Raw genomic sequence first — 115,343 nt, forward strand, 5'->3', positions numbered from 1 at the left:
GATTTGCTGCAAAGAGTTGTTTCCTGAAACTAGGGTAACAGAACTATTGGGGACCAGTTCCACATTGCTTTTCCTTTTAATAGATTCAATCATATCTTTGTCACCTCCCAGCTGACCACCACGATAAATTAGATATACTTTTGAAGCCATTCTAGACAACAATATTCCTGATTCTAAAAGATAGCCTCCGACACCAACAGTTGCTGTTGTCCTACCCTGGTAAAATGGTGCATCACACTTTGTGCAGTAGTGAACACCTTTATTTTGATACTGGATTTCATTTGGTACACCTAAATTGTTTGGAACTTTACCTGGAGCAAGAATCAGTGCCTTTGTAAGATATTCTGAACGTCCAGTTTTTATCTTCAGGCTGGTAGTTTCTTCGACTTGATCAACCTTTTCTACAGTATCAAAAGTCATTTCACCATTAAATGTTAAGTATTGATTTTCCAAGGTTTTAGCAAGAAGCGGGCCACTAGACATTATAGTTCCAGGATAATTTTCAAGTTTAGGAATCAGGTTCATCTGTCCTCCTAAATCCTTTGAAATTAAAAGACATTTGGTTCTCTGTCTTGCAACAAATATGCCTGCGGAAAGTCCAGATGGACCTGCACCTACGATGATAACCTCATATTCTTCAATTGTCAATCTTGCTCATTTCTCCATTACTCTATTATTTATAACAAAGAACTCTCAATTTCTTTCAAGACACAGATATCAAAGCGGTCATGTTCTCTACTCCGTCGATAAGAGGTAACCTCTCGTCTATTTCACTTTTGACTTGCTGCAAATTATCTGACTCAAAAATAACAACTAAATCATAAATTCCATATACAGACTTTACCGCTTTAACAGTTGATAATTCTTTTAATTTATCTATTACATTGGATTGTTTCTTGTAATTAACATTCAATAACACATAGGCTTCACTCAAAATAATCTGTAATTATGGTATTGCCTTTACTAATAAAGATTGATGCGATGTAATATGTATTCTGAATAGATGGTTATCATTTTCAGAATTTTTATATATTTAATATTTCAAATCAAGTTTTTTTACATGATCCATTCCAGATTTCACAGAAGAAAAATAATTTCTATCTGAAATTATAGGCTCGAAACTAATTTTGCCTTTGTATGAAATATTTTTTAATGCTTTAACTATTGTATCAAAATCAATGTGACCAAATCCAGGCATCTTTCGGTTGTTATCAGCAAAGTGCATATGAGAAAGAGTAGGTTGAGAATTTAAAATCGTCTGCTCAAATGAATCTTCTTCAATATTCATGTGAAAAGTATCTAACATGAGTTCTAGATAATCACATCTTTCAATCAAAGGTATTACATCTGAATAAGTACAACAGTAAGGTGTAGAATAACGATTGAGGGGTTCAACCATCAAGGAAACATTTTCATCTTTTGCATTTTTTAAGAGACGGTTCAGCAAAGGCGCACAACCTCTCAAAGCCTTGATCTTATTATCTTTGGTAACGTTTCTATGAGTTACGTCAAAAGAATTAATAGGATCAGAAAACAAGCAAATATTGATTCGTTCTCCTCCAAAGTAGTTACATAATCTAATACAATTTGATACATAGTCTTCTGCATATTTTACCATTGAGTTATCATTACTTAATAATCGCCTTTTCCATCCATTTGGACTAGACTTACCCCACATGCCTGTGATGCCTACTACCTTTGCGTCAAATGAATTTAGAATATCCTTGAAATTTTTCCAGTCAATATTATCGGGTTCTCCATATAGTTCGAACTCAGTCAAGCCTAACTGCGTTAGGTTCTCCAATGTTTCTGTATCGTTTTTTTGTATATTTAAAAAAGAAGATAAGGTGATAGAATAGGAGAATGTCAATTCTTTTACCTAGATTTTTATACTCGATTATATACTGTTGATGTCCAAAATAATTTTCCTACCTTATTATTCAAAATTCTTTCTCACGACATCAAAAATATCTAGGCAATTTATTACTGAATGCCCATTAAAACTATCCTTTTTAACATTTCTAATTTTTTTGCTAGATACATAGGCCGATAATCCTTCGCCCGATTCAATATTATGTGGTCGTCCATGAGATCCATTGATTAACCGTGTGTCTGTAGATATGCATTTTTTTTGCGGATCTATAAAGAGATCGAGGGGATCATATCCGGGTTTTCTGTGAATATCCACTGTTTTAGTAAAGCTAGGTGCTTTGCTATTCTCATCAAATCTACCTATATCTGAGTTTGAGATTTTTTTGTTGTTGTCTTGGTGTTCATATCCTCCTTCCGACTCCGACCACCACCAGTAGTAACTAAACCATTTATCTTTTTCTGCAATGGCGATGAGATCGCCACTTCTTTGGTGATCAATGTAAAGTTTTTTCTTTTCTTCTACATCGCAGACTTTATCAATTCCAGAAACATCTTCAAGCGCACTCTTAATTTTTGCTTTGTTTATACTGTTACTACTATTATTTAGATAAATATGTGCTATTTGGTGATCTACCATCGCAAAGGCATCGCTAAACTCATAATCAATGTATTCTTTTCCTTTTATCGTTCTTACTTGAAGTAATCCCTTTTCTCTTAAAATCCTATTAATTGGTATTGCATCAACGACATCGTTGAATCCATATTCAGACAGCAAAAGAAAATGAATATCATCAAATAACCCGGCTTGCTTAACAGTCTCTATGATATTGCCAACACAGGTATCTATTTGCTTTAAATCCTCAGTCACCTGAGGGCTAGATTTACCGAATTTTTGTGCGCTATAATCTAGTTGGGGAAAATATGCATGTATCAAATTTGGATAATGATTTGCTATAGTATACTGTACTGATTTTGTTATCCATTCAGATGACTTTATAGATGCAAATGGGCCCCAATAATTCATTAAATTGAACTCGCCTGCCTCTTTGATAATCGACTCATAGTAGTTTACGGGTTTTGAATAACACCACATATCCATCTGACCGTTTTCTAAATGAATGGGACGAGGGGTAATAACATAATCATTGTTTGAATACATCGAATTTTGCCAGAATAACATGGCTGTTTTAAGCATGCTGTTTTTGTTTTTTATAGTATCCCAGATTTTTTTAGACTGAACCAAATTAGTAGATTGTTCCCAGAATAATGTTTGCATGTTTTCTCTATCAAAAAATCCATTTGAAATAATACCATGCTCATTTGGATATTTTCCTGTCAAAATACTTGCTTGCACTGTACATGTTACTGATGGAAATACGGGCTTCATATACCCATATTCACCATTATTTTGAAACAAACTTGAGATATTAGGATATTTTTGAGAGAAAGAATCTAGATGAGAAACATCTAATCCTACAATATCTAGGATAATAAAATATTTTGAACTATTATTATTATTGTTGTTTGTCAAGCAACATAATCTGTTAGCAATAGGATTTATGAATCAATAGAAAATTGCGTTTTAACAATTTTGACTGCGTTCTTTGTATTCTTAGCTAATGATATCCAATAATGTACAGATTACTTTGCTTAGATTATTCAAAGTAATAACTAACTACTGGAGTTTATCTAATTGATTATTATTCGCCGCTCTGAAAAAAACAATAATGACTGATTAGGTAGAAAATTAAATACAGATGCCTTAATGACGGATTCGAAACTGGTTTGTAACAGATTATACGCGCGTGCGCGTTTTAGTCAATCTTTTGTATTTTCAATAGAGTCTCACACTTGGGACAACTCAAACCTAAGAACTTGAACAACAAGTCCCCATCCTCAAACTCTTCCGTTATCAATTCACTTAAATTAATTAATTCCTTGCAAGATGGACATTTTGCCATATATATGAGATAATGCCATTTCTTATTTATAATTAGTGAATGATTTGATTTTCATCGGCATCGACATTCCCTGTGCCATTTAAAAGTAATAGAAGCCATAGTCAGCACATACCTGAAAAGAAGGACGGATTATTATTATTCTTGATAATCAACAAATTATTTATATTATAGTTAGGTTAACCTAATATTGCATCTAATAAAGCATTGTTGTCAAGCAAAAACAAAATCCAAATCCCTTGCTTGATTCACTAATGTCTTACCTTCAAACCAATACAGGTCTGGAAACTCTGGAAGTTGTTGAAAGGATGGCGGGCATCACATTATACCTCGATTGGCATAGCGATGGAAAAAAGGGTGGCATCTTAAATGCCGCCCAACTTTCAACTTTCAACTTTCAACAGGATACGCTCTGTTATATAATACATTCAATTTAGTAAAATGGCTTAGTTGGAATAGTAATTATTCAAGTAAGAAGAAAAAAAGAGAATAGGATCATACCTTAATTACCTTTCCGTATATACCAAAATATGAAAGGCTATCAAAAACTAACCATCATTACTGCTATTTTGGGACTTATAATTCCATTTATAGGACTCTTTTTGTATTTTCTGATAAATAGCTTTATCGGTATACCAATACTGGCACTTTTTGTTGGTTGGGCATTACTAATTGCGATAGCTATAATAGCAATAAACATAGGTGCTATTGTTGCAGCCTTTAAGGTTAAAAATACCAAAATTGTTGGAGGCATTTTAATAGCCTGCGGTGTAATCCTTTTTGCGCTCATTCAATGGTTTGCAATACCAGCTCTGGTATTATTTGTAATAGCAGGAATAATGGCCTTTAGACAAAAAAACACACTCAGCAATCTTAAAAGTGACAATTTAAGTACGTAGGAAGATGTTTTATTATCCAATATTGTTGTTGTCACGATGAAATAAGATTCTTCCAGATTTATAACAACTTCAACATCATAATCCGCTATATCATCAGAACTATGTCATATTTTTGTTAGAACATCTTTTACATCACTATAGATAGTTAAACAAGTAACCATTTTGAAATTATTTATACTTTCCAATTCGATAAAAAAAGCATATTTTTTTTAGTCTTCACTCATTTCCTTCTCGGCATCTTCACATTCTGACATATTTCCGATACCTGATGACCCCTTCTTTTCACTGCAATTATTGATATTATAATAATGTACGCCGTTATCATCTACCAAGTATTTTCCTCTTTGCTGAGGATCAGATATGGTATTATTGTTAGGAACAAGATTGCTAACATTATTATTTTGAGTTTCATTAATTGTATCATTATTACTTTGTATCGCAAAGACAGTATCATTATTATTGTTACTACTACTAGATACTTGAGTTACAGTTGAACCCCCTGTTGGGATTATAATTGTAGTAGCTGGAGTATCATTAGAATCAGTTTCCGATGAATTTGAAAATGTTGAATTTTTTTCAGGGATAACAGGAGAAGCATGACTGTCTAAATCATTTAAAGATGCATTTATAATAAAAACAAGAGTTACAAAGCAGCAGCATAAGGTCACTATTAATTTCAAAGAAATGGATCCATTCATTGCTATATACCCTTCGTAAATACCTATTTAAAAGAATTTGTAAATCAAGTTATTGGCAGTTTCTCTTATTATCTTGCCGAATCGCATTATTCACATCTCCTACCTTTTGTATATCCGAAATTAATAAATTCTTTATTCTTTACCTCGTATCTAGGTCATGCTAATTTTTTTGCTCAATACTAAACAGGGAAGCGTAAGCATTGTTACAATGGATCCGCTAAGTATGCCGGCTACTCCCGCGATGAATGCAGAATCAAGTACTATTAGTAAAATCAACATGTTTTTTACCACAAATTGTATGACTGCTGGGTCCTGACCCTGATCGTTTGCTTTCTTTAAGGCCCTATTGAATAACAGATTAATCAAAAATAAATACAACAAGATAAAGAGTAAAAAATCCAGCTTATACGGGGTAAATATGATAGCGATCGAAACAGAGATTATCAATAAGATGAGATAAATAATTTTGATATTTTGAATATCTTGTTTGATTTTATTTTTTGAAAATTCCTGAGCTGTCTCGCTTTTACTAATAGACGTCAAAATAAATATGTGAAAATAAACAGTGGAAGCTACCACTACGAGCAACACCCAAGGATTATAATCCGAAGTTGGTGTCACTACCTGCTCGCCGCTAACTGCACTTGTGATCGGAATATCAAAAATAAAACTGGCTCCATAGATAACGTTTAATGCACGTATTGCAGCCATTAAATACGGTCTAAAATATCCATTCTTTATTTTATAGTTGTATGTAACAATCCCTGCAATCAATAACATCGAAATTCCAAGAGCCGTCGTATTGACAATTGATGCAAGCGCCAGTGCGACACTAAAGAGTAGAACAGTAATTTGAATTGCTTTTCCTTTTTTTATTCTTCCTGAAGGTAAAGGTCTATTTGGACGCTCGAGTCTGTCAACTTTTATATCAAATAAATCATTTAAAACAAGTCCACCAATATATAAAAAAACAGATGAAAAAATCAAGGTAACGAGATCAGAAACACTATAGCCTATGGATGGACCAAAGTAAATCGATACTGCCAAAAAACCTATGATAATGTCTGGAGGGACTGTAAAAATATTGGAAATCCTAAAGAGCTGAAAATATGGACTTTGAAACATCTTTATTCAATGATTATTAACAATATTTTAAATCTCTCATGAATTGGAAATCGAATTAAGAAAGTTCATAGATGCTGATGCGGCCCCGATTGGATTATTCTTGTACGGATAAAGTTCAACTGTGACATATCCATTGTAATTTATCTTCTCAATAGATTCGAAAACATTTTTAAAATCAATCGATCCTAGTCCAGGTATTAAATGGTAATGTTTCCTGTCTTTTATATCTGCCATGTGAAAATGTTCGATGTATTCTGCGAGCCTGCTAATCAAAGTACTAGGGTCTTCATTAACACAGTAAAAATGTCCAATATCAAAATTTAATTTCAAATAATCAGAATCAAAATCCTTCATAAAATCCAAAAATTCAACTGAAGTTTCAAGTAACAGTTCGGGTTCAGGCTCTACTAATATTTTTATTTTCTTTTTTTCTGCTTGAGGCAAAATCTCTCTTATTCCTGCTGCAAAAAGTTCCAAATACTTTTCTCTGTTGTTAGGGATATCAACGGGCCCGCCTGGTTCAATCGAGATATTTTTTGCACCAAGTTTTTCTGCGAGGTTAATGCAATCAATGGTATGTTTGATTCTTAGGTTTCTGTCTATTTTGCTATTTTCTATCCAAGAAGGATGATATGTATCCCCTAGGCCAAAAAGAGTAAAAGCATTTAGATTGGAAATTTGCATTTTATTGGAAATTAGAGATTTATTTAATTCATTTATTTTGGCTGCATCCATATTTGGGGGATATGCATGAGGCACATCACACATTATCTCGACTCCATCATAACCTATATTTGCTATTTCTTTGATTGATTGCGTTAAAGAATAGTTGGTAAAGGCGTTAGTGCTGAATGCAAATTTCATAAAAAAAATTATTTTTGTAGAGTTAAATAGTTATGTAGTAATTATGGTAGAGCTTCGTCTCTTCATATTTAGACCCATAAACACTCTCTTATCCAAAAAAAAGACTTGTAAGAGAAACATGAGTTGATCAAAAATTAAAGCAGAAAATATATCGAAATAAAATCATGATAGTTGAAATCATAATGAATATTTTTTGCAGTTTGTACATAGTTCTGCAATCCCTCAAAAGCAACTAAATGACCAGACATATTTCCGCTTCCCCCACCTGCAATGATATCTAGGATAAATAGTAGAAGTATAAATCCAGCTACGACAGAAGCAAGAATTATTATTTTATATTTCATAGATGCAAGTGTTACTTTACCTTTCTGAACTGGCGTGGAGGATGAGGATGATGCAGAAACTGGGGCATTACCAGTTCCGTTAATTGCAGGCGTAGATTCTTTTAATTCTTCTTGGAGAGCGCGCATTCTTTCTGCATGCTTTGATGTATTAAGGACCGGGACTTTTTTGACTATCGATCCATCATTTAATGACTTGTGGATCTCATAAAGTATTAGATTTTTACCCTCTTTTGACTTTTGATTAAATAATTCTAAGGCTTCTTCATAATTTGAAAGCTCTATTGTAGAAGTAGTTTTAAACTTTCCAACTATTTCTATTAAGAATTTTTTTGTTATCCGTGCATCATCTTTAGGGTCTAAATCAGATCCATCATTATCATTATCTTTGATCGAATCCATTTTTCAATTTCCTACCTTGTCCAATATAAAACTAAATATCTCTAGTATTTACACTCATTGGATTGAAAAAACTGATAAATATATTCTCATAACAAATGCAAAAGCAATGGATAGGATATATAGATGAAATGTTAATTAATGGTTTTAGGACTAAACAAAGGCTCGTATTAAAAAAGCTTGCCGAATGCAGTTGCAGATGCAAAATGCTATAGCTGTTAAAGATTTGAATGAATGAATAATTACTTAAAGAAAAGCGAATATTCTTTCTTAGCATAGGATTTGGAATTAAACACACAATTCTAAATTGTAAGATAAGTAACTACTTTCGATTTGCAGGAAGAAATTTTTCTTAAAAAGGTTAAAATTTAGAAAATAAAAAAAATCTATTTTAGTATAACATATTACATGATTGGAAGCTCTCGAGGGAGGTACCTCACCTTTTGCGGGTTAATTAATGCTTATATCTATAACTATTGTATATGATTGATATGGGGACAGCTGCTGAACCATCTAGTAATACATCTTCTGATAAGACATGCCACCTTTGCGGAATTACATTTGCCAATAACGATGAAAAAGAAGAACATATGAAGCTTGAGCATTCGGAACACAAACAACCTAGTGGAGTATCTTAAACTTCTTTTTTATATTTTGATTTTTCAAATGAATTTTGTGGATTAATTAATGCTTTATCAATCTAAAATTATCCAAATACAACATCAATAAACGAAGAGATTTTGTTCCTAAGAAGCTGATGAATTTAATCATTTAATGCTCTAGCTAATCATATGGAGTAATCTCCATTAGCAGTGATCTCCTTTTTCCTAACAAGAATGTAAGCCGTTTTATAGACAATCATATGACAACCCACATGAAAAAGTCTAGAGAGAAAATAAGTAATGATACAGAATGTAGAAAAGAAAAGTTATCAAAAGAAGAAATGACCAGAATGATGAGATAACGTTAAAATATTATTTAAAGCAGAAAACACGATCTCCAAACGGTTCGTAAAATATTATAGCATCTATACAAGGAGAGGAAAAATTCTAACAAGAACATTGCATGTTTTTTTCTCTGGCTATTTTTCCAATTTATTATCTTTTTCAAGCTATGCCTTAAAGTCAAGAGATCAAATATTGAATATCAAATATAATGCGATCATCATCACAAATGTCATAGATAAGCTAGAAGACCATATCAATAGAAAATTGTGGTTGAGGCAATTGCTTTTATGGATATATGCTATCTTAGAATTAATTATAGTAAGATTATTTCAGAATTGAATTAAACAATTCACTTATAGAATATTGAAGTTAACTTATCAATGAATAAAAAAATTTCCTTGTCAGTTTTGTCAATATTTATTGCTGCAGCCTTAATTGGTTCAGTAGTAACCTACGGAGATAACATGGCATATGCAGGCGGAAAAAATAAGAAATCAAATGAGTCAGTACAGCTTCTAGAACAATCTTCAGTTACAGGACAAGATTCAAGTTGTTTTTCCGAACTAGGTAAAACAATAGCTTCATGTAACAACTTAGCCTTTACAGCTAACTTAAACGACGGTAACAACGCTGCTGGTCAACAATAGATATCATTTATTTTAAAAATGGTATTGCCACTTTTTATTTTTTGTACGTCCTAGTATTCTAATAATCTAATAGTCTCTGTCTGTGTAAAATTCTAAAATTCAAATACTTTCGCTAGATTATATCTATATAGATAGAATCCGAGTCAAGTAGTTTACGATGTTTCTTTCACTTGAACTTATTTAACACAATCTCCATTCCTTTTATAAGAAAAGCTTGATAGGAAGAACTTTATAATATAACAAGGGCAAGACAGTTGTCTACTACAGTTAGGCATACGTTTTAACCAATGGCATTTATATCTTGATCATTACATTCATTCCTTTTATAAGTAAAGCATTTTCCAGAGAGCAATGCGGACCGAGTAGGATAGAACCAAGTGTTGTCAATTACTTTCAGTGTGAATAAGATGCTGCGAGTCAAAGCATATAGAGAATCAGTTACCATTCTTTGATACCTTGTATGACAAGGAGAAAAATCCAGCTAAATAGACAGGTCTCAGAAATCTCAGGCATCCTTTTCAAGGAAAAATATTATTTGGTATTTTAATCATGTCGAAAAGGTTGTACTTTTACTAAATGTGAAAAAGTAAATTATTTTTAATGCATATTTTATCTACCAGAGCCACCGTCTCCACCGTCTCCACCGTCTCCACCGTCTCCACCGTCTCCACCGTCTCCACCGTCTCCACCGTCTCCACCGTCTCCACCAGAGCCACCATTTGCATCCACACCACTGCCGACAGAACCTCCTTCTAAGGCTATTTTATTATCCTCATTATCACCTGTTATATTTTCAGCTTTTATCCAACACGTAGACTCGCTATCACCGCCATCACCGCCATCACCGCCATCACCGCCATCACCGCCAGCACGTCCTATTGCTTCCTCTCCAGGTTCACCTTCCTCTCCAAGTTGACCGGAGGTACCGTCAGTTGTACAATATATAACATAGCTATCCTTGGTAACTGCACTAGTGTTTTCGGCCAAGTCTACAGTGTCAGAACTATTTGCGGTAGAATAACTACTTTGATTACCGGAGATTACAAACAGAAACAAAATTGCAAGAAAATTACAGATTATCAATTTATTCATATTTAATTATTAATACACAATAGAATATTAATTTTATGAATACGAATATAGCTTAGTCAAATCCATTTTTGTTGCCTTAGAATAAAGACTAGTTCATCAGAAAAGAAGAACCACAAAGTTTTATCAATATCTTTTTAAAATAACTAGTAGTAGAAGTAATTTCTGTCTCCATCCAGCAAAAACATATGTCGATTATATAAAGCTACAATTGCAGTTCGCTACTTAGAGAATCGTGTAACTATAATCAAGCTGCAGGTGGATGCTGCTTGACTTTAAAGGCTTATTAACCAGGCTTTTGCCCCCATTGTGCTCAGCAAAATAAGTCACAATAATTCTATATTATTCAATAAAACAAAAAAGCGTAAAGAGAAATTAAAAAATTATAACAAAGTTATACAATACTAAAATTACATTAATCTATCAATATAGAGATAAGAATCTCGTTTCACAAATGTGAATCTATGAATTACTGTTATAGCTATTTTGCTAATCACAAATTATCTGACAACTTTTCGACCATCTATTTAATGTATGTTGTCTACAATAGATTCTATTGTATAGGATAAATCTAGTGTCTAATAATATACAAGCGAAGCGTTGCGAATTTGCATCTGCCTGTAAGTATTACCAAAAAGACAGTCATACCTGCAATAACTATGACGAGGCTAACGGTTATTGCGGTTTTAATCGTATATTTAGGTCCGAGCATCTGGTCTAGACTACCATAATCCTATCGTGGTTTTTTATAGAAATAATAATTGTTGCTTGTGATAAATTAGAATGAGAAAATAACTAGAACTAAAAACTTGTGTGCCACATCCTATTTAGAATTGAAGAATTTGTCCAATGAGGTCAATTTTAAAGAATTGATACCATAATTGGGGCCATCATAAACATAAACCTTGAATTAGGATGCTACATTATGAATAATTTATTGATATTTGTACTCAAGGCATTGCAACAATAGATACTTCCTATTGCTAGCGTGATAATCCAGTTGAAGTTTATCTTTTTTTTCATTTCTATGCATTTTTTCATAATTCTACCAAATGCATACAAATTCGATCCTGTAATTATCCTTCTTAAAACTTGTTGATAATGGACTTTAATCCTCGAAATGATTCAGAATTCTTTATCGCATCCTCAAGTTTCTGCAGCTCAAAAGTATCGGTAATCAAATCTTTGACGCTTATTTCTCCCGAGTCTACCAATTTCATTGCCTCCTTGAGATTCTCTGGAGTAGATGAAAAACTACCCATGACTGCAATTTGGTTATAGTGTATAAAATTCGCATCAATCGTGGGACTTTGAGCAAGATTGCGCGATTTAGATTTAGGATTTTTCAATCCTGAAAAAATCATTATCTTACCATTCTTATTGGCGAGCCTACATGCGGACGTTAGTGAAGTAGGATTATTATTTGAAATAAAAATAAGATTGGGAGATTGTCTACAATTAAGTTCCATAGAAAGCTTTGAGATGGGTTCGAAAGTGCTATCATTGTTGACGTCATAGACTCTATCTGCACCCATTTGTCGTGCCATCTCAAGTCGGTGATTTATTTTTCCAACTACTATTACTTGGGTGTTGGGAAATTTCCTTTTTAATAACATTAATTGCATTAATCCAATTGGTCCATCTCCGATAATAACTATAGAATCAAAGTCAGGTGATTTGATTTGATTTATACCGTTGATACAACATGCGAGTGGTTCAATTAGGGAAGCTTCTTCATTAGTTACATTATCCAAAACTGGGACAATACCTCCAATTTCAAATACCGTTCTTGGGATCAAGATGTATTCAGCAAAGCCGCCATTTACAGTAGATCCTAATTCCTTTAGATTAGAACAAAGATTATATTTTTTTTCCTTACAGTAATAACAATGAAGGCATGGTATTACAGGATAAATGGATACCCTTTCTTGATTCTTGACTTTGTAATTTTTTCCTCTGATCTCATCCGTGGTTTCAGCACATATTTCATGCCCAAGAACTATTGGTGGCTTGACTTTAAAACTTCCATTTCTATAGGTTCTTACATCATAGCTACAAACAGAACATGATAATACCTTGAGAATAAGATTATCATTTGAAGGGCTCTCCATATCTATATTTTCAATCTTAATTCTGTTTGGTCCATAAAAAAATGCCGCTTTCATTGCTTTGTAAATATTTTCTTTCTAACAAAGTTATAATTGTTATATATATATGGATTTGATACATTACGGTCAGTATGACACGATACTTTGATCCCCATATTCACATGTATTCTCGAACGACTGATGATTATGAGAAAATGTCTGTAGCAGGAATAGAAGTGATAGTTCAACCTTCATTTTGGTTGGGTTCACCAAGGACTAGCGTGGGGACATTCGTTGATTATTGGGAACATATGATTACTTTTGAATCAAAAAGAGCAAAAGAATTTGGGATTAATCATTATGTTTGCATCTCAGTAAATCCAAAAGAATCAGTAGAAAGGCCACTTGCATTAGACGCTTTGGATGTGATGATGGATAAGCAGTTTTTAAAACGCGAAGGGGTAGTCGCGCTGGGTGAAATTGGATTTAACTTAATTAACGATTTGGAAGAAGAGTTATTTGTAAAGCAATTAGATATTTGTAAAAAGGAAAATCTTTTAGCTATGATACACTTGCCTCATAATAACAAGCTTGAAGGAATGAGGAGGATGCAAAAAATCTTTGAAACTGGTAAATATGATTTTAACAAGATTCTAATAGATCATAATACCGAGGAAACCATCAAAATGACATTAGATCTTGGTGCATGGGCAGGACTGTCTGTTTACCCAATTACTAAATTATCTCCCGACCGCGTGATCAAAATTGTCAATAAATATGGAAGCCATAAAATTATGGTAAATAGTGCCGCAGACTGGGGGATCTCCGATCCCTTAAGTGTACCGTTAACTGCAAGGGAAATGAGAAAAAATTCATGTAAGGGTTCAGATATTGAAAGAGTTACCTTTCTTAATGCTTTCGAATTCTATCGGCAGTCAGATAACTTTACGTGGCAGCCATAATCCTATTCATAATTTCTATATTAATTTAAATATACATTTCATTAGGTGGTAGAAAACCTATTAAACTAAAAACAAATCTATTAGTGTGTGATTTGCTGATCATTTTTTTTAAACAATTGCTGTGTAATATTCACTCTTAAAGCGTAGTTCATACTGGTTATGTCCTATAGTATTGTGCTAATACTGAGGAATTATTATTAACCCTTCTTTGGTTAAGGTTTTATCAACTATTAATTTCTACGTCTTTCTACTTTTTGGAGCTTTCTTGGGTTATCTACTTTAAAATCCTTTCAGTTTCACATAATTAGAAACATTAAGTGGTTTGACAAAAAAATATGTTTCTTTAAATCTGAATAAAAAGCAATTATGAAAACTATGCAACGCATGGTGAAGACGTGGTGAAGATGCTCTTGTATTATTATGAATAAGAAATGATAGAGGATTTCAAGATATAAGATTTCATTATGAGAACAGAATCCTTTAGTGTAAAGAAATTCATAAATATATAATTTAAAACAAAAAATTTGTAGATTGTATGAAATCTACTTTGTGTGGGTATGATTGCTTGTTTTGTAGTGTTTTTACTTATTGATGTCTGTTATATGCAGCCTAATGTGTTGCATATTGCAATTGCACTGCCGCCGTCGCCACCGCTACCTGCGTCGCCACCATCAGCATCACCAGTCTCTATTTCTGCTTCACCGCCGTCTCCGCCGTTTCCACCATCGCCACCATCAGCATCTCCGCCGTCAGCTGATAACTCACCTGATAAACTAATTCCTGTAGTTTCTGCCAATAGTGCATCGAATGGTTCAACAAATTCAAAGCCCGTATTGTTGCTTCCACCATCGCCACCAGTACCACCGTTACCACCAGTACCACCAGTACCACCGTTTCCACCATCAGCGTCATTTAGTCCTGTGAGTCCGCCATCCCCACCGTCTCCACCGTTACCACCACTGCCTGCATTTTGTTCGAATGCGTTTGCAATAGTGTAAGAAGGAATCATAGTTGCCAAGAGAGCAAATGCTAATGCCCCAAATATGGCAAAGCTCTTTACAGATATTTTTTTGTCTTTGTTAATGTTTTTTTCACTGATTAATTGATTCATATCGTAAGGTTTAGTGTATTATTATTATATTACAATTTGGAGTGTTATTTTCATTATAATTTTCTAGTATTATATTTGATAGAAGTTATTAACGCTCGATACTCTTTAATACTAAGAGAAAGACTATTTTTCTAAAAAATTTTACTATAAATTTTATTGTATTTAACTAATATTAGAAATTCCAAGTAACCGAATTTAATGTGGGTACTCAGATCATGTATTTTTTATCTCTTGGTTTGTCCAATATCAACTTAAGAATTAAATCTTTTAATATCAATTCGTTTGAAATATTATTCTAATATATGTATATATAGACAGCATAGTGTGTTATTTCCATAACTATCTTCTTTGCATATTACAGAAAAGGTTCAAACAGGTTTTTATAGGTACACAATGAGTTTATATCCTTTTGTTGTTACTTTCATCGAGCGTTTTTGTTATAGAATATTTTTCAACAAGAAAAATGACCTAGTGGTCAATGATAGAAGAGTTCTTTCTAACGTTTATTATAATGTTCATGCAGAATTATATTCAATCGACCAACTCAATCAAAAAATTGTCTTGAGAATTATCAACGCCTCTGGATGCCTAAAAGTTTTAGATTCTTTGATCATAAGTAACAGCGCTAATGAATTCCTTTTTCCATTTCTATGATTATCATTTTCTTTAGATAAATTGCAAGAGACTACTCTCTATGTTATTATGTCTACTCTTACATATATCTACATTAATAGTATTTTTTCTCAATGTCCTTATTTTCTAACAGTCGTATATCATCCATCCCTTGATCTTTCCTATATTGACTTCATGCCAGAATAAGTGTAATTCGACAGCTATGACGCGCTGGAGGTGCTTTGTTTCTTTTACTCCCAAATACAGAGATGAAATACAAGTAAGCTAAAAAATTTTTTGACTGAATAGAGAATTAACTTGTACCGAGAAAACTGCCGTCCTTGATTGTTTGTACGCTTTGGTTATTTACTTTTTGTATCTGCTTTGTCTTACGACTATTACTATAGTCCTCTCGAGTAAAGATGGAAGCAAGTACGCCATTACATATTTATTTTAATATAATAATGTGGCAGAGTTTTGATATGGACCGCTGAAATATTATGTATGTTATTTCTTTCTTGATAATCATGAATATTAGTAGCAAACTGGTGATAACGGCATTACTGAGTTTTTCCTTAATGGTGGGACTATTTTCTTCACAGGGTTACCAAAGCTTATCTGCTCAACCAACAGACCTGTATCTGGACTTTCCTGAGCTCTTAGATAGCAACCAAACTGCAGTCGCTGATCCTAATGTTTCCAACCTAGACGGTCAAGACGGTCAAGACGGTCAAGACGGTCAAGACGGTCAAGACGGTCAAGACGGTCAGACTTTGATATCACCCTAAGAAAAAATCAATAAATGATTAGATCAATAAAAAATCTTTTTTTTATTGTGATTACTTTATATACATAACAAATTAACTTTTCACAAGTACTTTTCCCTTATCCTTATCTTTTTAATTAGTTAGATACTTGAAACATACTTTATGAAGGCCTAAACGAGCAAATGATGTAGTAGCTAATTAAATTAGCATAAGAAATTGTTATTAATCACTTGTATATTCTCTCTGGAAAGTAGGATATCTATAGATTATGTATTTTTGATGAAAAACGATATCATAAGAAAAGATACTATAAAAATTTCAAATTAGTTGAAATACCTTAACAGAAAGAAATCTATTTGAATATAATACATATTTTAAAAACTATTTAAAAATAAAAAAAAATCTTAAAGTCAATAACCAAACGGTTATTGACTTTTTATTTCATTTGACTTTGTTGTCTTATGGTTATGGAGCTACTATGCTGTAGTCGTCAAAGTCGATACCAGTGTTACCGGATCCACCAGCACCACCTGTACCACCATTGCCGCCTGCGCCACCGGCTGCACCGTCGCCACCAAAGGCAAAGTTGAATCCACTATTGCCGCCGTCGCCACCGTTGCCACCATTGCCGCCTGTAGTGTCGTCATTATCTTCACTACTTCCAAAGAAGTCAAAGATACTGCCGAAGCCACCTTCATAGCTTTCTGCGTCTCCGCCGTCTCCGCCGTTGCCGCCGTCTGCACTACCAGTCTCTATTTCTGCTTCTCCGCCGTCTCCGCCAGAGCCGCCATCGCCGCCATCAGCATCGCCACCGTCAGCATCAACACTACCCTCTACTTCAGCATCTTCGCCAAGGGATGCAATTTCGTCTGCACCTAAGCCAGAAATGCCTGTATTGTCATTGCCACCGTCTCCGCCTGTGCCGCCGTCTCCGCCGTCTCCGCCTTCGCCGCCGTCGCCACCTACTGCTAGGTTAACGCCAGTGTTGCCGCCGTCTCCGCCGTCTCCGCCGTCGCCGCCTTCAGTGTCATCATTATCTTCGTCATTGCTAAAGAATGAAAATGCACTACCATCACTGTCTTTACTTTCTGCGTCTCCGCCGTCTCCGCCGTTGCCGCCATCAGCATCACCAGTCTCTATTTCTGCGTCTCCGCCGTCTCCGCCTGAGCCGCCATCGCCGCCATCAGCATCGCCACCGTCAGCATCGACACTACCTTCGATTGAAACGGTTGCAGCTGTGGATTGGAACCCAATGCTGGCTAGTGAGCCAGTGATTGTCAGCATTAAAACACTGAACAATGTTGCAAATGTTATTTGATTTTTGTATTTGTTAAAGTTTATCATTGTGGGTATTTCACCAACTATTAGATTGTTAACAATATATAAAAAGTTATCTGAAATTGAACTATTGCTTTTATATAGTAGAAGAACACTTGTGGTTGTTCTGTAACAATATTAGCCTTTTTGGATACTATCACCATTTTTCTGATGCTTTTTCCAATTTCCACTATCGGTAGAAAACTAATTCTATAATAATTCTACGAAATAGACTCTATTATTTGTAGTCATTTAGCTATATGATGTTTTCAGATTTAATCGAGTAAAAGATCAAAAGTTAGAGAACTAATAACATAAAATTAGGTAGAATTCTAATGATGGCCCACTGATTATTCCATCCTAAGGCAATTCAGAGGCCAATACGTAATACGTAAAATTCTTGGAATAAATCTTACTACAAATATGTATCAAAAATTCGGATAACCCAGAAATCCATATCCAAACTAGCTTCTTGGGGTCACACATTACAAGGAATCTCAAAAGTCAAAATCCATCAGCACCAAGACAAATAAAGCTATATGATTTTAGAGAAAGATCTATAAAGTAAGCCGGACAGGTCTAACTCAAAAATCTATCAGGCACTACAAGTACAAAATTTTCCGCCATATATAACGACATGACAGTTAACCAGAGACAAATAGCAAAGGTTAGGTAACTACCTGCTCTTTGTTTCAGAACTGTTAAAGCGATGGCAGCTGGAATCTGAAACGGTATCTCATAAAAAAATCGTGCTTGGATTGTTGCATCAGCAAATAATAAAGGAAGTGTAAATAATGAAAAGAAAATAATTAGAAAAATGGCATAATTTACCTTTATTTTGGTGGTATACAGCCAATAGATAACAAGCAGTAGAATTATAGGATTCGCAATCTGACCAGCCAAATAAAGGTGAGCTGTATCAATTAGGTTATTCCAAATTACATATACCCCATGTATCCCAACCTCTCTTTCCAATGCGAAACTAAGTTCTTGCTTTACACCTGAAGAATTTAAGAACAACATTCTTGCTAGGTCAATCAGTAAAGATGGTAAAATAGAAAACACTGTCGATAGAACTATTTTTTTATTTTCTCTCTTATTTTTAAAAATGAGTATAGCAATAAATAATCCAATTGTATACATGAAAATAGTCCAGGTCTGAGCATGAGAAAATAACAATATTATTAGCAAAATAGAAAAAATAAGTAAGTTGATTTTTCTTGGTTCATCCAGTAATTTAAATAAAAAGAGAATTGCCATGTACCCCCAAATAAGTGCAAACCAATTGGCATAGAGTCCAGCATATATGCCAATTAATATATGAGATGGAATGGTAATTAGAGAAGCAAAAAGTGAGGTAAAATGATTTCTAGTTATACTTAACGTAAGAAAGTAAATGCTCATTACGAGTAACGGGCCTAATAGAATTGGTAGGTCTTCTAACAAAAAATAAAAGTTGCCTTGATAAAATATATTAGACAACCAATAGAAAAAGAGTAAAGAAAGGGGCCTATCTCCAGTTACAACAATGACAAAAGCTTTGTAGAGTACCTCGCCATATCCAGATGAGTCTGCCATAGTTTCCAGGAATCTAATGTAATACTTTGTATCACTACCGATTACTATATTGTCCTCATTAACTGTACTTAAATGAGGTATCATAGATACAGCAATAGACAGAAATATTATTACTAATAAATGGAAAATTCTAGTCCTTCGTTTCACGTATTTTTCCTTGCTAGTAACATTTTCCTTTCTTTTGGTAGAGCTTTTCTTCCATTTTTTTTTTAATATTCGAAAAGTTAGAACAAGTGGATAATTAAATGAGATAAGGACAAGGTATAGCGGAGAAAAAATGGAAAGTATTATAAAAAAATAATACAGATAATTCAATGAGGGCAATGGCAATTCAGGGAATAATATATGACTTATTATTACAAATGCACTAACAATAGCAATTGAGATGCCAAAAACAGAAATGTAGTTTACACTAAGCGTCAAATTAAAGGAGATGGCCTGTTTGTTTAAAATTTTATTCATAATGATGAATAGCAAAACGGTAGGAAAAGAGATTGATGCAAGTATTTTTGTTGCAAACTCTGTGTTAAAATAAAGAGACAGCAAAAAAGAGATGCCAAATGCTGCCATTATAAAATACTTTTTGTTATTCGCAATACTAAATTGAAACCATAGGATGGTGCATAAAATTATGATTAAAGAATCAAAAAGACCGTTTATAAAATATTTATCTACAAAATTGGTAGGATAAGTAATGCGATCTATAAATAGATATACAGTTGGTTGAAATAAGGAAACTAAACTTAATAAATAAAAGAATAAGTTAATGGACAATAAAGCCGAACTTGCAATTAGCTTGCGCGATTCACCCATTCCCAAATCCTTTTGAATCGAGTATAACCTTTTTGGCATTCTTAAATCCTAATTAGTTGCTTATTCATATATATTCTCATATGAACCCTGCTACATAAGCTGACTGTTCTCTTTCTATATTACGATGATTCTAAAATAGGACTGGCGATCTCCATCAAAAAATCATTGGTAATTTATTAGACGAATGCATGTCGCTTTTACCCTGAAGTACTGGGTATCTTGGATTCCTATTTGTTCGTTTGCAGTAAAATATACAGAAAATATCATATTGAGATAAATCTATATGAAAATCTTTTGATATCATAGATCAACATATCCTATTTCTTACTACCTCTGGAATATCTATCGATCGTCAGTCTTATTCCCTCATAAATGTCAATAGTGGGTTTCCACTTGAATTGTTTCATTACTTTATCTATGTTTGATACCATCTCTACTATATCGTTTGGCCTGAGAGAATAATCGTATTCTACGGCGATCTTCTTATTAAGAATACATTCTATGACTGTCAAAACCTCCTCTAAACTATAGCTTTTCCCATAGCCTACATTATACACATTATAGCCTCCTGGAAAATTGGGTAAAATCTTTTGAATAAGATCAACAAAATCATCCACAAAAAGAAAATCTCTATACGTATTTTTTTTGCTTAGTATTACCTTTTCATTGTTCATAACTTTTCTGATGGCAGTCGAAATAAAAGAAGAATTATGAGAAGGACCATAAATAAGAAAGGGTCTTAATGTTACTATATTTAGTTTATAATCTTCAGAGTAATACTCACTTAATTTTTCTGAAATTAATTTACTTTTATTATAAGGCGAATGTGGACTAAGCGGGTGGTTTTCATCGATAGGCAAGTATTTAGGGTTACCATAAAGATAGGTGCTGATATAAATAATATTTTTGATTTGTCTATTTACAGCATAATCTAAAATATTGAGAGTACCGACCATATTCGTATAATAAGTGTCATAAGGATTTGAAATGGAGTCTACGATAGAAGTCTTAGACGCTAAGTGAATCACTACGTCTACGTCGTTAATATCTAAGAGTTGATTTTTTTCTAGAATATTAATTCGCTGTCCACTATTTTTGTTAGTTGGAAGGACTGTATAATTACCTTGTAATTTTTTAACTAAGTTAGTCCCTATAAACCCTTTATGACCAGTTACTAATATGTTCAATCTGTTCTCAATCTATCCTCTCTTATTCGTATCCTTAATATAGCCATAACTCAGATTTGAAATTCCTATACCAATCCATCAGTAACGATATACCTTCCTCAAACTCAATACTAGGAGCAAAATCCAATGATTTCCTAGCTTTGGTTATATCAGCAAATAATCTTTGAACTTCAGTAGGACGAGCGTCGACATGAATAGTACTTAGATTTTTTTCATTGCCAGAATATTTCAATATCAATTTTGCAATATCGTTAACGGATTTTTCAGTTCCGGTGCCAAAGTTAATTCCATATTTACCTGGATTATTGTTTGATTTCAATATTTTATCATAGGCATTAACCGCATCGTCAACATACATATAATCTCTTGTTTGATTACCATCACCGTAAATGATAGGTGGTTTATTCTGTAACACTCTGTTTATAAAAATGGCAATAACCCCTCCATACCCTGAATCCTTTTGTCGTGGCCCAAAGAAATTAAAACATCTAATTATATCGATTCCTAAATCATAAGTTTCATTATATGTGTAACATAATCTGTCCGCTGCGATCTTACTGACCCCATAAGGATGTTGAGCGGCTAATGGATGGTCCTCATTCATAGGAACGTACTTTGCTGATCCGTAAACCTCGCTTGTAGAAGCAAAAAGGATTTTACTAATATCATTCATGCGCGCGAATTCTAAAATTTTCATTGTCCCAGATACGTTTATATCAAAGGTTTCTTCAGGATTTACAATTGATCGATCAACATGAATTTGAGCAGCCAAATGAATTACTGCATCTAGATCAGTAGGAATTTTACCGTATAGTTCTTTGTTTCGAATATCGTCGTGAATAAACTTAAAGTTTTTTCTATGTAATAAGGTTCTAACATTGTTGAGGTTCCCATTTAATAGATTGTCTATTCCGTAAACAATGTGACCTTCATTTACATATTTTTCGGATAGATGGCTACCTAAAAATCCGGCAGCTCCGGTTATCAAAATCTTCATAATCCATGTTACCAAGAGGTGCTCTATGAAGGTTTTTATTTCAAGGATAAATAATTCAATCTTTATTGGTAAAATTAAAAAGTCCTAAAAGACAATTATTCATTTCGATATATAAAAATAATAAAGATATAAAAATAAAAGATTGAGATTTTTTTACGACAAAACTTAATTTAAAAAATTTCATTCAAATTTTTATGTTGGTCTATTAATATCAAATATGTATTGTTAATTAGATGTATGTTTTAACCAATAAACATGTTTCAAATATTTGACATTGTATCTGTAATTTGAAAGCTTAATTAGGCTATACGAGAATTACGTGAATCTTAAAAAGTGGTCGGCTATTAAAAAAATTTTCCGATGTACAAATCCTTATTAATCTTTTGACAGATTACAGATCTCTAATTTTACCTTTAAAGAGGGCTATTATAGTGTAAACGATCGCCGAAGTAGCTAATAAGATGATTCCCAATAATGCAAAACCTATCGAAATAATTATCATATTTGTAGATACGTATCTAGTTGATGAAAACAAATCCAAAGCATTATACATAAAAAAGGATGAAAACACAAGAAGTATTACGCCCGGGAGCCCATAAAATAATAAAGGATGTTTAAAAGATAAAAACTGAATTATATGACTTATAACACTCCATCCGAGTCTGAGTGGATTATGTGCGGATTCATCCTTTATATCGTATCTTTTTGTAGTTATTGGAACTTCTACTATTCTTAAATTACAATCATCCGCTTTAAGCAATATTTCCGTAGATATGGCCATTCCATCTTCTACCAAACGCAGTCGGGTTAATGCATTTATAGAATAAGCTCTAAAGCCACTAGTTGCATCAGTAATCCGGTCAAAACAACCAACTTGAGCGAATCTTGTTATGGTCTTAATACCAATGCTTCTGTATTTAGGGACATTCACTTTGTCCTCCTTTGTGAGAAATCGAGAACCTATTACGATATCTGCTTTGCCTTCCAGTATCGGTTGCAAAAGCTGAGGAATATAACTAGGATCATGTTGTCCATCTGAATCTATGGTTATTACGATATCAGCTTTCATTGTAATTGCATATTGAAATAGAGTATTTAATGCTCTACCGTATCCCTTATTTCGGACATTCCTTATAACGGCTGCACCATTTTTTTCAGCAATCTCGGCAGTTTTATCTCGTGAACCGTCATCATAAACAATCACTTCAGAGGAAAATGCTTTTGACTTTATAATAACTTCTGCAATGCTTTCTTCCTCATTATATGCGGGAATACAAATTAAAATCCGTTTAGATTCATTAATTTCAAAATAGTTGTTAATGGTCATATTATTCATCTCTCTAAATAATAATGTAGGTTTACTAATAGATAAATTGCTAGATATTTCACATAATTATAAATACCGTCTAAATATAAAAAGATATCTGTTCAAGTATCATACTGGAAAATTAAATTAAACTTTATGATCAAATTAATATCAATCCCGGTACTAGGATTGAACAATGGGCAATTTGATCAAAATAATATAAAATTTAACAATATGACTGCAAAAACATATTTAGTGCAATTCAAATCCTTATTAATAAGTATACTCTTTGTCGTCTAACTCAATCGATTTAGCGGGAATTAGATCATTTATTATTCTTGATTGATTGGACTTCCTATAATCGAAAGCTTGTAAAACACGTTTAAAGGAATATAGAATATCAAGCATGGATTTGATCAATGATTAAGAGATTAGGATACAAAGCAATAACAATATATTTTAATAAACGAACCAAAATCAACTAATGATGACGAGTCAACCTCATATTTGTATTATTACTTCAAGTGATATATCCAAAAGTGGAATTGGTGGAGATGGAAGGTATTCTATTTTATTATATAGTTGGTTAAAGAGCAGAAATATTAATAGTACTTTATTAGGTAGCTATTCGATTAAGATAAAAAATTTTTCTCCTTTCAACAATAAAAAATCAATTTCAAAAAAAAATATATCAAGAAGAAAAACATCTTTTGCGCCATATCCCCTTTTTATGGCTAAGAGATTACTTATTTCAGTCATTTTATCTGTAAAAATTTTGCAGGTACACTTTTCTTTACCTATTTCACTTATTCATGCACAGGATACTGGGTATACAGGATTAGCAGCAATAATAGTCGGAAGAATCCTAAAGGTCCCTGTTATAGTCTCTTCACATGGTATAAGGCATAAAACTATACATCACGGATTAAAAAGTAAAATAAAGGGAATTATTTACAAAATCGAACGAAATTTAGATTTATTTACAATAAAGAGTGCGGATGAGGTGATTGTAGACAATGATGCTATAAAAAATTATTTTGAGCAGATTGTTAAAAAAAGGATCAAAACCATTCCGATACCTATCCAGCTAGACAAATTTGAATATTCTTTATCAGATAGGATAGCAATAAGAACCGAGCTAGGATTTGATAAAAGTACAAGTGTTATTGGATTCATAGGAAGGCTTGCCCCTGAAAAGAATCTCATTAATTTACTAACGGCATTTTCAAATGTATTACATAGTTCTTATCAAGCAAAGTTAGTACTCGTAGGTACCGGTCCCCTGGAATCTAAGATGAAAAATCTCGTGAGTAAGATGAATATGAAAGATAATGTTATCTTTTGTGGTGTTAGAGTTGATATCAACAAGATCCTTTCAAGCCTTGATATATTCATCCTGCCTTCATTTGTAGAAGGTACGTCTGTAGCATTATTAGAAGCTATGGCAACGGGGACTCCAATAATATGTAGTAAAATCCCTACAAATGCAGAAATCATTTCTGACCGGAAAGAAGGCATTTTAATTGATCCTCATAATCCACGTGAAATTGAAAAAGTAATTATTGAATTGCTTGAGAATTCTATGTTAAGGTCAGAATTGAGCTATAATGCAAAAAAGAAAGTACTTAAATTTGATGTCAACATAGTATTCCCTAAACTCATTCAATCTTATGATAATCAAATAGGAGGAACTTTATTTTGAAATAAATTAGTTCGGTTATTTTGAACTTTATTGACAAATGGTTTGTTATGGGTAAAAATACCATATAAATATCAAGAGGATTTCAACCATATAATCATACATACTATTTGCATAAATATTGCTTTTCTGCACTTTTACATTGGATGAATTGTTAAACCTGTACTTCCCCGCACGATCCATTACTCATTCACACTTTTGGATAGAATTAACTACGTATTATTTGAAACTGCAGTAGAGATTACTTGACATATGTCAATTTACTAAGCTCTGGTAAATATTAAAGATACTGGGAAATATGTATTTCCAATCTAAACTTTCAGCATATTTACTTGACTCAATATTGCTTGCAGTGTAAGTTGAGTTTGTAATTATAGAGTTTAATCCATTATAAATATGGTCTACGCTTGATTCATCTATCTGTGTCTTATTAGAATATGGATCTAAAATTTCAACAACACCTCCTACAGGCGTATAGACTATATGAAGACCTGCATTCATGGCCTCTACTATTGTTATTGGTAATGCCTCAAATTTAGAGGGAATAACAAAAATATCTGACAATATATACAATTCATGTACTAAACTCCTAGGTTGCCAGCCAAGGACATGGATCGATGATTTACCCTTGACGATAGAATTTACTTCATTCTTTAATTTTCCATCTCCCACGATGATTATTTCAATGTTTTCAGAAAAACGATCCAATAGTTTAATGACGGCTTTACAAAATTCTATTATTCCTTTTACCTCTTCAAATCTCCCTCTAAATAATATTACAACCGAGCTTTCTTTGATCCCATAATTCTTTCGATAGATTTGTCTTTTGGCTTGATTTACTATATATGGTAATGTTTCGATTCCATTCGGAACTGTATAATACGATGTTTTATTATTTTTGCCATATCTCTGAGCATAATTAGTAATCCTCTTGGTCAATCCTATTACCGCGGAGGTATGACTTAGTAGAACTTTAAATACAGTATTATTGAAAAGTTCTTCAAATTTCGTTTGTCCCTCTACTTTTGCAGGATTCAATGCATACATTCCATGTAAAGTTAATACATTAGGAATTCCTTGTCTATTGGAGATAATTAAACCAGCCCAACTTATTGGATAATGATGCCCATGAACGTGAACTAGGTCGGGTTTAATTTTCTTCATATACTTATGTATCGAATAACCAAAGTCCATTGGAATACTAACGCTTTGTAAGGTGGGGTAAGGCCAAGGTGGCAAATAAATGGAAGGTATTCTGTGAATTGGTTCTAATTTTTCATTTTTATTCCTCAACCGATCTGTTGGACAGATAACATTAAAATCATTCCCTGAACGAACGGTCAATTCGGTTAAATTCCTTACATGAGTAGAAATTCCTCCGAAATGTGGTGGATAAAATGGGGTAATATGTAAAATCCTCATATCTCTAAGTCACCTATATAATTTGTTACTAAAGTATGTCTTAATTTTGAACTACTTTATCAAGATTGTCTCGCTTTGAATGGTTTCTTTAACCGCCATTTTTACCGCATCTTTGCTATCCAACATTGGTTTCCACCCTAAGGAAAGTAGTTTAGAAATGTCCAATTGCATTTGTCTAACGTCCCCTTTCCATCCCCTGCCATTTTCAGTATTATTTATGGCAAATTGCACCTCTTTTAGAGATAACATTTCGCAAATGATCTTAGCTATTGACAGCGAGTTGATAGTATCTGTGTTACCAAGATTAAATATCTCTATTCCCTTGGAGGAAACTGTCCCTTTAATTATTCCATTGATGCAGTCATCAATGTGCAAATATGATTTTGATTGGTAACCATCGCCTAAAATTTCCAAAAGAGATGAATTGTTTTTTAATTTGTTTAAGAAATCAAAGATTATTCCTCTTCTACTTCTCCTCCCAACGATATTAGCTAATCTAAAAATTTTAGCTTCCAATCCGTACATATGACAATATGCTGATATCAAGGATTCGCAGGCGAGTTTTGATCCACCGTAACTTGATATAGGTAATAGAGGACCATAGCTTTCTTTTGTGGGTATCTCTTTGGGTTCACCATAAACTGTAGAAGAGGATGTAAATATTATTCTTTGTACATTTTTAGATTTTCTTATAGACTCTAACAATTTAATAGTTGTCACGATGTTCTCATTTATAGAAAGTAATGGATCATCGAATCCTGTTCTTACATCAGGATAGGCTGCAAGATGAAATATGGTATTTATCTCCTTGTGAATATCCAGTAAACTATTAATTCCATCAATATCCGAAGATTTGAATATAATTTTATGATTAGAATCCCAACTATTGATATTGGTCATGCTTCCTGTTTTGAGATTATCAATAACATGAATTGTGTTTGCAAAAGTCGATAATCTTTGTGCTAAATTACTGCCTATAAACCCCGCTCCGCCTGTTATCAAAATGTCGTCTAGATTCACTGAAGATGATGATGAAAGCGCTGATATTTTTACCTTGCGAGAAATTAATAGTCAGGATGGTATGAAAATATCGTAGTCAGATACGTACCCGTACCAGCTAGACAGTTTTAGGCAATTTTAAAAGATACCATGGAGGGTATATTACATGATTAGTAGAAAATGGACTAGTGAGAAGAAGGCTATCATATGCTCTTTAGCGCAAGAAGGATATCACCAAAGGAGATGGTATTAGGAAACAAAGCATTATCATTTAAAATTATAAACTTTCTGTATCAAAATTCTTGTCAAAATTTAGTTGAAGTTATCATTATAATAATTTTGACATTTCGGTAACGCTTACGATAACAGAACTTGTCGTTGGAAATTCAATCTCTTCTGTTGAATTGTTTTGTATAGCTATATCGGTAATTGAGCTTTCATTAGTAGATTTAATATCTGCGTGGTATTGGCATAAATTGCCAGGATCTGAAAGTTCGTCAATAGATTCTAGAGTAACTGTTTGAAGTTGGTTAATTTGGCCCATGGTGACTAGTATGTCTGTATTATTGTCTTCATCGCAAGGAAGTTTTGCAGAAATATGCCCTTCCATAATTTTGTATGGTGAAGAATCGTAGATATGAATATAGTTATTGGATGGTATACTCATGTCTCCGAGCGTTATAGACTCAGTATCACTAGTGATAAATGATTCTCTATTGTTTAATTCTAAGTTTGGTTTGGTGATTTGATTAGGCCCGGTAGTTGATTGTTGTGTTTCGATATTTTGATTAAATGTATTCTCTATTTGAGTCGAGAAATCATAGAAATTAATATCATGAATCCTTCCATAATATAACCCTGTGATGCCATCGATATTCGTATCATTATTTCCAGCAAATTGAGTACCATTCAATCTTAGTCCTTGGAAACCATCTTCAGAAGTAAGCGCAAGGTTAAACGTACTGTTAGGTTGCCAATTTAGTCCAGTATAAATATAGTTTGGTTCAGTCGTAAGACAACCATTGGCAATTTCTACAAATCTGACGAAAATATCATCGATAAATTCGTGAACACCGGCCATTTTAAAGTTATCAGGATCGATGTATGAGTAAATAATATATACATAATTTGAAGCATTCGGATGGATCTCATTTATCTTAAAAGTGGTTGTGATTTGGGATAAATTTTCTAACGGAGAAGGGTTAATTATAATATTTTCTACTGGGCTGGCGGTACTGTTTCCTGTCCCACCTTCTAATAATGAGGAAGAATCGTTCCATATCCCGGAGATAACCTGCCAACTGTTAAAATCACCTTGCATGTTAGAATTACCAAGAGAAATTAAGGATGATTCACCTTCTTCAATCATTGTTGAATTATTTGTACCCATGTTACCATTAATACAAGTTAAGCTACTTTGGGCAAATGTTTCAGACAAAAGATAGGAAGCCGAGTATGATAAAACTGCAGTAAATAAAAATAAAACCAAAATATTTCGATATATCATTGTACAAGATTATGAACTAACGAATAAAAAGATATCGATAACCAATTAGATGTTCTTTGAAAAAAATAAGTAGTATGTCATAAATACCAAATGTATATTTTTATAGAATTAAGTCATATCTTTTTTGTAAAATGTTTGGAGAATTGTGAGATACTGTCAATAGAAGCAATTCTCTGTCCGGTTTTGCGTGAAGTCAAGCTCAAGTTATGTTCTCATGTAAATAAGTCCCATCCTTGTTTTATTATTTTTGTTCTCCTTCGGAGGTAAAGATTCGAAGTGTGGAGATAAGTCTCCATATAATTGAGGCTGGGCCATAAATCCCAACAAATTCGGAAATTATTTCTGACAGGAAAGAGGGTAATCCTTATTGATCCGGGTTCAAATGCAAAAAAAGGCAATGTCATTCGATATAAACGTCGTTTTCCCTAACTGATTATTCTTATAAAAAACTAACGGGAAGTCCTCTACTATAACACTTTCAAATTGGGTATCTTGAACATTATTAAATTAATGAGTTTATTAATTGTATACACGAAATTCACGAAAATACTGCATGTTATACCCTTGACTATGAGTCACTAGTTTATATTTAAAGCCTAAGTACATTTCTTTTTAACATAGTCTGAGGTTTAATTTAAAAGATAAAATTTTAATTTATTAGAATTCACGTCGAGAATTTAAAAATAAATCTGTTGAGACTAATTGACTATTTTAAGTTTTAGCATTGCATTAAACAAAAAAGTATAAAGATTCTAGAAATGTCAATAAGTATAATATGAAGAACCACACAAGTACCATTCCTATTATAATAGTATCGCCATCAGAATTTCCAGGATCGTCTGGTGATACTTATAACTTTTTAGAAATCATTGATCAATTTTTATTTGAAGGGTTAAAGGTAATATTAATATGTCCAAAAAGTAGCAAAAATGATAGTACTGATTTTGGAAAGTACAATCCAAATTTGGAAATAGTAAGAGTAAATTGTAAACCGCCTAGATTAATTGAGTTAGACAAAGGAATTGAAATAAAAGACTATTTTAAATTTGTCTGGTTCTTATTAATGGAAACAATTACAGTTTTGAGAACAATTAAGACGAAGAAAGTTAAGAAGTTATTTGTCAGACACAGTATACTAACTATGCAATTACCCATTTTCTTTAAGTTGTTAGGAATAACTACTTTGGCAGATGGGGAGATTGTAAGTGACACAATAAAGCACCTATTTCCCGTTATATTTCTGAAATTATTCTCTGCATATGAGAAAAAAATAATAAGATTATATTCGTATTTTAAGGTTTCATCGATTTCTCAAGTAAAGAATCTTGAGACCATAGGATATCCTAAGAATAGAATTTTGATTATACCCATAAGCATAAACACAGAAAAGATAACTAGATTCAAGCTGGAAGAAATTCCTGAACACACTTTTGGATATTTTGGCGGTTTAGAACCTTGGCAGGGTATTGATGTCTTGATAACGGCATTCAAATTATTAGTCCTAAAAATACCTTCCGCAGTTTTATATATTATAGGCGATGGTTCTTTGTTAAAAGATCTTCAGAGAACTGTATCAGATAACGATCTAACACCAAACATATTATTTGTAGGTAAAATTAAGAGAGAGAACCTCTGGAAAGATTATTTTGGTAAATTCAGAGTAGTAGTTATTCCCAGACAGAAAATGAATAACTCGATAGATACTATTATGCCAATTAAATTGATTGAGGCCATGGCCGCAGGCAAGCCCATAATAGCGATGGATATACCTGTTATGAGAGAAATAATAGGAAATCCGCTAATATTAATACCATCTGGAGATATTAAATCACTAGCAAATGCGATGTGTTCCTTATCAAAAAGTCCTGAAGAAATGACTTATAGGTCCAGTCTATCTATAAACTCTTCTTCAAACTATGACGTGAGGAACAATATTAAAAAGATGATTTCAATCATGAAGCACTAATTTTACTTTACTGATAAAAATCAGAAATTTCTATTTTAAATATTAAATAGACTGAATAAGATTTAATATCTATTCGCATGGCAAGAACTATGTCTAAACATTCTGAATTTTAATTTAACTCATTATTCACGTTGTTTAGTTTTATCAGAACATATCTTAAAAAATAGAATTAACAACAAAAAGTCTTATTTGGGTTATATTTATCAATACGGTATTTTTGATAGTATGGTATTTCCACCAAAAGTAATACCATTATCAGACGAAGCACGAAACATGGGGATCTGGGTACCATTATCGTATTTTTCCCACCATGTAAAATGGATAGTTTGGTTATCAACGAGCATACTTGGCTTTATAGAATCCACCGAACTAGATAAGCTCAAATTTGTTTTGTAAGAAAAACCGTCACTCGTGCGTTTTGTGTAGAATATTTCAGATTTCCCATCCACAATTTCTTCCCACACAATATGGATATCATTATTACCATTAACAATAAGAATAGGCTCATGCAAATACTGAATTGGTGATTGTTGGGTAGTACTATAAATATTATCAACTGGTGGTTTGGTTGCATTTAATACACTTTCCTGAAGTTGTGCGTAAGATGATTGATAAATCATTAATGTAGTAATTATCGCTGAAATCATAATAAAAATTCCAATGAAGGTATTTGTACAGTTGTAATTCATATAAAATAGGTGTCGAGAGTTATATAAAAACATGCTATGGGGGGTAAATTTATCCGTAATTGTCTTTCATTACATTGACAATATCTATAACCTCAATTCTTGCTCATAAAGAGAATGAAAATCTCAATATAGTGTGAGGAACTTGAACCATATGATAATTTAAATTATTATTCACCATATGCGAAACAGGCACTAAACTTCATCACCTTGACAATTTCTCGCAGTTCTTCAAACAATTTACAAAAAGATGTATCTTTCCCTGATTCTATAAAAAATATATTCTAAATTTTGGAATATATTATTGAGATATGCCTCAAAGAATAGCCAAGTGGTTATGAATATCTTTTTATGTATCGGTCCTACCTTGTTGCATGATTCACCTATTTCCCCAAATATTTAGATAATCTCTTTCCATAGTTCATGTGAAATGATCAGGATAATGAGTCACTAGTTAGAAGTGGCGAAATACTACTTGGTTTTGACGTCATAGACAACTGGGATATAGAATTAGCAGACATGAACAGAGGTAAACTAGTAGAACCATTTCACTACACTGATACCTTTGTTCAGATGTTAGGATATGCCAAAACATACTTTCATCTACCATACAGACAAACAGAAGTGTAACAGATGTGGCTAATAATATGGTCATTAAGAGGCCAAAATCAATATCAATGCCGTCATCCAATCCTAAATCAGGAAGAAGAAGAGGAAGAGGAAGACAAAATCTAAATTTGGATAAAGGATACAAATCTGCACAAGAAGAACAAGAATTAATCAAACGAGGTTATGTATTACATATACCAATCAAGAAAAAGAGGAAGAGAAAAGGAGAAGAAGAAGAGGAAGGAAAAGTGATGCTCTTCCGTAAAAAATACTCTCCAAAGAGGCGGGTTGTAGAGAGAACAAACTCATGGCATAACAGGTTTAGAAAACTGTTTACTCGATATGAGAAAAAAGGTTGAGAACTACCTTGGACTGGTTCAGTTCCCATACTGTATAATCATCCATAGAAAGTTAATTGTGGGATAGGCCCTAAATCAAATAATGATGGACTTGTAGTAGTGGATAGAGTTTTAGGTGAAGGAGCGTATGATAGTAACGATACTTTCAAATATTTGTCAGAGAATGGGATTATACCTTATATAAAAGTCAGAAAGAGCTTCAGGGTTAGAAAGACTGCTCATCTTTTTAGGAATTTGTCTGTGATAGCACAAAGAAACGACTTTGAACAATGGAAAGACAGCGTAAGCTATGGACAAAGATGGATTACTGAAACTGTGTTCTCATATTTAAAAAAAGTATGTTTGGAGAATATGTTTATTCTATCAAAATGAAAAACATAAAACAGGAGATACAGCTTAAAGTATTACTGTATAACAAGTTTATGTCTCTTTAGCGACATAAAATATGAATTACTTGTAATCTGGATGGATCATGCAACAGAGCATATACATATACTCAGACAATGATATATCGAAATATTTTGGTTTTATTTTTATTTACTGCAGATTTATTATGTTCAGTTTCCTTTTTATGTCTGAAACATTTGCTCAGGGTGTCTTATCATGTATAGGTGGTAACACCGGTGCAAATAATTCAACAGAAGAGATTGAATTTCCAACGACAAGTTCTGTTATCGTAAGCGTTACCGAAATTGCAAAAATGCTATAATTATATCAAACTCGTCTTTTTTACACAAATTTTGATATAGAAGTCTTAACTCAATACGATATTCTTAAATTTCTTTCAAGAAGCATATATTTATATAGTTATCTAGAATAAAAGTTACAATTGATTCGTTCTTGTATAACTATTTCATTTTATTTCACGATATTCGTTATATTGTCAATCATTTCATACGTCGGGACTGGAGAAGCCGAAATAATTATATCAATAGACAAGGAAAACCTACCAGTTGTAGACTATGGCATAATGGACGGTATCCATATAGGAAAACAATATAATCCTGTTACTGTTTCTCATTTTTCTTACAAATATTTCGATGAATATATCAAGAATAATAATCAAACGGCCAAGGAAATCTTTCTAAAGCATGCCGATTGGCTAGTCAACAACTCTCTAAAAAAGGATAACCATACCTTCTTTGTGTATAATTTTACATTTCCACCATATAGTTTAGAAGCGCCATGGTACTCGGCTATGGCCCAAGTAAAACCAGTACTACCATTGTTGAATGCATATAAAATAACACAAGATAAAGTTTATTTAACAACTGCAAAAAATCTATTAAATGTACTTTTTATTGATATTAATGATCCTTGCAAGTGCGGGGTAACTTATAAAACACTTGGTAATGGATGGTGGTTTGAACTATATGCCAATGGACATGCAAATGGTCCAAAGGTATTAAACGGCATGATGTTTACTCTGGTTGATATTTATCACTATTACAATTTTACGAAGGATCGCGATGCATTATACTTATTTAATCAAGGGATACTATCTCTCAAAAATAACCTTCATAATTATGATAAAAATGGTACCTACTCTTCATATGATAAAAATAAGGGAAACGCTCCGACGTTTTATCATAAAGTGCATCTATGCTTATTAGATAAATTATACAATATTACTAAAGAAAATTTATTTAAGCAATATTTTGTTAACTGGATAAAATCATACAACGAACCACCAAACACCGAAAAAATAAATGAACATTGCTTTGCCACCCCAGTTAACAAGCCACTTTATTAAAAAATGTCATATTTCTCATCCAATTAAATTAGATCGATTCTAATGATAGTAAGATATGTTTTCCAAGGCGGGAATATTATTTCTCAAAGCTATCGTAATACAAATATCAGAATATTGTCATTACGATACTCTAATCTGAAATAGTTCTCATCAAAGAATTTCTCCACCCCCTCAAAATATTTAAACTCTTTTATAGGAAGCTGAGTAAAGAAAGTATCTCCTCTGAGCCACTCAGAAGTTCTTGGAGTTATAACAATTGCGGTATTTTTACCATGGTTTGTTAAAATGCTTTCATAAGCATAAGTTGCATTTTCAGAAAGCAAGACAGATCTTACCTCACTAGCGACAGTTAGATTCCAACCAATACCTTCAATATTTGGCCTATTGGATAATCCACGCATCTCTATAACTGTTGAAGGGTCGGAATAAATTTTATAATTTTCGGGGATATTTTCTTTAATCCATTTTGACGCATCAAGTTCCTCAAATGTGTAAGTTGTTAAAGGATACCCAAGGCTCGTTAAAGGGTCTGTATAGGCATCAAAAGGTACTAACAGAACAGGGTATATGAATGCAAATACTATTATAACATAAATAGAGAGAATTTTTGAATCCTTGTGGTGTGTTTGAAAGATACCCAGAGAATTGGTTAACTGAATGGATCTTAATTTTTCAATTATTTTCTTTGAATTCTTATTTTCGATGTCTGTTTGTGATGCATTTGTAGGTCTCAGTTTTATTTTTTTCATATTGTTATAGAACATATGACTAGTTTTGAATTTTTGAGTTAGAATGATAATCGGCAACGTAAATGTGGTTACAGCACCTAAAGCTAAAAAAGCCCTCTCTAATGGCATAATCCTTTGGATATCACTAATCTGTTGAAAATAAATTAAAAGCATAACAACACCTATAAAATTTAAAATAACAATTTTTTTGTCTTTATAGAAACTTAGCAAAAAGAAACCAATAGCTGAAGCCAATAGAATCTGCTCAGTATACCATTGTTCCAGATGCCTTACCTTTGTAGGGGTCTCAAACATGTCATAAGTCAAAAAAGTTTTATGCTCAATAAAATCCAATTTAAACTGGAATGTAACAAAGCCCAAGCAATATGCTAAAAGTATCAATGAAAAGGCAACCGTTAATAGTCTAAAAATAAAAAACGATCTATCCTTTTTAGATAGATAGTAGAAGCAAAAGATATAAACAGAGAGCGCAACCACTACGATGAAACCTATATAGGAATGTATCAGTATGAAAATTGCAAAGATAGTGACTGTAAACACCAAAGCTACCATTCTATTGGTATCGACTAATTTTTTCCACAGATAATCAATGGAAAAAATCATCAATGGGAAAATACTCATAACAAATGAAGATGGATAAAAAAATTGCAAATTACTGGCAAATGCCGTTTCTGTTAGAGGTAACGCAATAACTGTACCAAATATTGCTTGTGTATTGTTCTTTAGAAAATAACACAGCATGACATAACAAGATAATGAAAAAAGCATACCGATAAGGATTGATCCCATCCAAAAAACAGAGTTTAGGTCAGCATCAAATGTAGAGGAACCTAAGGCAATAGTTATATCAAATGTTGGAGGATAAACGAGCAAAACCTCATCCGAATTGTCCAAAATGTTCTGAATAACATACATGTGATTAAAAACATCGATTCCCGGTGATAAAGGGTACGGAGAAAATGAACGAATGTACAGTGCAAAAGTAATCCCTATAATTAATATCAAAACTATTCTCAAATGATATTTTTTGAAGGATTGCAATGATTTAGAGGATTCAAACACAAAGATAGCTGCTATAGAAATGAATAACAACAATGGTCCAATGATACCTATAATAGGAACATCAGCTGTAAACAAAGAGTACACAATTGCTGAAACGGCAACTATGCCGACAAACCAATTTAATATGTGTATTACAATGTCTATAGATTCAATACTTGAATTTAGTCTTTTTAAATATCTTCTAGATATTTCCAGAATTAAAAAACCAAGAGCATATGGAACGTACAAAAACCAGCATAATGAAAGGATTGAGGAAACATATGTAGGTAAATCATAAAACCGCGACAGAATAAAAAATGCAACCAAAATCAATCCTACAATTTTATTTGGAGAGAAAAACTTCATAATTAATATTAGTTCCCTGACTTAATATCAGCTGAAATATTTTTGCCGTTGTGAAAAGCCAATACAATCAATAATACTATTATGACTACAAATATAATATCTTTGGGGCTTCCAAATGAGATTATGGATTTATAGATATCTAAATGTGTAATAACTTCGAAAATAGGTGCTTCCCACAGCGTAAAGGTTTTTTCAGAGAGTATTTTGATATGCAAATTATTTGTTGAAGCATTTTCTGATTTGCTCATTTCCATGATATTCCAATTATTTGTTGCTACAATATCATCATCCGTCGGATTTGTTATGAATTCCTGGTTTAAGATCTGTTTAAATTGCCAATCATCGAATAAAAATCTATATTCACTGAAGACAGGAATACCCTGAAAAACGTGTCCGTTTATAAAATAAGACTGTCCATCATTTACAAGTGCAGGCGTATTTACAGTTGAATTACCAAGATCTATTCTAAACTGAAGGATACCTATTTGGGTGTCTTGTTCAACAATTATATTTATTCCCTCTAAATATGAATAGCGATCTCCATTTAGAGAAATTAATTCGGTAAGATCAACCAGATGACTGGAATTGCTTGAAATTTTCTCATAATAAGTGTTATTTAGCCATCCCTCGTAGCCTAATCTACCGTTAATAAAGTTAAGAATGTATTCACTTTTATCCCCAACTAATACCAACTGTATAGTTATTTGAGCTATTTCAGGATATTTAGAAATGAAGCCAGTATTCATTGAAATATATCTTTCAGTGTATCTGAGTGGGGAAGACATAAATCCTGCTGGATTATCAGAGGTACCCCCGTCAACATACAATAATGTGATGTTCTCATTTGGTCCAGAAAAATTATAAAGATTTAAGTTGTGCGGAAAGCCCCACGGGTTGAATTGTATTTCTTCTGATTTCGAATTATTTGAAATCACTATCCCATCGTGTATAATTGCCGGTCCCGGGTCTAAATTCTGAACAAATTGGATAGGATATGGATAATTATTAGCGATTAGCGATTCATAAGATGCCAATAGTTTTGTCTCATTTACAAGCTGTTCCTTTTTGACTGATTCTATAATATCTGAATTTTGGGCATATACTAGTTGAATGGATAAAGGATTAGTACATAAACAAATTAATTGTGTAAATAGAACAAAGAGGATAACTATAATACATGTAACCCTGATAATAGAAATACTAATATTTTTTTTATCTATTATCAAATATTCGTTTATTTTTAATTTTTCTATTTTGTATATTTCAGCAAAGACCAATTTACATCACTACAAGAGTTTGCTACTTGTCAACTTTCTTTTTATTTTCTATTATGTGTACTAGCCAGCTGAGTGAATTGGATACCCTAATTGGGAGCAAGTTTTTCAAATCTATTGTATCTGAAGTGTTAAATATATTTAACTTTATAAATAGAAAATAAGACAAAATCAGGGCAACTGGAATTGCAATAACCATGTGCAATTCAATCAATTTGAGTATTAAGAGTATTAAACCCGGTATAACAAAAATGTAAATGACGTCTCTCCACTGAACGATAAATTCGTTTTTCTTCGAAACTTGCAAACAAAAGATAAATCCTATAATGGTTCCTACTGTATAACTAATGGCTGCACCAGTCCCTTCTAGAGCTGGAACAAGGGTAAAATAAAGTATGGTTCTAGGTATATTTGAGGCAAGTCCTATAGTTAAAACTTGTTTGTAATTTCCGTACGAGTAGGCTAGATTATTTATTCCAGTAGTAAGCGTCATAGGTAATGTGGATAGGAGGAGTATTTGTAATGTAAATGAACCAGTGTCATAAACCTGTCCAAACAAACCAAGAATTTCTTTTGAATAGAATAATATGCAAGTGGAAATAGGTAATGAAACTATCAAACTCAGTTTGATTATTCGCCATGTAAATCTTTTTCTCCCATCTTGCATCGAACTTTGTATAGGATAAGCGATGGTAAATAGGGCGGAAGTTAATGAAGTAACAGCCATAGACAGAGAAAAAGCAATAAAGTAAACACCTGCTTCCATTGATCCATGAGTACCAAATACTAGTAAAGGCCCAAGATGAGATCCTATGGTGTATATAATCGTGGGAATCCAGTTTGCTAAACTTGAGACGAATATATCTTTATAGTATTTTAGAACGTTTTCCCTTGAAGTTTTCATTTCCGATTTTATCATTTTAAGTAAAACAACAGAATAAAGAATGGATCCCAATATGGGTACAAAGACAAATCCAGTCATTATTCCAAGCGCACCGTTATCATTAACAACTAATGCGTATGCCAATAATATTTTAACAAGAGTTCCAACAATCATTGTCAAAGGTAGCATTTTGGTATCTAGTGAGGAAATAACAATAGAACGTGATAGAGTCATCATAGCTGTCGACGCTATCAGAATAAGCGATAAAATTAATAATGAAAAATCTAAGCTAAAGGTTTGGTAGAGCCAGCTTTGTAATAAAATAAATATCATACTAACCGCAATTATACCAAGTGACGTCAAGATAAATGATGCTTTCACAAATTTCTTTGTAACATCTAAATTATTTTCCAAAAAACTTTTGCCTAAAAATCGTTGAACTCCCATTGGTATTCCTATCGAAGCAATAGTTGAGAAAATCACAGTCAACGAAATTATTGTAGACGATATCCCTATAGTCTCCGGTGTGGATATCTTTGACATTATAAACCAAAAGATATAACCTGATCCCATTGAAATCATGGTTTCTAAATAAATAAATAATGCACCTTTTGCTACAACCTTTTTACTCAACTGAGATCATTTCAAGAAATAGGAGTCTCATATAATAAATGTTATATCAGATTTGGACCTTATTGATTGCTGAACCCTTTAGAGAGCTCAATTAAAATAATCTTCTAATATAGTTAGATGGTCAAATCTTACCCTTTTATAGGATGCTTAAAATACATTCTTATTCTTACAGAAACAATGATATTCATTAAAATACAAAACATGTTTTAAATAGTGCATTAGCATCAGATTTGTTTAATTAAGTTGTCTATAGATTGAACATAATCAATCTCTTTAATGATTCTAAAAAACAGAACATATTCAAAGCATGAATACTATGGATTGCATTGTATTTGTACCGTTTGTCGAATCTCTTTCTTACTAAATCCTCTTGATATATCATCCCGCTATATGAAATCAACTATAAAGTCTTGAGGTTGATTTAAAATTAACCTCTATAAAATAGGATTTCAGAATTTCCTAAACACATGACAATCTATGAAATTAGGTGTGAATATGCATGTTCAAAGTCACAGTGGAGACTTTAAGTAAGCAAATTCTCCTTATATATTGAGTGTTTCTGGTCAATTAGTTTTGACAATAGTACCTTTTTCTTAGAGATTTGATATAATCCCTCATGACTATACGAATAATAAGCAAGGGAGGGAGAATCTGCTAATATGGGAGAGAAGAATGATGAAAAGGATAGATTAGATCTACAAGATAAATTAGAGCCATCTAATATCAACAAGGTTGACGAAATTGCGGTAGACCCAATGTTTCTCCCATACATAATATATAATAACAATCTTGATGACCTATTGACAAAGTATGGCGATTTTGATAAGGTCATGGCGATTGTTATAGGTACCAAACCTGACTTTTATAAACAGGCCCCTGTTCTAATCGAGTGCGTAAAACAAGGGCTGCCATCCTTTATTATTTCAACTGGACAGCACTATGACGAGTTACTTGGATATGGAATTAAGGAATTTGAACTTGATAACTTCATTGCATGTGACCTTCAAATTAGAGGCGATTTGATTCAAAAATCGAGTGATCTCATGCTCAAATTTGCGCATTTTGGAAGGCACCTTAGAACTCGGCTACCGCAGAAAGATTTGTTACCAATAGTCCATGGCGACACTTTGGTTGCAGGTGTGGCGACCCTTTCTTGGGTATTCGGTATGGGTCAAAAAGTTGGACAAAATGAAGCAGGCCTAAGATCAATGAGTCCTTCAAACATCAAATATATCAAGATCAATAGCCTCCCAACGGACCTTGATGTTGAAAATTTTATAACAGACCAGATTTCAAAAAAATGGTTTATTACCCGCGAGGAACCTTTTCCAGAGCAGATAGATACCTGGATTTGTTCATCGGGAACGAAATTCTTTTTTGCGCCTACCAAACTGAATAAAGAACATTTACTTAGGGAAGGTTATCCTGAAGAAGATATTTATGTGGTAGGAAATACCGTGGTAGATGCTATTGGATTAAAAAGAAGGAATAAACCAAACCAGAGCATATTTGAATTATATCCAAAATTGGAATCTGGCAACTGGATTAGGATGGACATACATCGTAGGGAGAACCTGACGACTCACAGATTCAAGGCTATCATAGGTGGATTGATAGATTTAATTAAAGACACAGACTTTAAAGTGGTACTTGTCTTATTAAATGGCACTATATCTGCTCTTAACAAATACGATCTTTATTCTAGATTGTCGAATCTACAGGAGGATTTTCCTGACAAGTTTCTAATGACCAATTTATGGAAAGAATATGGTCATGTAATTGAATTCCTCGATAGTGGTAAATGCTGGGCTGAAATTACTGACTCTGGCTCGATGCAAGAAGAACTGTTGTATTTTCCAAACGTTTGTTCTTTTACCGTTAGATTCAATACAGACAGACCTGAGACGGTATTTAATGCTAAGGGTAATCTGTTAATCCCACCAATAAACAGATATTGGATACCCAAGATTGTATCTTGTGTTAACAATAAATACGAAGACCTAGGATTCAAATTCAAGTCAAAAGAAAAAATATATGGGCAACCCGGCCAAGTTTCACAAAAAATAGTTCGGTTGATGAAAAAGGAGTTTGAAAAGAAGGAAGGTAATTTTTTCCCTTGGCTCCATCAACGATTAAACTTTTGGCATGAAGACGATGAATTTGACTTTCTCTAAATTTCTCTGATCCAAATAGTTTTATGATAATTGATTAGAAAAATTTTGTTGACCTCTGATACAAAATTTAGGATTAACTTAAGAGAAGCAACCCATATGGCTGAGATTTGACTATCCGTTTTCATGATGACTGGCCTTCTTACAATAGATCTGTTATGACGCGTGGCGAGATTTTTTTTGTATGGTATTCTTGATACTTGGGGTTCTGAATTAGTGGTATTGACCAAAAATAAGTAAGGCAAACCATTTGAATTTCCAGGTTCATTTATTCTTTCATTGGTAACATACGCCATTCGTTTCATCTATCTTACAGACAAACTGGAGGAATAACCAAGGTTATAGGAAAAATTTGCCTTCGAATACAAGCTATGGACTTGCTTTAACAGGTTCAACAAGTTAGATGTCGATTTGGTAAAAGTTAGGATAGATGATTATGATGATCTTATTATAACAATAGATAGGACAAATATCAAGGTAAACAATAGAGGACAATGAATAAACAAGAAATGAAATTACAGAATAAAACAAGCTAACTCAAGATCCATGTTGCAGTAAACGTAACGACCAAAGAAATCTGTATGTCGAAGGTAACCAATGAGAAGGGACTTAATGACAGAATACTAAGGAAACTAGTAAACTATGTTTTAAATAATTCAGGTGAATAAAACGTAGTAAAAAAATGTACTTTTAGCTGATGGAGCCTATGATTCCAATGCAATCTTCCGGGATCTTGAGGATAAAAAGATAAAGCAGGCGATAAAGGCAAGTAGCGACTCCATTGGTTTAATTAGAAATACCAGGAAAGAAAGGAACAAATAGGTAATACAACAAACAAAGGATTTACTGAAAAGAAAGAAGAAAAGAAAGTATGGATACAGATAGTTTTCTGAATGCTCCCTTTTCATCTATCAAGAACATGTCTGGAGAACACATCCATCTCCAAGTTTCAAAACACGCTAAAAATATGATGCTTAAAGTTTCATAGTATAACTAGTTCAGGAGAATATAATACCAATTATAGAAATTATCAGATATCACGAATCATGCAACAAAGCAATAATATATCGCTTCTAACATTTGATTCGATAAAGACTTAAATTGAAAAATCAAAGGGTTGTTTCTATTGTCGGCGCGAGACCTAATTTTATAAAATTAAAACCAATTCATGATAGACTTAGAAATGAACTTCATCATGAGATTATTCACACGGGACAGCATTATGATTATAGATTATCTGAAATTTTTTTTAATGAATTTAAGTTACCAAAGCCTGATTACAATTTAGAGATAGGATCTGGCCTACCCGGTCTTCAAGTCGGAGAAATGATAAAGAAAATTGAAAGAATATTGACCAAAAATAGGTACGACTTGGTCTTAGTTTACGGTGACACAAATTCAACATTCGCTGGCGCCTTTGCTGCAATTAAATCCAATATCAGAGTTGCACATGTAGAATCCGGATTAAGAAGCTTTGACAGGAGGATGCCCGAGGAAATAAACAGAATTTTAACTGACAATTTAAGTCATTACTTATTTGCGCCGACAAGAACTGCAAGTCATAATTTAGAGAGTGAAAATGTATTTGGAAAAATCTATGAAACTGGAGATTTATCAGTTGAAATAATTTCAAAAGCTAAAAAGTTAGCTTCCAAGTCCAGAATTACAAAGGATTTGGATTTGGATCCTAAAAATTATATCATATTCACCATGCATAGAGCCGAAAACACAGAAATTGATGCCAGTTTCCTCTCCATCATAGGAGCATTTACGGCTTTGTCAGATGTCAAAATAGTATTCCCTATTCATCCTCGCACCAAAAAAATATTAAAAGAAAAAAAGTTATATCAAAAACTAAAGAACTGCAAAAATGTATTAATGATTCCTCCTGTTGGTTACATTGACTTTACCCATTTGGTTAAAAATGCTGATAAGATCATAACTGATTCTGGTGGCTTGCAAAAAGAAGCCTATTTACTTTCTGTCCCATGCATAACCATCAGGAGAAACACAGAATGGGTAGAAACCGTTAAGGAGGGCTGGAACATTTTGACCGATACCAATACGGAGAAAATAGTATCTAGTGTTAGAAAATGGGTCCCTGAGAATAAAACTCAAAATCAAATTTTTGGAGAGGGAAATACGTCAAAGGCTATTAAAGAAATCATCCTAAATGAAATATTTGATTAATTTAGGTTAAACAAACTTAGAAATAATTTACGATAGAATGTCTTATTTGTGAAGATGTTATTAAATATCTTGTACACTCTTTTTTCATCATCTATCATTCTAGTCAATGTTGTGCATAATTGTAAATTTCCAAAGTATTAGGTAGAAAATAAGATAGTAAATGAGCTCAAATGCTCAATTAAAGGTTGTAATTCATCCTAAACTAATAGCTACCTTCTTTGTTTAGCTTTTGTTATTCCATAATACCTCTTGACATGAGGTCTATACATATAGTAGATGATGACGGAGTTATAGATCACTCCAATAATTGATATAAACTGCCCATTTACAACATTGAGTAAATAGCCAGCTGCTCCAAACCCTGACAGTACCAGTAAAAGTTTCCACGACCAGTTCTTACCTCTATACAATCCATAAGCAGTAAATAATGATGTTACTCCTAAAATTAACAAAAAAGCGGGCCCCATAAGATAAATCCCACCTAAAGGCAGTAACAAATTAAAGGCGTAAATTGACATGATAAGAAGAAGTATACCGCTAATTACCGTCAATAAAGTAATTATCAAAATTCCTCTAGGAAGCTTTTTCTTTACTTTTTCCACTTTTTTATCTAAAAGTTGTGGGAATATAACTTTTTAATAGCAGCATTAAAAATTTTATAAATAATCAGTATCAATAATAAATCTTAAATAAGCTTATAATCAAAATTTTTTATGGATTTCAATAGAAAATTATTCCTCGTATTATCGCTCATAGTAGTGCTTCCCCTTTCTGTATTAACTTCAAACATCTCTATTGCTAACGCACAAAATTATGTAATCCCAGAAGAAAAACCTACCATCTCGACAAGTGGAAGTGCAGAGAGGGAAATTGCTTCGGATGAATCTAGAATTTCATTAGCCGTAGAAAATACTAATGCAAATGCAAATACCGCTAGAAAGAATAATGCCGATAAGATGAACGCCATGATAGAGGTTCTAAGACAAGCTGGCCTTACCGATGAAAATATTACCACATCTAATTTCCAAATAACACCCAATTACGATTATGAAAATAGTAATTATGATAGAATAATTTCATACACTGCTATGAATAAAGTAGAACTCAAGACGTCGGCAGGTGTAAATATCTCTAAATTTATCGATTTAGCCGTCAATAATGGAGCAAACAGGGTTGAAAATATAGACTTTGTCATCTCAAAGAAAACGTTAGATGAGAACAGCATGGATCTTTTAAAGGAGGCTTTTAAAGACGCTAAATTAAAGGCCGAAGTTTTAGCTAGAGAAGGCAACTTTACAGTTGCAGGTGTAAAAAAAATTGATGCTAGTTCAGCACAAGGATATTCCCCACCAACCTATCTTTACGACAATTACGCTGCTGATACCGCTGAAAAAATGCCTGCTCCCTCAACCCAGATAATACCACAAAAGAATAAGGTGACCGTCACCCTACCAGTAGTATTTTATATAGGCAATCAAACTGGGTAGTTTGGAATTTTTCTATCCATCTAAACTTTTGGTACCGATAAATGTGAGCAGCCAGAGACCAGTCTTGTCAGCCTACCTACCTTTCTATCTACCTACTACCTATGAACGAACTAAACACTATAATATTAAAGGCCCGCCTAAAAACTTCGATTTAAATACGCTTTTTTTTATGATATATGTAGATAATTACTTATTTACTAGATTATAAATGATAGTAAGACCGTTTGTTAGGGCCACTTCATCCTGCAACTTGATAACAGCAAGCCACAACATAGCCCCCATATTTTTGACTTCTCTACTTCATGATAGTCTCCGCTTTTTATTTATTGCACAAACCTTTCATAGAAAAGAAGCGACTATCTTGGTAGGAAATATTAGTCTATGCTCTGAAAGAATATAAATCGATGTAAGCAGGGTGTTTAGTGATTAAATAGGATTACTGGGTACATGGCTAGAACATATTAATACCTCGTAAGATGTCTTAACTTTTAAAAAACCCTACCTTCCATATAATAAGTGTCATACGCAGCATCTGTAGCGACTTTTTGCCACTGCACAGCACAAATCGACATTACTTATGAAGTCTACTTGAAGGTCGAGGAAATGACTACGTATTATATAATTTGACATTATAAATCGCAACTTAAATGACAAAATACCGGCAAAGTCTTGGTTTCGATATCAATCGAAATCTTGCTAGAGTCATGATACTCAGCCGGATTGGCCCCTTTAACCAGGGCGTATAGAGTGCCCCTAGCTCTCAAAATAATTGATTTATGGGCCATTAAGTACCAAAACAATGTCAAAGTATCTTACAAACCAGATGATTTAATCTTCTTAACAAATGAATAAACCTCTCTGTAAGAGGTCCAAATACTTGATTAACTAAAAACGTAGGTATGGCTACGCGGTTAAACATTTAAAAGACATATCTTTGAAAATCTGACAGGTATAATTGAATAAAAAACTATTAGATATTCTGGTTTGTCCTTTTGACAAGGTATCCACATTAGAACTAATAGGTTTTAAAACCAATTCTAATGCCCAAACAGACGTTTCTCACCCTTCTTCTCTAAACGATCAAGGCGCTGTCGCAAACGATCAGGTTTACAAAGACAATGACGCTGACAGTAACAAGAATAATCAGCAATTGCCAAACAGCCGTTCTGTTTTATCTGACGAAATTATCCAAGAGGGACTATTACTTTGTAGGACATGTATGAGATTTTATCCCATTACTGAAGAGATTCCGATAATTCTTCCTGATGAACTCAGAGATAAAAAAAAGGACATTGAGTTTTTACAAACTTGGAACAAATCAATTCCTGAAATCCTCTTAAAGAATTTAAAACCATGGACCATATGAAATCGTATCGGTAGAAAGAACACATATACACACAACATCTTAAACTGTTGTCTAAATTTACAGATTATTGTATTAGAAATTAAAGGTTCACTTGTGACTTTGTATGAATTCTCTAAAGACATATAACATTCAGTTGACATCCCCATTAAAATAACCACCAAGGCAAGTTCGGCACACTTTGTTTTACATTTCTTTTGTTGTTACTGATTTGTGTGCAAATCTTTCATGCTTTTGTAATCTCGTTTTAGATAAGGTCTTGTTACAATCTTTCTCCTCCTAAGAGAATTTTAATGCACTTTGGATAGCCATGGCTGGTGCTGGTGACAGTTCTTCCTTCACTTAGCATCCTGTAGTAGAGGATCCTATGAAATGATAATTAGCATTTCTGTTTTTATTATCATTCTATATTATCATTCTACACAGTCGTTGTGGGTGGCTTCTAATATAACAATTTTTTTGTGCTGGTAAAATCAGGCTACATACATTCCAAATGAATCTGCGCACCTTCTTACTTAAACACCAACGAGGATCAAAATTTTTTATACTATTTGATAATACATATTCTAGATTGAACAAGTCAACCACTTTGTCAGTATTTATCGTCCTAGTATTGTCAACTTTTGTTGAATACTACTTACAAAATGATCTTCATGCCGTGTCAGCAACTATCGCTGATCCTAAAGATAAGCTCATGCCATTAGACATGCAAGATATGTTGAAGACCACTCAAGCTCAAAATGAAACAGCAAAGAATTCCTCTACTATTGGTGGGGGTTCTGCTGCTGATGACAGTCCAGACAATATAAATAATTGCGAAATGCCCCCATGTCCTCCTGGACAAGCATGTATACAAAGTTGCCCCTAATTTTGAATTTAAAATTGAGGATAAACTTATTTCTCACTTAACTATTTATTAAATATTTTATAATTATTTTATGCCTCAACACAAGAGTTGATTCAATATCAATAATTCTTTACATAGATAAGTGGTTCTCTGAATTGATCTTTATCTCCAGTAAAGTAACCATTACCATTTCCATCACAGGGTGTCGTAGACAAAGAGCCGCCATTTACTAACGCATTACGGACAGCAGATGGAGAAGCATCCGGGTTAGAGGCCATATAAAGGGCTGCAGCTCCAGCGACATGGGGTGATGCCGTACTTGTCCCACTCATCGTAGCATAACTATTTCCCTTATAAGTTGAGTATATTTTTGCACCAGGTGCAGCAAGATCCAATACAGAGCCGTAGTTGCTAAAACTAGCCAATGTATCATCGTTTCCATATCCAGTAACAGCACCCTTAGACCCACATTTTCCATCGCTATCTCCAATAGCAGAAATTGCTAGCACATTTGGATTATTTGCAGGAGAAAATGAACTGGCGTCCTTTCCTGCGTTGCCTGCTGCGGCAACAAATGTTATTCCAGCTTTAACTGAGTTATTAATTGCAGTATCCAAAGCAGCTGATTTACATTCACAACCCAAACTTAAATTCGCAACCTCTACTTGATTAGCGTAATTTGTGACATAATCTATTCCCTTAATTATAGTAGAGAGTGCGCCTGAACCATTCTTATCTAATACTTTAATGGCCCATAGTTTAGCACCTGGAGCAACACCCACAGATCCTATGGAGTTGTCTTTGGCAGCTGCAATCCCTGCGACGTGAGTTCCGTGACCATTGTCATCGTTAGCTGGGGAGGTAGTTGTTTTGCCTGAACCAAAAAATAAAGACCAGCCTCCACTTGAGGATGTTTCAAAAGACTTTTGATGGTAAATATTCAAATCTGAATGTTTAAGATCGATACCTGTGTCTAGAATTGCAATGTCCACATCAACAGTACCGGCTCCATTCCCAGATCTGGTAGAGCTAAGATCACCGTCAATTCTATTAATCCCAGTGGGTAATGTTTGAGCAAAAGCCTCAGCCATTACATCTTTTTCTACATAGTCAACCATTGGCAGTTGTTCTATGATTTCAATAACTTTCTCATTTGGCACACGGATTGCCAACCCGTTTAGTACATTCTCATAACTCTGTAGGAGCTCAATACCTTGCGTACCAATTTTGTTTGAAATGGTTGATAAAAAGTCGGATATAGTTGTATCATCATCATTAAATACTACAATATATTGACCGGGTATTACATTGCCAGTAGAAGTCTCTACGTCTGAAAGAAATGCAGATGGAATATCAGTATAATCACCAATTAACGGTAAAGTATCTGGAATTTTCAGAGAAGCCTTATTCATTTCGTTTGGGTTCTCATTTTCGTCACTATAAACAGTATTAATCAGATTAGAAGGGAATGGAAGAGATGCAGACTGGGTTTTAGATTCCTCATTATTAGCTTGCCCTTCCCCGTCATTTCTGTCAACAGTATCTAATAGAGGATCTGTATCGTCAGTGTTCTCTTGATCATCACCATCATCAGAATTGGATTTTGGTATAATGTTTGTAACTACTGTCTCAAAGTCAATAATAGAAGAACTGTCTTCTTGTTGAGGAGAATTATTATCAAAACCGAAATTTAGGAAGGGTATATCAGGCAAGCCTATGTTAAATGCGTCAACACTCTGAACAATGCTTGTGCTAAATATACTCATAAAGATCATTAAAGAAATGAGAACGGATTTAGCATGTTGACGGCTTTTGCAATTCACATATTAATATTGAAGCTTGATCATTTATGAAATATTGAAAATTTTATCTTCTCATAGTTTCAGATCTTGATTATACAACACTCAACAAATATCAAATACTGGTATAGTTTTATGATAGATAAAAATACTAACGAGAAATTAATTTAACGAATTGACAATAACAAAATCTATAATATATAGAATGATTACTTTAGGAGAAACAAATCCGTATTTTGCAGCCTGAAAGCCAATTATATTAAGAAGTAACGTTGACAGAATTATTTTAGAATATTTATAAATCACTATAAAAATTACTATAATCTGGATTTTAAAAATAAAAAAAGGTCTTATTGTTGACCTAATGCGTTGTTGCCGTCATTCAAGTTAAGTGAGAAGGCTAAGTTATTGCATGATGCTACTGTATCGTCACCAGAACCACATTCTGATAATTGGAATGTTTCTGTATTTTGACCGATTCCTTGTACTGCTTCATTTGATTTCTTTTTCTTTTTATCGCCATGGTGGTTGTCTCCGCCTGCGAATGCCATGTTCTCACCAATGGTTAGGACTGAACCTACCAATGCCGCTGCAACAAAGATTGACAAGATTGATATTTGAATTTTCTTATTCATGCAAGATATTGTAGCGTATTATATAATTGGATTGTTTAATCAGATTCTGAAATAATCTTACTAAATATGATTCTTCAATAAAAATTCTCCATAAGATTCAGTACAATATATTGGTTGATCCTTGGCTCAGTGATAGTACCCGTTTCATGTTTTACTTGAAAACAAAAATCATTCACACGGCTCTTGCATCCAAATTAAATGTATCTAAGGGGATTTTTTGCGACTATAATAGGTTAAAAGAACATATTTTATGCTAGATCTCCTGGTAGGACATTGCACTATGTACGAATGTGGTGTAATCTTAATGAATTTGGTTATGGGGCCATTCTACAGCTATTTTATTTTAAATAAATGAGCCGTTCCCGAAGCCCCATTAAACACTCAATTAGATAACAATTACAAATGAGTTTAGTCTCCCTGTTTAAATTCCTGACAATGTTGGCTCTAGTTTGACTCGAACGGAGTGATGTTAATTATATTACTAGCTTCTTACCGTTGCATACATTTTTTCTTTAGCGAGTCATATCTGTAGTCAAAAGCAACATCATAATAAATAAAGAAATTAGTCAGGATGGTCTATAATAATTAGTAAAGGGTGGTAGTTTCGAGTTGAACATCATTAGTCCATATGAAGTTGTAGAATAATTTACCAGATTTTATATCTTTTTATTCTTATTGAAAATATGCGTATACTATTTTCATCCCTCTCAAAGTTATAATAGGACTTAAATAGCTGACCTTTTTTGAATTAATATTGAACAAGAATTTCATACTTGTGTTTGTCTTAGTATTATCTGCTACCGTTTACGTCAATTATTCAGCCTGGATTAGTGTACATGCGCAAAATAGCGGTCCTCAAAATGGCGATGAGAATCCCATAATCAGTGTCCCTGACAGTCCAGTAGTTTCAGAAGCGACTGGACCCGAAGGTTCACTTGTTTCTTATACTGTGTCGGCAACAAATGCTACTGGTTCTCCTCTTGAAGCTACCTGTACACCGCAAAGTGACACTATTTTTGCACTAGGAACCACTAAAGTAGATTGCACTGCAGTAGACGAGGCAGGAAATGATGCAGAAGCCTCTTTTGATGTATTAGTTGAGGATACAACGCCTCCCACAACCGAGCTTGGAATCAGTAAAACAGACTGGATGGGGATAATAATTAACGATGATTTTACAATTTCTGATGACATTGGATTTGCATTTACTGGTTCTGACTTGGTAGGAGTCAAAGGCTTTGAATGCAAGTTAGATGATAGTAACTGGCGTCCAAGCACCGTAGATTACCAAGGTAATGACAAGTCTGGTTGCTATTATTTGGACCTTGAAGCCGGACCACATACTTTTCAAGTTAGGGCGGTAGACACATCAAATAATAAAGATTCGAATCCCCCATCCTTGGCATGGACAATCATACCCCTTGAAAATTCTATAATAAACCTACGTGATTTTGTTTCGACAATCATTATGCCTCCAAATCTTCAAGAAGAATTATCAGATTCACTAAACAATGCAATAGGCAATATCCAAGATGACGGAAGCTACGATCATCTCATTTGCGAATATTTGGATTCATTTAGTTACAGTTTTTCAAAGGCTTCTGTTTTAGATCTGTTTGATCAAGACGTTACTAATTTTGTGGATAACTCATTTACAGCGATTAGGGACAGAACAGGTTGTAACCCTCCAGTAATAAGTTTAGAGAATGAAATAACAATCGATGAAGGACTTAACGGTGTTATCTTAGACGCATCGGGTAGCTTTGATTCAAAAGACGGCAATAGTCTAACGTATGAATGGAGTCAGATTGCAGGGTTAAGAGTAGATTTGTTTGACATTTTCAAATCCAAGGCTTCTTTCAATGCTCCACTTCTTGAAGGAACTTCAAATCAAGTCATAGTTTTCAAGGTTAAGGTGACTGATAAAAATGGCTTATCATCTGAAAAAAGTATCAAAGTTACAATTCAGAATTTGTTACCGTTCAATCAACCACCGGTAGCTGAAAAACAGAGTGTAACTGCAAATACCGCTGATCCAACAGAAATAACTCTCAAGGCTACAGACCCGCAAGGTAATGCTTTGACATATGCTATAGTTTCAGAGCCACAATCAGGCACCATCACAGACCTTAACGAAGAAACAGGTAGTTTGGTCTATACATCTGATGCTGGATTTACAGGACAGGACAGTTTCACCTTCAATGCCAATGACGGAACAGTGGATAGCAATACAGCCACTGTAACAATAACAGTAAACCAAGTCAATCAACCACCGGTAGCTGAAAAACAGAGTGTAACTGCAAATACCGCTGATCCAACAGAAATAACTCTCAAGGCTACAGACCCGCAAGGTAATGCTTTGACATATGCTATAGTTTCAGAGCCACAATCAGGCACCATCACAGACCTTAACGAAGAAACAGGTAGTTTGGTCTATACATCTGATGCTGGATTTACAGGACAGGACAGTTTCACCTTCAATGCCAATGACGGAACAGTGGATAGCAATACAGCCACTGTAACAATAACAGTAAACCAAGTCAATCAACCACCGGTAGCTGAAAAACAGAGTGTAACTGCAAATACCGCTGATCCAACAGAAATAACTCTCAAGGCTACAGACCCGCAAGGTAATGCTTTGACATATGCTATAGTTTCAGAGCCACAATCAGGCACCATCACAGACCTTAACGAAGAAACAGGTAGTTTGGTCTATACATCTGATGCTGGATTTACAGGACAGGACAGTTTCACCTTCAATGCCAATGACGGAACAGTGGATAGCAATACAGCCACTGTAACAATAACAGTAAACCAAGTCAATCAACCACCGGTAGCTGAAAAACAGAGTGTAACTGCAAATACCGCTGATCCAACAGAAATAACTCTCAAGGCTACAGACCCGCAAGGTAATGCTTTGACATATGCTATAGTTTCAGAGCCACAATCAGGCACCATCACAGACCTTAACGAAGAAACAGGTAGTTTGGTCTATACATCTGATGCTGGATTTACAGGACAGGACAGTTTCACCTTCAATGCCAATGACGGAACAGTGGATAGCAATACAGCCACTGTAACAATAACAGTAAACCAAGTCAATCAACCACCGGTAGCTGAAAAACAGAGTGTAACTGCAAATACCGCTGATCCAACAGAAATAACTCTCAAGGCTACAGACCCGCAAGGTAATGCTTTGACATATGCTATAGTTTCAGAGCCACAATCAGGCACCATCACAGACCTTAACGAAGAAACAGGTAGTTTGGTCTATACATCTGATGCTGGATTTACAGGACAGGACAGTTTCACCTTCAATGCCAATGACGGAACAGTGGATAGCAATACAGCCACTGTAACAATAACAGTAAACGCAGTGGAGCCACCTGCTGAGCCTGAATCTGAAGATGAACCTGACACTAGCAATTCAGGAGAAGATAACACACCTCCAGCATCAAATGACGAAGATAACACACCACCACCACCTGCTTCACCTAGGTCTTCTAATAATACAAACAGTAGTAATACTGGCCTGTTTTCAGATGGATTTCCCGGCTTTGAAGATAATATGAGGAATTTATTTGGCAACTAACGAACAGAAATTATGAACCTGCTCCTCTATGAATAACTTTGGTCGTCATGCTAGAGTACCCTGTTTTTTGAAAGATTTGATTTTAATTTTTTAATAAATAAATTTCACATAAAGCAAAAGATTTGAAATCCACAAGTATTTTATTCCAAAAAATAACAAATTAGATAAAAATGTCTGTCAAATAGGTTCAGTTTGCTAAGTCTTATAATACATTAACCTCAAAAGAGGTAATATACTTTAGTCAATATTTTTATAGGTTAATTTGACTAATTTTTTTTCTAATACCGAGTAAACAATATCAATATCTAAAACAAGAAAAACATATTTACTTGGTTTCATTTCCATGTTGACCTCGCAAAGTCTTACAAACTATTTATAATAATTAAACAAAAGACATGCAAAGGATATAGTTAAGATTTTAAGATAAAATTTATTTGGTTAATAAAAAAAAGGTCTTATTGTTGACCTAATGCGTTGTTGCCGTCATTTAAGTTAAGTGAGAAGGCTAAATTATTGCATGATGCTTTTGTATCGTTACCAGAACCACATTCTGATGATTGGAATGTTTCTGTACTTTGACCGATTCCTTGTACTGCTTCATTGCTGGTTCTCTTTTTTCCGTCATGATGTGATTTTTTATCTTTCTTCTTATCATCATCATCGTGGTCATTTCCACCTGCGAATGCCATATTGTTACCAACTGCTGCTACGGAGCCAATTAAGGCTGCTGCAACAAAGATTGACAAGATTGATATTTGAATTTTCTTATTCATGCAAGATATTGTAGCGTATTATATAATTGGATTGTTTAATCAGATTCTGAAATAATCTTACTAAATATGATTCTTCAATACAAAAGTGTTTTAAAATTTTAATGTACGATTTTTGATACTCTATTATGTCGCAAAGTTGTTTTACGCTTTAAAATGTAAAGTTATTATTGTATACTGATCAGAAACTTTGATAAACATTATTTGTAACAGTTTATCAACGTCCATGTAGATATTATAAATATTTTGACTGTACAATTACAAAATTAAAATAAAGTTGGAATTAGTATTTTTCTAGTGGTTTACAACATTCGATGAACATCTCAAATTAAATTTGTACGTGGACTTGTGGGAAGAATAACTATCCAAATGGTATCTGAGACTCAATAATTAACATTAACTGTAAGGTAAAATTATATGTATATCTTTAGAAAATAAAAAAAACAAAAGCGTCAGATACCTGCAACTTTATGGATACTCGAGGTTCAGAACAGGACGATATATCAGAGGGCAAAGGTAAATCCAATAGAAATTTTTTTATATAATATAAATAAGGAATTAAAGTATTTGCTAAAAAATCATGTGATAAGTTTAATTATTATTGTTTCGATGGTTGCCATAGCTAATCTTGTCTACTTTTACTTGCAACAAGTAAATGAAAAGGCATCCTTGGATAGCTTACTTAATCAGCACATTGCCCTCCAAAATCAATCTGGAAAATCCATTGCTAATAGTATTGGTACAGACTTGGGTACAATGATGAATATGATTGAAAATGTTGCCCACCTCGAATCTGAAAAATATGTTATATCATCTGCTCCTCAATATAATAACATAAGCAATAGTACTTTAAACCACATGCTAGATTTTCTTAACCGCGAAATAAACCACACCTACGACATCGTTAAACAAAAAGCAGACAGACTATATATTGTAAACAACTCTGGAATAGTAACAAATAGTTTTACCCTCCCGGGTGAAGACAAATTTTTGGGGCTAGATCTATCTTTTAGAGATTATGTGAATCAAACTAAGGAGAGTATGAAACCAGTTTATTCAGAATTGTTTACGGGAGCAGACAGTAAAAACAGAATAACCTTAACTTATCCTATCCTGAAAACTTTCGGACTAGATGGAGCTAATCATAGTGGTTTTGACAGTGAGGAGACAAACAAATCAAGCAATTATCTTGGATTAGTAGCAGTATCAATGCCTGTTTCTGAAATGTTTGACAGATACGGAAATATATTTAATATTGAGACCCAATTTCTTGTCGGATATGATAAAAATGGGACTATTATGATAAGTCCACGCAGTGAATTTATTGGTAAAAATTTCATGAGTCCCGAAATACAAGAAGTTATTGACAAAGGTGGCGTTTTTAATAGGATCATAAATAGCTTGTTAAATGGTAACGAGGATCAGGGCCTTTACACTACTGAGTCAGGCGAACGATATAATACAGCATTTCCAATATTTGTTGATGGAAACATGGCTTATGGGTTGGCTGTTGTTACCCCCACTAATTCGATATATCAAAGTATGAATGAAATCCTCCATAATGAGAGGATTCAAAGTGCAGTATTGTTTTTCACAATGTCTGCAGGAGTTATAATAGTATTTATTTTATTAAGAAGTTGGAACAAAGATTTAGGCAATGAAGTAAAAAAAAGGACAATAGAGCTAGATGAGGCAAATCATAGACTAGGGATTGTTAATGAAAAATTAGTAGCGTCTGAAAAAGCCAAGGAAGAATTCATATCAATGGTCAGTCACGAGCTAAGAACCCCGTTAATGCCAATTAAAGCTTATGCAGGTATGTTACTAAAACCAAAATATATGGGTGAAATAAACCGAAAACAGAAAAAAGCATTAGACTCAATTTTAAGAAACGTAACAACAATGGAAAGACTAGTTGGAGACGTGCTGGATGTATACAGACTAGAGATGAATAGGCTAAGACTTTCTTTACAGGAAATTACTGTCAAAACGCTTCTTGATAATGCAATTTCTGAATTTGAACAAATAATTAAAACTCAAGACAGTGAAAAAAAAATTCAACTAAACGCTGAATTGAAAGTGAGTGAGGATTTAAAAATTCAATGCGATCCACAAAGGATTAATCAAGTATTGGGAAATTTAATTAAAAATTCGATTGACTTTGTACCTGCTGATAACGGCAAGATTAATGTAAGTGTGGAATATTACAATGATTCACAGGATACTGATCAAAAGACTGCAAATAAGAGCAATAAAATTCTTATTACTGTTGAGGATAACGGTCCAGGCATCCCACCTGACAAAATAGATAGTATGTTTAGGAAATTTTATCAAATAGATACTTCTTTAACACGAAAACATGGAGGAACTGGATTGGGTCTAGTTATTTGCAAAGGTATTATTGAATCGCATGAAGGTACCATCTGGATAGACAGAAATTATAAAGAGGGTGCATCCTTTAGATTTACACTTCCTATTTAGTTTTTAACTGATTTTTATACACCTTTTTGCTCTGAAGCGTTGGATCAAAATACTCATTTTTTATTCAGCTTTTAGGCATTGAACGAACCATCAATTTATCCAAATAACCAGAATAAACTTAATATAATAAGCTGTACTCGTCATGGTTATTGAAGGTCCTTGTAATAGATGATAACCAGGAAAATATTGATGTAGTTACTTTTTTTTTAGAGCTAAATGGTATTACCTGTATTTCAGAAAACAGCGGAAAAAAAGGACTGGAGACTTTAAGGAAAGAAAATTTTGATTTGGTGTTGCTTGATTTGGCAATACCGGATTTTAGTGGTATTCAAATTTTTGATATATTAAAGGAGGAGGGAACAGTATCAGAAAAAAATATTGTCATTTTTACTGCTTCGTTAGTAGATCAAAAAGAGATAGATAGATTATTAGGAGCAGGAGCTAAGGGAATTATTCATAAACCTTTAGCTGTTGAAGATCTGGAAGAATTAATTAGGATACACTTGAGAAAAAACTGAAAAGGTTCTTTTCAAAAAGATTAACGGATAAGAGTATTCGAGGTTAGCTAACTATATATTATTGCTTTTATAGAACTAGTTTAACATATAATTTTAGTTTTTTTTTATACGAAAGATTAAATTTCAAACCAAGTAATTCTTTAACAGAAACAATATGATAATTCTGACAAATTTTCGTCGTAAGTATAAACGTTAAGAAAAAAAATGAAATAGTAAAAAAGAAAGAGATTACTCTTGAGCTAATGCGTTGTTGCCGTCATTCAAGTTAAGTGAGAAGGCTAAGTTATTACATGATGCTTTTGTATCGTTACCAGAACCACATTCTGATGATTGGAGTGTTTCTGTACTTTGACCGATTCCTTGTACTGCTTCATTTGATTTCTTTTTCTTTTTATCGCCATGGTGGTTGTCTCCGCCTGCGAATGCCATGTTCTCACCAATGGTTAGTACTGAACCTACCAATGCCGCTGCAACAAAGATTGACAAGATTGATATTTGAATTTTCTTATTCATGCAAGATATTGTAGCGTATTATATAATTGGATTGTTTAATCAGATTCTGAAATAATCTTACTAAATATGATTCTTCAATACAAAAGTGTTTTAAAATTTTATTCTAACATAATATTCCACCTTTTCTGTTCACAAAACTAGTTTCTTAATGATTTATGGTTTTGGCCATTATACAAAAATTCAGATTATACTTGTTACTAGATTAAATATAAATTATATACATACCCTATATGCAGTAGCACCGTTAGCATACGAAATCTACCTTTCCATTATCCTTAAGAATGAAATAGACGCAGGTAGAAATGAAATTAGGATAAATACAACTGTTTGAAGACTAAACTTGTTAATCCTTTTTTTATTATGATTGATTCTGAGAAGTATAATTTGGATTATTTATTGATATAATGATTTCAAAAATATGTCAAGTTCACAACGAACCTTTAAAAAGTAAAATTTGTGATATAATAGTCTAGGTTAGCAAAATGATTATTAAAAAAAAAGATGAATTGAGTTGAATTCTAGTATTCCCATTAGTTACAAGATTTTACTCTAGTTATTTACTCTAAGTGATCCCGTACCGTTTGGATATAATTTTACATTAGTTGATGCGTCTGAAAATATAACACCACCAATTTCGATATTTTCTACTAAATTGGGGCTATTGATTATAGTTTGAGACCCATCGACGTTCTGAGTTGTATTTACCGGATTTGAAAATACCTTCAAGTATACAGGAAGTGCACTAGTTGTCGAATTGTCTAATTTGACTGTAGCTCTCATAGAGATTAGAATATCGGTTATGGTGATTTCATCGCTAGTATCATTTAAATACTCATATGTCAAAGGGACGTCATTTATCAGAACCAATGGTTTGCCTGTGATCTGATAATCGGTGTCAAGTCCTACGGGTTTGGAAGAAAAATTGGCTACTAGGGTTATATTCTCTGTCCCAGTCAACTGGGTGTCGTTTAGAATTGTACCTCCAGTTTCGTTTGCATTTGTCAAGTTATCCATATTAGCAAATTGCTCACTTAGCGAGGTTGTATTAATTAAACCTAAAGTGGAATTAGGCAGTTCGAGGTTAACGGTTGACGCATTAGAAAGTACTGAGGAGGGTAAAAGAGAAGAGTTTGTGGTGTCTGTGGAGTTTGTGGCGTTGACAACAGACAAAGTAGTGGAGTCGTTTTCGCTAGTAGATGCCACTACAGTTGAAAATTGTAGACTATACGATGTTAGCATTAATAATATAGTTAATGATATGAAGCAAATTATGCAGTATTTTATTCCCGTTGAAATAGATAAAAAGTGCATTAAGAAAATACATAGTCTAATGCATAATTAAGTTTTTAGAGAATAGGTAAGAATATTTGATATCAGACCCATATTTATTTAAGCATAACTGTCCTGAATTGTCATTTATCGGTTGAACTCAGGTATAGGTTGATTAGCAATAACAAATTGCCAAAATTGTCTCATCTGTGGTTGGACTGTTTACTCACTAATGCTATTCAAACTTTATAAAAAAAATTTGTATGAGAGAAATAATGAAAAAAAATAAAATTTCTTAAATATTAGGTTGAAATCAACGACTTTGAAACTTCTATTAAGGCATTTGGATTCGAAGGATTTGGTGCTAAAGTATAATTCTCAAATTATAGCATTTAAGGCATTTAATATTCTAGATTTTTAAAACTACTTGAAAAGGAGGAGAAGGAGGAGAAGGAAGAGGATTACAATACTATATCTATTGAAGAAGAAATTTGGTAAATAAAGAAATTATTAGCAGATTTATCTAGAATTGCAAAAGACAAAGGCCTGAAATTGAAAACAAAGTTTTATGATACAAGTTTAAGCCCGGATTTGGGCAGAACTGTATATACCAAAAGAGAGGGAGTAAACCATATTGTGAGTGATGCGACAGCTAGATTACTTAAAAACATCTTTATTGGTAACATAGTTACATCTATTGCTAAGATGTCAATGTGTTCTGTCACCGCAATAAAATAAATATCCAAACCCATTGTGATAGTACTTTAAGAATATAGGATTATTATGCCTTTTAGATTTGGATAAGTAACCTAGGTTTACAAATTCAAATTAGTTTATGACTAGACTAGCTCTATTTCCATGTTAGTTACCTTCTTGCAGTGCAGCTGCTCAAATTATTTTGTGGGATAAGATGGTGACTAATACTGACTATGTGTATAATATTTTAGCTTGAACTATAGATGCATCATAATTATGATGATGATGACTAACAGATGCTTAGGAAGTAAATTGAATAAAGAGAAAATCAAAAAAACAATTTTAATAAGGTAAAATAGTCTATGTCTAATGCTACAAATACAATTCGGTAGTAACCTCATCAGCTTAGGTTTGGTAATAGTTGACATGCAGAACGGATTTGTTAGTAAGGGCGGGTCCTATGATAAACTTGGTATGAATATCGAAAATTACCAACAAGTTATCCCAAACATTAAAAGACTGATTAGTTTTTGTAGAAATGAAAAAATTCCAATATTTTATACCGAGGCAATTAGGGAACCAAGTGGTATCGATTTATTACTTCACATTCACAATATCCTACCCAGAGCACGGGAAGAAAGACTTCAAAATAAAAAGGTACCGATCTGTATGAGGGATACTTGGGATGCACATATAATTGATGAAATAAAACCTACTCCAGAAGATCATATTATCCTCAAGCGACGAGATTCAGCATTTCAAGATACAGAATTAAGAGTTTGGTTGCAAAGCATACATGTAAATACTTTGATTTTCTGTGGAATAGACACCTCAATTTGTGTTGAGACATCCTTAAGAGACGCTTTCAATTTAGGCTATGACGTTATCCTAGTGTCCGATGCGACAGCTTCTGGGTCGCAAAAACACTATGAAACCACTATAGAGAGAGTTAGGGACTACTATGGAGTGGTGATTAAAATCGATGATTTAAAAAAAATGATTAAGACACTTGAAGATCTAAATAAGGATGAGATGCAATCAAATGATGAGGAGAATGAAAGCATTAGCCAGTTCCTTGAAAAGCATAATCTGATAAATGTAAGAAAAGAAAAGAAATAGGCTATTAAACCTAATTTCAAATTTTATAAAGACTTAAAAATGATAACAAGAAATAAAATTATAGAAAACCAAAAATGCGTTTGAAGAACAAGTTAAGAAGATACCAACAACGACTATCAGCAAGACAATAGACTATCTCGGCTCTATCAGGTTCTCAAGTATATCGCTTTGGATTCAAGAGTCAATCAAACGATACTAATAAAAAGATTTAAAATCTTCTGTCCAATTAAAGCCTCAGAATAACTTATTCAATAGTATTTCAGAATTTTATACTAGCATAATCATAAAAAAAATTTAATACATAATTTCCCTTTGATATAGTAATGAAGCTATTTTTCGATGGAATGGCTCTAAAGCAATCTCCTTCAATTAGAAACACAAACAAAAGTAAAAGAATTAATTTGTTATGCACCTGTACTCTTCTAATCCTAATCGGGTCACTTGTCATTTTCTGGGGTTTAAAAGATGTAAATGCCCAAAGTAGTCAAGGCGGCCAGTTTAAGGTAATAGTGCAAGTCCAAAATACTGGCAGTTTAGACGAGCACGGGGCACTTCATGTTGCTATTGACGGTTCCCGTAATCCCCAAACTCAGGGTAGTTTGATATTTCCTGCACTACAAACAACCACTTATACATTTGAATTCAATTCCGCTGAAGCTCCGGTCGGAAAAGGCTTTAATGCAGAAGTGATTTATGGTGATGACGAAATAAAAAGAGTATTTGGAGTTAACAGCGCAGCCAATACGCCAGAAACTGTGACATTAACAATTCCATAAAAAAAATCAATTTATTTGTTAAATGTATCTCTATAGTCAAATGGGTATGAATCATTGTTACTGATAAAGTCCTTGGCTTTATCTTAATAACCCATCTTATGCCTGCGGCAAAGAAATCACATTTTTTCCCTCTCATGTCTTTGATAGCCAGCCTGCGAGCAAATCAGTAGTCTAAGCCTTTTGCTATTCTTTCATGAGCGAATACTCTAATTGTCTCGTTTTCAAAGATTCAAAAGAGAAATAAAAAGAATCATTAAAATTGAATAAAATCATTATTCGGTTCTAATGTTTTATATGGTTTTTAAACTTCCAAGCATAGTAAAGTTTAAAATGATTTGCCATATCATCTTAACTAACTTCTGAAGAAATAATGGATACAGATCCTCTCAATCGCCCGGTATTAACTTATGCTCATCACAACTTCATATTAGTAGATGAGGAAATTGATGCAGCAAACGCTGTAAAAGTCATGCATGACAAAAAAGCCGAAACTATAATTGTAAACAACAAAAAATCAGAATATGTAGGGATTATAACAGATAGTGATATCTTAGACAAGATTGTTATGAGAGGTGAGGATTCCGACGAAGTATCCGTAAAAACAATAATGTCATCTCCCATTATTACTATCTCAGCAAAAGCAAATGTAAGACAGGCCTTGGAACTTATGAGACTCAATCTGATCAAAAGAATTCCTGTAACCGATAATGTCCACATCTTGGGAATTGTAACCCAAGAAGGTTTGGCTAATGCTATCAGAACTTCAGTGTTAGAGAGGCAATTTAGAAGTTATAGAGTAGTGATCAGGGAAAGATACAAGCCAATATGGGGAAACCTAGGTTTTATTCTTCAATTTTCAGGCTTGCTTTTCATTGCCCCAGCCATCTTGGCCACCGCGTTGGGTGAAGTTGTATCTGCAACGGGAATTTTTCTTGGGATTACAAGTATGTCAGTAACCGGATTCGTCTTGAATGCCTATGGAGAAAAGACTCCCATGAATCTCAGACAGGCTTCTATTCTCATGGTCTTTAGTTTTGTCTTACTGAGTTTTTTTGGAAGCATACCATACATGTATGTAAATCCGTTTGGCGAAGGAATAGATCCGTTAACCTTGATAGTGAACAGTTTCTTTGAGAGCGCATCAGGTTTTACAACAACTGGATTATCGATGTTAGTTTATCCTGAAGATCTCCCAAAGAGTTTTGATTTTTATAGATCGTTTACTCAGTGGATAGGTGGGTTAAGTTTCGTATATTTAGTCATCACGTTCTTCTATCCAGAACGAAAGTTGGCGCATATGAAAGGAATGTTAGGAGGGGGGACACTAAAGTTAAAACAATTGATTCTTACTATAGCCGTAATTTTTAGTATATACACTTTAGCATTATCTATTTTATTATATATTTCAGGAAACTATGATATCATTTATACTATTTCCTTAATATTTAGTTCTGTTACTGGCGGCGGCTTCGTTCCTTCATCTACAACTTTGGCGTCTGAAAACTTTCTAGAACTGTTTGTAATAATGGCTGGAATGATAATCTCTGCACTACCTTTTGCTTTTCATTATGCTGTATTTAGTAAAGAAATGCACACTACAAAAATGCGTCCCGAAGTTATTTTGTATTTTGGAATCATACTAGCTGCAATTCCCATTTTTACTTACCTTGTTTATTTATCTGATCCCACTGCGAACGTGATGGTAGGGATATTTCATACTGTGAGTGCTGCAACAACTACGGGCTTTCAATTTATAGACATTACGCTTTTATCGGATGACGGTAAAATTTTGTTAATAGTTTTGATGCTAATTGGAGGAACAGCGTTCTCGACTGCAGGTGGAATTAAGGTTGGAAGAATATTACAAATAGTTCAAAAGATGACTAAAAGGAAATTTTCGGCAGATGTTACAACCAGATCTATTTCTTCAGTGTCTTCAAGATACGATCACCAATATCATGGTTGGGAAAAAAAGTCTGATATACATAAGGAAGAAAAGACATTTAATGAAGCTATCATTGTTATTTTCCTATTTATCTTTATGTCTTTTTTTACTGGTTCACTTTTATCAATCCTTACAGAAAAGAACTTTTTAGATTCGCTGTTTGAATCGGTTTCAGCATTAACTACGTCAGGTCTATCCGCGGGAATAACAAACATCAACGCAGATCTAATTTCAAAAACATTGCTTATTATAAATATGATTGTAGGTAGGTTTGAAATAATTGCGGTAGTTTATTTATTTTTAGAGATTTCAAAAATAAAAAAGAAACATTAACTTGTCAGCTTTTTATTTAGATTATACTAGTACAAGCAACCTTTATTCCAGTGTAATCGATCGCTCATGCTATAACATCCGACATTTTTTGAGAATGCCGAAACTCTAAGATGCGTCGTAGAAAAGTTCGATTTGAAATATTTCTCCGGTGGATCATTATTAGAAAATATACTATTATTGCTTTTAGTAGCATAATTAATTCAAGGCATAAATATAAAAATTGGTGACCACTCGGATTTACCAACCATAAAACAAATCCCTATATACAAATTGCAAAAAAGAGGAATTAATACAATCAATGAATCCAACCCTTCTCTGATCAAGATTCCTTATGCTCGTGTAATCCTCTAACCTAAAATTTTTGAAAAGACCATGCAAGATTACATAAAACGTCGCACTAGGGATGTACAAGAATAGTCCTGCCTATGCTAATAAAATAGAATAATTTTCTATTGTAATAATATAGTATATACTTTTATATTTTAAAATCCATAATAACACAATGAATACAATTAATTCATTGAATTTTCTGTTTTTGGCAGGAATATTAACAGCCACGATTGGACTTTTGCCACTAATGAATTCAAACGCCGCTCAGGCCCAGACAAATGCAACGTCTGGTATAAACACGACCAATATGACCGGTGGAGACAACATGATGATGATGAAAGATAACTATGATAAATCAATGATGGGAAAAGAACATAAAAAATATGAAAAAATTAACGGCACATTAAACATGATGGAAACTATGTACGAAGCTATTGGAGATAAATTTAATGTGACACTGACAGATGCTATTTCTACTGCAGAACAATCAGTAGGTAATGGATCCTTTGCAATGTCCGCAAATGGTGCAGAGAAAGACGGATTCCTTGTCTTTGAGATACTTCTTGGCTCACCTGACATGGAATTTTCCAAAGTATTGGTTGACCCAGGAAATGGTCAAGTATTGCAAACAAAGCCGGTTCCAATGATGGAATGGATGATGATGATGCATTCTCAAGGTCATGGAGATATGGGAATGAAAGGAATGCATAGTGGTAGTAGTACTGGCGGTAGTGGTCAAGGATATGGCGACTATGGTATGGGAATGAAAGGAATGCATAGTGGTAGTGGTACTGGCGGTAGTGGTCAAGGATATGGCGACTATGGTATGGGAATGAAAGGAATGCATAGTGGTAGTAGTACTGGCGGTAGTGGTCAAGGTTCAGGTTGGTAGTACGATAAATCCCCTGATTTTTTACAATTGACTTTTTTTTATTAAAATTTTTGTTTATGCTTTTTATTTTGCGACACGACGTTTGGTTTTAGATTTTTTATAAAATTCCTATCTTAGATGTTTGCCTGCACTTTTTGTTCAAAACCTCGCAGATAATTGTCAAGTTTTTCTCGCAGATAATTGTCAAGTTTTTCTCTCAAACCATAGGCATTATATTATTAGAATGATATGACATAGATAAAAGATATTAATGTCTAATCCAGACAACAATGGACCAAACAAAAATAATATAATACTTTCGGAATCTGAAATTGAAAAAATTTCAAAGTTATATCAAATTGCTTTGGATTTAACCTCATTAGATGATCTAACCAAATTAGGTGATACTGGTGAAGGAACATCTAAATCAGACTTTATCAACAAAAGACGCCAAGCATGGCATGATGTTCAGAACTACCTAGAGGAATTAGGAAAAAAATATAATTATGATCCGGAAAAATATGTGATAAATAAAATTACTAGGAAATTAGAACCTTATAAACCCAATTCTTAAGTTTTTTATTTATTCTTCGATATATATAAACATTCTCCTATCATAAAAATCCAAATTAAAGGCTACTTTTGAATCCACCTTGACCGAAGGACAAGAGGAAAGTAAAGAGAATAAGATATAAAAAGAGAGATGGTAGACGTGGTGGAGGAAAAGAGAGATTTTATTTTCGACATCTACTCTTTTTTTATAAGAATTTTTATCCTGTATCTTAATCTTAATTTCGAGAAAAATTATTAATGATTTCAATAAAGCATCTTGTACCTTTTTTTAATAGATCAAGGTTAGTAAATTCATTTGGTGAATGCATTTTATTTGGCAAAATTGTACTACCAACGCATATGGAATCTACATCTAAGATGTCTTTAAAAACATACATAGGACCAGTACCTGAAGAGGAAACATTCAAAACTATACCATTAAATATCTTTGACGCAGAATCTACAATTATTTTTACATACCTGTTATTCAAGGGTGTTCTAAAAGATGGCTCACCACTTAGGTAGTTTATAGTTACTTCGTTCTCTGAATAGCCTTTTGATCTCAAATACTTTACTAACTTATCGAACTGCTTGTAGGGGTCCATATTTGGCACTAGCCTAAAATCTATCTTGACGGTTGCGGTTGATGGAAGTATTGTTTTTACTCCTTTATTGGTATATCCTGCAACCAGCCCGGAAATATTACATGAAGGTTCGGTTGCTAAGGCTTTCTTTATCTCGTAAGCTGATTGTCTGTTAATGAAGCTTGATATACCATATTCCTTTTTGAACGCTTCCTCGTTAAAAGGTTCATCCGCTATTAATTGCAATTCTTTTTCACTTAGAGGCATAACTTCGTCATACCATCCTTTAATTAGGATTTTCCCGTCATTGGTGTTATACAACAAAGACAATAGGTATACTAATCTCCAAGCAGGACTGGCTATTGCTACTGCCAAACTTGAATGAACATCTCTGTTAGGTCCATGTACCGTAATTTCTACATTTAGAATTCCCTTTTGACCTAATGAAATTATTGCTCTATTATCGTTATCAACATACCCGCTTTCCCATATTACCAAATCAGACTTGAATTTTTCCTTGTACTTTTGCACATATTTTATCAAGTTGGGGCTTCCAATTTCCTCCTCTCCTTCTACTATAAATTTTATATTACAAGGAACATCCCCTGTCTCACGCAAAAAATATTCTACGGCCTTTATTCTGGTGATGAGTTCACCTTTATCATCGGATGACCCTCGACCATATATTAGATTGCCAATTACTTTCCCACTAAAAGGATCTTCATTCCACCTTTCGACTGGATCCACTGGCTGTACATCATAATGATTGTAAAACAATAAAGTTTTTCCGTTGGGATTGGATTTAGACCTAACCTCACCAAAAACAACTGGAGCGATAGGGCCGATAGTTCTGTTTTCAACTTGTTCTTCTAGGTCTAAGAATAAAAGTTCTGAATAGATTCCAGCATTTTTCATTAAATTTGACAAGAGGATTGCACATTCCTCCAAACCCTGATTAGTTGCAGAAATGCTTGGTTGTCTTATTAAAACTTGTAAATCGGATATTAGATCGTTCATTTGATCTTCAGTCAAAGAAGCCGGAAGTAACATATTATCCAATTAATTCACCTGCCCCCCCAATAAAACACAATAATAAAGAAATCTTCCTTGATACCATATCCAGTCGACTAATTTATCACACAACATTATCTATTAAAATTTTGTTAAATCAATTAGATTAAAATTTAACTAAAATAAAATATAGAAAATACAGCTATAACAAATGTTATTAAAAAGTTCTATAGGAGTGGAGAATTACTCTTTGTTTTGTCCCAGACATGTTGGATTATTTCTGAAACTGTTTGATAAACATTTCCATTGTATTTAGACTCCCATAATCTGGAAACGTATTCACCAGGAGAAGTCTTATTTTCTAGTCGATTTTCAAGTATTCCAATAAATTCTGGTCCCAGTCCCAAATCTTTTAATCCTTTTTTTGCTACATGTAATTGGGTTTTGGCAGTTTCTGAAACATTGAAATGGGTTTTAGAATTGTACCCTGTACGGATCACTGCTAACCTTTCTTCTCGTATAGAGGATAGTGGTCGTAATGGCTTTCCCTCCAATATTGAACGATACAGGAATCCAATAAAAAACTCAATCATTGCCACAATTTCTTTAGGGGTCGGCTGAACTGACATTATCCTAGTTTCAACTCTATAATAAGGAGAATTCAACCGTATCCTAAGATCATCATGTCTATCTTTTTCTAGACCAAAATAATCATTTGTAGCATCAGGACCTGGTCGTGAGGCGATATAATCTATATAATCTTCAATTCTATCAAGGTATTTTGGTATGGCTGGAAATCCAGAATTTTGCTGTTCTGAATAATCATACAAATAAATGCGTGGCTCATAAAGTGAAAATAGTCTTCCTGCAAATAACCTACTATTTGAGCCTAGTAATATTGCTGAAGGCAATAAATTTAAAATATAATTGAACATGTGGGTAGTATAGATAGGATTCAACCCTTGTAAGTGAAGATGAAATCCCTGTATTGCTGTAGCAATGTTGCGGGCCCTAAATTCTTGGCCATCAATTTCTATATTTGGAATATTCTTTTGCCATTCATAGATGTTCAAATAGCGCTCTTTTCTTGTTATCAACTTTTTTTTAAATATGTCTGGAGATGGGTTTCCTCCAAGAAATACTGGGATTACATTCTTATTTTTATAGACTTTGTTAATTGCGGTACTAAGGTAGTCTATGAATTCTTCAAAAAAAACATTTATGATTGACAAACGATGCATTGAAATTGGAGCGGTTTTAACTTCGAACTGACACTTTCCATATTCAGCATCAACATCATACTTTGAGTTTAATTCCTTAATCAGTGGGGATGCATTTACGGGCAGTGATTTGTCATCAAGCAAACAAATTTCAATTTCAACACCAACTCTATAGATTTCATCCAGACGGCGAAGGTCATCTTGAATTCTCTTTTTTAACCCAAGAGTTTGGTCTGCCAAGATATTGTTCAATTGTGTTAAACCTATTAGCGATTTATGCTATAAATTTCTTTATATAATTATTAATATAAATTCTAATATAAAATTTAGATAATATATATTAAATATAGTTTATATAGATCTCAACGATGAACGAAAGCAAACAATTCATTCTATCACCTACTCCATCCTAGTTAAGGTAATGTAACTAATTAGTGATACTCTAAATGTGGTTCTTTTATCTAGTTACATAAATCGTAATCTCACCTTTTAGGAGAAACTATTAGGCTACTTATGATCTATCATATGTTATCATCTATATCTATTAGTAACGGCTTTGTCTTAAGGTTACTTACTGTTACCTGTTTGTGACATTTATAACACAAAGTCCTCAAATTATTTTCATTATGGAAAAATTCCAGTACAGTCCTGATTTTATTTTCTAATGTATCAAAATTATAACCCAAAAAAGTATAGTAAGATTTGGGTATAATGTGGTCGCATTCAAGCCAATTCTCAATTTTTTTGTTAAGTCTCTTCTTTTTGTTTAGTTTTAATCCACAGATCTGGCAGGTGTAATTATCTCTTTTTAAAACGCTATTTCGAATATTACGCCAATAAAAATTCTTATTATACCATTTGGTAAATTCCTTGCTGCACTTTCTTGAACAATATTTCCTAAACGGTTTACAAATCAGGTTTTCACAATCGTTATTCCTGCATTTTTGTTTGCCTTCTTCGTCTATTCTATCAAATTCATTTATGTATACAACTAAATTTAGGCATTTTTTGGATTTATCTTCCTTTTTGATTATGGTTAACTGAACATTTTCTCCTTCTTTATTTAATTTATGATTTAATTGTAACGACTTTAATGATGTCAAATTTGGGCCGCAGGGTTTCTTTAATTCTTTAGACTTTTTATTTCCTCTTTTCTTTCTCTTTTTGACTATCATCTAATTATACCTTCATCAGTAAATATAATTTATTTGCCTTCAAGTCTATCTTCGTATTTTTACTAATAAGCTTATGGCCACAACCAGATGGTTCTATAGGTAGTATTTGGAGTGGTAGTAATAATAATAATCATAATAATAATAGTAGTAGTGATGTTATAATTATAGTATCCGTATTCGCAATATTAGAGTTGATAGAAAATTTATACAATCCCACCTGATTTGTGAGATAAGATAAAGTATTATTTCTGCTATCAGTAGAAGAGAAAAATATAATCGCTATATAAAAAAAGCATCTTTTGATCTTTTAATAATTTGATCGAAGGCGTCCCATTTAATAGTATCACCGTTCTCCGCCAAGAAAGTGCCAGAACCTTTGGCATAGGTTTCTCCCGATCCGGCAACTTCACTATTTCTAGAAAAATTGGATTCAAAACTGGAACCACTATAGTTTGGAACTTTTACATAATCACGCCCATTGTACGTTACTAATGAAGCATTGATAAGTCCTCTTTTCACAAAAAACTGAACTTCTCTGTTTGTCGTTACGTTAGTATTCTCTACTAAAAGAATTTAGTCTAGGAATAGAGTATCATTTGATAAAAGGGATCTGAAACAATCATTTTTTTATATCGTTATTTTGGGTTGTTGTGCCTATTAAATTGATATTTTCAGGACTGTACTGGAATTTTTTATTAGAAATGTCCTTACCAAGGGCTAATGTGCTTGAATGGTAAAATGCTTGAAAGAATGAAAATAGCAAAAACTGAATAGCAAGAAAAAACGATGCAATAAACCCAAAGTAAGAAATTCTCACATGTTTCATAATTCTAGATCATATTCTGGTTTTAACCTCTTTAATAATTTTATATCAGCTATAAACATTTAAAAATACGACAGAAAAATGAATATCTATTAAGTTTGAAGAGCATAGGTCATAGGGATTTTCCAAGCAAATTACTGTTTGCAGTTACTTTTATGATTCTGTGTATAACTTTTTCTACTATGATACTAGGCGTATATCTTTCGTCCATACATCAAGGATATTCATGCAAGACCTGGCCACTTTGTCCTAACGGTTTTAATTTTCCCCCGGAGGAATATTTTTATGAGCACTATCATCGATTTTTGGTACTGATTCTATCGTTGTCACTATTTTCATTTACTGTGTACTCTTTGGCCAAGGTTAGAAACAGGAATTTTAGCCTAAAACTTTCTGTAGCATCTATTCTGCTTAGTTCACAGATAATTCTCGGATGGGCAGTTATTGCAACTAAATTGCATCCTATCATCGTAGCAAGTCACCTTTCAACTGGAATCGCGTTGTTTGGAATATTGGTGGTTACATTAGTCTCCTTGCAGCACCACCACCACCACCACGTCATAAAATCATAAAATATTTGAACGAATTTTTGAAATTATTACAATCTATAGCTTAAAAAAATAAAGTATATTTCTAAATTTTTGTAAGTTTAAAAAGGTTTAACATATTAATTTCCATTCCAAACCTATCCTCACTTTTTTTCATATACTTGTAGATTTTAAGTAATTCAACAAGATCTCTGATTATATTAAAATTTTGAGATATCCGCTTTTTTATAAAGTTATATACATTTGTATAAATCTTGAAAGTCGACAAGACTTCAGAAAAGTATCTCTCCTTGTCGTACAAGTTGTCGACAAATAGTTGAGCACAAATAGTGGAGGGGATTATGCCCTCGCCTAACAATGCATATACGGTCCCTATAGATTCGCCGACACCAATAGTTTTATTCCCGTCATCAAAGGGAAGGCATTTCGAAGGAGGAGTAATTCTTACTGGCCTACCTACTTTTTTGATTACTTCACATGGGTATTTTTTCATGAATGAATCCATAAAAATATGAGTTTGTTTTCTGTGGAAATCTCCTGATCCTATATGTGCATATCCGTTGCCTAATGGGAAGTACCAAAAGTAACCCGACAACAATGGAAAAGCCTTTAAATAAAAATCATCAAAAGGTATCTGATCGTACTTTACTTTGTACTGAATGCAAGGGATCCATAATTCATCCTGTAACTTGGGTAAATAATGTCTATGAAATCCTGTGGAGTCTATGATTAAGTCAAAATCTTGCTCAAGTTCTTTCTTATTCGGTACTTTCTCGAATATAACATCTGTCCCAGATATCATATCTTGGATTAGTTTTAATTTATCATAGCTTATCATACCTTTTAAATTAATGTCAATCGTATTGCCCGAATCTATCCCGTCTCCTATATCGACCCTCATCTTTTTTCCATCATGTAAAACATAATTATCAAAGTTAAGACCACATGCTTTGGCATAACCCTTCATTACATTATCACAAGTGGCCCAGGCGCAGACGGCATCATGATCCTTTTTAGGCATTCTTTCAAAGCCTTGTACGTGTACATCGTGCAGATCGCTAAGTTGATTCATCAAATATGCACCAGCAACTCCAATCCCAACTACAGCAATCCTCATAATATTATTCTATACTTTCTATGACAAATAAATTGATTTCATTATTTGACAGCATTAATGGATATGATTAAAAACAAGATTTATCATAATGAATGTATTAAATGGTTGCAAAAAGGGCTCCCAAACAAAAAAAGAGAAAAATGGCCGGCCCATTAAGGGCTGGCATTGCATTGATGATCCTTGGAGCAATTCTTGTAGGATTGGGAAGCTTGCTTAACAGGGAATCAATTTCGACTTATGGGTTTGTAGTGGTTCTCGGTGGATTTTTCTTATACTTTGTGTCTTATTATTATCTTGATAGGGTACAAAAAAACAAGACCAAAAATCAACACTAGCTAATAGCAGTCACTCCAATCTGATTTAACAATTGATAATTGACAGTATATTTTAAAAACCATGGACCCTAATGATTTGTCACCTAGAAAAATAATGGATGATATTTTGTTCAAAAGATTTTATAATAAAAACATGGGAATATCATTTTTTTATAACTCTTCCCTATTGTCCCAGAATGATTCTTCAGGTAGCGCGGATGCTAATTACAACCTGAATTTAAGAAATAAAGACCTGCAATTTAACATCATCAAATTGTCGACCGAGGCAAATATTGGGTTAAAAATTTTTGGTCTAGAAAGGGGACTCAAGTCATCACTTGGTGATATCGAAACTTTAATCAAGGAAGCGAGAACTCTCTTTTATGAGATCGACGGGAATAAGACCGCTCAGGCAACTACAATATATCCCACTGAATCAGGCGATATTAAAATAAGACGCTTCCTTGTTTCCCATGATAGTCAGGGATATCTTTTAGCGTTTCAGAATAAAGTGGAGCTTTTTGATTCAGAAGAGACCCAAGAAATATTTGATACCATTCTCGATACCTTCAAATTCTTGAAGTGATTGATTAATAGAAGATGTAAGCTAATATTGTGGTAGTAGTATCTTTAGTTAGAAAGATTAAATAATTTTTCCAGATGTCATATCTTAATCTTCAGGCAGAGGTGAAAATTGAAAATAGAATACTATTACAATTACGAAACTATAAGATATAATGAATCAATGAATCGATGAATGTATGTATAAATGATTGACTGGCCTTCCAATGACTGGCCGTCCAATATCAACGATTTTTATGTGAATAGATTAAATGAATAACTGTTTAGTTATAACATAAAAGAAACTTTTACTATTATATCAGGAATCAGGAAATGGATCAATTACTGTATGAGTTTTATTTGTTACTACATCAGTAAATCACGAACTATATGCTAGAATATATATTTATTTACCCATGATTTTTGGATACCAGAACATTTGCAAATCCTCAACTTGGGAGAGAATGTTTACGAGGTAGAATTATATACTACAGGAAAAAAGAAAATAATGCATACCGATGCTTTTCAAAGATCGGTTTTTAGGATTTTTTGAAAAAAGCTTGTTGCCATCTATATTTTTTTATGCTTGTTCATTCAATATAGATCGCCGGTTTGAATGGTCGGGAGAATCTTGCCTTATTTTTAGGATCATAAATATCGGGGTCATCTTCGTAGTATATTTTGATATCAGTATCTTTGATGCCGAATTCCAAAGATATCAATCCGGTTCCGTCGATAAGTGCTGTGTATTCATCAAACAAACCAATGTTTGTTCTCCTTTCTTGTTCTAGTGGAGACAATGAAAGGATATCTTCATTAATTTTCTTTATAAAGTCAGTATTGTTTTTCACCAAATTTTTATTTTCTAAAGAGATTGAAGAATCCGACAGCAATGATTTCATAATGAGCCCGAAATTCTTAGTTCTTGAGTTAGCCACCAGATTTAGAACTTTATTATACAGAAATTTTTTATCATTTGATGACAAATATATATAAATACTTTTTATTTCTGTATTTTTAGTTACCTTCAAAATTTTATGCAAATCAACAAGGATATTAGAAATCTCTTGTTCACATTCATCGGTAACTGGATTAACAAACTCACTTTCTAGGATGGGCCAACTATCCTGAAAAATAGAGCCTTTTTTTGGTCCTAATAATTCCCACAACTCCTCGGCAAGAAATGGACAAAATGGCGCCAACATCTTGATTCTTGCTTTAAAAAAATAAGAAATGACAAAATGATCAGTATCATTTTTATACATGCGATCAGAAGATTTAGCATCCTTTCTTTTATGATACCATTCAAAATCTTTATCCATCAAATATAACACGGTATTTAGGGCATCTCTTATTCGCATTTCATCAAACGAATTGGTAATATCTTTAACCGTTATATTTACACGGTTTAGTAACCATTTATCCTCAGCATTTAATTCACCAAAATGACGAGATAAATCATATTCTAAAACCTTTGGATTTATAGTATTCTTTTGCTTTGTAGCCAAGTCCTTTCCAAATTCATAAAATCCGTTTAGCCTAGAATATATACCCTTCAATGTTGAAAAGGAAAAATCAACATCCTGCAGTAATTCACCCAAAACTAACATTGCAACCCGTATGGAATCTGCGTTAAACTGCTTTATAGTACTTCTTAAAGGGATTATGTTACCCATGGATTTTGACATTTTCTTTCCGTCCATCAAAACAGACCCGTTGACTACTATTTGTTTGGGCCATAATGACTTTGGAAAAATTATTGAGTGATTAAATATGAAAAATGATAAATGATTTGGTACCAAATCCCTACCCGAATGTCTTGAATCTAAGGGATAATAATACTTGAATTCTTCACGAATTTGTCTGGATTGAAGTAAAAACTCAGATAAGAGTGATTTATCCAAATTGGAATCAACCTGGATGGATGTTAAATCATCTGAGAGGTTATCATTTTCGTCAAGTGCAAGGTAATAACCGGATTTTATATTCAAAAGAACATAATCAAAAAAAGTATTATTAATAAAATTGGAATATTTTTCCAAATTATTCACATTAATATATTTGGAAATAATATAGTAGACCATGTAAATAACAGAGTCAGACAGACTTTCGACTATCCAATCTTTATCCCATGGTAATGGTGTACCTAATCCAGTTTTCCTTGCACAAGCTCTCACTTTAAGCCAATCAAATACGTTGTGGAATTCTTTAATTATTTCCGATGGGATTATTTCCATTGTATTTAAACATTCAAGAGCTAAAGTTTTCCATTCAGGATTACCGTAGTTGAGAAACCACTGGTTGTTCAATAATTTTACAAAACATAATGCCCCGCACCTACAGTAAACTGGCTTGTTTGTCATCTCAAAGAACGGAACAGACTCTTTTAAAGACCTTAAACGTTCCTTAACCAAGTCTTTAGCTTTTGAAACGAGCAATCCAGAATATTCCAAAGTTCTTTGGTTCATTTTTCCACTATAAAATTCCATTGAGTAAAGTTCAGATGTTGCCTTTTCTAAATTAGGATCATTTTGATTGGATATAGCGTATTTCTTAAGAAAAACCATAGAAGGAATCAATTCATTTTTCAAATCATCCACGACTGTTTCTTTGATTTCAAGACTTTTTTTATGAGTATCATAAATGGTAACATGATCTTTATAAGCACTATCTGATGATATCTCGTGTTGTTCTTGAAGTTTAGAATTTACTATCACAATAGGAAGCAGCGTGTCTAAATTGAAATCGTCAGTGCAATCTGCTGTTCTTTTTTTTAGATCTAAAAGGGCTTGCATGTCAAATGGAGCATGAGCAGGAACCGACATTACGATTCCGCTGCCTTCATTCAACGTAACGAAGGTAGCAGGCAAAATTGGCATAGCTCGCCCTGTTAGTGGGGATACAACTACTAAACCTAACAATTCTTTTCCTAATAGTGTCCTGACTATCGTTATTGAATAATTTAAAAACTCTAATTTATTAGCAGCGGCTCTACTTAAAATCCAATTCTCCGTTTCATTGATAAGGACCTTTATGTACTCTTCGTTGGGATTTATCCAAAGATTAGTCACCCCAAAAATGGTTTCGGGTCTTAGGGTGGCTACAGGTATGATTACGTCATCATCTTGAAGTTTGAATTTGATTAATGAATACTCTGTGAAAGACGGCTCAATATCACCTAAAGTATCATGCTGGCTAACTGGATTTGAGTCATTAGGACACCAGCCAACTGGATGGGACCCCTGTTCTATAACCCGAAGGTTTTTGAGGGTTTCAAATTGCCAGGATATTAGTTTCTTATATATCGGATCAATAGTTGTAAATTCTCTTCTCCAATCAATGGAATATCCCATTTCCATCATTCCAGCCTTTATCTCGTTGTGAAAATATTTAGCAATATGAAGTGGATCTTTAAAACTAGATATATCTAGGTCACTAATTTTGTAGATTTTTCTAAAATTTTCTATTATTTCCTTGTCTCCTGCTTGTACCCGTTTTGCCATACCGAGGATAGGGGTACCTGTATAATGAAAGGCCATAGGAAAGAGTACATTGAATCCCCTTAACCTCTTATATCTTGCATGTACATCTGCAATAGTATATGTTCTTCCGTGTCCAATGTGTTGAGGTGAGTTTGGATATGGATATGCAACAGTAATAAAAAATTTCTTTTGATCCACAATTGGATCTGATGTATTAATTGCCTCTTTTTCCCAAATTTGTAACCATTTGCTTTCTATTGAATTCCATATGTTAGACTCCATTTCCGCTTCCCTATCCTCATTTAAACAACTTATCTAGAACTATTTTTAAATTTGTAATCTGATTCTCAAGGCTCAGGTTGTATGAAGGTCTGCAAAAAGATGTTGTATGTTTATAAAGATTCCTTTGAATAATGCTAAGGTTCGACTTGAGTAAAAATAACAATAACAATAATAAAAATTGATGAATGTTAAGACAATTTAATTTCACAATTCTAAAAAATTTATCTCCTCTTATATTTAGGTTGTCAAATCATTTGGAAAGATGCAAAGAGCCAGCTAAGGAGTATCATTAATATTTTACTCTCTGTCTGTTTGTTGCTGATGGATTTTGGAGCGTGCCTTCCCCCATTTTATTAAAGACTAATTGGATAATCTGTTCAGTAGAGTATGAAAATGGATTGAAAGTTTATACCTAAACGATTAGTTTAAAATTGCAAAGAAAATATATAAAATTGAAAGTGTACCAGAATTATTCAAAATATAAAAATGGGCTGGCAATCCCATTATTGATTGGTACAATTCTATTTTTTATTTTTTATTTCTATTCTCGCCTTACATCTCCTGGTGTCGAAATATTCTTGTCTGATTCATTGTACTCACTTGCTGTCACAGTAATGATTGCGTATTTAAGTTGTATTTTCCTTTTATTTTTAAGCATTCACAAGTATTTTTTTTCAAAGTCAAAGATTGAAAACCATCCTGAAAATTTACTTTACTACTTGCAATTTCCTTTTAGGTCACTAAAGTATAAACTCATTTTTGTAATTTCGAGTTTGATTTATTTTATTTTTTTTGGACTTCTTTCTAATATATTTATTTATTTTGTAGACGAAAATACTGTTTTTTCAATATATCCTATTCCTCCTTCTGATCATGCTAATGAAGTTGGAAACGGATCTCATACGAGTAGTCATCATCAAAATGCTTCTGAAATAGAAAGGATAAATTCAGTGCAAAATAAAAACATACTATACCCTTCATACAAACTCATTATTTGCTGTAATTATATTGGCTACCTCCCAATGCTAATACTTCAGTTAAATGAAAGTTTATCTATCTTGATAATACCTCTAAATCTGTTAATTGGGATAACGCTTTCTGTTCTGGTTGGCTTGAATGTTACGCTAAATATATTCATTTTAATAAAGAATCGGACAGAGCGGTTGTCTAAAAGAAACCTATTTGGAGCGGTAGGAATTTCTACAGGTTTATTTGTTGGATGCCCTACTTGTACAGGTAGTTTATTTTATTCTCTGGTGGGCTTTAGCTCTATGGTGCTTTTATCATCCTTAAATATTTACCAAATCTTATTTGTAATTATTAGCATACCAATGCTTTTTGGATCATTAATTTTGATGATGAATATACTTCGAAAGACTTATCTTAGATCTTGTCAGATAAAGTGATCGAATTAAATTAAATAGTTTGATTTATAATCCTAAAGAAAAGTAGAGAATTAAATTCTCTAGTTTATTATTCTTTATCTATGAATTCATCAGGCGAAGGAGGTTCAGGATTGATACCCTTTCTTTTCCTCACATCAGCAATAATATTTCTTATGACTGACTGAGGAACCGCTTGCCACGTCTTAAAATAAGTGCTCCACATTGCTTTTCCTGCAGTTCCACCTCTCATCAGCTCAGACAAATCAAATGTTTCTGAGGCAGGTACTTCACCTAAGATTATAGCAATCACCCCCTTTTGATCTACGTTTAACAACTTGCCTCGTTTGCCGGATAATATCCCTGCTACAGTACCTATTTGTTCCTGTGGACATTTTACTTCTATTCCAAGTATTGGTTCTAGCAACACTGGATCAGCTATCAACATGGATCCCAACATAGCTCGTCTTGTGGCAGGCATTAACTGAGCTAAACCTCTATGGGCTGGATCCTCGTGTGGAACAAAGTGATGTAATACAAAGCGCAAACCCCTAACAGATTCTTGAGCGATTGGCCCTGAATGTATTACATCTTCAAATCCTGATTTAATCGAATCCATGGACTCTTGGATAAATTGTACTCCTTTTGTCTCGTCGGAAAGCATGTTCCCGGTTGGGTCTACAGTAACGACACTCCTCGCATCATCGGTACTCCAACCCTTTTCCCTAAGGAGACGAGACATTTCCTTCTTGTCCATATCTTCTTTTAATTGACCTGTTCTAATCATATCAATGACTTCCTCGCTCAATGGCTCTACCCTCAAAAATATTTTATTGTGTTTATTGGGTGATTTGCTCATTATTGGCCCTGCCTTTCCTCTAATGGTTTCCCTATAGTTTATCAAAGGCTGAGTCGTTTTGATATCTAATCCTAATTCTTGCAACAAGGATGTTGCAATTTCGAGGTGCAAGACTCCCATGCCCGCCATTAACGTTTCCCCAGTTTCTTCATTAATCTTTACAATAAGGTTTGGATCCTCGACGGTTATCCTTCTTAATCCTTCTACGAGTTTTGGTAAATCTTTTGGATGCTTTGGTTCTACCGCGATGGTAACTACTGGTTCAGAAACATATTTTATAGATTCAAATGCAGGAACGTTTTTAATTGTGGAAATAGTTTCACCTGCTACAGCATAATCTAACCCTAACAAGGCAGGTATATTACCACATGGAATAACACTTACCACCTCCCGTGTGTTACCCATATAAATATTTACGGATTGCACCTTTCCGCTTCGCTTTGCATCTATTAGATAAACTTCGTCTCCGTCTTTTATAGTGCCAGAAAATAGTCTACCAGTGGCGACTCTTCCTGCTTGCGGGTCAACGTTAATTGTTGTTACCATCATTAATACCGGGCCATTTTCATCACAATTTAAAAGGGCTTTTCCAATGTCAGAATCTAAATCACCAGGCCAAATTTTTGGGATTCTATATTTTTGTGCCACATGGGGTGGAGGATGATGTTGGACTACCATGCCTAATACGGCATCATGCAAAGGCGCCCTTTCTGATAATTTTTTAATTGAGGTAGGATCGGTCGATGTGTATGCATCGTAAACGTCTTTGAAGCTTATCCCTTTTTTCTGTGCTACCTTGAAATTAAATCCCCATCTATCTTTAGCTGATCCAAATGCAACCGTATTGCCCTGGATGCTTACTTTCCATTTTTCCTTAAGTTCTGGTTCAGCATAGAGATCTACTAATCTGTTGAACTCTGCGATAATATTAGATAGCCATTTTTGCATTGCTGCTGGATCCAAACGTAATTCTTTGACCAGTCTATCTATTTTGTTAATATACAAGACAGGTCTAACCCTTTCTTCTAAAGCCTGTCGTGTTACTGTTTCGGTTTGTGTCATAATACCCTCTACTGAATCTGAAACTACAACTACTCCATCGATTGCTCTTAAGGCTCTAGTCACTCTACCAGTAAAATCAATGTGCCCAGGGGTATCTATCATATTTATAACATATTCCTTACCATCATCATTTTCATAGAATAGAGTCACATTTGCTCCTCTAATTGTCATTTGTCTATTCTGTTCTAATTTCATGGAATCCAATGCTAATGCTTGTCCAGCAACACTTGGAGAAATAATTCCCGAAGCAGCTAAAAGACTATCACTCATTGTGGTTTTACCGTGATCTACATGAGCGATAACCCCGAAATTTCTAATTTGATCTTTATTTCCAATTATTCTGAGAATATCTTGAGTCGATTTAAACTTGGGCATCCTATATTTCAAAAAAGTTTTTTTAGGGTTATTAAACCTTCCTTGTTAGTTTTAACGCAATCATTTCATCTAAAATTGCGTTAAACTTTCCAATTTCTACGACTATCAAAAAATTAAATACAAGTAATTATAGTTTGTTTAAAAACCAAAGAGAAGATATTCAAATAATTTAGCCTCTATCCGTATAAAGAAGAATTAGTCCATGTAGAGAACAATTCTTTTGACGAATTCTGCTATTCCTTATAACTTATATGACAACCATTGATCTAAAAGAATGTTAATTCATGGCAATAGAGATTAGAGTAGGCCATACACCAGATGCTGATGACGCTTTCATGTTTTATGCGATAGAAAATGAGCTAATCCCAATGGAAGACTTTAAAATCACACACAAGGTAGATGATATAGAAAACTTAAACAAACAGGCAATTAACCATGAACTAGAAATTACTGCTATATCCGCCCATGCCCTTGCCTTTCTCAAAGATTATAAAATACTAAACAGCGGAGGCAGTTTTGGAATCAATTATGGTCCAATCATTATTTCTTATAAAAAATCACTAGATGAGATAGCAGATAGCATTGTTGGAATCCCCGGCTATATGACTTCTGCTTATCTTTTGATGTCTATAGCACTAGGGAAGTTAAATTGCAATGAGATGCTTTTTAGTGAGATACCGAGAGCGATTATTAATAGAATAGTCGATTATGGACTCATAATACACGAGTCTCAGATTACATATCCGCAACATCATTTCAATAAATTATTTGATTTGGGAGAATGGTGGAATAATAAAACGAATGGATTGCCTGTCCCCCTAGGAATTAATGTGGCTAGTACCAAATTATTGAATAATGATTTAATCAAAGCCTTTGACAGTCTGCTCAAGAATTCAATAAAGTATAGTCTAAATCATCTCGAAGAGGCTATAGAATTTTCTACAAAGTATAGTAGGGGCACAGAGAAATCAACATTGACCAAATTCGTAAAAATGTACGTGAATGATTATACTGTAGATATGGGCAAAGATGGCAAAGAGGCAATTTCGAGGATGTTTGATATGGCACGAGAAAACTGCATAATAAATATCAAGCCTACCTTAAATTATTCCTATTGAAAATGCATTTCAGATATGTACATATCTTGTGTTCTCGTCATAACAGGGCATGATACTGTCGGTGGTATTTTATGTAGTGGCATTGTGCCAGTTAAAGTCTACTAAATACAAATCAAGTCAGGACAAGAACCCCTCTTGAGCGAACGTAGAATTTTGAATCAATGTCTAATCCGAACTAAATCAAAACAAAATGGGTTTGCAAAACGTACTACTTTACTGGGTTAAAGAAAGTATCTCTTTGTACAGGATTTCGTTTTATTTCCCTAATCAAAAATCTCAGCTCTTGGATTGATATTTGATTTGGTTTACCCGCAGCCTTAAAAATTTCCTCTGAAAAAGCTGTTCCGACCAAGTCATTTCCTCCATAGCATAATGCAACCTGAGCCAATTTTTTGCCTAAAGCTATCCAGTATACTGAGACATTTTTTAGTACCTTTCCAAGCAAAAGTCTAGATAATGCTATTATTCTCAGATTATAAGTTGATGGGCTTTCGGAAACAAGGATATGTTCTCGTTCAAGCTGGGTATTTTCCAAGCTAAACTTTAGAGGGATAAATGTTGTAAATCCACTAGTTTTCTTTTGTAATTGCCTTAATTTTATGATATGATCAACAATGTCTTCTGGTGTTTCAATATGGCCAAAAAGCATTGTACAATTACCTTTCAAACCTAATTTATGAGCCTCATAAGCTGTTTCTAGCCACTCATCCCCTGAACATTTGCCTAACACTATTTTGTCGCGTGTATGCTTGCTAAATATCTCGGCACCACCTCCTGGCAATGCATCTAAACCCGCAATCTTTAGCCTCTCTAACACCTCTTTGACTGAATTCTTAGTTACTCTTGATATAAAAAAAATCTCAGCGGGAGTAAGGGCCTTAATTATTACATTTGGAAAACGACTTTTTATTGACTTTAACATGTCTTCATAGTATTCCAACCCCAATTTAGGATGGAATCCTCCAACTATATGCAGTTCAGTGGCACCCAAATTATTTATTGCAAACTCGGCTCTTTTTACCAGTTGGTCATTGGAAAGAGTGTATGCATCATCATCTTTTTCCTTTCTATAGAAAGCACAAAGCTGGCAACTAGCAGCACAAACATTGGTATAATTTAAGTAATAGGATGATACAAAACTAACGTCATCGCCACGAATTTCTTTTCTCAATTGGTCCGCAGCATTTCCTAGCAAAAATAAATTTTCATTTTTGAACAAATCGACTCCTTCATTAAATGTCAACTCCTCTCCGGACATTACTTTCTCTAAGGCAGCAGTAGGTCTGACTATGGTATTAGACAATATAGAGCATACTACGTAAAAAAATATAAGTGCTTTTAATGCCTAAACCGTTAATCTAAAATCAAAGAATAAATTATACCAAGATTAAGTTTAAACAATCATTGCAAAATACTCAGGTTCATCATGACATTTATAAAGACTCAGAAATCGAAAATACGATAGACAGAATTCTAAAAGATCATGATATTACGTTAAATGATTTAATTTTGTTATTAAAATCACAGGAGATTCAACGTCTTGGATTAGTGGGTAACTCTATTAGGGAGAGAAGGTATGGTAAAAATGTTACTTTTATTAATAATATTATTTTAAATTATACCAATGTTTGTGTTACTTATTGTAAGTTTTGTGCCTTCTATAGACCTCCTGGACATGAAGAATCATACACGGTATCAAAAGAAGAAATTTTAAAGAGAGTCGTTTTTGCCAAGGCTAACTATAATATCAAACAAGTCCTCTTCCAGGGTGGGCATAATCCAAAACTAAATACAGAATATTTTGAAGACGTCTTTAGGACACTTAAAACAAAATGTCCAGACGTTGCAATTCATGGACTGTCAGCCTCTGAGGTAGATATGATAGCAAGAGTCGACAAGACATCTCCTCTAGAGGTATTAGAAAGATTGCAGAAGGTGGGTCTTGAATCACTGCCTGGAGCGGGCGCAGAAATTTTAGTTGATGAAGTTAAAGACATCATAAGCCCACTTAAAATTTCTAGCCAAACGTGGTTAGATATCATGGAGAAGGCGCACAACATAGGAATGAAATCTTCAGCCACGATGATGTATGGAACTGTTGAATCTGTGGAACAGAGGGCTCGTCATATCCTTAAAATTGCAGACCTACAAAGAAAAACCGGTGGATTTATGGCTTTTATCCCTTGGAGTTTTGAACCCAATAAAACAGAAATTCAAGATAGTGGGCTGGTACAACACCCTATGGGGGGATTTGAATTGTTAAAAATGATTTCAGTATCACGGATTGTCTTCAATGGTCTAATTGATCATCTCCAGTCTTCATGGCTAACAAATGGAATTGGAATGGCGCAATTGGCAATTTATCATGGTTCTGATGACTTTGGAGGAACACTCATAGGAGAAGAAGTTGTAAGTGCCACCGGTGCAAGATCCACAGAACTATTGTCAAAGAATATAATAACGGCCATTAAAGCAATGGGATATACACCTGCTGAAAGAAACAACTCGTATGACGTTATAAAACATTTTTAGAAAGAAAGGAGAAGAGCTGCAGACAAAAATCGTAATTAAGATTGGGAAGGAATACTAGCAAAGGCCTTTATAAATAGATTTATAAATCTATTTTCATTAAGGTTACAATTGTGTCAGTTGGAATAGACGACATGGCCATCTACGTTCCGAAGCTTTACATAGACTATAAAGACTTTGCTCAAGCAAGAGGAATCGATCCACAAAAACTAGAATATGGTATAGGAATTAAAAAGATGGCCTTGGCCGACGCTAATCAAGATCCCGCAAGTATGGCAGCAAATGCTTGTATGAGATTAATGAAGAATAATGATCTTAATCCTCAAGATATAGGGAGAATTTATGTAGCGACGGAATCAGGCTTAGATGAATCAAAGGCAATGAATTCTTTTGTAATTGGGATGTTAGAACAGGTTTATGGAGAAAGTACTCTTGAACATGCAGGTGGTATTGAATGTAAATTTGCTTGTGTGAGCGGTTCGTATGCCTTATATGATAACACTAATTGGATTCGTGCAGGAGAAAATAACGATAAGGCTGCTATAGTGATTGTTAGTGATATTGCAAAGTATGACATCGGTTCCTCAGGGGAATATACACAAGGTGCTGGCGCTATTGCTTTGCTCATAAAGCAAAATCCTAGGCTGTTATCTTTTGACGAGAAAGTCACTTCCACCATCATAAAAAATGAATATGACTTTTATAGACCGTTTGGAAAAGAAACTCCGTTAGTAAATGGCTTATATTCAAATCTGCTTTATCTGATCCAGGTAAGAAAAAGCTCTTGAGACTTACAAGGAAAAGGCAATTAAATCAGGCATAATTAAAATCGGAAAGGATGAATCAGTTATAGATCATATTGATTATATCAGCGTACATTTACCCTATAGAAGAATGGGCGAAAAGGCCTTGGCTTATTTGCTAAGACATGAATGGAGATACTTGCCTAGATGGGAAAGTATTATCTCTGAAATAGGAACACAAGAACCTGTTCCGAAAGACCCCAGAGGTACGATTGAGTCGATCTTGGCTGATACTGAGTTTATGAAAGCTGATGAAAAATTTAGAAGAGAGTTCATGAAAACTAAATATTATAAAGAGGTTTATGACAATAAAATGTCCTCCTCGTTGCAGGCCTCGGCTGTGATAGGTAACTTATATACGGCCTCTATGTATATGGGATTGCGAAGTTTATTAGAATTTGAATACGCAAAGGGTGCGGATCTATTTAATAAGCGAATAGGATTTGGTTCGTACGGTAGTGGTTGTAGTGCCATGGTATTTTCTGGTGTTATCCAGGAAAACTATAAAGAATTAGTTAAGCGTATGGATTTAGAAAGGGATATTGGCCAACGAACGAAGATATCAATAGACGATTATGAAAAATTACATAAAAACACTCGTAAATATAACGAGGCGTTCCTGAATGCAGAGGATGAGTTTATTCTTATAAACATTGGCGGCGTCACTGCCGACCGAGCCGGATTTAGAGAGTATTGCTATGCATCTTGATCTGTATGTCATAATGTGCGAAAATATATGAGCCACTAGAATAAATATTTTTTTAGATTGCCATCTAATATAATAAGATTAGTCATTTAATAACTTTATAATTTATTTTTTGTTTGCTGAAAAGATCGACCAGCACGTTGGACTGCTCTTTATTCTCCAATTCTAAGCTCAGATACACTCCAGCTGTCCCTGCGTGAATATTTGAACCAAGTCTGTCGTGAACCACCTCAACTATATTTATATTCGCTTGTGCAATTTCATCTACTATATTTTTCAAAGCCCCAGGTTTATCCTTGAGCTCAATAAATATTTTCATTAATCTACCTGTTTGCATCAATCCCTTTGCAACAACTTGGCCCAGTAAATACATGTCTACATTGCCGCCAGATAATATTGATACAATGTTCTTATTTTTTGATATACCATTTCTATTCGAAATTAAATATGCTAGTGATGCGGCGCCTGCAGGTTCCGTTACAATTTTAGAACGTTCCATCAATAAAAACATTGTCTTTACTATTGCAAGGTCATCTACTAATACAATATCATCGACGTAGTCTTTTATTATCTGGTATGGTAATTTTCCAGGTGATTTTACAGAGATTCCATCGGCTATGGTATAGCCTTCCTGAACCTTGCTAATGTTACCCGTATCGATAGCATTTTTCATTGATGGAAATGCTAGAGATTCTACCCCAATTATACTAACTTTAGGATTAATTGTCTTTATGGCTAAGGACACACCAGCTATTAAGCCACCGCCCCCAACGGGAACGTACACCTCATCTACATTCTTCAAATCCTCGAGAATCTCTAGCCCTATCGTTCCTTGTCCAGCAATGACATGAGGATCATCGAAGGCTGGCACAACGGTTCTACCTTCTTTGATTGCGATTTCATTTGCATATATGGATGATTCATCATAGCTATTGCCTTCCAAGATTACATTTGCACCATATGATTTGGTAGCTGCAATCTTCGCTGGGGATGCATTTTTTGGCATAATTATGGTACATGACATATTATTCAAAGCTGATGCATAAGCTACTCCCTGAGCATGATTCCCTGCAGATGCTGCTATAACCCCTCCTTTTTTTGCATCTTTGTCTAGTCTATCAATCTTTGTTACCGCTCCTCTAACTTTAAATGAACCAGTCTTTTGATAACACTCTAATTTTAGAAAAATATTATTTCCGCACATAGTCGAAAATGTATTGGATCGTATCAGATCAATTTTTCTAATTGACGACTTCGACAATACCTTTTGTGCCCCTTTTATACAGTCTAAATCTATTCTGAAAATTTTTTTCTCAAGTAAAGGGTAATTCAACGTTTATTTAAATTTAGTTCCTGTAATTATGTAGTGAATGCATGTATGAATTATTATAACTTCGACTAAAACACAAATAACTTTATTTTTTCTAATCTAAATCTGTATTTAACTCCTTTTTCATCAAGTCATGTAAAAAGTATAATTCATTGTTTATAGCATCTACTGTTTCTTTTGGTATTTTTTCAAAATTAATTACTGAAGTCTTTTCTTTTGTTTTTTTATTCTTTATCATTTCAAAATCGACATAAATAACCATGCCATTTTCTCCCTGCAGCATTTTATTTTGATCAAGCGACGCTAAGTCAATATGATAAGTTTCTATTATCAGGTTTTCTAGTTCCTTCTTTAGCTTTGTTATTTGGTCATTGTTCTTTTCTATATCAGGGTAATTTTCCTCAATGGATGATGCTTTCTCTACAAGATTTCTTGTTAAATCACTCTGTGTAAATAATTCTTCAAATAACTGAGTATTATCAACACCCTTATAACCTAGCTTTTCTAATTCCTGTTTTATTATTTGATCACCTTTTACTGTAATCTCACTTTTTGCACTCTTGTTAAGTTGTTCTAATTCACGAATTTTTTTTGATATTTGGATAACTTGTTTATCAATTTGATAGTATAATAAAGAATGAAACTGGATTCCCATATATATATAAAAATAAAATTTATCAATCTCTAAGCTCAACTGGAAATACAATCTACGGATATCGTCAGATTTTGTTGACTGTATGGGTACACTCTGCCAATTCTTCGATTTGGTGTTTACCATTTTCTCAAAATTTTGAAAAAGAGATACTATCCTGTTTGGATCAAAGGATTTGGTTTCTATTACTGAAAAATCACCCAACATTACTTTTGTCTCGATGTTTACGATGTTATTCCTTATCGAGTCTTCAAATACATTTTTAATATTTTCATAAAATTGATTTAAAAGTATGACAATATGTTGGTTTTTTGTCTTTTCTTTCAGCGGTAATCGCATTTGTTTCTATCTTAATGATGACTATTTAAAATTTGAATTTATCTATGAGACATCAATAGATTAAAATATCATCCTACAGACATAATTGTTATGCCGACAGCCTATATCTTGATTAATTGTATTTTAGGAAAGGAAGAAGAAATAATTAAACAAATATCTCAAATTCAACAAGTAAAGGAAGTTCGTGGAACATATGGTGTTCATGATATGTTTGTGAAAATTCAAACTGATACAGTAGACGAAATGAACAATACAATTACCAATAGTATACGAAAAATTAATGGAATAACATCGACTGTTACATTGGTCTCCATACCTGAACAAGGCGGCAGAGGTTAACAGGTCATTATTTCTTAATGTGTAGAATAATAAGGAAACTACTAAGTCCCACACATATCCAACCTACAGTTCCAACTATCACAAAAATATAATAAAGTGGGATTAACAAAGCAACTGCCGATAAGGCTGCCCCTAAACACCACATAAAAAGCAAAATCTGGATATCAATTTCAGAAGCTTTCAATTTAACCCCTTATATCCTCGTCGTAACCACTGATAGAATTAACAATTTTACCACAAATTCTGCATACATTAAATTCAACAAATTCAAGATCATCATATTTCCTATACGAAAAACGGTCATCATGAGTACAAAAAATCTCTTTTATTCTCTTTATCATTTATCTCACATTTTAGGTCGAGACTGTAGTGCCGCCGGTGAGATTTGAGCTCACGACAGCTCGGTCTTCAGCTTCACCCTGTTATTATTTAACAGTCGAGTGCTCTTCCAGGCTGAGCTACGACGGCACATTCTAAAATCATTGGTTTATAGTATATATATTATTGCTTTAAACCCTAACGGATAGAATTGTTAGGTTAAAAAGATATATTTAATTTTTAAATAAAATTTGACCTTAATCCTAATAAATAAATGAGTATAAAATAAAGGATTAGCTATGACAGATAAAAACGAATTGGATAGTTCAGCTAATGATTCATCTTCATTATTAGAAAGTCCGGAAGAAAAGAAGAAAAGATTCCTAATGGAGTTTGAGAATCCATTTAAATGCGATAAATGCAGTGAACGGTTTAAAAAGAAAAAATACTTAAGAGAACACAAAGCCGAAGTGCATGCCTATTAAGATATCTTTTTTTATAACATGTAATTTTGCGCCATTCAATCTCACACATCTATACTTATTTTAATATAGAAAAAGATGAAAATATATACAAAAACTGGAGATAATGGCGAAACAAGTTTATTTGATGGGACTAGAGTTAAGAAGTCCAGTAGTAGGATAGAATCTTACGGATCAGTAGACGAAATTAACAGCCATATTGGTATGCTAATGTCTTTAATGAATTCGAAAACAAATTTGATAGATATAGTCAGAGATTTATTTATAATACAGCATCAATTATTTACTCTGGGCAGTGATTTAGCTAACCCCAGTCAAAAGTTGGAAAATTATCCTCGAATTACTGATGGAGAAATTGCATTCCTAGAAAATTGCATTGATAAGTTTGATAAAGAACTTGAACCTCTCAAGGCTTTTATCTTGCCTGGGGGTACGATTGAAGCTTCGCAGTGCCACATTATCCGTACCGTTACACGTCGTACTGAGAATCAGAGCAGTTGATTTATACATGAATAGTGAAATCAGCAAAAATTGCTTTGTTTATATTAATAGACTTTCAGATCTTTTTTTTATCTTGGCGAGAGTTTGCAATCGAAGACAGGGTAAGGAAGATGTGATCTGGAAAAAGTAATTTTATTAATCTATTAATTAATCAATTTTTTTAATAACAAAAATAATAGATACACATCCTCATGTTGATGTTTGGATGGTCTTTTCTTCATTCATAACAATCAGACCTCAGAGAATCCGAACTGTAGAAGATAAAGGTCATCTCCATCTATTAGGTAACTAAATTTTCTTAATTTCAAATTTGACTAGTCCACCCTAACAATGCATTTGCTTTTCGTGCTCTTAGTACCTGCAGCATCAATCTCCTATGCTACCATCTGAGTATATCACCGTTTACCTCTATAACTACTGGAAGCCTCTATTGCAAAAATCATTATTCGCAATAGTCATATTAGCGAATTTAATATTTTAGTAAGCACGCTTTGACAGATAAACACTAGATACTACTAAATACTACTAGTATATTGTCAGAGACAACTTGAACGAAGCGGCTAATTCATTCGATATGAAAAGCGTTGTAAAGGACCACAATCATGATGAATAATCATAATTTTACCGAAATAAAGGAATCGTTGATCTAAAGAATAATCAAATACAAACCTGTCAAATGCTTTAATTCCAAACATACTAGACTGTTAATTACACTATTCATAATAAAAATAATTTGGTTATCGTAATTATGGTAGGTACTTTAATACTTTCATTAACTATTCTATAAAATTTCCACATGTTTACTAGAAATGGTATACTAGTTTAAAAATTAATATACCATCTGTAGGAACATCTCATTACATCATCTATAGCAAGGCCTGAGGGTAAATATAATTGAATCACAATCCTCTAAACGGAAATCACATCTCAATTTACGTCTCTTTTTTGTTTTGTTCTATTGATGGTAATGGTACTATTTGGATTAGTCTGCTTACTACTTCATTTGGATAACAGTTCGAGCTGTCCTTAATTCAAATGTCTAGGTTAGGCTTCCAAATTGTATAGATCTAATGAAGACAAGATTGTGTTGAACAATATCAATTAAATAACAGTTCAGGTTAGAAATTGATTTAAGAATGCGAATAAAATAACCTTGCAACAAAGCGTTTTCACTTGAGTAAAACTTATGACAACAATGAAAGAAGTGGTATTTAATAATTGGACGCTATTTCACACATTTGTTCGTATCTCTTCACAATTATTTTGAGCAACATCCTTTTCTGCTTTTCTAAAATCTATGATAACATCGTAACCCTCACCACAATCAAAGTAATCCATACCAAGTCCTCCTTCCAATACATCATCCCCCAAATCACCATATAGTCTATCGTTTCCTTTGTGACCATTCATATAATCTTCCTCAGCTCCTCCAAACAGAACGTCATCTTCGTCATTTCCAAACAAAATATCTGCTCCTAAATTTCCTTGTAAAATGTCGTTGCCTTCATTCCCGTGTAATTCATCATTTCCTTGTCTACCCATGAGTACGTCGTCTGACTCTTCTCCTACAATTACATTAACAATGCTATTTCCGACTACTATATCACTTCTATCTGTACCATCTGTAATATTATAATTTCCTGGTTCTGGTATGACAATTAGGTTTTCTCGAGATTCTTGTGCTATTGAATAATCAAAAATATTACAAAATAAGATAATATAAGATACTATTAGTAACAAAATAAAAAATGGTGGAGCATATACATGCATTTTGACAAATATATGAGAATAAAATTCTATTTATGGATTTAAAATAAATCTTATAGTGAGTTTTATAAGATGCATTGTAAAAATAAGAATGTTCAATATAACTTATTCTTGTTGTGATTATGGGATAAATATGGATTTGATTTTTTTTCTTCGACATGTTTATTTCGATTAATAAATATTCAAATGATCGTAAGAAAAATATCTAGTTAAACTCGTTTTCTCTTTGGTTCACATGATGCCCTTGTTCATATTTCAATTCTTTGACATGGCGATTTGTGTGTTAGCATAAAATTGAGGATATGTTGTAGGATATTCCAATTTTAGTTCATCTCAATTTTTTTATAATAGATGTATGTTTACTTTTTTCCTATCTTATTCGAAAAATGCATCAAATAATGAATTTCTTCATCTGTAAACTAGTAGTTGATTTACTTCTTTTATGATGATATTATATTTTTGTACCTATGTAAATTTCATGCTAAATCATAAAATTTAAAGATCTGTTCTTATATCTTCGCAATTATTTGACGCGATATCTTTAGATGGATCAAAATCAATTATTATATCATAATCGTCTCCACAATCAAAGTAATTATTACCTGGTCCACCTTCTAGAATATCCTCGCCGGTGCCCCCATATAGTTCATCATTACCTTTTCCACCCACCATAAAATCTCCTTCAGGGCCACCATATAAGAGATCATCGCCGTTTTCTCCGTAAATGTTATCTGCTCCACCTCCCCCCTGAATATCGTCATTACCTTTCTGTCCAAAAATATCGTCATTAGCCGCCCTTCCTTGTATGGCATCGTCATTACCTTTTCCTTCTATAAAGTCCTCTTGAACTGTTCCGATAATGATATCGCTACGAGAGGTCCCCTGGCAAATAGGAGCTTTAAAGTTCTCATTAAAAGTACAATATATAACTCGTTCACTTGAGTCTGCGTTGTTGATAGGACCCGCATATCTATTACCGTCACCGTCGCCACCGCCACCTGCAAATGCTTCAAACAATAAACTAGGTGCACCTTGAGATAACAAAATCTGGAAACTGATTGTTACTAGAAGAAGAGTGGAAAAGATAGCTTTGGTGACTTTATTGCCCAAGACAACTTTAAATTCTATATTATCCTTAATAAACAATCATTAATATTTTTATATTAAATATATTTAACGCTGAGTTAAGAAGTATTTGTAAAATTTTTCTATTCGTTTAAAATCAACTATACGAGATTCAAGCTTAAATCTATAGTGTTAGCCATATCATACAACATAAAATACCTAATTCAATTCGTAATAGGATTAAAAGGAGTCGCGATTATGCAATCATTTTAATATAAGAAGGTTAATAATCGACGTACACCTTTAGAGCTTATGGATTATATTAGAATCCTAGCAATAGTATTCATTCTAATTTCGTTAATATATCTCCCGAATATATACTCCACATTTGCACAAAGTGCTTCTGGAGGTAGTGTTTCTCAAAGTCAATCCGGTGCTTCTGGAGGTAGTGTAATCAATGCAAGCGATATCAACAATATCAATCAGCCGTCTGTTGAAACAGTTCAAACAGATCAACCCTTTTCTCCTAATTCTACTGGATCTGGACAATCCTCTTCGGTTGGCATAGATAACCAACAACAATCTATAGATTTTGATACTTTTCTCCTGCAATTGCAACGTCCTGTAGTAGGTTCTTTTGGAGATGACCGAATAACAGGTACGCAGCAAACTGATATAATCATCGGATTTTCTGGTTCGGATACAATAACAGGAATGAATGGAAGTGATGTAATCCAGGGTAATGAAGGACAAGATAAGCTTTATGGTGATGCAGGTGATGATATTTTGCAAGGTGGTATAGGAAGTGATCAATTCTATGGAGGGGCGGATAATGATATTATGGCAGGCGGTGGTGATGATGACTTTATAGTTGGAGAGTTAGGTAATGACAAGCTGTATGGTGATTTAGGTGATGATGTTCTTGTTGGCGGTCCTGGTGCAGACTATTTTGATTGTGGAGAAGGTGTCGATGTGGTTGTTGACTTTAATATACAACAGAGTGACGATAGAGCTGGAAATTGTGAAGAGCTGATAGAACACTCCTAATCTCTAAATATCCCGTAAATTACTACTACAAGTTCTATCCGTGATTATTTTTTGTTAGATACAAGTGAAATGGAGAAACAAAACTCAATTACCGATAGTGATGATCATAATCGTCAAGGTAGGTATGATAGTTCTTCATCTACAACGAATATTCAAAAAAGTAATGATTACACGATTCTTAAAGCCGTAAACATATCTAAAGTGTATGAATTGCCTGCAGGAGAAAGTGTGATACTTAGAAACATTAATTTCTCTATAAAAAAAGGAGAATTTGTTTCGATTGTGGGTCCATCAGGAAGTGGGAAATCTACACTATTGAACATAATAGGTGCACTAGATAGACCTACAAACGGAAAGATATTCTTGAAAAATTTAGATGTCTTTTCCCTTTCAGATCGAAAAATAGCAAAGATGAGAAATCAAATGATTGGTTTTATTTTTCAATCTTACAACTTGATTGATAGAACAACTGTTTTATCAAATGTAGAAATTCCAGCAATTATCGCGGGAAAGGATGGACGTGAGGTAACAGAGAGAGCCTTAAAACTGTTAAATATTTTGGGCATCAAAGAAAAAGCAGCTCTCAAACCTCTTAGTCTAAGTGGAGGACAACAACAACGAGTGGCGATTGCAAGAGCATTAATGAATAACCCAGCAATTATACTTGCAGATGAGCCTACTGGTAATTTAGACACAAAAACCGGAGAAGAAGTTTTTAAACTTCTCAAAATGATCTCATTCAAATACCATAGAACAATAGTGATGGTTACACATAATCCAGATTTGGCTAGAGAAACCGACAAAACAATTTATGTCAGGGATGGAAAGATTGAAAAAGAGATTATACACTAAAATGCTATTTCTAGAATCCATTTATGAAGATAGGCCACCTTCTTTTTCCATTATTTTAGTATTTTTCATAGGAATGGTTGTCTCAAATTGTGTTTTGCAGAATAGTTTTATCAATAGCTTTTATTCGTTTGCCCAACAAACTGAAAAGAATCCGGGATTTCAAGATTCTTACTGGACTGATAAAACCATAGCAGGCGGAAATGATTCAAACAAATTGGAAGAAAAAGAGGTAGGGCCAGGAGAAGGAATTGCCACTCTTGCTATCGTCCTTGTTAACAAGGCACAGTCCGATATTTCGGCGATAAAAGGTTATCTTTCTTTACCAGATGAATTTGAAGCAGTCAAACGTGAAAACATTGCTAATAACAATATCTCTTTTGCCGGCAACGATAATCTTTCAAATATAGCTGTTGCAAGTTATGATTCGATAGTGAAACCAGGTCAAGAATTTACACTTTACTTTGATATTTATATAAAGAAGGATTCAAAGGTAGGTTCATATTATAGATATCTAGATCTTGCATACTCCAAAGTTTTGACAGCTGGAGATACTACCGTAAAAGATATTCCAGTGTCATTTAGAATTCCAGGTAAAGAAATACTTGATGTAGAAACTAAAAACCAATATCTATCCCCCACTAAAATAAACAAAGTAGGTATCAATATAATAAACAAAGGAAGTGCAGATGCAAATAACGCAATAATTACAATTTCAAATGATGAGGATAATGTGGAAGGAAGTCTTGCCTCTATATCTGAAAGTTCATCGGCCGAGTCTGTTCAGCAAACTAATCCTACTACAAGCAACATTACAAATACGACATTATCTTCTTCGTCTGCCAATGACCAAACTGATGAAAATATAACAAGCTCCTCAATTACAACCTTTGGTACATTAAAGTACGATGTAGGTAACATAGGTCCCGGTGAGGTGGTGTCGATAAACCCATTGATTTATCCTTCGTCAAGTGCTGCTGGAACGCTTCAAAACTTGGATATACAAATCTCTTACGGAAATTCTATAGGCAATAGAGAGACAGTCGATTATAATTTGGGTTTGGTAATAAATGCCGAACCGACAGAATCTAATTTTAATGTATTTTTTAGAGATGATGAATTTGACACCGGCGTGGATTCAGAACAGACCGAAATTAGTAATAAAGTATCAAATAGTAGTATGATTACTGCTGGAAGTATTGAAGATCTGATTTTTGTCATTAAAAAGTCATCTACCCAATCTAATATACAAGACGTGGTCATCTCTCTACAACCATCGAGCGAATCTGTCAAGATTTTAGGTCCGTCTAGGTGGTCATTTGATTCAATTGAGGAGGATACACTTCTTAATACTACATTATTTGCATCCGAAGAACTTATAGGCAAACCCGTTCAATTAAACTTTAATTTAGATTATCTTTTAGACGGAATGGCAAAATCAGAAACACTGGATGTAGGTTTATACGTAGACGGTAGAATTTCAATACGTGCGTACGATTTCGAAATAAATATCGTAGGAGATGAGCCTAATCTTGTGGCTAATCTTTTAAATGAAGGCAATACAGATGCATTATTTACAACTGCAGAAATGATCCCATCATCTGCAACAAAGACCGCGAATTCGACCTTTATATCCGATGATGGCAATAATAAAGATAACAGTACTGCTGGCAACCTAGTTGATGAATACCCTCCTCTACAGTATCTAGGAGATCTGGCAGAAAACTCTCCGTTACCTGTTAGTATTCCATTAAAAATACCAAACAATACCAGCCCCGGTAACTACCATGTATTTATAAAGATTTCTTATAAAGATAATCTTCGTAATAATCATAATCTCGTCGTTAACGGTACTGTGAACTATTCTCCTCAATTAGAGAGTTCTTCCAGTGATCCTGGCTTAATTTTAGGTTTTATCAATCCAGTTATCTTACTTGTATTGCTCTTGGTCATAATCATAATTATATATTTTATCATTAGACGTTTCCGAAAAAGGAAAAAAGACAAAAGGATGAAATCATCGACGAGTTCTGGCAATTCAGAAAATGAACTAGACTCTGTTTTAGGAGATAGTGATTGAAGTTATGAATGAAAGTAAATCTTGCATGACGTTTGAGATAACTATTGTGTTAAGAGTAGTGAAAACGATATAAAATGAATTTCAGACAGATCTTTATCCTTTCGTTTAACGCGATTAAGGAAAGAAAAGTTAGGTCGATTCTTACAATATTGATGGTGATGGCTGGAAGTAGCTTACTTGTTGCTGTAAATGGATTTAGCGCTGGTTTTACAGAGTTTTTTAACAAACAGTTCAGCAATCTTGCACCAAACATTTTGTTTGTAAGCAGTGTACCTCAGTCTGAAAGTGGAGCAGGTGGGGGAGCTATCTCAGGTTCTGCTCCCTCACCAACGGCGAAAATAACACTCAATCAAGCAGTTATAAGTCGAATCAGTTCTCTTCCGTTTACAGATGAAGTGGAACCGTCGTTTCAAGAAACTGTGACAGTTTCATCTAGGGGCGACTCTAAAACCAACCCTGTACTTTCTGTTGACCCTAACGCCCTAACGATTATTGCACCAACACTTGAATATCTAGAAGGTTCATCCATAAGAGAGGGGGATCCCTCAGCTGCTATATTAGCAGAGGATGTTGCATTTCCACCTGGCGAGGATACTCCATTTGCTCAGCTTGGTGAAGCTATCCGATTAACATACTCTTTTGTAGATGAAGCGGGTAACACTCAAGAGAATTCTAAAAACTTTGTAGTTTCAGGTATAATGGAGTCAACAGGTAATCCTACTATTGATAGTGCAGTAGTTATTAATCTTGAAGCTGGAAACTCATTACTTCAGAGAGCAGGCAAGTATGATTCATTGTTTGTAGCTGCAGAGGACAGCGACTCTGTGGATATAGTAGAAGAACAGATAAAGGCTGTTTATAAAAACAATATTGGGATTACGACTGTCAAAGCCATTTTAGAAACCGTTCAGGAATTCACAGGAGGGATTACATCATTTTTGTTTGGAATAGCTGTTATCTCTCTTATTGTTGGTGCTGTAGGAATTATCACGACTTTATTTACTTCTGTTGTTGAACGAACCAAAGAAATAGGTACTCTCAAAGCGATAGGGGCGCAAGGCACTACAATTTTAATACTTTTTCTAGTTGAGGCAGTTATAATAGGTATTTTAGGTGGCGCTATCGGTCTTTTAGGAGGAATAGGAGGAGGATATATGTTAACAAGAGCCGGACCCGGTGCTGGTGAGGGACCACCACTAGAGCCTATTTATATGCCATTGGATATGGCAAGAGTTTGGATTACATCTGTTATATTGTCCATGGTAGCAGGCTTTTTACCTGCATGGAAAGCGTCTAGAGTTACCCCCATCGCTGCATTAAGGTCATGACCAAAATAACAATTGAAGGATCACTTGTCCTTCATTCTTATTAATTTTTGAAACGTACTAGTCAACTAAAGAAATCCATAATTCTACAAATATTTTTATAGATTGTCCATATCTTGATCAATTAGTATAATACTGTACGAGATTATTATCCATATAACTGATAGGAAATGAGCCTTTTGTGGATAAACGGGATAGTAAAATCTATATGAATTATGATAATCTTATAAGTTAAACATCTTTCCTACCGCTTTATTTAGGAAAAACAGGAACGCTCATAATTACATTCATTAAAGGTAAAAAATATTCGTAAGGCACTGTTATCTTGAGAAAAATTTGTAGCTTAAGATGTCCTATCTCTTTTTTGATTTGTAGAAACAGAATATCTAACTATACATTATGGTCTGAATCTGAATTTTTCAGGTCTATCGCGTAGAAGAGTTTCTGAAAGACTAATTAGCTTTGCTTGCAAAACGAAACTGTGCAACAATATGGAACTGTAGTAAAGAGTACCCACCACAAGATTTGTTACAATAAGAGAAGATATTAGAGTACGTTTTTGATGGGACACCAATCAAGGTTGGTTCTGAATATATCTGAAGCAGGATTGCAGCAGAGCCTAAAATTAGAATAATTATCGCACTAATATATCCAATGGAAGAAAAATTTTTGGTAGCGGAACGATCCATTTCTGTTTTGGCCAGAATTCATGGAAAACGTCCTGGTCTTCTTATCATATTAACTATAACAATAATAAATTGAATAATTTTAAAAAAAAATCAGGAAGGAAAAAAGCAGCCAAATCAAATCAAAATAAGAACAATTCTAGTTTTTTAGATCTGCTAGATAGTGTAAAAAAAGATGATGATAAATTAAAAGATGATAATGATTTGCAAAAAAAAGAAGAACCATGAGAAAATTGTTTTTCTTCATTTAGATCTTATAATGTAACACATAGTAGTTATAAAGGAACATTAAAAAAGCCAGAGGATAGATCTTTCCTACTTACTAGTAGTCATAAGTAAATCAGCAACTGCTCCTTTTCCTAATTGTTTAAGTTGTATTGAATATTAAACCCAATGATCAAGAGAAAATAGTTAAAAGGTATTTTAGTTATTGCACAATTGTAAATGTGAAAAGTAAAATAATAGTCAGGGATATAATGCCAATACTCAGTGATTTAAGGATTATCTCATACTTGTAAGTTGCCTTAGAATTACCGTTACATCTCTTATTATATTTATAGAGTCTGGAAATTCTAATCTCTATGTAGCTCAGCATAAAGGGTATTAATGAGAGTATTATGGAGAAAGATGTGATGGCGCTTGTCTGAATTACAAAACCAGCAAGAAAAGGCAACATGCCCCATGAAAAAGCAAACCAATAGTTCTTGTGGAACATTCCGTTTAAAAGCTCAAAATTATATGCAAAAAGAAAAAAGCCTTCAATTATTGCAATAAAAATTAAGAATGGTGCATATAGAATAGCATAATACAATCCTAGCCCGTAAGATATGCTCAAACAAGCAATGATAATGATCCATGATTGTTTCTTGCTGAGTAGGTCTCCCCACGGTTTTATTTTCCTAGAGCCTATATTATCAGCCACGTGAGCCCCTATGCCGAGAGAAAGAAAATAAATTAAAACAATTAAGCCTAGTTTCCATAACTCAAATGAACCTGCCATCATGCTGCCCCAAACGACGAATGAAATACACATGCCGGTATATGGAAGAAAGAGCATTCCACAAAATAATCGAAATTTTAGGGGACCGAACTTGGGTACGAACCACTCGTTCAGTCTAGAGTCATTATTCATCTTTAAACGCAGATACTATCGCAGAGGTTTCGAAAGTTTGATATTCCTTACTTATCTGAACAAAGCTATATGACATGAGTGTTGAAATTAATTTCAAGTCCCAATGGTTTTTGATAATAAGTTTATCAAGCCCGTCAAACACGTTTGTCCACTTACCATCAAACTTCCAAAGAGCCTTTATGATTCTAAAGTAAGTCTTCCAAGCTAATTGATAGGTTAGTTTCTTCGGATAGGTAAAATCGTGAAGTATAAGGAGGCCCTTTTGTTTCAGAACTCGGTGGCATTCATTAACCAATGAATCTAGATCGACGTATTTTGGCAAATAGGATGCTACGATACAATCAAAATACTTGGTTTGAAACGGCAAAAATTCAGCTGTGCCGTTTATAAAATCTATCTTAATCCTTTTCTCCCGTAGTATACGAAGGTACCCAAATGTCAAGTCAATGCCATAGACAATATTGGCATTCTGTTTTAATAAAGAAGTAAGAATTCCTGTGCCACAAGCCATCTCCAAAACCCTTGATCCGGAGGGTACACTCTTAACTATCTGCTTTTTCCAGTTTGCGTCTTGGCCCAAGGTGGCAAATTGTACTAATCTGTCATAGCCACTTGAGTTATTCTTATTGAAAAAGCTCTGAGCCAAATTAACTCCATTGTCCTTAACCATCAGTCATAATTATTATCTAAAACTAATATTATTAGTGGTTAATTTGGGTTGAAAAGGGGTAAATTAAAGAATTAAATTATTTTGTGTTTTTTATCCTAACATGACTCAAATTACAAATGTATTATATATTGTCATAGTTACTATCGCATTGTCAATAGTTGCTACTCTGCTAACTGTCATGCTGGATCGCTCTTTTGATATTCCCGGGTTAATGAAAGAGATTCCACATCTCATAATGATTCAAATATTTCAAATGTAGTGACTATTTAGAATTCTCATGGTGGGAAGCAGGAGGAGAACCAAATCAAAACAACAAGTTATATCTGATTTTACAGAACACTTCTACAAATTAAAAGAATTATCAAGAACTGGCTGGAAACAGAAGCTAGAGATTGAGAATGCAGAGTCTGTTGCATCCCATACACTTTTGATGATAGTTTTAGTCTTCTTTTTTTCAGAAAAATATAGATATTCTTATAAACAAAAAGCTAGACTTATTGAGATGGCTCTAATCCATGATCTGGCTGAGTCAATTATTGGAGATATTACTCCAGACGATGATAAAGAATTCTTGAAAAGAAAACTGGAAGACAAAGCTTTCCATAGGATAACAGGAAAGATATCATCAAAAACTTTGAAAAAAAAATATTTGCAATTATGGCACGAATATCAAAAGAACAGGTCATTTGAATCAAAGTTCGTACATCTTATTGATAAACTAGAAATGGTTGTACAGGCAAAGTACTATTTAGATAATAGGAGAGAGATCAAAAAGGAAAAGGTTAGGCCTTTTTTCCAATCAGGCTTGACATATATGTCTCATGGACCAAATTTTCAATTACCTAAAACTTCTAAAAAAAATATACAACACAATAAGGAATTAGAAGATATAAAAGAGATATTAGAGTACTTTTGTAATTAAAATATGCAATATTTCGTAGCCTTAAAAATAGGCGAAAAAAGAGTAAAAAGTGCACAGGAATTGTTATCAAATTTCCTACCAGATAGCACTCCTGCATTACCAGCACTTGCCTTAAAGGATAACAACAGTAACAATTGGGAACCTGTAGGAGAAGAAAACTATTTTGCCATAGTTCATGAAGAACAAGGATATTTGATTGCTATTTGTGATAAGAATGGAATTGCTAAGGCGATAGCCAATTGGTTTTCACTCCAATCAATGGATGCAATAAAATCCAAAATAGTGGAATCAGGAAACTTACGGGAATATTTTGGCAAATTATCGTTACCAGTGTAAATTATATCCTTTTTGAGGAAAGGAATTTTAAAAAGCATAAATAATGAATACAGATGGGTAAATTCGAAAAGGAAATAGAAGTAAAGGGTCATCTTGTTGACTCATCAATACTTACCCGCATTTTTGATAAGATAATGGATTTAAAAGGCGATTTTACCGTTTTAGAATTTGAGATTGGCAAGAGGAAAGAAGATCATAGTTATGCACGCCTAGTGATTCGAGGTAACAGCGACGATCATTTGCTAAATATCTTAGAAAACTTGTTTCGAGAGGGCGCTACTAGTGTTTCAGTCGACGAAGTCAAATGTGTTCCCTCACCTCGAGATATGGTATTACCAGATGACTTTTATAGCACCACTAACAATCCAACTCAACTATTCTACCATAATGAATGGATAAATGTTAAAAACATGATGATGGATAAATGCATTGTCTACAATCCGGTTACCAAAAGTGCAGAATGTAAAACCAACCGAGATGTCATAAAAGGCGACCTTGTTGTTACGGGTGAAAGAGGAGTCAGAATTATACCCCAGGAGAGACCTAGGGAGGGAGTTGATATATTTCAGTTTATGAGTAGTTCTAGCTCCAGCGAAAGACCCACACAACAAATTGCAAAAAAAGTAGCTATTGACTTATATCGCACAAAGAAAGAACAAGGAAAAATAATTGTGGTAGCGGGACCCGTTGTAGTTCATTCTGGAGCTTCAGATATATTGGCAAGGCTCATAAAGTTGGGTTTTATAGACGGAATTTTATCGGGAAACGCCTTAGCAGTACACGATATTGAAAATTCGTTACTTGGAACATCATTGGGAATGCATGTTGATGATGGAACACTCGCTGTTCGTGGACATCGCAATCATATGGCCATAGTAAATGAAGTATTTAAGGCAGGATCTATAAGGTCAATGGTAGAGAAAAACATCCTCAAAAGTGGAATTATGTATGAATGCATTAGTAACCATATTCCATTTGTGCTGTGCGGATCAATAAGAGACGATGGCCCCATTCCTGATGTAATTACAGATATAGTTGAAGCTCAAAAAAAGTATAAATTATTATTGCAAGGAGCTAATTTGGTAATAATGCTGTCAACTATGCTCCATTCCATTGCAGTTGGGAATATGTTACCTGCATCTGTTAAAGTTATTGCAGTCGATATAAACCAATCGGTAGTAACTAAATTATTGGACAGGGGAACAACTCAAGCGATAGGAGTAGTCACAGATATCGGATCTTTTTTACCGATTGTAATGAGAAATTTAGAAGAGATAGACAAAATAGAATAGAATAGAATGTAGCATGAATAAAATGCCACAATTCCTTCTAAGCATGTATAGTTGTGATACATATATTTCATGAAGATGGGATCGTGTGGATAGTATTACAGAATATGTAAAGTCTGTTATCAAAATTGATTCGGCTCAATGCCGATATTCATCCTTCCTATTTAGATAATGTAGAATCCAATTCATTGAAATTCATTAAATCATACATCAGCGATCCTCAAGTTCATCTTCTATTGATATGAAATGATTTAAATTCAATGAGTTAGTACAAAATCTGTGAGAAGCACAGCCGTAATTTCGTTCTTCGTTTAAGGGCCGCTCTATTAAAAAGAACACTAATAAAATAATCCATAAATGTTATATCTAGACAAGATTTTATCTGATCTTGCAAGCCAACTATTTTTCAAATTATCTTTTCCAACTTGACTAGTATTCGTCATTTTTCATAACTTCGTTATCTATAAATTTTATTAGTTTCTTATCGAATATCTTTGTAGTCTGATTGCAAATAACGCATCTAAAATACACCTGAGATTTGTACTCGAGGTCTTGTTTTGGATTCCATGTGCTTAACTATCCAATCCTTTGGGGACCTAGTCTTGCAACCAGGACAAACAATAAATATAGATACTTCATCTAAATCGTTTGAGATGGACATGTATTAGCTATCCTAATGTTCTTCGAGGTATTTATTTATGATTAAACTATTTAGGAAAAACCTGAAATCGTCATATTCCTATGCTTTAAGCCCAGGATGAAAATATTGGATTTAATTTACTCTTATGGCTTCTTTGATCAATTTCATAGCAATTTTGGGATTGGCTCTTCCTTTAGTTTCTTTCATTATAAGCCCTAAGACATAATTGATGACATTTGGATTATTTTTTGACTGTTCTATCAGATGAGGCTGAGAATTTATGATTTCCTGAATTATCTTTACAATCGATGCCTCATCAGAAATTTTTTCTATTTGCAAGTTCTCTATTATTTTCAATGGACTTGTACCAGATTTGATGCTCTTATCAAATATCTCTCTTGCTATAGATCTGTTTAATGATTTTACCTCTACTAGTTTCGCGATCTCGGCTACCTGACTCGGCGAAACGTTCAATGTATCTAGCCCCCTTACATTGTGATCAGTTAAACCTTCCCTATCTTTCTCATTAATCTTTGTAAGTAATTCATTGACTATCCAATTGGATATTTCTATCGGGGATTTATAGTATTTTAGTGATTGTTCAAAAAAATCACTTATTTTTTTATCGTTAATTAAAATCTTCGCTGTATGGTCGGTTATCTTGTACACTTCAATATATCTCTTTAGCCTGTCAATTGGTAATTCAGGCATATTGATTCTTACCCTGTGCACAAAATTGGGCCCCAAAATAATTCTCGGAATATCAGGCTCTGGAAAATAACGGTACTCCTCTTCCTCTTCTTTAGATCTGGCGGCTACAGTCACCTTTCTTTTCTCATCCCAATGTCTGGTCTCTGATTTTATCTCAATATCATGCATAATCAGAGTTTTTTGTCTAGTGATCTCATAATATATTGATTTTTCTACCTCTTTAAATGAACTAATATTCTTAATTTCAACTTTATTTCCACCTCCTAAAGAAACATTAACATCGCATCTAACTGACCCTTCCAAACTTGGATCGGTGACTCCTAGATATTCAAACATGTTAACAATTTCATTTAAGAAAGTCCTAACGGCTATTGGACTAGTAAAATCAGGTTCTGTTACGATTTCAACTAACGATACACCAGCCCGATTGTAATCAATAAGTGAGTAATTATTTGCAGCGGATTTATCGTCTTCATAAGTTATTTTTCCTGGATTTTCTTCCAGTTGAACTCTGGTAATTCTTATTTTACTTCTCTCCTGACTTTTGTCAGTTGAATCAGTTTTGAATTTTGATTCTCCAACAAATTCAATTGTCCCGTGGTAACCAATACTGCTTAATTCATAGGAGTTATACTGGGTTATTTGATAATTTTTGGGCAAGTCTGGGTAAAAGTAATTTTTTCTATAAAATGATACCTTTTCAGGAATAAGACAATTAAAGGCCATACAGATCATAGAAGCAAATTCTACTGCCTTCTTATTTACTAAGGGCAATGTACCCGGCAATCCTAAGCAAATAGGGCATGTATTTTCATTTGGAGAGGAATTTCTATAATTAGACAGACAATCGCAAAATAGCTTTGTATGAAGATTAGTTAGCTGACAGTGTATTTCTAGCCCTATTTTCAAATCTGGAGCTATCTTCATTTTATTGCTCATATACTTGGATCCCTGGTCTCAAAACTATCAACTTTTTCAAGCAAAACAGCAGCATCAATTAATTTTTGTTCGTCAAATGCATTTGCTATCAGTTGCACTCCAATAGGAAGGCCTTTTTCAGATAGACCAGCCGGTATCGAAATTGCAGGTATTCCGGCAAGATTAGCTAATATCGTGTAAACGTCTAAGTTGTATTGTTCTATTGTTTGTTCTGTTTTTTCACCTATCTTAAATGGCAAGATAGGCATCGTCGGTAAGAGTAAAATATCATATTTATTGAACAACAAACCAAACTCTCTTTTAATCTTTGATCTTAGTTTTTGTGCTTTTGCATAGTATTTTCCAAAATAACCAGCTGACAACACATAGGAACCTAGAAGAATCCGAAGCTTTACCTCATCTCCGAATCTTGATCTGGATTCGGAAAAGAAACTATTCCATTCATAACCTTCGGGGCTACCTTCATAACCATATCGTAAATTGTCAAATCTCGACAAATTACTGCTTGCCTCTGCTGTTGCTATGATATAATATGAAGCTAACGCATAATCAGAGAGAGGCAGTCTTGTGTCCTCTATTTCACAACCATAGTCTTCTAACTGTTTGACTTTTTTTCTGTTATTTCTGGCCACTTCAATTTCTGAATCATCAATCAAGTTACCAAGTACACCAATTTTATACTTTTTAGACAAAATATCGTCAATACTATTCATTTGGTAATTGTATTTTTGGTGAACAGTGGTATTGTCTCTAGGATCTTCTCCAGAAATAACATTTAAGATTGGAACCAAATCGTATATGGTTCTTGCAATTGGCCCTATCTGTTCTAATGAATTAGAATAAGAAACCAGTCCACTCCTACTCACACTTCCATAAGTCGGTTTAATTCCAATAACTGAGCAAAAGCTGGAAGGACATCTGATCGATCCACCTGTATCTGATCCTAAAGATAAGGGTATTTGCAATGAAGCAACGGAGGCGGCGCTTCCTCCCGAAGAACCACCAGCGACATAATCAATATTCCATGGATTTCTAACTGGACCAAAAACTGAATACTCAGAAGTAGTCCCCATTCCAAACTCATCCATATTCAATTTTCCTATAATGATACCATCTTGCTCCTCAATCCTGTTTACCACCGTTGAATTATAAGGAGATATGTAATCAGCTAACATGCGAGAAGCACATGTATTTTTTAAACCTTGCACACTGATATTATCCTTAATTCCTACCGGAATGCCGGTCAGTAAACCAGTGTTAACTCCTTCTTTAACTTTCTTATCAATTGCTCTTGACTTTGTTATGGCACTTTCAAAATTATGGCTAATGAAGGAATTTATTTTAGAATCAACTTGTTTTATCCTTTCAATAATTATCGAAATATACTCTTCAGCGCTAATCTCTTGCTCCTTAATCTTTTGTGAAACTAAGAAGGCTGGTAATTCATAAAGATTTCTCAATTTCAAATCCTTGGTCCGAGAACAAAGCCGTCTTTGATATTCTTTAATTTGATCATCATTTGAGCTGTTTCCGAGGATCTTAGATGTGGTCTCGGTTTGTCGTTTCGCAAGTTTTCAAAATCCCGTTCTAGCTTTAAATCCTCGATGTCATTGTCTTCAGAACCGTCAGTTGTGAATCCATCTAACTTGTCGAACATTAAGAGCACTTCCTTCAGCTTTTCAGAAATAGCCGTCATATCTTGCTCGGGTATCTCCAACTTAGTTAAATTGCATAATTTTCTAATATCAATACCCATCGCCATGGTTAGCTAATGGGATCTAGACGTACTTTATATTTATCTTATGGGGTAAGTCTATCTATATCTCTAGGATAAAAAGTCGCATCCCTTATATTATCTAGTTTTAATATAGCCATCAATAGTCTTTCTAGCCCGAGTCCAAAACCAGCATGGGGGGGAACTCCGTAGTCAAAAACCCTCAGGTGGTAATCGAATGCCTGATGACTCAACCCCTTCTTTTTCATACTCTCCATTAAATTATCTTTATTGTTGATACGTGTACTACCGGATGACAATTCTAGGCTTCCATACATTAAATCAAATGATTCACTTAAAACATGAGGATCATTTTCTGTATTTGGACCGGGTAAAGGATCGATTTTCTTTGATTTCACATAGAATGGCTTTGTAGAAGCTGGCCAGTCAGTGATAAAATAAAATTCATCTCCAAACAAATCCTTGAGTAGTTTGGGTGCAATATCATCACCCCATCGAATATACTTGTGACTATTTTGTAAATTTTCCACTAATTGAGAATAAGTAATTCGACTGAAAGGTTTACTAACGTCAGGTAGTTCAATTTCCAAACTCTTTAGTTCATTTTCATTTTTGTCCCTGATATTTTTAATAATATGACGTATCAAGTTATCAAGATAATCCATCATGTCATTATAGTCTACATATGCTTTTTCCACATCAATGGACATTGCTTCAGAAAGATGCCTGTTTGTCCTAGAGGGTTCAGCTCTAAATATAGGAGCTATTTCAAATACATTTTCAAAAGCCATTGTCAATTGTTCTTTATATAACTGCGGGCTCTGTGCCAAAAATGCCTCCCTATCATAATAAAAGATTGGAAATAATGCTGCACCTCCTTCGGTAGCAGTGGCTATCATTTTGGGTGTATTGACTTCGACGAAATAGTTGTCACTTAAATACCCCCGAATAGAATTCAGAATCGTATTCCTTATTTTAAAAACATTTTGTAAATGATTTCTTCTTAAATCGATGGCCCTAAGGTCCAATCTGGTGTCAATACCAATCGAAGAAATAGCCTGTGTAAGGAATGGTGCAGATTTATTGGATACGGAAAGGATTTTGATTTCCTCAGGTATTATTTCAAATTCGTTGCTCGAATTCTTTTGTTTAACAACTTTTCCACGGATGGCAATTGAGGAATGCTCTTTCAAACTTTTTAATGACTCAAATATACCCTCACTCAACTCCTTCTTCTTTACAACAATTTGAATATCACCAAACCTATCTCTTACCTGGACAAAAAGTACGTTCCCATGATCTCGTTTTGAAGATATCCATCCTATAACTGCAACTACTTGATTAATTACGGAATCAGAAATTTGAAAGGAATAGTGAGTCCTTCTCCATTCGCCCAATTCATCTTCAGCAATGATTTTGTCTTCCAATATTATACAATAATTTCAAATTTTTATAAGAATATATCTTTTTCACCTCAGAAAAGGTATATCCCTTAGACATTGATTTTCTTCTAATAATGCTTTATGTGTTAACAAACTACAACTGTGACTCAATTTTGACTAAATTTCATTCTAGCATGCTATTTTAGCTCTCAATTGCATTCTCATGTTCGTTGAAACTAGAGATCGTGATTTCTTACTTATCTTCTAACAAAGTAGATTCCTTATGGGATGAGAAAGACGTTTGAAAATGATATTTAGTAAATTCAACCCCAGTCAGCATTCTGTGAATTTGTACAGATGAATCACAGAATGCATTATAGATTTGAACTTCAGATATAAAAGGGGGCCATAATGGCTACCATATCTGTCTCAACATTCTTTAGTAAATCTTTTAGTATAGACGTTTTCACACTTATTTGAATTATTTATAAAATAGGAGTCAATAGCCAGGCTTGTTTCAATTTTTTAATTTTTATCCTCCTTACTTGTAGGTAATGCATTTCTACCGCTCTTATGAAGCATTGTAAATCTATTTTTGTTATCGAACAAATATTCAAATACGGTTAGAGCATAATAATCTTTATGGGAAACGAGAATGTCTTTCATGTAACAACCGGAAATTGGGAATCAGAGGTCCTCAAATCTGACAAACCAGTTTTTGTAGATTTTTGGGCTGAGTGGTGTGGTCCATGCCGTATGGTTGGTCCAGTTGTTGAACAAATAGCACAATCATATTCAGATAAAATTAAAGTGGTTAAACTCAACGTAGATGAAAACCAAGAAATCGCAATGAAGTATGGTATCCAATCTATTCCATCACTGTTGATTTTCAAAAACGGAAAAGAGATAAAAAGAACTATTGGTGCTGCTCCAAAAGATACTTATGTTAAGTTCATCAACGAGGCGATTTCTTCATAAGCAAAAATTATTTACCTGCCCTTGTAGGATTTAAAAGCATTAATATTCTCAATACTTAAATTATTTTTAATTTGAATAAATCCGAGCTTCTTTCACTTTTCTCAAATGATTATAAAAAATATTATAAAGTTTCGCTTTTTGAAAAATTAGGCTTTATTCGACAGAGTTGCTCAATTTGTAGCAGATACTTTTGGGCTATTCCACAAAGATCAATTTGTCCGGATCATGAAAACTACTCATTTATTGGAAATCCACCCACTTCAAGTAGATTTAGTTATACCCAATCGTGGGAGAAGATCAGGGATTACTTCGAAAAAAATGGTCACAGCATAGTTAACAGATATCCTGTTGTATGCAGGTGGAGAGATGACCTTTACTATACTATCGCCTCAATTGTAGATTTTCAAAGAGTTGCCGATGGTAAAGTAATCTTTGAATTGCCCGGCAATCCCCTAGTAGTCCCTCAAATGTGTTTGAGATTTAATGACATTGAGAACGTTGGTATTACCGGAAGGCACTACACCTCATTTTGTATGGTAGGGCAAATATGTGATGCCGATACTAAAGGAGGGTACTGGAAGGATAAATGCATAGAATTGGATTTCGGATTGTTGGTAGACGTATTTGGAATACCTAAAACTGAAATAACGTTCGTAGAGGATGTATGGATGGGGGCTGGAGCATTTGGTAGCTCGCTTGAATATTTTGTAAGAGGATTAGAATTAGGAAATGCCGTCTTCACAGAATTTGAGGGCACAGAAAAAGATCATAAGGTTCTTAAAAATAAAATAATAGATATGGGAGCAGGTTTAGAGAGACTTTCCTGGATTACAAACGGAACTCCAACTAGTTACGATTGTACTTTTGAACGGGTACTAAAGAGGATATATGAGATGTGCGGAATGGATAGTATATTTACTTCAAATAGAAACAACAATTATCAAACCAAGATACTTTCAGATTACTTTAGCAGAATTTCTGCAAAGTTGGAATCTACATCGGATATTTTGTATGTAAAAAAACAGATAGCGCTAGAATTAAATATAGATTTTGAAAAATTGCAAAAGATTGTAGTTCCATACGAATCATTATACACAATTATAGATCACACAAGAACTCTAGTTTTCGCTATAAGCGACGGCTCATTACCATCCAATGTTGGTGGTGGGTATAATTTGAGGGTTCTTCTTAGAAGAACACTTTCCCTATTAAAAAAACTCCGCCTAGGACTCAAAGTTACAGACATTGTTGATCTGCATTTGGACCAACTTCGGCCTCTCTATCCAGAATTGATAGAATATAGAAACGATATTCACGAAATTTTTGATATAGAGAGTAGAAGATTTATTGAAACACAAGACAGAATTGTTGCGATTTCAGCTAAAATTAAGAAAGGTAAAACCAAATTGAGTGTAGATGATTTGATCCGTCTCTATGAATCCGATGGGGTTACTCCAGATTATCTGGTTGAAAACGGACTTCTCGATACAGTCCCAGCAAATTTTTATATAAGACTTTCAGAATTACATTCTATCAATCGTTCTGAAAAAAGGGATAAAAAAGAATTTGATTTTGATGATAACGTTGATCTTGATAGTATTAATGGTACTGCCTTACTGTATTATAACGATCCACTTAAATTTGCGTTTAGCGCAAAGATCTTAAACATATTTAACAAGAATCTAGTCATATTAGACAAAACCTGTTTTTATCCAAGGGGTGGGGGACAGGAACCTGATTTTGGTTACATCGGCACTTACAAAGTTGATAACGTGGTGAAAATTAAAGACAAGGTATTTCACCATATAGTTGGAACTTTGGAGCTCAATGAAGGAGATGTTGTTGATTGCATAGTCGACAAAGAGAGGAGGCTGGCTATCACAAAGAATCACACCGCCACTCACATAATTAATCATGCTTCAAGAAGTGTTTTGGGCTCATGGGTCTGGCAAAATTCAGCATTCAAGGATGAAACTTATGCTAGGTTAGATATTACACATCATTCCGCTTTATCCAGAGATGAAATGCAGGAAATTGAAAGAAAAGCAAATGAAATTGTCAGAAGGAATTTACCAGTCATGATTAATTGGTACGGTAGGGGAATAGCAGAACAGAATTATGGCTTTAGAATTTACCAAGGAGGTGTTGTTCCAACAAACGATGTAAGGATTGTTAACATCGGCGGTCTAGATATTGAAGCATGTGGAGGAACCCATGTTTTCAACACGGGCGAACTGGGTTTAATAAGAATACTAAAAACAGAAAGAATTCAGGATGGTGTTGTCAGAACAGAATTTGTTGCAGGAGAAAATGCTTTGACTCATGTTCAGGACCAAGACAACCAAATACAATATATTGTCAACAAACTTGGAACAAACCGCGAAAAAATACTAGAAGCATTTTCAAGAAATTTCAACGAATTAGATAAATCTAAAAAGAAAATTAAGAATCTTTTGAAAAGAATTTCAATTGTATCCTTGGATCGAATAAATAAGGAATCCTTCGTTCTCAACTCAGGATCGAATGAAGATAGATTTCTGAGGTATTATTTTAAAATAGATGAAGAGTTTGATGACGAATTTCATCTTTCGGTGGGTCAAATCTCGACGGAGCGAAATTCAGACCTCATCTATATTTCAGTTATAGTCACAGAAAATAGATCTGCTAAAGTCATTGTTTTTTGCGGAAAGGATGCTATAAAAATTGTGAAGGCAAATATGTTAGCAAGTCATCTCTCAAGAATACTTGGTGGTTCAGGTGGTGGAACTCCAAATTTTGGTCAAGGTGGAGGAACCATGCTAGAAAGCCTCCCAAGTTTTAGTGAAACGGTTAGGAAAATTTTAATCGAAAAGCTTGATGAAACAACAACAAAGGATTAATCCTTTTTAAAGATAGAAAGGAGATTATTCCAAAAAACCCATCTTCCGGCTTTAGATCAATTCGAGATATTTTCTGAATATCCCCCTGGTATTCTGGATCCGTGAATCCGGACTGTACTTAGGTCACAGTTACTTTTGCAATGCCCCCCACTTATCAGAATTTAGTGTTGGTTTAAGAAAAAGGATTGATTCTGCAAAACATCTAAGTGACTAATTTCTTGAGACTGTTTGGGTTTTCAAGCCCGCGTCTGATTTCCATAGCTATCCGCCTACCAACACCGAATGTTTCTCCATATTTATATTTAGTATATGGAGTAGTGGTGGCAAGAATTGGATTACCGGGTACCCTAAGGGAGACATCGTATACTATAATGTCCAAATCCACAGTAACTACACTTTGTAATGAAAAGGGACCAACAATTCCGGGCGGATATTCTTTTAGAGTACACTGGACAAATTTTTCCCCCATTTTAAATACTTTATCCAAAAGTGATTCCCTAATACTCGCTGGCGTATGTCCAACTTCTATATTCTGCAGGTCAATTGGCATTTCAAGTTGATTTACAGCTGGTATCGATGTTGTAAAGTCATGAATGTTGGTTTGTAGTCTTCGTTCTATACCCAAAAATTCAACTTCTCGATCTACTGGTGAATAGAAATAATTAAAATTAAAATAAGTACCTATAAGGTATTGTTCTATAGTTGAGGTATTTTCCAAGTCGGATTTAGTAATTAACCCTGCTTCAATTCTCTTTGCAGATTTTTTTTTAAAGTCTTCATAAGATGTTACTATGAAGAATGCCCTCTCTAGTTTTCTTTTGGCTTCCTGAACCTTGACAAGGGCAGGACCTTCAATTTCATCTGGTGTAGTATATATTTTTGGCATAAGAATACCAGCTTTTCTTAGCAGGTCATATTGATTATTTAGTGAGTGTCTCTCCTCAGCTTTAAGAATATACCTGTTTCCAAATATAGGGATTTTTAGTAATTTTTCAATGTTGTCGATCCCCAAATATACTACAAATGATCTGTGTGGAATTAAAATTGTGTTCAAGTCAAGTAATTTTTTTTGATTTTCGGCGTACATTAAATCAGAAAAATTATCCAAAATTAATATTTCATCAGCTAATCGTCTAAACCTTTGATAGGGTAACTCTCGGCCTTTTTGGCATATGCATATGGTTTTAAACCCCTCATCTTTGGCGCCATCCATTATCTCTAGAGCAGAATGGCTTCCAATTACCCCGAGAGTAATATTATTTAAATCATATTTATCTATCAGTTTATCTGCATTCATTTTAAGTTTTCATTCCAGGATGTATTAAATGAATTTTTATCATTTCTTACTTTTATTTTTAATAATCTATTTTGGTGTACCCTGTTTCTTTAACTCTTCATCAATGGCGTTTTTCAAGTCTTGATCATCTTTATTTGAGTAATCAACACCCAATGTCTCTGCAATCGATTCCAGTTTTTCTCTGTCAATGGATTGTTGCGATTTATCTTGATTAGATAATGATTCGTTAGAAAGAGACTTCTTTGCCTCCACCCTAGCTTTCTGAAACTCGCTTGTTGCTCTCCCCATTGATCTAGCTAATTCAGGGATTTTTTTGGCACCAAAAAATATGACAACGATAACTAAGATTATTATTATCCATTCCATCCCATTTATGAATGCCATAAAAATTAATTTGTAATCCCCATTAATAAACACATATCAGAAAAATGCCAAGATAAGTTTCCTTTACGATTGAGGATCTTTGTTAATTCGCAAAATGTAAATATGCCTCTATACGAATACAGTGAATCATATTATGAGGTACAACGAAGCGGCATTTATTGGACAACAGCGTGCAAGAGCCGCCCAAATGAAATTATTTGAGTACGCTGGATTTGCGATGTTAACTTATACAATAAAAAAAAATCCCAATGATGAAGGATTCATGCCAGTAGGAGAAGAATTATTTGTTAGTAAGGCCACCTATGACAACAACATGATAGTATATCTTACTGACGAAGAAGGGTTTGCAAAGGCACAAACTAAACCTATGAGTATCCCTGATGGCGATAAATTATTGGAAAAGATTTCATTAGCGGGTTTAAAAAGATATGATGGTGAGTTAAAGACTATATAGTAATTTCAGTTCCCATCTTGACATTTTCGAGTACCAATTTTTCAATGTTGTTTGTAGTGGATTTGAATACCACCGTTGCCAATTTGGATCTCTCTATCACTTTTAAGCTTATCAAGTCCATCAAATCATAAGTACCAGCCATCGACTTTTCTGATTTTAGAATGTTTAAACAGTCTTGTACATTTATTTTGTCGTATTTTTTGGCCCCCTGATTTACCCTGGGATCAGAGTCGTATATTCCATCAACATCAGTAGCATTGTAAAACTTTGTCGCACTCACTCGTTCGGCAATTAAAGCAGAAGTTGCGTTTGTGCTCTGACCAGGATAAATTCCACCAGTCACGATTACTAAGCCTGACAGAAGAGCTACCGAAATTTCCTCTAAATTTTTAGGTGGTAGAGGATAACAAAATTCGGCTAGACCCGAGATCAATAGTCTTGCATTCAAATGTGAAACCTGTATCCCAATCAGATCTAGCCCAGACTCATCCATTCCAAGGCTTCGTGATAAATCGATATAAAATCTTGCGATCTTCCCCCCGCCGGTAACTATAATTGGTTGAAAGACGTTGCTTATTTTTTTTATTAGCTGCACATACTCATTCAATTGCGCAGATTCAGTTTCAAAGTTAAATAAACTCCCACTCAGTTTAATCACTATCCTTGGTTTAATCATAGAATCTCATTTGGCAAGTGATTATAAAAATTGTTAGAATTTTTGATCTTCAAATTCCTTTAGTATAGATTCAAAAAAATTCCTTTTTTCTTTGGTAGTATATACTCTAATCATATCAAGATAGCCGGTGATGACATTAATTAATGGTAACTGATCAAATGATTTCTCGTATTCTGTTTGCTTATTAATTATCATAATTGAAGTAACTTCTTCCTTCTTTGGAGCCAAAGGTATTGAAGGTGCACGAGAAATATCTAAAAACACAGGTTCCCCAGAATCTTGATGATTTCCGATAACGCTTTGGATAAAATGCATTTGTTTTTCAAAATCACTTGTCCCATCAGGAACGCCTAGTGGGAATTGTTTACTGTCACCAGCGTTTTCAAATCTTTGATTGGATAATGAAAAG

At 33.8% G+C, this 115,343-nt stretch carries 103 protein-coding genes, 1 tRNA gene and 1 pseudogene (2 of these 105 cut by a window edge); 52 read left to right on the forward strand and 53 right to left on the reverse strand.

Features of this window, described 5'->3' with window-relative positions; all coding sequences use genetic code 11:
- The 4 genes from AB0A59_RS07755 to AB0A59_RS07770 all read right to left on the reverse strand — a co-directional run.
- Positions 1–648 carry the 5' portion of an NAD(P)/FAD-dependent oxidoreductase gene (locus tag AB0A59_RS07755; protein ID WP_458747498.1) on the reverse strand. The gene continues 336 nt to the left of window position 1, outside the view, so 648 of the gene's 984 nt are visible here — the first part of the coding sequence; it begins with the start codon at positions 646–648; its stop codon lies off the left edge, out of view.
- A gap of 55 nt (positions 649–703) precedes the next feature.
- Complete coding sequence (locus AB0A59_RS07760; RefSeq protein WP_458747499.1) at positions 704–934, reverse strand: Lrp/AsnC ligand binding domain-containing protein; 231 nt, start codon at positions 932–934, stop codon at positions 704–706.
- Between the two features lie 99 nt (positions 935–1,033).
- Positions 1,034–1,870, reverse strand: a complete 837-nt coding sequence (locus AB0A59_RS07765; RefSeq protein ID WP_458747500.1) for a TIM barrel protein — start codon at positions 1,868–1,870, stop codon at positions 1,034–1,036.
- A gap of 66 nt (positions 1,871–1,936) precedes the next feature.
- Positions 1,937–3,403: an alkaline phosphatase family protein gene (locus AB0A59_RS07770; RefSeq protein WP_458747501.1), complete on the reverse strand. Its 1,467-nt coding sequence runs from the start codon at positions 3,401–3,403 to the stop codon at positions 1,937–1,939.
- Between the two features lie 681 nt (positions 3,404–4,084).
- Here AB0A59_RS07770 and AB0A59_RS07775 point away from each other — a divergent pair.
- Together AB0A59_RS07775 and AB0A59_RS07780 are read left to right on the forward strand one after the other, a co-directional pair.
- Entirely contained in the window at positions 4,085–4,267 is a 183-nt protein-coding gene (locus AB0A59_RS07775) for a hypothetical protein (protein ID WP_458747502.1), read from the forward strand.
- Between the two features lie 93 nt (positions 4,268–4,360).
- Positions 4,361–4,729: a hypothetical protein gene (locus tag AB0A59_RS07780; protein WP_458747503.1), complete on the forward strand. Its 369-nt coding sequence runs from the start codon at positions 4,361–4,363 to the stop codon at positions 4,727–4,729.
- Between the two features lie 209 nt (positions 4,730–4,938).
- On the opposite strand, the gene AB0A59_RS07785 is transcribed toward AB0A59_RS07780, so the two are convergent.
- The 4 genes from AB0A59_RS07785 to AB0A59_RS07800 form a co-directional block, all read right to left on the reverse strand.
- Complete coding sequence (locus AB0A59_RS07785) at positions 4,939–5,427, reverse strand: hypothetical protein (protein WP_458747504.1); 489 nt, start codon at positions 5,425–5,427, stop codon at positions 4,939–4,941.
- 150 nt (positions 5,428–5,577) lie between these two features.
- A complete protein-coding gene (locus AB0A59_RS07790; protein ID WP_458747505.1) occupies positions 5,578–6,552 on the reverse strand; it encodes a UbiA family prenyltransferase in 975 nt (324 codons plus the stop codon).
- 36 nt (positions 6,553–6,588) lie between these two features.
- Positions 6,589–7,416 carry a sugar phosphate isomerase/epimerase family protein gene (locus AB0A59_RS07795; protein ID WP_458747506.1) on the reverse strand — a complete coding sequence of 276 codons (828 nt, stop codon included), beginning with the start codon at positions 7,414–7,416 and terminating at the stop codon, positions 6,589–6,591.
- Positions 7,417–7,550: 134 nt separating this feature from the next.
- Positions 7,551–8,159, reverse strand: coding sequence for a hypothetical protein (locus AB0A59_RS07800; protein WP_458747507.1), 609 nt, complete (start codon positions 8,157–8,159; stop codon positions 7,551–7,553).
- Positions 8,160–8,647: 488 nt separating this feature from the next.
- Between AB0A59_RS07800 and AB0A59_RS07805 the strand changes: the two genes are divergently transcribed.
- Positions 8,648–8,794 (forward strand): hypothetical protein, encoded by a 147-nt coding sequence (locus tag AB0A59_RS07805; protein WP_458747508.1) that lies wholly within the window; start codon positions 8,648–8,650, stop codon positions 8,792–8,794.
- 689 nt (positions 8,795–9,483) lie between these two features.
- The gene (locus tag AB0A59_RS07810) at positions 9,484–9,750 is read left to right on the forward strand and encodes a hypothetical protein (protein ID WP_458747509.1); all 267 of its coding nucleotides are present in this window, start codon (positions 9,484–9,486) and stop codon (positions 9,748–9,750) included.
- 609 nt (positions 9,751–10,359) lie between these two features.
- On the opposite strand, the gene AB0A59_RS07815 is transcribed toward AB0A59_RS07810, so the two are convergent.
- Both AB0A59_RS07815 and AB0A59_RS07820 read right to left on the reverse strand, forming a co-directional pair.
- The gene (locus tag AB0A59_RS07815) at positions 10,360–10,842 is read right to left on the reverse strand and encodes a hypothetical protein (protein ID WP_458747510.1); all 483 of its coding nucleotides are present in this window, start codon (positions 10,840–10,842) and stop codon (positions 10,360–10,362) included.
- 1,082 nt (positions 10,843–11,924) lie between these two features.
- Entirely contained in the window at positions 11,925–13,004 is a 1,080-nt protein-coding gene (locus AB0A59_RS07820; RefSeq protein WP_458747511.1) for an alcohol dehydrogenase catalytic domain-containing protein, read from the reverse strand.
- Positions 13,005–13,078: 74 nt separating this feature from the next.
- Here AB0A59_RS07820 and AB0A59_RS07825 point away from each other — a divergent pair, with 74 nt between their 5' ends.
- Positions 13,079–13,888 carry a TatD family hydrolase gene (locus AB0A59_RS07825; RefSeq protein WP_458747512.1) on the forward strand — a complete coding sequence of 270 codons (810 nt, stop codon included), beginning with the start codon at positions 13,079–13,081 and terminating at the stop codon, positions 13,886–13,888.
- Positions 13,889–14,486: 598 nt separating this feature from the next.
- On the opposite strand, the gene AB0A59_RS07830 is transcribed toward AB0A59_RS07825, so the two are convergent.
- Complete coding sequence (locus AB0A59_RS07830; protein ID WP_458747513.1) at positions 14,487–14,999, reverse strand: hypothetical protein; 513 nt, start codon at positions 14,997–14,999, stop codon at positions 14,487–14,489.
- Between the two features lie 393 nt (positions 15,000–15,392).
- On the opposite strand from AB0A59_RS07830, the gene AB0A59_RS07835 reads away from it, so the two are divergent.
- Together AB0A59_RS07835 and AB0A59_RS07840 are read left to right on the forward strand one after the other, a co-directional pair.
- Positions 15,393–15,653, forward strand: coding sequence for a hypothetical protein (locus AB0A59_RS07835; RefSeq protein WP_458747514.1), 261 nt, complete (start codon positions 15,393–15,395; stop codon positions 15,651–15,653).
- 485 nt (positions 15,654–16,138) lie between these two features.
- Positions 16,139–16,399 (forward strand): hypothetical protein, encoded by a 261-nt coding sequence (locus AB0A59_RS07840; RefSeq protein WP_458747515.1) that lies wholly within the window; start codon positions 16,139–16,141, stop codon positions 16,397–16,399.
- A gap of 444 nt (positions 16,400–16,843) precedes the next feature.
- On the opposite strand, the gene AB0A59_RS07845 is transcribed toward AB0A59_RS07840, so the two are convergent.
- The 5 genes from AB0A59_RS07845 to AB0A59_RS07865 all read right to left on the reverse strand — a co-directional run bounded on the left by AB0A59_RS07845 (position 16,844) and on the right by AB0A59_RS07865 (position 23,597).
- A complete protein-coding gene (locus AB0A59_RS07845; RefSeq protein ID WP_458747516.1) occupies positions 16,844–17,722 on the reverse strand; it encodes a hypothetical protein in 879 nt (292 codons plus the stop codon).
- Between the two features lie 552 nt (positions 17,723–18,274).
- Entirely contained in the window at positions 18,275–20,125 is a 1,851-nt protein-coding gene (locus tag AB0A59_RS07850; protein ID WP_458747517.1) for a hypothetical protein, read from the reverse strand.
- Between the two features lie 278 nt (positions 20,126–20,403).
- The gene (locus AB0A59_RS07855; RefSeq protein WP_458747518.1) at positions 20,404–21,273 is read right to left on the reverse strand and encodes an NAD-dependent epimerase/dehydratase family protein; all 870 of its coding nucleotides are present in this window, start codon (positions 21,271–21,273) and stop codon (positions 20,404–20,406) included.
- A 34-nt stretch (positions 21,274–21,307) separates the two neighbouring features.
- The gene (locus AB0A59_RS07860) at positions 21,308–22,270 is read right to left on the reverse strand and encodes a GDP-mannose 4,6-dehydratase (RefSeq protein ID WP_458747583.1); all 963 of its coding nucleotides are present in this window, start codon (positions 22,268–22,270) and stop codon (positions 21,308–21,310) included.
- A 391-nt stretch (positions 22,271–22,661) separates the two neighbouring features.
- Positions 22,662–23,597: a glycosyltransferase gene (locus tag AB0A59_RS07865; protein WP_458747519.1), complete on the reverse strand. Its 936-nt coding sequence runs from the start codon at positions 23,595–23,597 to the stop codon at positions 22,662–22,664.
- A 463-nt stretch (positions 23,598–24,060) separates the two neighbouring features.
- Here AB0A59_RS07865 and AB0A59_RS07870 point away from each other — a divergent pair, with 463 nt between their 5' ends.
- Positions 24,061–25,278 (forward strand): glycosyltransferase family 4 protein, encoded by a 1,218-nt coding sequence (locus AB0A59_RS07870; RefSeq protein WP_458747520.1) that lies wholly within the window; start codon positions 24,061–24,063, stop codon positions 25,276–25,278.
- A 252-nt stretch (positions 25,279–25,530) separates the two neighbouring features.
- Here the strand turns inward: AB0A59_RS07870 and AB0A59_RS07875 are convergent, their stop codons facing one another.
- The 3 genes from AB0A59_RS07875 to AB0A59_RS07885 form a co-directional block, all read right to left on the reverse strand.
- Positions 25,531–26,697, reverse strand: a complete 1,167-nt coding sequence (locus AB0A59_RS07875) for a glycosyltransferase family 4 protein (RefSeq protein ID WP_458747521.1) — start codon at positions 26,695–26,697, stop codon at positions 25,531–25,533.
- A gap of 51 nt (positions 26,698–26,748) precedes the next feature.
- The gene (locus AB0A59_RS07880; RefSeq protein ID WP_458747522.1) at positions 26,749–27,717 is read right to left on the reverse strand and encodes an NAD-dependent epimerase/dehydratase family protein; all 969 of its coding nucleotides are present in this window, start codon (positions 27,715–27,717) and stop codon (positions 26,749–26,751) included.
- A 307-nt stretch (positions 27,718–28,024) separates the two neighbouring features.
- The gene (locus AB0A59_RS07885; RefSeq protein ID WP_458747523.1) at positions 28,025–29,203 is read right to left on the reverse strand and encodes a hypothetical protein; all 1,179 of its coding nucleotides are present in this window, start codon (positions 29,201–29,203) and stop codon (positions 28,025–28,027) included.
- A gap of 775 nt (positions 29,204–29,978) precedes the next feature.
- On the opposite strand from AB0A59_RS07885, the gene AB0A59_RS07890 reads away from it, so the two are divergent.
- On the forward strand, positions 29,979–31,169 hold the full coding sequence (locus AB0A59_RS07890; RefSeq protein ID WP_458747524.1) for a glycosyltransferase family 4 protein: 1,191 nt from the start codon (positions 29,979–29,981) through the stop codon (positions 31,167–31,169).
- A 203-nt stretch (positions 31,170–31,372) separates the two neighbouring features.
- Here AB0A59_RS07890 and AB0A59_RS07895 read toward each other — a convergent pair whose 3' ends face one another.
- Positions 31,373–31,858, reverse strand: a complete 486-nt coding sequence (locus tag AB0A59_RS07895; RefSeq protein ID WP_458747525.1) for a hypothetical protein — start codon at positions 31,856–31,858, stop codon at positions 31,373–31,375.
- Between the two features lie 465 nt (positions 31,859–32,323).
- On the opposite strand from AB0A59_RS07895, the gene AB0A59_RS07900 reads away from it, so the two are divergent.
- The 5 genes from AB0A59_RS07900 (at position 32,324) to AB0A59_RS07920 (ending at position 34,576) form a co-directional block, all read left to right on the forward strand.
- Positions 32,324–32,485, forward strand: coding sequence for a transposase (locus tag AB0A59_RS07900; protein WP_458747584.1), 162 nt, complete (start codon positions 32,324–32,326; stop codon positions 32,483–32,485).
- 17 nt (positions 32,486–32,502) lie between these two features.
- The gene (locus AB0A59_RS07905; RefSeq protein ID WP_458747526.1) at positions 32,503–32,823 is read left to right on the forward strand and encodes a hypothetical protein; all 321 of its coding nucleotides are present in this window, start codon (positions 32,503–32,505) and stop codon (positions 32,821–32,823) included.
- 99 nt (positions 32,824–32,922) lie between these two features.
- Positions 32,923–33,195 (forward strand): transposase, encoded by a 273-nt coding sequence (locus tag AB0A59_RS07910; RefSeq protein WP_458747527.1) that lies wholly within the window; start codon positions 32,923–32,925, stop codon positions 33,193–33,195.
- 199 nt (positions 33,196–33,394) lie between these two features.
- Positions 33,395–33,532, forward strand: a complete 138-nt coding sequence (locus AB0A59_RS07915) for a hypothetical protein (RefSeq protein WP_458747528.1) — start codon at positions 33,395–33,397, stop codon at positions 33,530–33,532.
- Between the two features lie 171 nt (positions 33,533–33,703).
- A complete protein-coding gene (locus tag AB0A59_RS07920) occupies positions 33,704–34,576 on the forward strand; it encodes a D-glucuronyl C5-epimerase family protein (RefSeq protein ID WP_458747529.1) in 873 nt (290 codons plus the stop codon).
- A gap of 89 nt (positions 34,577–34,665) precedes the next feature.
- Here the strand turns inward: AB0A59_RS07920 and AB0A59_RS07925 are convergent, their stop codons facing one another.
- Genes AB0A59_RS07925 through AB0A59_RS07935 form a run of 3 tightly spaced genes read right to left on the reverse strand, consistent with a single transcriptional unit; the run spans position 34,666 to position 39,522 of the window.
- A complete protein-coding gene (locus tag AB0A59_RS07925; protein ID WP_458747530.1) occupies positions 34,666–36,732 on the reverse strand; it encodes a hypothetical protein in 2,067 nt (688 codons plus the stop codon).
- An 8-nt stretch (positions 36,733–36,740) separates the two neighbouring features.
- Positions 36,741–38,009, reverse strand: a complete 1,269-nt coding sequence (locus AB0A59_RS07930; protein WP_458747531.1) for a hypothetical protein — start codon at positions 38,007–38,009, stop codon at positions 36,741–36,743.
- Between the two features lie 22 nt (positions 38,010–38,031).
- Entirely contained in the window at positions 38,032–39,522 is a 1,491-nt protein-coding gene (locus tag AB0A59_RS07935; protein ID WP_458747532.1) for an MATE family efflux transporter, read from the reverse strand.
- Between the two features lie 659 nt (positions 39,523–40,181).
- Here AB0A59_RS07935 and AB0A59_RS07940 point away from each other — a divergent pair.
- The 3 genes and pseudogenes from AB0A59_RS07940 (at position 40,182) to wecB (ending at position 43,883) form a co-directional block, all read left to right on the forward strand.
- Complete coding sequence (locus AB0A59_RS07940) at positions 40,182–41,696, forward strand: UDP-N-acetylglucosamine 2-epimerase (RefSeq protein WP_458742750.1); 1,515 nt, start codon at positions 40,182–40,184, stop codon at positions 41,694–41,696.
- A 155-nt stretch (positions 41,697–41,851) separates the two neighbouring features.
- Positions 41,852–42,681, forward strand: a pseudogene (locus AB0A59_RS07945) (transposase).
- 113 nt (positions 42,682–42,794) lie between these two features.
- Complete coding sequence (gene wecB / locus AB0A59_RS07950) at positions 42,795–43,883, forward strand: non-hydrolyzing UDP-N-acetylglucosamine 2-epimerase (protein ID WP_458742751.1); 1,089 nt, start codon at positions 42,795–42,797, stop codon at positions 43,881–43,883.
- Positions 43,884–44,092: 209 nt separating this feature from the next.
- On the opposite strand, the gene AB0A59_RS07955 is transcribed toward wecB, so the two are convergent.
- Positions 44,093–44,485: a hypothetical protein gene (locus tag AB0A59_RS07955; protein WP_458742753.1), complete on the reverse strand. Its 393-nt coding sequence runs from the start codon at positions 44,483–44,485 to the stop codon at positions 44,093–44,095.
- A 111-nt stretch (positions 44,486–44,596) separates the two neighbouring features.
- Between AB0A59_RS07955 and AB0A59_RS07960 the strand changes: the two genes are divergently transcribed.
- The 3 genes from AB0A59_RS07960 (at position 44,597) to AB0A59_RS07970 (ending at position 47,601) form a co-directional block, all read left to right on the forward strand.
- Positions 44,597–45,370 carry an SIMPL domain-containing protein gene (locus AB0A59_RS07960; RefSeq protein ID WP_458742754.1) on the forward strand — a complete coding sequence of 258 codons (774 nt, stop codon included), beginning with the start codon at positions 44,597–44,599 and terminating at the stop codon, positions 45,368–45,370.
- Positions 45,371–46,325: 955 nt separating this feature from the next.
- Complete coding sequence (locus tag AB0A59_RS07965; protein WP_458742756.1) at positions 46,326–46,736, forward strand: Trm112 family protein; 411 nt, start codon at positions 46,326–46,328, stop codon at positions 46,734–46,736.
- A 568-nt stretch (positions 46,737–47,304) separates the two neighbouring features.
- Complete coding sequence (locus AB0A59_RS07970; RefSeq protein WP_458742757.1) at positions 47,305–47,601, forward strand: hypothetical protein; 297 nt, start codon at positions 47,305–47,307, stop codon at positions 47,599–47,601.
- A 98-nt stretch (positions 47,602–47,699) separates the two neighbouring features.
- Here the strand turns inward: AB0A59_RS07970 and AB0A59_RS07975 are convergent, their stop codons facing one another.
- Both AB0A59_RS07975 and AB0A59_RS07980 read right to left on the reverse strand, forming a co-directional pair.
- Entirely contained in the window at positions 47,700–49,346 is a 1,647-nt protein-coding gene (locus AB0A59_RS07975; RefSeq protein WP_458742759.1) for a S8 family peptidase, read from the reverse strand.
- A 383-nt stretch (positions 49,347–49,729) separates the two neighbouring features.
- Complete coding sequence (locus AB0A59_RS07980) at positions 49,730–50,014, reverse strand: hypothetical protein (protein ID WP_458742761.1); 285 nt, start codon at positions 50,012–50,014, stop codon at positions 49,730–49,732.
- Between the two features lie 754 nt (positions 50,015–50,768).
- On the opposite strand from AB0A59_RS07980, the gene AB0A59_RS07985 reads away from it, so the two are divergent.
- The gene (locus AB0A59_RS07985; protein WP_458742763.1) at positions 50,769–53,606 is read left to right on the forward strand and encodes an Ig-like domain-containing protein; all 2,838 of its coding nucleotides are present in this window, start codon (positions 50,769–50,771) and stop codon (positions 53,604–53,606) included.
- Positions 53,607–54,061: 455 nt separating this feature from the next.
- Here the strand turns inward: AB0A59_RS07985 and AB0A59_RS07990 are convergent, their stop codons facing one another.
- Positions 54,062–54,379 carry a hypothetical protein gene (locus AB0A59_RS07990; protein ID WP_458742765.1) on the reverse strand — a complete coding sequence of 106 codons (318 nt, stop codon included), beginning with the start codon at positions 54,377–54,379 and terminating at the stop codon, positions 54,062–54,064.
- A gap of 579 nt (positions 54,380–54,958) precedes the next feature.
- Here AB0A59_RS07990 and AB0A59_RS07995 point away from each other — a divergent pair.
- Together AB0A59_RS07995 and AB0A59_RS08000 are read left to right on the forward strand one after the other, a co-directional pair.
- On the forward strand, positions 54,959–56,857 hold the full coding sequence (locus AB0A59_RS07995) for a sensor histidine kinase (RefSeq protein ID WP_458742767.1): 1,899 nt from the start codon (positions 54,959–54,961) through the stop codon (positions 56,855–56,857).
- A 149-nt stretch (positions 56,858–57,006) separates the two neighbouring features.
- Positions 57,007–57,375 carry a response regulator gene (locus AB0A59_RS08000; protein ID WP_458742769.1) on the forward strand — a complete coding sequence of 123 codons (369 nt, stop codon included), beginning with the start codon at positions 57,007–57,009 and terminating at the stop codon, positions 57,373–57,375.
- 228 nt (positions 57,376–57,603) lie between these two features.
- On the opposite strand, the gene AB0A59_RS08005 is transcribed toward AB0A59_RS08000, so the two are convergent.
- On the reverse strand, positions 57,604–57,888 hold the full coding sequence (locus AB0A59_RS08005) for a hypothetical protein (RefSeq protein WP_458742771.1): 285 nt from the start codon (positions 57,886–57,888) through the stop codon (positions 57,604–57,606).
- 549 nt (positions 57,889–58,437) lie between these two features.
- Positions 58,438–59,127, reverse strand: coding sequence for a hypothetical protein (locus AB0A59_RS08010; RefSeq protein ID WP_458742773.1), 690 nt, complete (start codon positions 59,125–59,127; stop codon positions 58,438–58,440).
- A 1,095-nt stretch (positions 59,128–60,222) separates the two neighbouring features.
- On the opposite strand from AB0A59_RS08010, the gene AB0A59_RS08015 reads away from it, so the two are divergent.
- From AB0A59_RS08015 to AB0A59_RS08035, 5 genes are all read left to right on the forward strand, one after another.
- The gene (locus AB0A59_RS08015; RefSeq protein ID WP_458742774.1) at positions 60,223–60,972 is read left to right on the forward strand and encodes a cysteine hydrolase family protein; all 750 of its coding nucleotides are present in this window, start codon (positions 60,223–60,225) and stop codon (positions 60,970–60,972) included.
- A 323-nt stretch (positions 60,973–61,295) separates the two neighbouring features.
- Positions 61,296–61,748: a hypothetical protein gene (locus AB0A59_RS08020; protein WP_458742776.1), complete on the forward strand. Its 453-nt coding sequence runs from the start codon at positions 61,296–61,298 to the stop codon at positions 61,746–61,748.
- Between the two features lie 370 nt (positions 61,749–62,118).
- A complete protein-coding gene (locus AB0A59_RS08025) occupies positions 62,119–64,026 on the forward strand; it encodes a potassium transporter TrkG (RefSeq protein WP_458742778.1) in 1,908 nt (635 codons plus the stop codon).
- 502 nt (positions 64,027–64,528) lie between these two features.
- Positions 64,529–65,248 (forward strand): hypothetical protein, encoded by a 720-nt coding sequence (locus AB0A59_RS08030; RefSeq protein ID WP_458742780.1) that lies wholly within the window; start codon positions 64,529–64,531, stop codon positions 65,246–65,248.
- A 250-nt stretch (positions 65,249–65,498) separates the two neighbouring features.
- Positions 65,499–65,801 carry a hypothetical protein gene (locus tag AB0A59_RS08035; protein WP_458742782.1) on the forward strand — a complete coding sequence of 101 codons (303 nt, stop codon included), beginning with the start codon at positions 65,499–65,501 and terminating at the stop codon, positions 65,799–65,801.
- A gap of 214 nt (positions 65,802–66,015) precedes the next feature.
- Here AB0A59_RS08035 and AB0A59_RS08040 read toward each other — a convergent pair whose 3' ends face one another.
- The 4 genes from AB0A59_RS08040 to AB0A59_RS08055 form a co-directional block, all read right to left on the reverse strand.
- Entirely contained in the window at positions 66,016–67,413 is a 1,398-nt protein-coding gene (locus AB0A59_RS08040) for a M20/M25/M40 family metallo-hydrolase (RefSeq protein ID WP_458747585.1), read from the reverse strand.
- 188 nt (positions 67,414–67,601) lie between these two features.
- Positions 67,602–68,846, reverse strand: a complete 1,245-nt coding sequence (locus tag AB0A59_RS08045; protein ID WP_458742784.1) for a hypothetical protein — start codon at positions 68,844–68,846, stop codon at positions 67,602–67,604.
- Between the two features lie 269 nt (positions 68,847–69,115).
- On the reverse strand, positions 69,116–69,769 hold the full coding sequence (locus AB0A59_RS08050) for an HNH endonuclease (RefSeq protein WP_458742786.1): 654 nt from the start codon (positions 69,767–69,769) through the stop codon (positions 69,116–69,118).
- Positions 69,770–70,048: 279 nt separating this feature from the next.
- On the reverse strand, positions 70,049–70,288 hold the full coding sequence (locus AB0A59_RS08055) for a hypothetical protein (protein WP_458742788.1): 240 nt from the start codon (positions 70,286–70,288) through the stop codon (positions 70,049–70,051).
- 402 nt (positions 70,289–70,690) lie between these two features.
- Between AB0A59_RS08055 and AB0A59_RS08060 the strand changes: the two genes are divergently transcribed.
- On the forward strand, positions 70,691–71,164 hold the full coding sequence (locus tag AB0A59_RS08060; protein ID WP_458742790.1) for a COX15/CtaA family protein: 474 nt from the start codon (positions 70,691–70,693) through the stop codon (positions 71,162–71,164).
- A 61-nt stretch (positions 71,165–71,225) separates the two neighbouring features.
- Here the strand turns inward: AB0A59_RS08060 and AB0A59_RS08065 are convergent, their stop codons facing one another.
- On the reverse strand, positions 71,226–72,257 hold the full coding sequence (locus AB0A59_RS08065; protein ID WP_458742792.1) for an NAD(P)/FAD-dependent oxidoreductase: 1,032 nt from the start codon (positions 72,255–72,257) through the stop codon (positions 71,226–71,228).
- Between the two features lie 101 nt (positions 72,258–72,358).
- Here AB0A59_RS08065 and AB0A59_RS08070 point away from each other — a divergent pair, with 101 nt between their 5' ends.
- Both AB0A59_RS08070 and AB0A59_RS08075 read left to right on the forward strand, forming a co-directional pair.
- Entirely contained in the window at positions 72,359–72,592 is a 234-nt protein-coding gene (locus AB0A59_RS08070) for a hypothetical protein (RefSeq protein WP_458742794.1), read from the forward strand.
- 61 nt (positions 72,593–72,653) lie between these two features.
- Entirely contained in the window at positions 72,654–73,157 is a 504-nt protein-coding gene (locus tag AB0A59_RS08075; RefSeq protein ID WP_458742796.1) for a hypothetical protein, read from the forward strand.
- 565 nt (positions 73,158–73,722) lie between these two features.
- Here the strand turns inward: AB0A59_RS08075 and leuS are convergent.
- Positions 73,723–76,896 carry a leucine--tRNA ligase gene (gene leuS, locus AB0A59_RS08080; RefSeq protein WP_458742798.1) on the reverse strand — a complete coding sequence of 1,058 codons (3,174 nt, stop codon included), beginning with the start codon at positions 76,894–76,896 and terminating at the stop codon, positions 73,723–73,725.
- Between the two features lie 578 nt (positions 76,897–77,474).
- On the opposite strand from leuS, the gene AB0A59_RS08085 reads away from it, so the two are divergent.
- A complete protein-coding gene (locus AB0A59_RS08085; RefSeq protein ID WP_458742800.1) occupies positions 77,475–78,302 on the forward strand; it encodes a hypothetical protein in 828 nt (275 codons plus the stop codon).
- Between the two features lie 67 nt (positions 78,303–78,369).
- Here the strand turns inward: AB0A59_RS08085 and AB0A59_RS08090 are convergent, their stop codons facing one another.
- Positions 78,370–80,574 carry an elongation factor EF-2 gene (locus AB0A59_RS08090; RefSeq protein WP_458742802.1) on the reverse strand — a complete coding sequence of 735 codons (2,205 nt, stop codon included), beginning with the start codon at positions 80,572–80,574 and terminating at the stop codon, positions 78,370–78,372.
- A 284-nt stretch (positions 80,575–80,858) separates the two neighbouring features.
- Here AB0A59_RS08090 and AB0A59_RS08095 point away from each other — a divergent pair, with 284 nt between their 5' ends.
- Complete coding sequence (locus AB0A59_RS08095; protein ID WP_458742803.1) at positions 80,859–81,692, forward strand: menaquinone biosynthesis family protein; 834 nt, start codon at positions 80,859–80,861, stop codon at positions 81,690–81,692.
- Positions 81,693–81,900: 208 nt separating this feature from the next.
- On the opposite strand, the gene AB0A59_RS08100 is transcribed toward AB0A59_RS08095, so the two are convergent.
- Positions 81,901–82,995 (reverse strand): CofH family radical SAM protein, encoded by a 1,095-nt coding sequence (locus tag AB0A59_RS08100; protein ID WP_458742805.1) that lies wholly within the window; start codon positions 82,993–82,995, stop codon positions 81,901–81,903.
- 101 nt (positions 82,996–83,096) lie between these two features.
- Here AB0A59_RS08100 and AB0A59_RS08105 point away from each other — a divergent pair, with 101 nt between their 5' ends.
- The 3 genes from AB0A59_RS08105 to AB0A59_RS08115 all read left to right on the forward strand — a co-directional run bounded on the left by AB0A59_RS08105 (position 83,097) and on the right by AB0A59_RS08115 (position 85,733).
- Positions 83,097–84,224, forward strand: a complete 1,128-nt coding sequence (locus AB0A59_RS08105; protein WP_458742806.1) for a CofH family radical SAM protein — start codon at positions 83,097–83,099, stop codon at positions 84,222–84,224.
- A gap of 110 nt (positions 84,225–84,334) precedes the next feature.
- Positions 84,335–85,009: a hydroxymethylglutaryl-CoA synthase family protein gene (locus AB0A59_RS08110; RefSeq protein WP_458742808.1), complete on the forward strand. Its 675-nt coding sequence runs from the start codon at positions 84,335–84,337 to the stop codon at positions 85,007–85,009.
- Between the two features lie 61 nt (positions 85,010–85,070).
- A complete protein-coding gene (locus AB0A59_RS08115; RefSeq protein ID WP_458747586.1) occupies positions 85,071–85,733 on the forward strand; it encodes a hydroxymethylglutaryl-CoA synthase in 663 nt (220 codons plus the stop codon).
- An 82-nt stretch (positions 85,734–85,815) separates the two neighbouring features.
- Here AB0A59_RS08115 and ilvA read toward each other — a convergent pair whose 3' ends face one another.
- Together ilvA and AB0A59_RS08125 are read right to left on the reverse strand one after the other, a co-directional pair.
- Positions 85,816–86,991: a threonine ammonia-lyase gene (ilvA, locus tag AB0A59_RS08120; protein ID WP_458742809.1), complete on the reverse strand. Its 1,176-nt coding sequence runs from the start codon at positions 86,989–86,991 to the stop codon at positions 85,816–85,818.
- A 163-nt stretch (positions 86,992–87,154) separates the two neighbouring features.
- On the reverse strand, positions 87,155–88,051 hold the full coding sequence (locus AB0A59_RS08125) for a hypothetical protein (RefSeq protein WP_458742810.1): 897 nt from the start codon (positions 88,049–88,051) through the stop codon (positions 87,155–87,157).
- A 90-nt stretch (positions 88,052–88,141) separates the two neighbouring features.
- On the opposite strand from AB0A59_RS08125, the gene AB0A59_RS08130 reads away from it, so the two are divergent.
- Positions 88,142–88,390: an Lrp/AsnC ligand binding domain-containing protein gene (locus tag AB0A59_RS08130; RefSeq protein WP_134482671.1), complete on the forward strand. Its 249-nt coding sequence runs from the start codon at positions 88,142–88,144 to the stop codon at positions 88,388–88,390.
- Between the two features lie 370 nt (positions 88,391–88,760).
- Here AB0A59_RS08130 and AB0A59_RS08135 read toward each other — a convergent pair.
- Positions 88,761–88,858, reverse strand: a tRNA-Phe gene (locus AB0A59_RS08135).
- Positions 88,859–89,007: 149 nt separating this feature from the next.
- On the opposite strand from AB0A59_RS08135, the gene AB0A59_RS08140 reads away from it, so the two are divergent.
- The 3 genes from AB0A59_RS08140 to AB0A59_RS08150 all read left to right on the forward strand — a co-directional run bounded on the left by AB0A59_RS08140 (position 89,008) and on the right by AB0A59_RS08150 (position 89,821).
- Positions 89,008–89,193: a hypothetical protein gene (locus tag AB0A59_RS08140; RefSeq protein ID WP_458742811.1), complete on the forward strand. Its 186-nt coding sequence runs from the start codon at positions 89,008–89,010 to the stop codon at positions 89,191–89,193.
- A gap of 75 nt (positions 89,194–89,268) precedes the next feature.
- Positions 89,269–89,691 (forward strand): cob(I)yrinic acid a,c-diamide adenosyltransferase, encoded by a 423-nt coding sequence (locus AB0A59_RS08145; protein ID WP_458742813.1) that lies wholly within the window; start codon positions 89,269–89,271, stop codon positions 89,689–89,691.
- Positions 89,692–89,698: 7 nt separating this feature from the next.
- The gene (locus AB0A59_RS08150) at positions 89,699–89,821 is read left to right on the forward strand and encodes a hypothetical protein (protein ID WP_458742814.1); all 123 of its coding nucleotides are present in this window, start codon (positions 89,699–89,701) and stop codon (positions 89,819–89,821) included.
- Positions 89,822–90,921: 1,100 nt separating this feature from the next.
- Here the strand turns inward: AB0A59_RS08150 and AB0A59_RS08155 are convergent.
- Complete coding sequence (locus tag AB0A59_RS08155; RefSeq protein WP_458742816.1) at positions 90,922–91,461, reverse strand: calcium-binding protein; 540 nt, start codon at positions 91,459–91,461, stop codon at positions 90,922–90,924.
- 492 nt (positions 91,462–91,953) lie between these two features.
- Positions 91,954–92,604, reverse strand: a complete 651-nt coding sequence (locus AB0A59_RS08160) for a calcium-binding protein (RefSeq protein ID WP_458742817.1) — start codon at positions 92,602–92,604, stop codon at positions 91,954–91,956.
- A gap of 231 nt (positions 92,605–92,835) precedes the next feature.
- On the opposite strand from AB0A59_RS08160, the gene AB0A59_RS08165 reads away from it, so the two are divergent.
- The 5 genes from AB0A59_RS08165 to AB0A59_RS08185 all read left to right on the forward strand — a co-directional run bounded on the left by AB0A59_RS08165 (position 92,836) and on the right by AB0A59_RS08185 (position 98,738).
- Complete coding sequence (locus AB0A59_RS08165; RefSeq protein WP_458742819.1) at positions 92,836–93,570, forward strand: calcium-binding protein; 735 nt, start codon at positions 92,836–92,838, stop codon at positions 93,568–93,570.
- A gap of 51 nt (positions 93,571–93,621) precedes the next feature.
- Complete coding sequence (locus AB0A59_RS08170) at positions 93,622–94,422, forward strand: ABC transporter ATP-binding protein (protein WP_458742821.1); 801 nt, start codon at positions 93,622–93,624, stop codon at positions 94,420–94,422.
- The gene (locus AB0A59_RS08175; protein ID WP_458742823.1) at positions 94,400–96,499 is read left to right on the forward strand and encodes a COG1361 S-layer family protein; all 2,100 of its coding nucleotides are present in this window, start codon (positions 94,400–94,402) and stop codon (positions 96,497–96,499) included. Before AB0A59_RS08170 ends, AB0A59_RS08175 begins: the two co-directional genes overlap by 23 nt.
- 74 nt (positions 96,500–96,573) lie before the next feature.
- Positions 96,574–97,827, forward strand: coding sequence for an ABC transporter permease (locus tag AB0A59_RS08180; protein ID WP_458742825.1), 1,254 nt, complete (start codon positions 96,574–96,576; stop codon positions 97,825–97,827).
- 755 nt (positions 97,828–98,582) lie between these two features.
- The gene (locus tag AB0A59_RS08185) at positions 98,583–98,738 is read left to right on the forward strand and encodes a hypothetical protein (protein WP_458742827.1); all 156 of its coding nucleotides are present in this window, start codon (positions 98,583–98,585) and stop codon (positions 98,736–98,738) included.
- A 199-nt stretch (positions 98,739–98,937) separates the two neighbouring features.
- Here the strand turns inward: AB0A59_RS08185 and AB0A59_RS08190 are convergent, their stop codons facing one another.
- Both AB0A59_RS08190 and AB0A59_RS08195 read right to left on the reverse strand, forming a co-directional pair.
- The gene (locus AB0A59_RS08190; RefSeq protein WP_458742829.1) at positions 98,938–99,567 is read right to left on the reverse strand and encodes a hypothetical protein; all 630 of its coding nucleotides are present in this window, start codon (positions 99,565–99,567) and stop codon (positions 98,938–98,940) included.
- A gap of 67 nt (positions 99,568–99,634) precedes the next feature.
- Positions 99,635–100,312 (reverse strand): class I SAM-dependent methyltransferase, encoded by a 678-nt coding sequence (locus AB0A59_RS08195; protein ID WP_458742830.1) that lies wholly within the window; start codon positions 100,310–100,312, stop codon positions 99,635–99,637.
- 100 nt (positions 100,313–100,412) lie between these two features.
- Between AB0A59_RS08195 and AB0A59_RS08200 the strand changes: the two genes are divergently transcribed.
- From AB0A59_RS08200 to AB0A59_RS08215, 4 genes are read left to right on the forward strand one after another with little or no spacing between them, the layout of a single operon-like run.
- Complete coding sequence (locus AB0A59_RS08200) at positions 100,413–100,571, forward strand: hypothetical protein (RefSeq protein ID WP_458742831.1); 159 nt, start codon at positions 100,413–100,415, stop codon at positions 100,569–100,571.
- Between the two features lie 18 nt (positions 100,572–100,589).
- The gene (locus AB0A59_RS08205; RefSeq protein ID WP_458742833.1) at positions 100,590–101,234 is read left to right on the forward strand and encodes an HD domain-containing protein; all 645 of its coding nucleotides are present in this window, start codon (positions 100,590–100,592) and stop codon (positions 101,232–101,234) included.
- A 3-nt stretch (positions 101,235–101,237) separates the two neighbouring features.
- A complete protein-coding gene (locus tag AB0A59_RS08210) occupies positions 101,238–101,570 on the forward strand; it encodes a hypothetical protein (protein WP_458742835.1) in 333 nt (110 codons plus the stop codon).
- Positions 101,571–101,623: 53 nt separating this feature from the next.
- Positions 101,624–102,862 carry an ornithine cyclodeaminase, nickel-pincer nucleotide-dependent gene (locus tag AB0A59_RS08215; RefSeq protein ID WP_458742837.1) on the forward strand — a complete coding sequence of 413 codons (1,239 nt, stop codon included), beginning with the start codon at positions 101,624–101,626 and terminating at the stop codon, positions 102,860–102,862.
- Between the two features lie 517 nt (positions 102,863–103,379).
- Here the strand turns inward: AB0A59_RS08215 and AB0A59_RS08220 are convergent.
- The 5 genes from AB0A59_RS08220 to aspS form a co-directional block, all read right to left on the reverse strand.
- Positions 103,380–103,520: a hypothetical protein gene (locus AB0A59_RS08220; RefSeq protein WP_458742839.1), complete on the reverse strand. Its 141-nt coding sequence runs from the start codon at positions 103,518–103,520 to the stop codon at positions 103,380–103,382.
- Between the two features lie 111 nt (positions 103,521–103,631).
- The gene (gene gatB, locus AB0A59_RS08225; protein ID WP_458742840.1) at positions 103,632–105,149 is read right to left on the reverse strand and encodes an Asp-tRNA(Asn)/Glu-tRNA(Gln) amidotransferase subunit GatB; all 1,518 of its coding nucleotides are present in this window, start codon (positions 105,147–105,149) and stop codon (positions 103,632–103,634) included.
- A complete protein-coding gene (gene gatA / locus AB0A59_RS08230; RefSeq protein ID WP_458742842.1) occupies positions 105,146–106,609 on the reverse strand; it encodes an Asp-tRNA(Asn)/Glu-tRNA(Gln) amidotransferase subunit GatA in 1,464 nt (487 codons plus the stop codon). The genes gatB and gatA overlap by 4 nt, the downstream gene beginning before the upstream one ends.
- Positions 106,610–106,611: 2 nt before the next feature.
- Entirely contained in the window at positions 106,612–106,845 is a 234-nt protein-coding gene (locus AB0A59_RS08235) for a hypothetical protein (RefSeq protein ID WP_458742844.1), read from the reverse strand.
- A 104-nt stretch (positions 106,846–106,949) separates the two neighbouring features.
- Entirely contained in the window at positions 106,950–108,311 is a 1,362-nt protein-coding gene (aspS, locus tag AB0A59_RS08240) for an aspartate--tRNA(Asn) ligase (RefSeq protein WP_458742846.1), read from the reverse strand.
- A 597-nt stretch (positions 108,312–108,908) separates the two neighbouring features.
- On the opposite strand from aspS, the gene trxA reads away from it, so the two are divergent.
- Together trxA and alaS are read left to right on the forward strand one after the other, a co-directional pair.
- Positions 108,909–109,244 carry a thioredoxin gene (gene trxA, locus AB0A59_RS08245; RefSeq protein ID WP_458742847.1) on the forward strand — a complete coding sequence of 112 codons (336 nt, stop codon included), beginning with the start codon at positions 108,909–108,911 and terminating at the stop codon, positions 109,242–109,244.
- Between the two features lie 71 nt (positions 109,245–109,315).
- Complete coding sequence (gene alaS, locus AB0A59_RS08250) at positions 109,316–112,123, forward strand: alanine--tRNA ligase (RefSeq protein ID WP_458742848.1); 2,808 nt, start codon at positions 109,316–109,318, stop codon at positions 112,121–112,123.
- 202 nt (positions 112,124–112,325) lie between these two features.
- On the opposite strand, the gene AB0A59_RS08255 is transcribed toward alaS, so the two are convergent.
- Positions 112,326–113,420, reverse strand: coding sequence for a DUF1297 domain-containing protein (locus AB0A59_RS08255; RefSeq protein ID WP_458742850.1), 1,095 nt, complete (start codon positions 113,418–113,420; stop codon positions 112,326–112,328).
- 66 nt (positions 113,421–113,486) lie between these two features.
- Positions 113,487–113,804, reverse strand: a complete 318-nt coding sequence (locus tag AB0A59_RS08260) for a twin-arginine translocase TatA/TatE family subunit (RefSeq protein ID WP_458742852.1) — start codon at positions 113,802–113,804, stop codon at positions 113,487–113,489.
- Positions 113,805–113,937: 133 nt separating this feature from the next.
- Here AB0A59_RS08260 and AB0A59_RS08265 point away from each other — a divergent pair, with 133 nt between their 5' ends.
- The gene (locus AB0A59_RS08265; protein ID WP_458742854.1) at positions 113,938–114,258 is read left to right on the forward strand and encodes a hypothetical protein; all 321 of its coding nucleotides are present in this window, start codon (positions 113,938–113,940) and stop codon (positions 114,256–114,258) included.
- Here the strand turns inward: AB0A59_RS08265 and pyrH are convergent.
- Positions 114,251–114,934 carry a UMP kinase gene (pyrH, locus tag AB0A59_RS08270; protein WP_458742856.1) on the reverse strand — a complete coding sequence of 228 codons (684 nt, stop codon included), beginning with the start codon at positions 114,932–114,934 and terminating at the stop codon, positions 114,251–114,253. The two genes, AB0A59_RS08265 and pyrH, sit on opposite strands and share 8 nt — an antisense overlap.
- A 33-nt stretch (positions 114,935–114,967) precedes the next feature.
- On the reverse strand, positions 114,968–115,343 hold the final stretch of the coding sequence (locus tag AB0A59_RS08275; RefSeq protein WP_458742858.1) for an HD domain-containing protein. Its footprint extends 929 nt past the window's final position; the window shows 376 of its 1,305 coding nt (coding positions 930–1,305); its start codon lies off the right edge, out of view; the stop codon is at positions 114,968–114,970.

The sequence above is a fragment of the Candidatus Nitrosocosmicus sp. T genome, from assembly GCF_054408485.1.

Bases quoted from the DNA above. Each gene is read 5' to 3' on its own strand.
- AB0A59_RS07805 (WP_458747508.1), top strand. From the start codon at position 8,648: ATGGGGACAGCTGCTGAACCATCTAGTAATACATCTTCTGATAAGACA.
- AB0A59_RS08265 (WP_458742854.1), top strand. From the start codon at position 113,938: ATGAGGTACAACGAAGCGGCATTTATTGGACAACAGCGTGCAAGAGCC.
- AB0A59_RS07815 (WP_458747510.1), bottom strand. From the start codon at position 10,842: ATGAATAAATTGATAATCTGTAATTTTCTTGCAATTTTGTTTCTGTTT.
- AB0A59_RS08030 (WP_458742780.1), top strand. From the start codon at position 64,529: ATGAATACAATTAATTCATTGAATTTTCTGTTTTTGGCAGGAATATTA.
- AB0A59_RS08070 (WP_458742794.1), top strand. From the start codon at position 72,359: ATGGTTGCAAAAAGGGCTCCCAAACAAAAAAAGAGAAAAATGGCCGGC.
- AB0A59_RS07885 (WP_458747523.1), bottom strand. From the start codon at position 29,203: ATGATATATCGAAATATTTTGGTTTTATTTTTATTTACTGCAGTTTTA.
- AB0A59_RS07845 (WP_458747516.1), bottom strand. From the start codon at position 17,722: ATGATAAACTTTAACAAATACAAAAATCAAATAACATTTGCAACATTG.
- AB0A59_RS07890 (WP_458747524.1), top strand. From the start codon at position 29,979: ATGAAGAACCACACAAGTACCATTCCTATTATAATAGTATCGCCATCA.
- AB0A59_RS08210 (WP_458742835.1), top strand. From the start codon at position 101,238: ATGCAATATTTCGTAGCCTTAAAAATAGGCGAAAAAAGAGTAAAAAGT.
- AB0A59_RS08125 (WP_458742810.1), bottom strand. From the start codon at position 88,051: ATGCGATTACCGCTGAAAGAAAAGACAAAAAACCAACATATTGTCATA.
- AB0A59_RS08205 (WP_458742833.1), top strand. From the start codon at position 100,590: ATGGTGGGAAGCAGGAGGAGAACCAAATCAAAACAACAAGTTATATCT.
- AB0A59_RS08015 (WP_458742774.1), top strand. From the start codon at position 60,223: ATGCTACAAATACAATTCGGTAGTAACCTCATCAGCTTAGGTTTGGTA.
- AB0A59_RS08035 (WP_458742782.1), top strand. From the start codon at position 65,499: ATGTCTAATCCAGACAACAATGGACCAAACAAAAATAATATAATACTT.
- pyrH (WP_458742856.1), bottom strand. From the start codon at position 114,934: ATGATTAAACCAAGGATAGTGATTAAACTGAGTGGGAGTTTATTTAAC.
- AB0A59_RS07870 (WP_458747520.1), top strand. From the start codon at position 24,061: ATGATGACGAGTCAACCTCATATTTGTATTATTACTTCAAGTGATATA.
- AB0A59_RS08050 (WP_458742786.1), bottom strand. From the start codon at position 69,769: ATGATAGTCAAAAAGAGAAAGAAAAGAGGAAATAAAAAGTCTAAAGAA.
- AB0A59_RS07810 (WP_458747509.1), top strand. From the start codon at position 9,484: ATGAATAAAAAAATTTCCTTGTCAGTTTTGTCAATATTTATTGCTGCA.
- AB0A59_RS07825 (WP_458747512.1), top strand. From the start codon at position 13,079: ATGACACGATACTTTGATCCCCATATTCACATGTATTCTCGAACGACT.
- AB0A59_RS08090 (WP_458742802.1), bottom strand. From the start codon at position 80,574: ATGCCCAAGTTTAAATCGACTCAAGATATTCTCAGAATAATTGGAAAT.
- trxA (WP_458742847.1), top strand. From the start codon at position 108,909: ATGGGAAACGAGAATGTCTTTCATGTAACAACCGGAAATTGGGAATCA.
- AB0A59_RS07790 (WP_458747505.1), bottom strand. From the start codon at position 6,552: ATGTTTCAAAGTCCATATTTTCAGCTCTTTAGGATTTCCAATATTTTT.
- AB0A59_RS08130 (WP_134482671.1), top strand. From the start codon at position 88,142: ATGCCGACAGCCTATATCTTGATTAATTGTATTTTAGGAAAGGAAGAA.
- AB0A59_RS08155 (WP_458742816.1), bottom strand. From the start codon at position 91,461: ATGCATGTATATGCTCCACCATTTTTTATTTTGTTACTAATAGTATCT.
- AB0A59_RS08165 (WP_458742819.1), top strand. From the start codon at position 92,836: ATGGATTATATTAGAATCCTAGCAATAGTATTCATTCTAATTTCGTTA.
- AB0A59_RS07925 (WP_458747530.1), bottom strand. From the start codon at position 36,732: ATGAAGTTTTTCTCTCCAAATAAAATTGTAGGATTGATTTTGGTTGCA.
- AB0A59_RS08075 (WP_458742796.1), top strand. From the start codon at position 72,654: ATGGACCCTAATGATTTGTCACCTAGAAAAATAATGGATGATATTTTG.
- leuS (WP_458742798.1), bottom strand. From the start codon at position 76,896: ATGGAGTCTAACATATGGAATTCAATAGAAAGCAAATGGTTACAAATT.
- AB0A59_RS08255 (WP_458742850.1), bottom strand. From the start codon at position 113,420: ATGAATGCAGATAAACTGATAGATAAATATGATTTAAATAATATTACT.
- AB0A59_RS08145 (WP_458742813.1), top strand. From the start codon at position 89,269: ATGAAAATATATACAAAAACTGGAGATAATGGCGAAACAAGTTTATTT.
- AB0A59_RS08140 (WP_458742811.1), top strand. From the start codon at position 89,008: ATGACAGATAAAAACGAATTGGATAGTTCAGCTAATGATTCATCTTCA.
- AB0A59_RS08200 (WP_458742831.1), top strand. From the start codon at position 100,413: ATGACTCAAATTACAAATGTATTATATATTGTCATAGTTACTATCGCA.
- AB0A59_RS07960 (WP_458742754.1), top strand. From the start codon at position 44,597: ATGGATTTCAATAGAAAATTATTCCTCGTATTATCGCTCATAGTAGTG.
- AB0A59_RS07840 (WP_458747515.1), top strand. From the start codon at position 16,139: ATGAATATTAGTAGCAAACTGGTGATAACGGCATTACTGAGTTTTTCC.
- AB0A59_RS08150 (WP_458742814.1), top strand. From the start codon at position 89,699: ATGAATAGTGAAATCAGCAAAAATTGCTTTGTTTATATTAATAGACTT.
- AB0A59_RS08065 (WP_458742792.1), bottom strand. From the start codon at position 72,257: ATGAGGATTGCTGTAGTTGGGATTGGAGTTGCTGGTGCATATTTGATG.
- AB0A59_RS08005 (WP_458742771.1), bottom strand. From the start codon at position 57,888: ATGAATAAGAAAATTCAAATATCAATCTTGTCAATCTTTGTTGCAGCG.
- AB0A59_RS07830 (WP_458747513.1), bottom strand. From the start codon at position 14,999: ATGAATCAATTAATCAGTGAAAAAAACATTAACAAAGACAAAAAAATA.
- AB0A59_RS08260 (WP_458742852.1), bottom strand. From the start codon at position 113,804: ATGGCATTCATAAATGGGATGGAATGGATAATAATAATCTTAGTTATC.
- AB0A59_RS07895 (WP_458747525.1), bottom strand. From the start codon at position 31,858: ATGAATTACAACTGTACAAATACCTTCATTGGAATTTTTATTATGATT.
- AB0A59_RS08195 (WP_458742830.1), bottom strand. From the start codon at position 100,312: ATGGTTAAGGACAATGGAGTTAATTTGGCTCAGAGCTTTTTCAATAAG.
- AB0A59_RS07980 (WP_458742761.1), bottom strand. From the start codon at position 50,014: ATGAATAAGAAAATTCAAATATCAATCTTGTCAATCTTTGTTGCAGCG.
- AB0A59_RS07915 (WP_458747528.1), top strand. From the start codon at position 33,395: ATGTCTGAAACATTTGCTCAGGGTGTCTTATCATGTATAGGTGGTAAC.
- AB0A59_RS08235 (WP_458742844.1), bottom strand. From the start codon at position 106,845: ATGACGGCTATTTCTGAAAAGCTGAAGGAAGTGCTCTTAATGTTCGAC.
- AB0A59_RS07860 (WP_458747583.1), bottom strand. From the start codon at position 22,270: ATGAAGATTTTGATAACCGGAGCTGCCGGATTTTTAGGTAGCCATCTA.
- AB0A59_RS07835 (WP_458747514.1), top strand. From the start codon at position 15,393: ATGAGTTTATATCCTTTTGTTGTTACTTTCATCGAGCGTTTTTGTTAT.
- AB0A59_RS08010 (WP_458742773.1), bottom strand. From the start codon at position 59,127: ATGCTAACATCGTATAGTCTACAATTTTCAACTGTAGTGGCATCTACT.
- AB0A59_RS07905 (WP_458747526.1), top strand. From the start codon at position 32,503: ATGGTCATTAAGAGGCCAAAATCAATATCAATGCCGTCATCCAATCCT.
- AB0A59_RS08020 (WP_458742776.1), top strand. From the start codon at position 61,296: ATGAAGCTATTTTTCGATGGAATGGCTCTAAAGCAATCTCCTTCAATT.
- AB0A59_RS07820 (WP_458747511.1), bottom strand. From the start codon at position 13,004: ATGAAAGCGGCATTTTTTTATGGACCAAACAGAATTAAGATTGAAAAT.
- AB0A59_RS07940 (WP_458742750.1), top strand. From the start codon at position 40,182: ATGGGAGAGAAGAATGATGAAAAGGATAGATTAGATCTACAAGATAAA.
- gatB (WP_458742840.1), bottom strand. From the start codon at position 105,149: ATGAGCAATAAAATGAAGATAGCTCCAGATTTGAAAATAGGGCTAGAA.
- AB0A59_RS07865 (WP_458747519.1), bottom strand. From the start codon at position 23,597: ATGACCATTAACAACTATTTTGAAATTAATGAATCTAAACGGATTTTA.
- AB0A59_RS07795 (WP_458747506.1), bottom strand. From the start codon at position 7,416: ATGAAATTTGCATTCAGCACTAACGCCTTTACCAACTATTCTTTAACG.
- AB0A59_RS08215 (WP_458742837.1), top strand. From the start codon at position 101,624: ATGGGTAAATTCGAAAAGGAAATAGAAGTAAAGGGTCATCTTGTTGAC.
- AB0A59_RS07780 (WP_458747503.1), top strand. From the start codon at position 4,361: ATGAAAGGCTATCAAAAACTAACCATCATTACTGCTATTTTGGGACTT.
- AB0A59_RS07975 (WP_458742759.1), bottom strand. From the start codon at position 49,346: ATGAGTATATTTAGCACAAGCATTGTTCAGAGTGTTGACGCATTTAAC.
- AB0A59_RS07850 (WP_458747517.1), bottom strand. From the start codon at position 20,125: ATGCCAAAAAGGTTATACTCGATTCAAAAGGATTTGGGAATGGGTGAA.
- AB0A59_RS07875 (WP_458747521.1), bottom strand. From the start codon at position 26,697: ATGAGGATTTTACATATTACCCCATTTTATCCACCACATTTCGGAGGA.
- AB0A59_RS07800 (WP_458747507.1), bottom strand. From the start codon at position 8,159: ATGGATTCGATCAAAGATAATGATAATGATGGATCTGATTTAGACCCT.
- AB0A59_RS08220 (WP_458742839.1), bottom strand. From the start codon at position 103,520: ATGTCCATCTCAAACGATTTAGATGAAGTATCTATATTTATTGTTTGT.
- AB0A59_RS08180 (WP_458742825.1), top strand. From the start codon at position 96,574: ATGAATTTCAGACAGATCTTTATCCTTTCGTTTAACGCGATTAAGGAA.
- AB0A59_RS08095 (WP_458742803.1), top strand. From the start codon at position 80,859: ATGGCAATAGAGATTAGAGTAGGCCATACACCAGATGCTGATGACGCT.
- AB0A59_RS08025 (WP_458742778.1), top strand. From the start codon at position 62,119: ATGGATACAGATCCTCTCAATCGCCCGGTATTAACTTATGCTCATCAC.
- AB0A59_RS08040 (WP_458747585.1), bottom strand. From the start codon at position 67,413: ATGTTACTTCCGGCTTCTTTGACTGAAGATCAAATGAACGATCTAATA.
- AB0A59_RS08190 (WP_458742829.1), bottom strand. From the start codon at position 99,567: ATGCTCTTTCTTCCATATACCGGCATGTGTATTTCATTCGTCGTTTGG.
- AB0A59_RS07775 (WP_458747502.1), top strand. From the start codon at position 4,085: ATGTCTTACCTTCAAACCAATACAGGTCTGGAAACTCTGGAAGTTGTT.
- AB0A59_RS07990 (WP_458742765.1), bottom strand. From the start codon at position 54,379: ATGAATAAGAAAATTCAAATATCAATCTTGTCAATCTTTGTTGCAGCA.
- AB0A59_RS07785 (WP_458747504.1), bottom strand. From the start codon at position 5,427: ATGAATGGATCCATTTCTTTGAAATTAATAGTGACCTTATGCTGCTGC.